At 63.8% G+C, this 115343-nt stretch carries 104 protein-coding genes, 1 tRNA gene and 5 pseudogenes (2 of these 110 running past the window's edge); 50 read left to right on the top strand and 60 right to left on the bottom strand.

What is annotated here, in order from left to right:
• The 5 genes from A7A09_RS03140 to A7A09_RS21760 form a co-directional block, all read right to left on the bottom strand.
• Nucleotides 1-213, bottom strand: the start of a protein-coding gene (locus A7A09_RS03140) for a pyridoxamine 5'-phosphate oxidase family protein (RefSeq protein WP_106689990.1). 384 nt of this gene lie to the left of the window's left edge; the window shows 213 of its 597 coding nt (coding positions 1-213); the start codon lies at nt 211-213; the stop codon falls past the left edge of the window.
• A 120-nt stretch (nt 214-333) separates the two neighbouring features.
• Nucleotides 334-2172 (bottom strand): dihydroxy-acid dehydratase, encoded by a 1839-nt coding sequence (gene ilvD / locus A7A09_RS03135; RefSeq protein ID WP_106689989.1) that lies wholly within the window; start codon nt 2170-2172, stop codon nt 334-336.
• Nucleotides 2173-2367: 195 nt separating this feature from the next.
• Complete coding sequence (locus A7A09_RS03130) at nt 2368-2682, bottom strand: DMT family transporter (RefSeq protein WP_106689988.1); 315 nt, start codon at nt 2680-2682, stop codon at nt 2368-2370.
• 172 nt (nt 2683-2854) lie between these two features.
• A complete protein-coding gene (locus A7A09_RS03125; protein ID WP_281277354.1) occupies nt 2855-3505 on the bottom strand; it encodes a phosphogluconate dehydrogenase C-terminal domain-containing protein in 651 nt (216 codons plus the stop codon).
• Nucleotides 3475-3684 (bottom strand): hypothetical protein, encoded by a 210-nt coding sequence (locus A7A09_RS21760; RefSeq protein ID WP_281277352.1) that lies wholly within the window; start codon nt 3682-3684, stop codon nt 3475-3477. Before A7A09_RS21760 ends, A7A09_RS03125 begins: the two co-directional genes overlap by 31 nt.
• Nucleotides 3685-3766: 82 nt before the next feature.
• On the opposite strand from A7A09_RS21760, the gene A7A09_RS03120 reads away from it, so the two are divergent.
• Complete coding sequence (locus A7A09_RS03120) at nt 3767-5143, top strand: four-carbon acid sugar kinase family protein (RefSeq protein ID WP_106689987.1); 1377 nt, start codon at nt 3767-3769, stop codon at nt 5141-5143.
• A gap of 141 nt (nt 5144-5284) precedes the next feature.
• On the opposite strand, the gene nanR is transcribed toward A7A09_RS03120, so the two are convergent.
• The 7 genes from nanR to A7A09_RS03085 are packed head-to-tail and all read right to left on the bottom strand — an operon-like array spanning nt 5285 to nt 13068.
• Nucleotides 5285-6007, bottom strand: coding sequence for a transcriptional regulator NanR (nanR, locus tag A7A09_RS03115; protein ID WP_106689986.1), 723 nt, complete (start codon nt 6005-6007; stop codon nt 5285-5287).
• A gap of 49 nt (nt 6008-6056) precedes the next feature.
• Nucleotides 6057-7814: a D-apionate lactonase family protein gene (locus A7A09_RS03110; protein ID WP_106689985.1), complete on the bottom strand. Its 1758-nt coding sequence runs from the start codon at nt 7812-7814 to the stop codon at nt 6057-6059.
• Complete coding sequence (locus A7A09_RS03105; protein WP_106690062.1) at nt 7811-8833, bottom strand: Gfo/Idh/MocA family protein; 1023 nt, start codon at nt 8831-8833, stop codon at nt 7811-7813. Before A7A09_RS03105 ends, A7A09_RS03110 begins: the two co-directional genes overlap by 4 nt.
• 15 nt (nt 8834-8848) lie before the next feature.
• Nucleotides 8849-9916 carry an ABC transporter permease gene (locus A7A09_RS03100; RefSeq protein WP_106689984.1) on the bottom strand — a complete coding sequence of 356 codons (1068 nt, stop codon included), beginning with the start codon at nt 9914-9916 and terminating at the stop codon, nt 8849-8851.
• Nucleotides 9913-11481, bottom strand: coding sequence for a sugar ABC transporter ATP-binding protein (locus A7A09_RS03095; RefSeq protein WP_106689983.1), 1569 nt, complete (start codon nt 11479-11481; stop codon nt 9913-9915). The genes A7A09_RS03100 and A7A09_RS03095 overlap by 4 nt, the downstream gene beginning before the upstream one ends.
• A gap of 1 nt (nt 11482) precedes the next feature.
• Nucleotides 11483-12127 carry a DUF2291 family protein gene (locus A7A09_RS03090; RefSeq protein ID WP_106689982.1) on the bottom strand — a complete coding sequence of 215 codons (645 nt, stop codon included), beginning with the start codon at nt 12125-12127 and terminating at the stop codon, nt 11483-11485.
• A 44-nt stretch (nt 12128-12171) separates the two neighbouring features.
• Nucleotides 12172-13068 (bottom strand): D-ribose ABC transporter substrate-binding protein, encoded by an 897-nt coding sequence (locus tag A7A09_RS03085; protein ID WP_106689981.1) that lies wholly within the window; start codon nt 13066-13068, stop codon nt 12172-12174.
• 185 nt (nt 13069-13253) lie between these two features.
• On the opposite strand from A7A09_RS03085, the gene oiaX reads away from it, so the two are divergent.
• Complete coding sequence (oiaX, locus tag A7A09_RS03080; RefSeq protein ID WP_106690061.1) at nt 13254-14501, top strand: 3-oxo-isoapionate-4-phosphate decarboxylase OiaX; 1248 nt, start codon at nt 13254-13256, stop codon at nt 14499-14501.
• Between the two features lie 10 nt (nt 14502-14511).
• Here the strand turns inward: oiaX and A7A09_RS03075 are convergent, their stop codons facing one another.
• From A7A09_RS03075 to A7A09_RS03060, 4 genes and pseudogenes are all read right to left on the bottom strand, one after another.
• Nucleotides 14512-15303 (bottom strand): heme ABC transporter ATP-binding protein, encoded by a 792-nt coding sequence (locus A7A09_RS03075; protein WP_106689980.1) that lies wholly within the window; start codon nt 15301-15303, stop codon nt 14512-14514.
• Nucleotides 15300-16370: a FecCD family ABC transporter permease gene (locus A7A09_RS03070; protein WP_106689979.1), complete on the bottom strand. Its 1071-nt coding sequence runs from the start codon at nt 16368-16370 to the stop codon at nt 15300-15302. Before A7A09_RS03070 ends, A7A09_RS03075 begins: the two co-directional genes overlap by 4 nt.
• Nucleotides 16370-17233: a heme/hemin ABC transporter substrate-binding protein gene (locus tag A7A09_RS03065; protein WP_211341014.1), complete on the bottom strand. Its 864-nt coding sequence runs from the start codon at nt 17231-17233 to the stop codon at nt 16370-16372. The genes A7A09_RS03070 and A7A09_RS03065 overlap by 1 nt, the downstream gene beginning before the upstream one ends.
• Nucleotides 17230-18128: pseudogene (locus tag A7A09_RS03060) on the bottom strand (hemin-degrading factor). Before A7A09_RS03060 ends, A7A09_RS03065 begins: the two are co-directional and overlap by 4 nt.
• A 280-nt stretch (nt 18129-18408) precedes the next feature.
• Between A7A09_RS03060 and A7A09_RS03055 the strand changes: the two are divergent.
• Nucleotides 18409-20430, top strand: coding sequence for a TonB-dependent receptor domain-containing protein (locus A7A09_RS03055; protein WP_106689978.1), 2022 nt, complete (start codon nt 18409-18411; stop codon nt 20428-20430).
• A 31-nt stretch (nt 20431-20461) separates the two neighbouring features.
• Here the strand turns inward: A7A09_RS03055 and A7A09_RS03050 are convergent, their stop codons facing one another.
• Nucleotides 20462-21736: a DUF2254 domain-containing protein gene (locus A7A09_RS03050; RefSeq protein WP_106689977.1), complete on the bottom strand. Its 1275-nt coding sequence runs from the start codon at nt 21734-21736 to the stop codon at nt 20462-20464.
• A 141-nt stretch (nt 21737-21877) separates the two neighbouring features.
• On the opposite strand from A7A09_RS03050, the gene A7A09_RS03045 reads away from it, so the two are divergent.
• On the top strand, nt 21878-22552 hold the full coding sequence (locus A7A09_RS03045; protein WP_106689976.1) for a sulfotransferase family protein: 675 nt from the start codon (nt 21878-21880) through the stop codon (nt 22550-22552).
• A 37-nt stretch (nt 22553-22589) separates the two neighbouring features.
• Here the strand turns inward: A7A09_RS03045 and rhaI are convergent, their stop codons facing one another.
• Nucleotides 22590-23864 carry an L-rhamnose catabolism isomerase gene (gene rhaI, locus A7A09_RS03040; protein ID WP_211341026.1) on the bottom strand — a complete coding sequence of 425 codons (1275 nt, stop codon included), beginning with the start codon at nt 23862-23864 and terminating at the stop codon, nt 22590-22592.
• 5 nt (nt 23865-23869) lie between these two features.
• Nucleotides 23870-25972, bottom strand: coding sequence for a bifunctional rhamnulose-1-phosphate aldolase/short-chain dehydrogenase (locus A7A09_RS03035; protein WP_106689974.1), 2103 nt, complete (start codon nt 25970-25972; stop codon nt 23870-23872).
• 185 nt (nt 25973-26157) lie between these two features.
• Here A7A09_RS03035 and A7A09_RS03030 point away from each other — a divergent pair, with 185 nt between their 5' ends.
• From A7A09_RS03030 to A7A09_RS02985, 10 genes are all read left to right on the top strand, one after another.
• Complete coding sequence (locus A7A09_RS03030) at nt 26158-26967, top strand: DeoR/GlpR family DNA-binding transcription regulator (RefSeq protein ID WP_106689973.1); 810 nt, start codon at nt 26158-26160, stop codon at nt 26965-26967.
• A gap of 32 nt (nt 26968-26999) precedes the next feature.
• The gene (gene rhaS / locus A7A09_RS03025; protein WP_106689972.1) at nt 27000-27992 is read left to right on the top strand and encodes a rhamnose ABC transporter substrate-binding protein; all 993 of its coding nucleotides are present in this window, start codon (nt 27000-27002) and stop codon (nt 27990-27992) included.
• A gap of 63 nt (nt 27993-28055) precedes the next feature.
• A complete protein-coding gene (locus tag A7A09_RS03020; RefSeq protein WP_106689971.1) occupies nt 28056-29579 on the top strand; it encodes a sugar ABC transporter ATP-binding protein in 1524 nt (507 codons plus the stop codon).
• Nucleotides 29576-30547: an ABC transporter permease gene (locus A7A09_RS03015; RefSeq protein ID WP_106689970.1), complete on the top strand. Its 972-nt coding sequence runs from the start codon at nt 29576-29578 to the stop codon at nt 30545-30547. The genes A7A09_RS03020 and A7A09_RS03015 overlap by 4 nt, the downstream gene beginning before the upstream one ends.
• On the top strand, nt 30544-31536 hold the full coding sequence (locus A7A09_RS03010) for an ABC transporter permease (RefSeq protein ID WP_106689969.1): 993 nt from the start codon (nt 30544-30546) through the stop codon (nt 31534-31536). The genes A7A09_RS03015 and A7A09_RS03010 overlap by 4 nt, the downstream gene beginning before the upstream one ends.
• Complete coding sequence (locus A7A09_RS03005; protein ID WP_211341013.1) at nt 31536-31850, top strand: L-rhamnose mutarotase; 315 nt, start codon at nt 31536-31538, stop codon at nt 31848-31850. The genes A7A09_RS03010 and A7A09_RS03005 overlap by 1 nt, the downstream gene beginning before the upstream one ends.
• Complete coding sequence (locus tag A7A09_RS03000; RefSeq protein WP_106689967.1) at nt 31847-33223, top strand: FGGY-family carbohydrate kinase; 1377 nt, start codon at nt 31847-31849, stop codon at nt 33221-33223. Before A7A09_RS03005 ends, A7A09_RS03000 begins: the two co-directional genes overlap by 4 nt.
• A 224-nt stretch (nt 33224-33447) precedes the next feature.
• Complete coding sequence (locus A7A09_RS02995) at nt 33448-34212, top strand: SDR family NAD(P)-dependent oxidoreductase (protein WP_106689966.1); 765 nt, start codon at nt 33448-33450, stop codon at nt 34210-34212.
• Nucleotides 34213-34231: 19 nt separating this feature from the next.
• Entirely contained in the window at nt 34232-34960 is a 729-nt protein-coding gene (locus A7A09_RS02990) for an SDR family oxidoreductase (RefSeq protein WP_106689965.1), read from the top strand.
• 37 nt (nt 34961-34997) lie between these two features.
• A complete protein-coding gene (locus A7A09_RS02985) occupies nt 34998-35738 on the top strand; it encodes an SDR family oxidoreductase (RefSeq protein WP_106689964.1) in 741 nt (246 codons plus the stop codon).
• A 153-nt stretch (nt 35739-35891) separates the two neighbouring features.
• Here the strand turns inward: A7A09_RS02985 and A7A09_RS02980 are convergent, their stop codons facing one another.
• The 7 genes from A7A09_RS02980 to A7A09_RS02950 form a co-directional block, all read right to left on the bottom strand.
• Complete coding sequence (locus A7A09_RS02980) at nt 35892-36602, bottom strand: HAD family hydrolase (protein ID WP_106689963.1); 711 nt, start codon at nt 36600-36602, stop codon at nt 35892-35894.
• A 32-nt stretch (nt 36603-36634) separates the two neighbouring features.
• Nucleotides 36635-37696, bottom strand: coding sequence for an ABC transporter ATP-binding protein (locus A7A09_RS02975; protein WP_106689962.1), 1062 nt, complete (start codon nt 37694-37696; stop codon nt 36635-36637).
• A gap of 12 nt (nt 37697-37708) precedes the next feature.
• Nucleotides 37709-38761 (bottom strand): NAD(P)-dependent alcohol dehydrogenase, encoded by a 1053-nt coding sequence (locus A7A09_RS02970; RefSeq protein WP_106689961.1) that lies wholly within the window; start codon nt 38759-38761, stop codon nt 37709-37711.
• Between the two features lie 3 nt (nt 38762-38764).
• Complete coding sequence (locus A7A09_RS02965; RefSeq protein WP_106689960.1) at nt 38765-38965, bottom strand: DUF2160 family membrane protein; 201 nt, start codon at nt 38963-38965, stop codon at nt 38765-38767.
• Between the two features lie 4 nt (nt 38966-38969).
• Nucleotides 38970-39806, bottom strand: coding sequence for a carbohydrate ABC transporter permease (locus tag A7A09_RS02960; protein WP_106689959.1), 837 nt, complete (start codon nt 39804-39806; stop codon nt 38970-38972).
• A gap of 4 nt (nt 39807-39810) precedes the next feature.
• A complete protein-coding gene (locus A7A09_RS02955) occupies nt 39811-40689 on the bottom strand; it encodes a carbohydrate ABC transporter permease (protein ID WP_106689958.1) in 879 nt (292 codons plus the stop codon).
• A gap of 93 nt (nt 40690-40782) precedes the next feature.
• Nucleotides 40783-42219 carry an extracellular solute-binding protein gene (locus A7A09_RS02950; RefSeq protein ID WP_106689957.1) on the bottom strand — a complete coding sequence of 479 codons (1437 nt, stop codon included), beginning with the start codon at nt 42217-42219 and terminating at the stop codon, nt 40783-40785.
• Between the two features lie 204 nt (nt 42220-42423).
• Here A7A09_RS02950 and A7A09_RS02945 point away from each other — a divergent pair, with 204 nt between their 5' ends.
• Nucleotides 42424-43377 carry a sugar-binding transcriptional regulator gene (locus A7A09_RS02945; protein WP_106689956.1) on the top strand — a complete coding sequence of 318 codons (954 nt, stop codon included), beginning with the start codon at nt 42424-42426 and terminating at the stop codon, nt 43375-43377.
• 30 nt (nt 43378-43407) lie between these two features.
• Here the strand turns inward: A7A09_RS02945 and speB are convergent, their stop codons facing one another.
• From speB to A7A09_RS02930, 3 genes are all read right to left on the bottom strand, one after another.
• Nucleotides 43408-44379 (bottom strand): agmatinase, encoded by a 972-nt coding sequence (gene speB / locus A7A09_RS02940; protein ID WP_106689955.1) that lies wholly within the window; start codon nt 44377-44379, stop codon nt 43408-43410.
• 74 nt (nt 44380-44453) lie between these two features.
• Nucleotides 44454-45764 (bottom strand): NAD(P)/FAD-dependent oxidoreductase, encoded by a 1311-nt coding sequence (locus A7A09_RS02935; protein ID WP_106689954.1) that lies wholly within the window; start codon nt 45762-45764, stop codon nt 44454-44456.
• On the bottom strand, nt 45764-47113 hold the full coding sequence (locus A7A09_RS02930) for a glutamine synthetase family protein (protein WP_106689953.1): 1350 nt from the start codon (nt 47111-47113) through the stop codon (nt 45764-45766). Before A7A09_RS02930 ends, A7A09_RS02935 begins: the two co-directional genes overlap by 1 nt.
• Nucleotides 47114-47236: 123 nt before the next feature.
• On the opposite strand from A7A09_RS02930, the gene A7A09_RS02925 reads away from it, so the two are divergent.
• Entirely contained in the window at nt 47237-47953 is a 717-nt protein-coding gene (locus tag A7A09_RS02925; RefSeq protein WP_106689952.1) for a GntR family transcriptional regulator, read from the top strand.
• 135 nt (nt 47954-48088) lie between these two features.
• Here the strand turns inward: A7A09_RS02925 and A7A09_RS02920 are convergent, their stop codons facing one another.
• Genes A7A09_RS02920 through A7A09_RS02910 form a run of 4 tightly spaced genes read right to left on the bottom strand, consistent with a single transcriptional unit; the run spans nt 48089 to nt 52328 of the window.
• Nucleotides 48089-49378 carry an ArgE/DapE family deacylase gene (locus A7A09_RS02920; protein WP_106689951.1) on the bottom strand — a complete coding sequence of 430 codons (1290 nt, stop codon included), beginning with the start codon at nt 49376-49378 and terminating at the stop codon, nt 48089-48091.
• A gap of 24 nt (nt 49379-49402) precedes the next feature.
• Entirely contained in the window at nt 49403-49897 is a 495-nt protein-coding gene (locus tag A7A09_RS21270; RefSeq protein WP_245999098.1) for a thiamine pyrophosphate-dependent enzyme, read from the bottom strand.
• Nucleotides 49869-50945, bottom strand: a complete 1077-nt coding sequence (locus tag A7A09_RS02915; RefSeq protein WP_245999097.1) for an acetolactate synthase large subunit — start codon at nt 50943-50945, stop codon at nt 49869-49871. Before A7A09_RS02915 ends, A7A09_RS21270 begins: the two co-directional genes overlap by 29 nt.
• A 30-nt stretch (nt 50946-50975) precedes the next feature.
• A complete protein-coding gene (locus A7A09_RS02910; protein ID WP_106689950.1) occupies nt 50976-52328 on the bottom strand; it encodes an aspartate aminotransferase family protein in 1353 nt (450 codons plus the stop codon).
• A 155-nt stretch (nt 52329-52483) separates the two neighbouring features.
• Here A7A09_RS02910 and A7A09_RS02905 point away from each other — a divergent pair, with 155 nt between their 5' ends.
• From A7A09_RS02905 to A7A09_RS02850, 12 genes are all read left to right on the top strand, one after another.
• Nucleotides 52484-53167, top strand: coding sequence for a GntR family transcriptional regulator (locus A7A09_RS02905; RefSeq protein ID WP_245999096.1), 684 nt, complete (start codon nt 52484-52486; stop codon nt 53165-53167).
• A gap of 70 nt (nt 53168-53237) precedes the next feature.
• A complete protein-coding gene (locus A7A09_RS02900) occupies nt 53238-54794 on the top strand; it encodes an ABC transporter substrate-binding protein (RefSeq protein WP_436277772.1) in 1557 nt (518 codons plus the stop codon).
• A gap of 79 nt (nt 54795-54873) precedes the next feature.
• Entirely contained in the window at nt 54874-55845 is a 972-nt protein-coding gene (locus tag A7A09_RS02895) for an ABC transporter permease (RefSeq protein WP_106689947.1), read from the top strand.
• Entirely contained in the window at nt 55842-56681 is an 840-nt protein-coding gene (locus A7A09_RS02890) for an ABC transporter permease (protein ID WP_106689946.1), read from the top strand. The genes A7A09_RS02895 and A7A09_RS02890 overlap by 4 nt, the downstream gene beginning before the upstream one ends.
• Nucleotides 56678-58303, top strand: coding sequence for an ABC transporter ATP-binding protein (locus A7A09_RS02885; protein ID WP_106689945.1), 1626 nt, complete (start codon nt 56678-56680; stop codon nt 58301-58303). Before A7A09_RS02890 ends, A7A09_RS02885 begins: the two co-directional genes overlap by 4 nt.
• 346 nt (nt 58304-58649) lie before the next feature.
• Nucleotides 58650-59486 (top strand): cytochrome c oxidase subunit II, encoded by an 837-nt coding sequence (coxB, locus tag A7A09_RS02880; RefSeq protein WP_106690059.1) that lies wholly within the window; start codon nt 58650-58652, stop codon nt 59484-59486.
• An 88-nt stretch (nt 59487-59574) separates the two neighbouring features.
• Complete coding sequence (locus tag A7A09_RS02875) at nt 59575-61350, top strand: cbb3-type cytochrome c oxidase subunit I (protein ID WP_106689944.1); 1776 nt, start codon at nt 59575-59577, stop codon at nt 61348-61350.
• The gene (locus A7A09_RS02870) at nt 61347-62045 is read left to right on the top strand and encodes a cytochrome c oxidase subunit 3 (protein WP_106689943.1); all 699 of its coding nucleotides are present in this window, start codon (nt 61347-61349) and stop codon (nt 62043-62045) included. The genes A7A09_RS02875 and A7A09_RS02870 overlap by 4 nt, the downstream gene beginning before the upstream one ends.
• 10 nt (nt 62046-62055) lie before the next feature.
• Nucleotides 62056-62772, top strand: coding sequence for a heme-copper oxidase subunit III family protein (locus tag A7A09_RS02865; RefSeq protein ID WP_106689942.1), 717 nt, complete (start codon nt 62056-62058; stop codon nt 62770-62772).
• Nucleotides 62773-62781: 9 nt separating this feature from the next.
• On the top strand, nt 62782-63147 hold the full coding sequence (locus A7A09_RS02860) for a cytochrome C oxidase subunit IV family protein (RefSeq protein WP_106689941.1): 366 nt from the start codon (nt 62782-62784) through the stop codon (nt 63145-63147).
• Between the two features lie 280 nt (nt 63148-63427).
• Nucleotides 63428-64069 carry a LysE family translocator gene (locus A7A09_RS02855; RefSeq protein ID WP_436277771.1) on the top strand — a complete coding sequence of 214 codons (642 nt, stop codon included), beginning with the start codon at nt 63428-63430 and terminating at the stop codon, nt 64067-64069.
• Nucleotides 64070-64277: 208 nt separating this feature from the next.
• Nucleotides 64278-64520, top strand: coding sequence for a hypothetical protein (locus tag A7A09_RS02850; RefSeq protein ID WP_211341012.1), 243 nt, complete (start codon nt 64278-64280; stop codon nt 64518-64520).
• A 152-nt stretch (nt 64521-64672) separates the two neighbouring features.
• Here A7A09_RS02850 and A7A09_RS02845 read toward each other — a convergent pair.
• A tRNA-Ser gene (locus A7A09_RS02845) sits at nt 64673-64762 on the bottom strand.
• 83 nt (nt 64763-64845) lie between these two features.
• Here A7A09_RS02845 and A7A09_RS02840 point away from each other — a divergent pair.
• The 5 genes from A7A09_RS02840 (at nt 64846) to A7A09_RS02820 (ending at nt 71112) form a co-directional block, all read left to right on the top strand.
• Nucleotides 64846-65718 (top strand): DUF2059 domain-containing protein, encoded by an 873-nt coding sequence (locus A7A09_RS02840; RefSeq protein ID WP_106689940.1) that lies wholly within the window; start codon nt 64846-64848, stop codon nt 65716-65718.
• Nucleotides 65715-66803, top strand: coding sequence for an NUDIX domain-containing protein (locus tag A7A09_RS02835; RefSeq protein WP_245999095.1), 1089 nt, complete (start codon nt 65715-65717; stop codon nt 66801-66803). Before A7A09_RS02840 ends, A7A09_RS02835 begins: the two co-directional genes overlap by 4 nt.
• A gap of 94 nt (nt 66804-66897) precedes the next feature.
• A complete protein-coding gene (locus A7A09_RS02830; protein WP_106689939.1) occupies nt 66898-67929 on the top strand; it encodes a cysteine synthase A in 1032 nt (343 codons plus the stop codon).
• A gap of 6 nt (nt 67930-67935) precedes the next feature.
• Nucleotides 67936-70422 (top strand): DUF3772 domain-containing protein, encoded by a 2487-nt coding sequence (locus A7A09_RS02825; protein WP_106689938.1) that lies wholly within the window; start codon nt 67936-67938, stop codon nt 70420-70422.
• Between the two features lie 153 nt (nt 70423-70575).
• The gene (locus A7A09_RS02820; RefSeq protein WP_106689937.1) at nt 70576-71112 is read left to right on the top strand and encodes a hypothetical protein; all 537 of its coding nucleotides are present in this window, start codon (nt 70576-70578) and stop codon (nt 71110-71112) included.
• Between the two features lie 18 nt (nt 71113-71130).
• On the opposite strand, the gene A7A09_RS02815 is transcribed toward A7A09_RS02820, so the two are convergent.
• Together A7A09_RS02815 and A7A09_RS02810 are read right to left on the bottom strand one after the other, a co-directional pair.
• The gene (locus A7A09_RS02815; protein WP_106689936.1) at nt 71131-71664 is read right to left on the bottom strand and encodes an adenine phosphoribosyltransferase; all 534 of its coding nucleotides are present in this window, start codon (nt 71662-71664) and stop codon (nt 71131-71133) included.
• Nucleotides 71661-72263, bottom strand: a complete 603-nt coding sequence (locus A7A09_RS02810; protein WP_106689935.1) for a flavin reductase family protein — start codon at nt 72261-72263, stop codon at nt 71661-71663. The genes A7A09_RS02815 and A7A09_RS02810 overlap by 4 nt, the downstream gene beginning before the upstream one ends.
• Nucleotides 72264-72706: 443 nt before the next feature.
• Between A7A09_RS02810 and A7A09_RS02805 the strand changes: the two are divergent.
• A pseudogene (locus tag A7A09_RS02805) lies at nt 72707-73189 on the top strand (GNAT family N-acetyltransferase); the annotation flags it as partial.
• A gap of 97 nt (nt 73190-73286) precedes the next feature.
• Nucleotides 73287-74015 (top strand): EcsC family protein, encoded by a 729-nt coding sequence (locus tag A7A09_RS02800; RefSeq protein ID WP_106690056.1) that lies wholly within the window; start codon nt 73287-73289, stop codon nt 74013-74015.
• 99 nt (nt 74016-74114) lie between these two features.
• Here A7A09_RS02800 and A7A09_RS02795 read toward each other — a convergent pair whose 3' ends face one another.
• A complete protein-coding gene (locus A7A09_RS02795; protein ID WP_106689933.1) occupies nt 74115-75656 on the bottom strand; it encodes an ATP-dependent DNA helicase in 1542 nt (513 codons plus the stop codon).
• Nucleotides 75657-75768: 112 nt separating this feature from the next.
• Complete coding sequence (gene ccrA, locus A7A09_RS02790) at nt 75769-77055, bottom strand: crotonyl-CoA carboxylase/reductase (RefSeq protein ID WP_106690055.1); 1287 nt, start codon at nt 77053-77055, stop codon at nt 75769-75771.
• Between the two features lie 241 nt (nt 77056-77296).
• On the opposite strand from ccrA, the gene A7A09_RS02785 reads away from it, so the two are divergent.
• Nucleotides 77297-78037: a carbonic anhydrase gene (locus tag A7A09_RS02785; protein ID WP_106689932.1), complete on the top strand. Its 741-nt coding sequence runs from the start codon at nt 77297-77299 to the stop codon at nt 78035-78037.
• A gap of 117 nt (nt 78038-78154) precedes the next feature.
• Nucleotides 78155-80113, top strand: coding sequence for a protein meaA (locus A7A09_RS02780; protein WP_106689931.1), 1959 nt, complete (start codon nt 78155-78157; stop codon nt 80111-80113).
• 10 nt (nt 80114-80123) lie between these two features.
• Here the strand turns inward: A7A09_RS02780 and murD are convergent, their stop codons facing one another.
• The 8 genes from murD to A7A09_RS02740 form a co-directional block, all read right to left on the bottom strand.
• The gene (murD, locus tag A7A09_RS02775; RefSeq protein WP_106689930.1) at nt 80124-81527 is read right to left on the bottom strand and encodes a UDP-N-acetylmuramoyl-L-alanine--D-glutamate ligase; all 1404 of its coding nucleotides are present in this window, start codon (nt 81525-81527) and stop codon (nt 80124-80126) included.
• A gap of 81 nt (nt 81528-81608) precedes the next feature.
• Nucleotides 81609-82691 (bottom strand): phospho-N-acetylmuramoyl-pentapeptide-transferase, encoded by a 1083-nt coding sequence (gene mraY / locus A7A09_RS02770; RefSeq protein WP_106690054.1) that lies wholly within the window; start codon nt 82689-82691, stop codon nt 81609-81611.
• 3 nt (nt 82692-82694) lie between these two features.
• On the bottom strand, nt 82695-84077 hold the full coding sequence (locus A7A09_RS02765) for a UDP-N-acetylmuramoyl-tripeptide--D-alanyl-D-alanine ligase (RefSeq protein WP_106689929.1): 1383 nt from the start codon (nt 84075-84077) through the stop codon (nt 82695-82697).
• Entirely contained in the window at nt 84074-85558 is a 1485-nt protein-coding gene (locus A7A09_RS02760) for a UDP-N-acetylmuramoyl-L-alanyl-D-glutamate--2,6-diaminopimelate ligase (protein WP_436277770.1), read from the bottom strand. The genes A7A09_RS02765 and A7A09_RS02760 overlap by 4 nt, the downstream gene beginning before the upstream one ends.
• Before the next feature lie 11 nt (nt 85559-85569).
• The gene (locus A7A09_RS02755) at nt 85570-87399 is read right to left on the bottom strand and encodes a peptidoglycan D,D-transpeptidase FtsI family protein (protein WP_106689927.1); all 1830 of its coding nucleotides are present in this window, start codon (nt 87397-87399) and stop codon (nt 85570-85572) included.
• Nucleotides 87396-87764 carry a cell division protein FtsL gene (gene ftsL, locus A7A09_RS21265; protein ID WP_245999094.1) on the bottom strand — a complete coding sequence of 123 codons (369 nt, stop codon included), beginning with the start codon at nt 87762-87764 and terminating at the stop codon, nt 87396-87398. Before ftsL ends, A7A09_RS02755 begins: the two co-directional genes overlap by 4 nt.
• On the bottom strand, nt 87761-88732 hold the full coding sequence (rsmH, locus tag A7A09_RS02745) for a 16S rRNA (cytosine(1402)-N(4))-methyltransferase RsmH (RefSeq protein WP_106689926.1): 972 nt from the start codon (nt 88730-88732) through the stop codon (nt 87761-87763). Before rsmH ends, ftsL begins: the two co-directional genes overlap by 4 nt.
• Nucleotides 88733-88735: 3 nt before the next feature.
• The gene (locus A7A09_RS02740) at nt 88736-89278 is read right to left on the bottom strand and encodes a division/cell wall cluster transcriptional repressor MraZ (RefSeq protein ID WP_106689925.1); all 543 of its coding nucleotides are present in this window, start codon (nt 89276-89278) and stop codon (nt 88736-88738) included.
• Nucleotides 89279-89405: 127 nt separating this feature from the next.
• On the opposite strand from A7A09_RS02740, the gene A7A09_RS20490 reads away from it, so the two are divergent.
• Nucleotides 89406-89810, top strand: coding sequence for a hypothetical protein (locus A7A09_RS20490; RefSeq protein ID WP_148043605.1), 405 nt, complete (start codon nt 89406-89408; stop codon nt 89808-89810).
• Between the two features lie 163 nt (nt 89811-89973).
• Here the strand turns inward: A7A09_RS20490 and A7A09_RS02735 are convergent, their stop codons facing one another.
• A complete protein-coding gene (locus A7A09_RS02735; protein ID WP_106689924.1) occupies nt 89974-91056 on the bottom strand; it encodes an Mrp/NBP35 family ATP-binding protein in 1083 nt (360 codons plus the stop codon).
• Between the two features lie 337 nt (nt 91057-91393).
• On the opposite strand from A7A09_RS02735, the gene A7A09_RS21260 reads away from it, so the two are divergent.
• The 7 genes and pseudogenes from A7A09_RS21260 (at nt 91394) to A7A09_RS02700 (ending at nt 98447) form a co-directional block, all read left to right on the top strand.
• Nucleotides 91394-91615, top strand: coding sequence for a DUF1127 domain-containing protein (locus A7A09_RS21260; RefSeq protein ID WP_084203083.1), 222 nt, complete (start codon nt 91394-91396; stop codon nt 91613-91615).
• 518 nt (nt 91616-92133) lie between these two features.
• The gene (locus A7A09_RS02725; protein ID WP_106689923.1) at nt 92134-92913 is read left to right on the top strand and encodes a 23S rRNA (adenine(2030)-N(6))-methyltransferase RlmJ; all 780 of its coding nucleotides are present in this window, start codon (nt 92134-92136) and stop codon (nt 92911-92913) included.
• Nucleotides 92914-92984: 71 nt separating this feature from the next.
• On the top strand, nt 92985-93278 hold the full coding sequence (locus tag A7A09_RS02720; protein WP_106690053.1) for an FtsB family cell division protein: 294 nt from the start codon (nt 92985-92987) through the stop codon (nt 93276-93278).
• A gap of 107 nt (nt 93279-93385) precedes the next feature.
• Nucleotides 93386-94395 (top strand): annotated as a pseudogene (gene pdhA, locus A7A09_RS02715) (pyruvate dehydrogenase (acetyl-transferring) E1 component subunit alpha).
• A gap of 15 nt (nt 94396-94410) precedes the next feature.
• Complete coding sequence (locus A7A09_RS02710) at nt 94411-95796, top strand: pyruvate dehydrogenase complex E1 component subunit beta (protein ID WP_106689922.1); 1386 nt, start codon at nt 94411-94413, stop codon at nt 95794-95796.
• A gap of 12 nt (nt 95797-95808) precedes the next feature.
• Nucleotides 95809-97103: pseudogene (locus A7A09_RS02705) on the top strand (pyruvate dehydrogenase complex dihydrolipoamide acetyltransferase).
• A 171-nt stretch (nt 97104-97274) separates the two neighbouring features.
• Complete coding sequence (locus tag A7A09_RS02700) at nt 97275-98447, top strand: multidrug effflux MFS transporter (protein ID WP_245999092.1); 1173 nt, start codon at nt 97275-97277, stop codon at nt 98445-98447.
• A gap of 126 nt (nt 98448-98573) precedes the next feature.
• On the opposite strand, the gene gap is transcribed toward A7A09_RS02700, so the two are convergent.
• The 4 genes from gap to purB all read right to left on the bottom strand — a co-directional run bounded on the left by gap (nt 98574) and on the right by purB (nt 102390).
• Nucleotides 98574-99575: a type I glyceraldehyde-3-phosphate dehydrogenase gene (gene gap / locus A7A09_RS02695; protein WP_106689921.1), complete on the bottom strand. Its 1002-nt coding sequence runs from the start codon at nt 99573-99575 to the stop codon at nt 98574-98576.
• A 150-nt stretch (nt 99576-99725) separates the two neighbouring features.
• Nucleotides 99726-99869 (bottom strand): hypothetical protein, encoded by a 144-nt coding sequence (locus A7A09_RS20725; RefSeq protein WP_170166998.1) that lies wholly within the window; start codon nt 99867-99869, stop codon nt 99726-99728.
• 109 nt (nt 99870-99978) lie between these two features.
• Nucleotides 99979-100992 carry a FliG C-terminal domain-containing protein gene (locus tag A7A09_RS02690; protein WP_245999091.1) on the bottom strand — a complete coding sequence of 338 codons (1014 nt, stop codon included), beginning with the start codon at nt 100990-100992 and terminating at the stop codon, nt 99979-99981.
• Nucleotides 100993-101076: 84 nt separating this feature from the next.
• Nucleotides 101077-102390 carry an adenylosuccinate lyase gene (purB, locus tag A7A09_RS02685; protein WP_106690052.1) on the bottom strand — a complete coding sequence of 438 codons (1314 nt, stop codon included), beginning with the start codon at nt 102388-102390 and terminating at the stop codon, nt 101077-101079.
• A gap of 165 nt (nt 102391-102555) precedes the next feature.
• Here purB and A7A09_RS02680 point away from each other — a divergent pair, with 165 nt between their 5' ends.
• The gene (locus tag A7A09_RS02680; RefSeq protein ID WP_106689919.1) at nt 102556-102894 is read left to right on the top strand and encodes an SMR family transporter; all 339 of its coding nucleotides are present in this window, start codon (nt 102556-102558) and stop codon (nt 102892-102894) included.
• Here the strand turns inward: A7A09_RS02680 and A7A09_RS02675 are convergent.
• The 9 genes and pseudogenes from A7A09_RS02675 to A7A09_RS02640 all read right to left on the bottom strand — a co-directional run bounded on the left by A7A09_RS02675 (nt 102891) and on the right by A7A09_RS02640 (nt 111459).
• A pseudogene (locus A7A09_RS02675) lies at nt 102891-104608 on the bottom strand (peptidoglycan -binding protein). The gene A7A09_RS02680 and the pseudogene A7A09_RS02675 sit on opposite strands and share 4 nt — an antisense overlap.
• A 1-nt stretch (nt 104609) precedes the next feature.
• Complete coding sequence (locus A7A09_RS21970) at nt 104610-105317, bottom strand: hypothetical protein (RefSeq protein WP_366465316.1); 708 nt, start codon at nt 105315-105317, stop codon at nt 104610-104612.
• The gene (locus A7A09_RS21965) at nt 105296-105967 is read right to left on the bottom strand and encodes a hypothetical protein (protein WP_366465315.1); all 672 of its coding nucleotides are present in this window, start codon (nt 105965-105967) and stop codon (nt 105296-105298) included. Before A7A09_RS21965 ends, A7A09_RS21970 begins: the two co-directional genes overlap by 22 nt.
• Nucleotides 105968-106058: 91 nt before the next feature.
• Complete coding sequence (locus tag A7A09_RS02665; protein WP_106689918.1) at nt 106059-106604, bottom strand: gamma-glutamylcyclotransferase; 546 nt, start codon at nt 106602-106604, stop codon at nt 106059-106061.
• Nucleotides 106605-106673: 69 nt separating this feature from the next.
• A complete protein-coding gene (locus A7A09_RS02660) occupies nt 106674-107597 on the bottom strand; it encodes a prephenate/arogenate dehydrogenase family protein (protein ID WP_106689917.1) in 924 nt (307 codons plus the stop codon).
• Nucleotides 107594-108688 carry a histidinol-phosphate transaminase gene (gene hisC / locus A7A09_RS02655; protein WP_106690051.1) on the bottom strand — a complete coding sequence of 365 codons (1095 nt, stop codon included), beginning with the start codon at nt 108686-108688 and terminating at the stop codon, nt 107594-107596. Before hisC ends, A7A09_RS02660 begins: the two co-directional genes overlap by 4 nt.
• A 218-nt stretch (nt 108689-108906) precedes the next feature.
• Nucleotides 108907-109527, bottom strand: coding sequence for a 30S ribosomal protein S4 (gene rpsD, locus A7A09_RS02650; RefSeq protein ID WP_106689916.1), 621 nt, complete (start codon nt 109525-109527; stop codon nt 108907-108909).
• 123 nt (nt 109528-109650) lie between these two features.
• Nucleotides 109651-111069: a xylulokinase gene (xylB, locus tag A7A09_RS02645; RefSeq protein ID WP_106689915.1), complete on the bottom strand. Its 1419-nt coding sequence runs from the start codon at nt 111067-111069 to the stop codon at nt 109651-109653.
• A 135-nt stretch (nt 111070-111204) separates the two neighbouring features.
• Entirely contained in the window at nt 111205-111459 is a 255-nt protein-coding gene (locus tag A7A09_RS02640) for a hypothetical protein (RefSeq protein WP_245999090.1), read from the bottom strand.
• 217 nt (nt 111460-111676) lie between these two features.
• Here A7A09_RS02640 and pyrC point away from each other — a divergent pair, with 217 nt between their 5' ends.
• From pyrC to A7A09_RS02620, 4 genes are all read left to right on the top strand, one after another.
• Nucleotides 111677-112720, top strand: a complete 1044-nt coding sequence (pyrC, locus tag A7A09_RS02635) for a dihydroorotase (RefSeq protein WP_106689913.1) — start codon at nt 111677-111679, stop codon at nt 112718-112720.
• Nucleotides 112717-113388 carry an orotate phosphoribosyltransferase gene (locus A7A09_RS02630; RefSeq protein WP_106689912.1) on the top strand — a complete coding sequence of 224 codons (672 nt, stop codon included), beginning with the start codon at nt 112717-112719 and terminating at the stop codon, nt 113386-113388. The genes pyrC and A7A09_RS02630 overlap by 4 nt, the downstream gene beginning before the upstream one ends.
• A gap of 124 nt (nt 113389-113512) precedes the next feature.
• On the top strand, nt 113513-115000 hold the full coding sequence (locus A7A09_RS02625; protein WP_106689911.1) for a replicative DNA helicase: 1488 nt from the start codon (nt 113513-113515) through the stop codon (nt 114998-115000).
• A 43-nt stretch (nt 115001-115043) separates the two neighbouring features.
• Nucleotides 115044-115343, top strand: the 5' end (the start) of a protein-coding gene (locus A7A09_RS02620) for a multidrug effflux MFS transporter (RefSeq protein ID WP_106689910.1). 912 nt of this gene lie beyond the right edge of the window; only the first 300 of its 1212 coding nucleotides appear in the window; its start codon is at nt 115044-115046; the stop codon falls past the right edge of the window.

The raw sequence follows: 115343 nt of genomic DNA, 5'->3' as shown, positions 1-115343 counted from the left end.
CAAAAGCAGGGTCGTATCCGTTTCGACCGCGACGAACCCGGCAGGATCTCCCTTGGGCGACACATCCAGATTGGTTCCATCCGAACTCGCAAGCACGAGGAAGGTCGAATGCTCGATGAACTGGCGGCAATGCCGGTCGAATTTCCGGATCACCTTCACGGCGGCGCGTGGCGAGGGATCCCCGTAGATTTCGCGAAGCTGCTCCGGAGTCATCAGGTCTGCTCCCTTTGTGCCGTCTCCGGCAGGTTTTCCAACATCCGGGAAGCCAGCATCACTGCCCCGGCTGCAAAGCGCAAGGGGCAATGACAACCGGGCGAGGACTTGGGTGGACAATCACTCGGGAATGACCCGCACCGCTCCCTTGGCCGCGCTGGTCGCCATCGCGGCATAGGCGCGCAGGGCCGTGGTAACCTTGCGCTTGCGAGGCTCGGCGGGCTTCCAGCCCTCGGCCTCGCGCAGCTCGCGGCGGCGGGCCAGTTCGGCATCGTCCACGGCCAGTTCTATGGTCCGGTTTGGGATATCGATGCGGATCAGGTCGCCCTGCTCGACCAGCCCGATCGTGCCCCCCTCGGCTGCCTCGGGCGAGACATGACCGATGGACAGGCCCGAGGAGCCGCCCGAGAAACGGCCATCGGTGACCAGCGCGCAGGCTTTGCCCAGCCCCTTGGATTTCAGGTAGCTGGTCGGATAGAGCATCTCCTGCATGCCGGGGCCTCCGCGCGGTCCCTCATAGCGGATCAGCACGACCTCGCCCGCCTTGACCTTGCCGGTCAGGATACCGGACACGGCGGAATCCTGGCTTTCGAAGACATGGGCGGAACCCTCGAATTTCAGGATCGATTCATCGACGCCCGCTGTTTTGACGATGCAGCCATCCTCGGCAAGATTGCCGTAAAGCACCGCAAGCCCGCCATCCTTCGAGAATGCGTGCTCGGCATCGCGGATCACCCCGGCCTCGCGATCCAGATCCACAGCGTCATAACGGCGGTCCTGCGAGAAGGCAGTCTGCGTCGGGACCCCCCCCGGCGCGGCGCGGTAGAAATCATGGACCGTGGCGGAATCGGTGCGGGCGACATCCCACCGGTCCAGCGCCTGAGCCAATGTGCCGGCATGGACATTGCCGACCGAGGTATCGAGCAGCCCCGCCCGGTCCAGCTCGCCCAGGATCGCCATGATCCCCCCGGCGCGGTGGACATCTTCCATATGCACGTCGGATTTCGCGGGCGCGACCTTGCACAGCACCGGCACCTTGCGCGACAGCTTGTCGATATGGCCCATGCTGAAATCCACCTCGCCCTCATGCGCGGCGGCCAGCAGGTGCAGAACGGTATTGGTCGAGCCGCCCATGGCGATATCCAGCGTCATGGCATTGCTGAAGGCGTTGAAATTGGCGATCGAGCGCGGCAGCACGCTGGCATCCTCGCCCTCGTAATAGCGGCGGGCGAGATCGACGATCAGGTGCCCCGCCTCGACAAACAGGCGCTTGCGGTCGGCATGGGTCGCCAGGGTCGAGCCGTTGCCGGGCAGCGACAGGCCAAGCGCCTCGGTCAGGCAGTTCATCGAATTGGCCGTGAACATGCCCGAGCAGGAGCCGCAGGTCGGGCAGGCCGAACGTTCGATGGCTTGCACATCGGCCTCTGACACATTGTCATCGGCGGCGGCGACCATGGCATCGACGAGATCCAGCGCCTTGACCTTGCCGTCTTCCAGCACGACCTTGCCGGCCTCCATCGGGCCGCCCGAGACGAAGACCACCGGGATGTTCAGGCGCATCGCGGCATTCAGCATGCCCGGCGTGATCTTGTCGCAATTCGAGATGCAGACCATCGCGTCGGCGCAATGCGCGTTGACCATGTATTCGACGGAATCGGCGATGATCTCGCGCGAGGGCAGCGAATAGAGCATCCCGTCATGGCCCATCGCGATCCCGTCATCGACGGCGATGGTGTTGAATTCCTTGGCGATGCCGCCCGCAGCTTCGACCTCGCGCGCGACGAGCTGGCCGAGATCCTTGAGATGCACATGGCCGGGCACGAATTGCGTGAAACTGTTCACGATAGCGATGATCGGCTTGCCGAAATCGCTGTCCTTCACCCCGGTCGCACGCCACAGGCCCCGGGCGCCTGCCATGTTGCGGCCGTGGGTGGTGGTGCGGGAACGATAGGCGGGCATGGCGGATCTCCTTTGCTGGCGACTTTCCTTATCACCCCTTGCAGCGGAAGGAAATTACCTGAAGCGAGGGATTCAAGGGTGCATTCTGTCGTCAGATGACGGGATTGTGTTCCAGAAGGTTCAGGGGCCCTGCCCCCATCCGGCCCATCCGGGCCGGATTCCCCCGGGATATTGTCGTGAAGAAGAAGGGCCGGGTCAGGATGCCATTTTCATGGCGAGAATCCCGGCGAGGATGAGGGCGGCTGCGAAAAGACGGGCCGGGGTGACCGGCTCCCCCATCAGGATGATCCCGAGGATGAAGCTGCCAACGGCGCCGATCCCGGTCCAGACCATGTAGGCGGTGCCGAGCGGAAGCTGGCGCATGGCGATGGCCAGGAGCCAGAAGGACGCGATCATGCCCACGACCATGACGGTGGTGGGCCAGGGTTTCGTGAAGCCGTCGGATTGCTTCATCGCGGTGGCCCAGACAATTTCAAGAAGGCCGGCGATGGTGAGGGTGAGCCAGGGCATGGAAAGCCTCGTGACAGGGGCCGGGCCGTCCCGGCGATGCTGCCCATGATGGGGAGGTCGTCCTCGGAGCATGGAGCTAGGCTTTCGCCCCGCCCCGGTCAAGGGCGCGGAGCGCAAACCCGGCAGATGGTGTTGCGGCCCATCCACGCGGAGACCCGAGCGGGCGGTGGGCTCAAGTGATCCGCTTGATGCTGGCGGCGATCTCGTCCCATTCGAAGACGCGCTTCCAGTCGTCGCGCATCAGCACCGGCTTGCCGAATTCGATGGCCTTGTTGCAGGCATCCGAGAAGGCCCCCTCGCGCTCTTCGAAGATCACCGCGCCAAGGATATTCATATGCCCCAGCAGGAAGTCGCGGGCGCATTCATGGCTGACCCCGCTGCGGCGCACGCATTCGTCCAGCGCCTCGCGCATGACGCTGAGCAGAGAGGCACAAACGGTTTCGGACAGGCCCGGCTCCAGCATCGCCATCTGCCTGACGGTGACTTCGTAGGTTCGGGCCACCGGGGCATAGATCGCGCGGGCGATGCGGTCGCCCAGCTCGTAATGGTGGCGCGGGCCCTGCATCAGCGCATTGACCACGCCCTGCCTGGCCGCAACGCCGCCGAAATGATCGCGACGGCCTTCCTCGGTGGTCTCATTGTTGAAGATCGGTGGATGGCAGGGATGTGTGACGAAATATGTGATGTCCTCGCGCTCGGGCAGATGGCCGGCGAAAGGTGCCGCAGCATCCAGCACCACGACCATGGTCCCTGCCGCGACCTCGGGCACGACGCTGGCCGCGACCTTGCCGATCACCGTGTCGGGAACCGCGAGAATGACCACCTCGGCACCCTCCAGCGCGGTTTTCTGATCGACGCATTCCAGCCCCAACGCCTCCCGCAATCGGGCGCGCCGTCTTCGCTGACCTCGACATGGCATGTCTCGAAATCGGTCTTCGCCAGGTTGGAGGACAGGCGCAGCCCCATCTTCCCGCCCGCACCGAACAGAGCGACCTTGGTCATTCCTTCTCATCCCTCGAATTGCTTGCTTAACTGGTATGATAAGATAATAATGATACATACAAGTCAAGAGAGCGGAGACGAGATGAGCGGAAAAGAGGCGGCGAACGGGCAACGGCCCTGGGTGACATGGTTCGGAGACGATTTCACCGGCTCGGCGGCGGTGATGGAGGTCCTGGCTTTCGCGGGGCTGCCATCGGTCCTGTTCACCGATATTCCCGGCGATCGCCTTGCCGCCCGTTTCGGGAACTGCCGGGGCATCGGCATCGCCTCGACCGCGCGCAGCCACGGGCCAGACTGGATGGCCGAAAACCTGCCCGCCCCGCTTGCCTGGCTGCATGGGCTAGGCGCGCCAATCCTGCATTACAAGATCTGCTCGACCTTCGATTCGTCGCCCGATACCGGCTCCATCGGCCGGGCGATCGAGATCGGCCTCGGCATCCGCCCCGCCCGCGCCGTGCCCCTGCTGACGGCAGCGCCCCTGATGCGGCGATACCAGGCCTTCGGGCATCTCTTCGCCGGCGGGCCGGACGGGGTATCGCGGCTGGACCGGCACCCGGTCATGGCCCATCACCCGGTGACGCCGATGACGGAATCCGACCTGCTGCGGCACCTGTCCGCGCAGACCAGCCTGCCCGGCGGGCTGATCGACCTGGAGGCGCTGGCATCGGATCCGCAGGCCCGGTTGAGCGACCTGCTCCGCGATGGCACCCGCATCCTGTCACTGGACTGTATCGATCCCGCCTCGGAGGCCGCCGCGGGAGAGCTGATCTGGCGCAACCGCGCGGATCTGGGCTTCGTCGCGGGCAGTCAAGGCGTCGAATATGCGCTGGTCCGGCATTGGCAGCAAAGCGGGCTTCTGCCACCCCCGGCAGAAATCGGCTCGGCAGGCAGGGTCGACCGGATCGTGGCGGTTTCGGGCTCGGTATCGCCGGTCACCGCGCGGCAACTGGACTGGGCAGGACGGAACGGCTTCGCCTTGCTGGGCTTCGACGCCGCCACCGTCTGCGGGCCTGCCGAGATATTGGAAGCCGAAGAAAACCGCCTTGTCGAAGCCGCCTCGAACGCGGCGGGGCACGGGGAAAGCCCGCTGGTGCATTCTGCCCGCGGTTACGACGGCCCCGAGATCGCCCGCTATCGCGAGGCGCTGGCGGAAAGCGGGATGGACGCGACAACCGCCAACCGCCGCATAGGCGAGGCACTCGGCCGCATTCTCGACCGGGTCTTGCGGGCGACCGGCATCCGCCGGGCGGTCATCTCGGGCGGCGACACCTCGGGCCACGGGATGCGGCAACTCGGGTTGGCCGCGCTGGTCGCCAAGGCCCCGACCATCCCTGGCGCGGCACTTTGCACGGCCCATGGGGACAACCCGCATGACGGGCTGGAGATCGCGCTGAAGGGCGGCCAGATGGGAAGCGAGGATTATTTCGGCTGGATTCGCGACGGCGGCGGCCCCCGGTAAGACGCGGTCTTCTATACGGCAGGCCTTCTTCTTCATTCAAATATCCCGCAGGGGGTCGCCGGTTGGTGCGCCACTGGTTCGAGAACCAGCCGGCGACGGGGGCGGCGCACGCCCCCGGCCATCGCGGGACGCAACCCTTCCTCACCCCTGCCGCTCGAAGGCCACGCGCGAGCGTTCCAGGTGGCGGCGCATCTCTTCGATGGCGGCGGCGGTGTCGCGCGCCTCGATATGATCGACGATCTTGGCATGCTCCAGCAAGGTAATCTCTTCACTGCCCGAGCGGTGCAGCAGGCTGACATGGTATTCGAACAGCCAGCCCAGCATCGCATCCGAGACCGACAGGATGATCGGGTTGTCGCACAGCGAGGCCAGCTTGCGGTGAAACGCCATGTCGATCGAGATGAAGGCCGTGGCGTTTCCCAATTCCTCCCGCTGCCGTTCGACCAGTTCGCGCAGTTCGGCGATATCCTCTGCCGTCGCCTTCTCGACGGCGACCCGCACCATTCCCATCTCGAACATCTGCCGGGCATGTTTCAGGTGATCCAGGTTCCCCGGCGCTGAACTCAGGACCAGCCGCGCCAACTCGTCCGACTGGTGCAGGACCGTGGCTGGGTTGATCTCGTTCACACGCGAACGCTCGCCATGGCTGATGGTGATCAGCCCGTTGTTATGCAGCGATTGCAGCGCCTCGCGCACGGCGGGGCGGCCGACGCCGAAACGGTCCATCAGCGCGCGCTCCGAGGGCATGTAGTCGCCGGGTTTCAACTCGTGACTGCGGATCATGTCATGCAGGCGCTCCAGGACCTGGTCGGACAGTTTCCTCCTGACGATCTTGTCGTCATTGCTGCCTGGGGCGCCGATCATCCCGTTTCCATCTCCGCTGTGACTGGTCTGCTGTGGTGATAACTGAACCCTATCCGTCCCGTCCACAATTTCCCTCTGCACCCCAGCCAAACGCAGGCAGGCCGTCTTGCGCGCGCGGGGTCAGATTGGCGCGGACTATCCCGCCGCCCAGATGCAATATGGCCATCCCGTCCGCGATCCGCGCCTCGTGGACGGGTTGCCCGGCGCTTCCTGCCAGCGCGCGCAGGGCATGGGCGATCGGCAGAAAGCCGTCCGGGCCAGTCAGCCCGCGCGGACCCAAGACCGCCGCCGGGGTCCAGACATCGGCTGCAAAGGGCGCCAGCGCGGTCGCCAGCCCTATCGTATAGGCCGCACCAAAAGCCCCGCGATGCCGGGGATCGTCATCGGCCATACAGACCCGGTCAAGATCGGGATTGGGGATGGTGCGCGAGCCATAAGGATTCTGGCGCATGGCGATACTGGCCGGGCCGATGCGATACCCGCGTCCCGCCGCGATGGCACGAGCCGAGCGGGCGATATGCGGCACCGCCTCCAGCGTCTCGACCACCGAGATATCGTCGGCGGCATGGACGATGGGGCACAGGCCATGCGTGACGAAATCCAGCATCCCCGATGGCGGACGCTTCCGGTTCAATTCGGGAAAGAAACTGGCCATGCCGCCGCCGCGCGGGAGATCGGGAAAGGCATCGGCCGCCGCAGCATGGACCCGGTCCAGAGGCGGGCAATCCGGCCATTCCGATCCCGGAGGTGTAGATTGCCGGTCAACGGAAGGACAGACAAAGACCGATGACAGGGCCAGCCCGGCATCGGTGACGGCGCGGGCATGATCGGCCAATTCCTCCTCGGGCGATTGCCTGCCGTCGAAACGGCAGATCAGTTCCAGGTCATAGCACGGCCCGGCCAGCACGGATTGCAGCGCCGCGAAAGCGGCGACCTGTGGCCCGACCGGCCCCGCTGCGGCATCGACATGGCAAAGCAGCCGCTGAGGACCGGCGAAACGGACAGCCTCGATCACCTCATCGGCGCGTCGGGCATCCTCGGCAGTCAGGACCAGCGCCATTTGCGGGAATACCGGGTTCGCCGGAGGCTCCTCCCACGCAGCAGGGCCCGCGGCCTCCGCTGCCCGCTCCCATGTGATCGCGACCGATTGCGACAAGGTCTCGCTTTCTTCCAGCCGGTAGGGCCATGGCAGGGCGAGCGGCCGGTTATAGGTCTTGAAGGAGGCATCGCCCCATTGCCGCTGATCCTCCATTTCGAACACATCGCCGGTGAAGGCGCAGCGGATATGCAGGCCGCCCGCAACATGCTCCAGTGCGGCGATGTCCTTGAAAGGCTGCCATGGCGCGATCAGCAACGGGAAATGCCCGGACTCCCGCGTGCCATCCGAATGGGTGACGGTGGCGGGAGCCCCGGCCACGCCGTCTATCGGGTGCAGGACGGTAAAGCCCGCGCGGTTGGTCTCGAACCCGCCCGTCGCGCGGCCCTGCGCCGAGACCCGCAGGCCCGTCCCGGTGATCTCGACGCTCAGCGCCACCTCCAGCCGCCCGGTCGCGGTATCGAAACGCATCGGGATGGTCACGCGCAGCGCCCCGGCCGTCTCGCGCTCGACCGGTCCCAACCGGGGCGCAATCGTGCCCCAGTCCCGGTCCCGCACGAGAAAGGCGACCGAGCGGATCACCTCGACCCCGTTCACCCGGATATGCCGCAAGGCGCCACCCTGCAGGGTCAAACCGACATCGCCATGGGTGACGGTCTCGAAAGCCTCGGGCGGCGTGTCCGTGCCGTATAGGGCGTGCAGATCACTCATAACTCACCCGGATCGACGCTGCGCGCCTCTGCCGCCGAGCGATACGCAGCCTCGACCAGGGCGAGCGTCTGCAGGTTGTCGCGTCCCGAGGTTTCGGGCTGGGTTCCAGCGCGCAGGCATTCGGTGAAATGCCGCTGGATGATCGCCACGCTCTCCTGGATATTGTGCCATGGCTTCTCCGCCCAGGGCAAAAGCGGCGGGCTTACATCGCGGCTCTCGGTGCCGCCGTCCTTCTGGATCGTGAGGCGATAGCCCACATCCAGCCGCAGCACTCCCCCGGTCCCGTCGATCTCGATCAAGGTTTCGGGGAAGGTCTCGGGCATTCGCCGCGTCGCGTAAGAGCAATCGACGACCGATGTCACCCCGCTCGCATGAGACAGCAGCATGGTCGCCACATCCTCGCCCCTGATCCGGGGATTGACCCGGCGGGTGGTGGCGGTGATCCGGTCCACATCGCCGAACAGGGCGCGGGAGATGTCGAGGATATGGATGCCCAGATCCTCGATGATGAAACGCTCACCCTCGGCGAGGTAGGGCTGGCCCGAGAACACGTCATAGGCCGAGCGGAACGACACCCGCCCGAAGAAGGGCGTGCCGATGGCTCCGCCCCGCAGCGCCTCGATGACGGCGCGGACCGGTAATTGCCAGCGGAAATTCTCGTGCACCATCAGGGTCTTTCCCGCCCGCTCCACGGCCTCGACCATGTGGCGGGCATCGGTCAATGTCTGCGCAAAAGGCTTCTGGCAGATCACGTGCAGCCCGGCATCCGCCGCCATCTCGACCAGGGCGCGGTGAGAGGAGACCGTCGTGGCGATGTCCACCGCGTCGAACCCGCCATCGGCAAACATCTCGGCGGCATCGGTATAGCGGCGCGCGATACGGAACGCGTCCCCCATTGCGTCCAGCCTGGCCCGGTCACGGTCGCACAGCGCGACAACCTCGATTCCGTCTAGGTCTTCCCATCCATGCAGCTGGTTTTGCGCGAAAAAGCCGCATCCGACCAGGGCGATCCTCAGCATTCCGTCCATCCCGTTCTACTTGCCCAATGCCGCCTGTGCCTGCAGCGCCACCCTTGCCTGCACGCGCTGCTGCGCCTGGTCTATCACCACGGCGGCGACGATGACGATGCCCTTGATGACCGTCTGCCAGAAGGCCGAGACGCCCATCATCACCAGCCCGTCCGACAGCACCCCGATGACGAAAGCGCCGACGATAGTGCCCCCGATCCGGCCCCTGCCGCCCGACATCGAGGTGCCGCCCAGCACCGCCGCCGCGATGGCGTTCAGCTCGAACGTGTCGCCGGTGGCCGGATGGGCAGCGACCAGTTGAGAGGCGATGATGATCCCCACCAGCGCCGCGCAGAAACCCGAGAACATGTAGACGAAATACTTGATCTGCGTGACCCGAACGCCCGATAGTCCCGCTGCCTTCTCGTTGCCGCCGACGGCGTAGATATAACGGCCAAGCGGCGTGCGCCGGGCGATATAGGCCGCGCCCAGCCCCACGATCACCAGCATCCAGATCGAGACCGGAATGCCCAGCATGTCCCCGGCCCCGATCCAGCGGAACGTGTCGGAGCCGTATTCCGGATTGCCGTTCAGATTGGGAAAGGTCCGCCCGTCCGAGGACAGCATGGCCGATCCCCGCGCGATATAGAGCGTACCGAGCGTCGCGATGAAGGGCGCCACATTCAGCTTGGTGATCAGGAAGGCGTTCAGCGCCCCGACCATCACGCCCACGGCGATGACGATCAGGCAGATCTCGAACGTGTTGAACTGGATCGACCAGCCAAGCCCCGGATTGATCCCGTGCAACACCAGCCAGCCGGCCACCATCCCGCAAAGCCCGACGATCGAGCCGACCGAAAGGTCGATCCCGCCCGAGACGATGACAAAGGTCATGCCGATGGCCAGGAACGCGTTCAGCGCGACATGTTTCGACATGATGACCAGGTTGGCCGCCGAAAGGAAATTCGGCGCGGCGATGGAAAAGAACAGCACCACGAGGATCAGCGCGATAAACGTCCGCGCCTTCAAGAGCAGCAGCAGCGCACTGCCTGACCCCGGCTGGCTTTCGGACATGGAAACGGTTGAATCGGTCATCTGGCGGCATCCTCCGTCACGGGTTCTGCAGGGGTATCGGGGGTGTGACCCTTGGCCGAAGCCTCGACCAGCGCGGTCTCGGTCGCCTCGTCCCGGTTGAATTCGCCGGTGATCCGGCCATTCGACATCACGATGATACGGTCCGACAGCGACATCACCTCTTCGAGATCCGAGGTGACGAAGACAATCCCCAGCCCCTCGGCCGCCAGCTTGCGCATGACGCGGAACACCTCGGCCTTGGCGCCGATATCGATCCCGCGCGAAGGCTCGTCCATCAGCAGGATCTTCGGGTTGGTCATCAGCGCCTTGGAGATGACCACCTTCTGCTGGTTGCCGCCCGACAGCGAAGAGACCTCGTGCTCGGGCGAGGCGACCTTGACGGTCATGCGGGTGATGAAGTCGCGCACCGTCTCGGCCTCGCGCTTCAGTGACATGTGGATGCCGCGGGTAAAGGCGGACAGGCTCGACAGCGTCATGTTCTCGCGGATCGACAGGATCTGCACCAGGCCATCGGTCTTGCGGTCCTCGGGGATCAGGCCGATGCCCCTGGCGATGCGCCCGGCAACGCCTTGCGCGGTCAGCCGCGCGCCCTCCACGAAGAACTCGCCCCGGTAGCCGCGCCGCTCACCGATGATGCATTCCAGCAATTCCGAGCGTCCCGCCCCCATCAGCCCGTAGATGCCCAGGATCTCGCCCGCGCGCAGAGAGAAGGACACGTCCCGCACATCGAAGCCGCCGTGACGGTTGGGCGCGGTGACATGTTCGGCGCGAAAAATCTCGGGGCCGAAATCATGTTCGATCTCCTTGGCGAAATCCTTGGAAGCCTGGCCGATCATGTGCCGCACGATCCAGGGAATATCGACGCCTTCCATCGATTGCGCCCCGGTGATGATCCCGTCGCGCAGCACGGTGATATAGTCGCCGACGCGGATCAGCTCTTCCATCCGGTGCGAGATATAGACGATGCCTACACCCGAGGCGCGCAGGTCGTCGATCACCCGGAACAGGATCTCCACCTCTGCCGCCGACAGGGCCGAGGTCGGCTCGTCGAGGATCAGGATACGGGCATCCTGCGCAAGGCTTTTCGCGATCTCGACGATCTGCTGCTGGCCGACCTTGAGATCGCCGACCAGCGCATCGGGATCGATGTCATGCTCCAGCCGCTTCATCAGCGCGCGGGTCATCTCGCGCTGTTTCGCCTTGTCGATATCGATCCCGAAACGGGTCTTCTCGCGCGAAATGAAGATATTTTCCGCCACGCTCAGATTGGGAAACAGGTTCAGTTCCTGGAACACGATCCCGATCCCGTGCCGCGCCGCGTCATCGGTGGAACGGAACTCGACCTCCTGCCCGTCAAGGATCAGCCTGCCGCTGGTCAGACGCTCGACCCCCGCGATGATCTTCATCATCGTGGATTTGCCCGCCCCGTTCTCTCCCACGAGGACATTGACCGCCCCCATGCGCAGATCGAAATTCACGTCCCGCAAGGCAACCGTGCCGGGATAGACCTTGGTGCCATCGCGGATCGACAGGCCGACGGGATGCGCCTTTGCTGGCCGGTTCATGTCAGCCTCCGACCTCCAGCATCGTGGGCACCAGTTCGATCTTCGCCGGATCGCGCAGGGTGAAGACACCCTCGAAACGCGCGGTCTGGCCGATCACGTCACCTTCGGGCCTGTCGATGGCGGCATGGGCCGTGGCGTTCAGCGCATTGGCCAGCTTGGCGAATTCGATCTGGTCGCGGAAATCGGTGAACACGATGAACGGCATCGCATCGCGCAGGGCGGTGCCGCGAATGACCGGGCCAAGCTGGACGGAGACGTCCGCAGCCCCGTCTCCCGTCGTATCGACACCCAGCTTGGCCGCCCGGCTGTCCAGCTTGGCCTCGACGATCCTGCCCTCTCCCGACACGGCGAAATTCCACGGATTCGCCTCGCCTTCGGGGCGCAGGCCGTGTTGTTGCCCCGCCGCATCGGTATCCGCCGCCAGCGCGGATCTTAGCTCGGCCAATGGCACCAGGTTTTCCTGGATGACCGGAAGGACCTTGGGCTGCCAGATCTCTTGCGCATAGGTCTCCATCCGCGCCTCGTCGGTCTGACCGCTCGCGGCGGAGGCGGCCTCGCCCGGATCCGGATCGGGGACGATCTTGCAGCCCGCCATCGCAACGGCGACGGCAAGGCACAGCGCGGAAAGGCGGAAGACGTCTCGCATGATGCGTCACATCCTTTCGGGGAAGGTCTCGGGATGCGGCCGGATCATTCGCTCAGCGCGAAGGTTTCCAGCTTGTCGGCATTTGCCTCGTCGATCAGCACGCAATCCATGAGCTGCTTCTCCGGCTGTCCGGTCGAGCCGGTCTCCAGATACTGATCGGCCTGTTCGACGGCCAGTTGCGCCTGACGATAAGCGGGCTGCAGCACCGTCGCCTTGATGCCACCCGCCTTGATCGAGTCGCGCACATCGTTCGAGCCGTCGAAACCAACGAGGATCACATCGGTCCGCCCCGCCGCCTCCAGCGCGGCCCAGGCTCCCATCGCCATGGTATCGTTGCCCGAGATGACGCCCTTGATATCCGGGTTGGCCTGCAGGATCGATTCCATCTTCTCATAGGCTTCGGTCTGCGACCAGTTCGCCGATTGCTGGGCGACCATGGTCATGTCGGGATACTGGTCGATGATGTCGTGATAACCGGCCGAGCGGATGCCCGCATTGGTATCGGCCTCGCGGCCCAGAAGCTCGACATAATTGCCTTCTTCGCCCATCAGCTCGACGAATTTCTCGGCCCCGAGCTGCGCGCCCTGGTAATTGTTCGACACGATCTGGCTGACGGCGATGCCGCTTTCCTTGATCTCGCGGTCGATCAGGAAGGACGGAATACCGGTATCCTTGGCCCGTTGAACCGGCGCGACAGTCGCATCCGCCCCGGCATTGTCGAGGATGATCGCCTTTGCCCCGCGTGCAATGGCGGTGTCGAACATCTCGGATTGCTTGTTGGGGTCGTCGTCATGGACCAGCACCAGCGTCTCGTATCCAAGTTCCTTGGCGCGTGTTTCCGCACCCACGGCCTCGGCCTTGAAGAAGGGATTGTCATGGCTGGGGGTAATGATCGCGATCAGCCCCTTGTCCTGCGCTTGCGCGGCGACACCGAAGCTCAAGGCGTCGTGGCCGCAAGCGTGGACAAGAAAATGCGGCGGGTAATGGCCATCTGGATTGCTCCTCCTGTTTTTCAGCGTGGTTCTCTCGGGAACCAGCCCCTCCCTGGACGATGGTAGATTGTGGTATGGTTAAATGATTGTCAACAGGTATGATGAGTATTACAGATCATGCCATGGAGGATCGCATGACAAATGAATTCATTCGTGTCACCTACCGGATCGAATGCGCGGGCGATGTCGAGGCGATGGCGGCCAAGATCGCCTCGGACCAATCGACCGGGACCTTCACTGAACTTCCGGGCGAAACCGAGGACATTCGCCGCCGCTTTGCCGCGCGGGTCGAGGATATCCGCCACCTGCCCCCGGTGGATGCGCCCTCTTTCCCGCAGGATGCTGGCCCCGGCCCCTTCAACCGCGCCGATGTGGTCATCGCCTATCCGCTGGATGCGGTCGGCACCGATATCGCGGCACTGATGACGATCACCGTCGGGGGCGTCTTTGCCATTCGTGGGGTATCGGGCGTCAGGGTCATGGATTTCGACCTTCCCCCGGCCTTCGCCTGCCATCCCGGCCCGCAATTCGGCATCGAAGGATCCCGCAGCCTGACCGGGGTCGAGCGCGGCCCGATCATCGCCTCGATCATCAAGCCCTCGCTCGGCCTGACGCCGGAAGAGACCGCCGAAATGGTCGCCACGCTCTGCGAAGCGGGGGCCGATTTCATCAAGGACGACGAAAAGCTGATGAGCCCGGTCTATTCGCCCCTGCAGGACCGGGTCGCCGCGATCATGCCGGTGATCCGCGATCACGAGCAGAAGGCGGGCAAGCGGGTGATCTACGCCTTCGGGATATCCTCGGCCGATCCCGACATGATGATGCGGAACCATGACATGGTGGCGGATGCCGGGGGCCATGCGGCGGTCATCAATATCAACTCGATCGGCCATGGCGGGATGAGCTTTCTGCGCAAACGCTCGGCCCTGTGCCTGCATGCGCATCGCAATGGCTGGGATATCCTGACCCGGCATCCGGGGCTGGGGATGGAGTTCCGCGCCTATCAGAAGATCTGGCGACTGCTGGGCGTGGATCAATTCCAGATCAACGGGATCGGTGCGAAATACTGGGAGCCCGACGACAGCTTCGTGCGGTCCTTCCAGGACTGCATGACGCCGATCTTCTCGGATGCCGACCGCCCGCTGCCGGTGGTCTGCTCGGGCCAATGGGGCGGTCAGGCGGTCGAGACCTATCGGCGCACCGGCCAGACGCTGGACCTGATGTACCTGGGCGGAGGCGGCATCCACGGTCACCCGATGGGCCCGGCCGCCGGGATACGCGCGATCCGGCAGGCATGGGAGGCCGCCGAGACGGGCGTGGAACTGGCGGATTACGCGAAAACCCATCCGGAACTGGCGGCGTCGCTGAAGAAATTCGGCTGAACGGCAGCGATCACAGCGCCGCACCCTGCGGCAGCAACCAGACACCGTTGGGCGGAGTATGGTTGACCTGCAGGCTGCAGCCATAGGCGCCCGACAGGATGTGATCGGTCAGCACCTCGGCAGGTGGCCCCTCGGCCACTGCGCGGCCTTCCTGCATCAGCAGGACATGATCGGCGAACATCGCTGTCAGGTTCAGATCATGCATGATCGCCACGACGCCGCCGCCCTGCCCCGCATATTCCGCCGCCAACCGCATGACGGTCAGTTGCTGGGCGATGTCGAGGCTGCTGACCGGCTCGTCCAGAAGCAGCCAGCGCGGGCCATCCCGCCCCACCGGATGCCAGATTTGCACCAGGGTTCGTGCCAGCTGCACCCGCTGCTGCTCTCCGCCCGAGAGTTCCTGATAAAGCCGCCCGGCATGCTCCGGCAGCCCGACCCGGCTCAGGGCTGCGCGGATCAGGCCGTTGCTTTCGCTGCCCTGTCCCGCATGGGTGGCCGTCAGGCCGATGCGGATGATCTCGGCCACGGTGAAGGGAAAGCTCAACATGCTTTGCTGCGGCAGGACGGCGCGGGTCAATGCCAGTTCCTCGGGGCGCATGGCAGCGACATCCCGCCCGTTCAGCATGGCATGACCAGCGGTTGGCGTGATCTCACCGGTCAGGGCGCGCAGCAAGGTGGTCTTGCCTGAACCATTTGGACCGATGATGGCCGTCAACTGCCCCGCGCGAGCGGTCAGATCGACGCCATGCAGGATCTCGGACCGGCCGAGATGGAGCCGTATATCGCGGGCCTCCAGCTTCATCCGTCCAGCATCCGGCGATTCGACAACAGCACCCACAGAAAGAACGGCCCGCCGATCATCGCCGTGATGATCCCGATGGGTAGCTCTGCGGGGGCGATCACCGTGCGGCTGATCATGTCGGCCACCAGCAGCACCGATGCTCCGAGCAAGGCGGAGTTCACCAGCAGCCAGCGATGATCCGGCCCGGCGAGCAGGCGCAGCAGATGCGGCACGACGATGCCGACGAAACCGATCCCGCCCGAGACCGCGACCGAGGCACCGGTCGCGGCGGCGGTTGTCAGGATGGCCGTCGTCTTGACGCGCTGCACCCGGATACCGACATGGGCGGCGGAGGCCTCTCCGAGTGCCAGCCCGTTCAGGCCCCACGCCAGAAATGGCGAGACGAGCAGCGCGGCGGCGATCACGGGTCCTGCTGCAAGCAGCTTGACCCAGCTTGCCCCGGCCAGCGAGCCGAGCCCCCAGAAGGTCAGGTCGCGCAATTGCTGGTCATCGGCACGATAGATGATCAGGCCCGAAACCGCCGCGATCATCGCCGCAAGGGCGATACCGGCAAGCAGCATCGTCGCCACCGATGTCCGCCCCTGCCGCGTGGCGATACCGTAAAGGGTCACCATCGCCAGCCAGCTTCCCGCGAAGGCCGCCAGCGGCACCAGGTGCCAGCCCGCAGCAGCGAGCATGGCGGGTGGCAGCAGACCGCCCAGCACGATCGCCGAGATCGCGCCAAGCGAGGCCCCCGCGCTGACCCCCAGCAGGCCGGGATCGGCCAGCGGGTTGCGAAACAGTCCCTGCATGATCGCGCCCGAAACCGCCAGCCCGGCCCCGACGAGGATACCGGTCAGAAGGCGTGGCAACCTGATGTCGAACAGCACCACGCGGTCGGTCTGCGCGATCTCATGCCCGGCCAGCCAATCAAGCAGGACCCGAGGCGCCGATACGCCGGAAGCGCCATGCCCCAGGGACAACAGCGCCAGCACGGCCAGCAACCCAAGAAGCCAGACAGCCAGCGCGCGTCCGAGATGCCGGCGATCCCCCGCCAGCCTCTCGCGCGGCGCATCGAGCGCAACCATCAGGCGCCCCCATAGATCGCGTCATGCAGTTCCAGCGCCGCCTGCCCGGTGCGCGGGCCGAACCCCAGCAGATACAGGCCGTCCATGCGGATCACCGCGCCGCTTTCCGCGGCCGGGGTCGCGGCCATGGCGGGAATGGCCATCAGCGCCTCGGTCGCCGCCGCATGGCCGCTGTCTTCCGGGCCGCGTTTCATCATCAGGACTATCTCGGGCGCAGCAGAGGTGATCGCCTCGTCGGTCAGCGGCTTGTAGCCCTCGACGCCCTGCACCGCGTTCTCTGCCCCCGCAAGGCGGATGATCGCGTCAGCCTCGGTGCCCTGCCCCGAGGCCATCACCCGGCCGCCTTGCAGCGACAGGATGAACATCACGCGCTTGGGTTGCCCTTCATCGCCGGTCGCCTCGGCCAGATGGTCGAGATCGGCCCTCAGCGCCTTGACCGGAGAGGCGGCGGCTTCGGGCACGCCAAGTGCCTCGGCCACGGCCTCGATCTTGGCGGCCAGCCCCTCGGCATCCGTGCCGGAGGGGATGGTTTCAAAGGGGACTCCCGCCTCTTTCAGCACCGCGATGGTTTCCGGCGGGCCTGCACCTTCTTCCGACAGGATCAGGTCGGGCTTCACCGAAAGCACACCTTCGGAGGAAAGCGCGCGCATGTATCCGACATCGGGCAATTCCTGCGCCTCGGAGGGATAGCTGGAGGTCGTGTCACGGGCGATCAGCCGGTCCTGCTGGCCCAGGGCATAGATGATCTCGGTCACCGAGCCGCCGATGGCCAGAACCCGCTGTGCATCGGGATGCGGGTCGGCCTGTGCAGACAGGGCCGATGACAGGGCCAGCGCGGCGGCGCAAATGACGCGGCCGATCATGCTTCACCTGCGGCGGGCAAGGAATGAACCAATCGTCCCCAGGCATCGGGATCGCCGCCCCTGTCGGCCCGCATCCCGAAACATTGAAAGATCAGATTGCCCATCTCGTCGAACGCCTCGACCGATATGGCCGGGCCGCGCCCGGTCGGCTTGTCGACCAGCCAGACCTCGGCCAGATGATCGACACGCAGATGCAAGTTGAAACGCTCGTCCAGCACGTTCAGCCATGGCCCCATCGGTTTCACGTCCGGATGGGCCCGGAATGGATCTCGATGCAGCCCATATTACCGACGAAGAGCATCACCTGCTGCGCTTCGGCCTGCACCTGTTCGAACAGGGCGGGAACCGCCTCGACGTCCAGAGGGCTGGCGAATGGGGACCCGGCGACACGATAGGCGCCGAGGCGGTTCATCTTCAGCCGCCTGACAAGCGTGTTGAACTGATGGGTGTCGGTCATCTTCACCCATTCGGCGCGAAGCGTGTCTGCCCGATCCTCGGCGATGCGCGCGCCTTCCGGCATGGCACGGGGCGCGAAATCCGACATCCCGGCCTGATCGGGCAGAGCCAGGTCGCGCAGCAATTCTCCCCATGCGTCCAGATCCGAACCCGGGCGCAGATGCACCTTGTGAACCGCGCCCCCCGCCGCATCGAAGACCTGCACCGAGCGGCGCGGGCCATCCGCGCCCTTCGCCTCGACTGCATAGGCATGCGCCCAGTGACGCGGGAACATGCGCATGTCGATCTCGGGATCCAGCGTCATCGCGGCATGTTCGCCGTCGTGGAACTCGTTATAGGTGCCGATCTTCTCGATCACGCAGGAGCGGTTGCGGGTCAGCGCCATCACCTCGCCCATCTTTTGCACCGCCGGGATCAGCCGGGCGAGCGTCGGGTCGATCCGCGTCGCCCCGTAACCCAGTTCTGCCTCGACCAGAGCGGCCTCGGACAGGCCGAGCTGTGCCGCAAGATCATAGGGCCGGACAGTGGCATCACGTTTCAGTTCGCGCAGCGCGCCGGGGTCAGATCATTCATCATGTGCCTCTGCTGCATCAGGTGATCGGCATCTGGCGGAATGGCTGGACGCAATACTTGACATAATTAGTCGGAATCTCTAGCCAACGCAAGCCGCCAGCATGTGCCAGCTTCGAACACAGCTTTGCACGAATGAGGGATTGGCGATGCGCAGACAAATCACGGCTTTTGCCCTGCTGCTTGGAACTACCACACTGGCGGCGGCGCAGGAGGATACGCGGCCCATCGTGCTTGATCCCATCGTCCTGCGCGCGGGCACCGAGAAGGTCGCCTCGTCGGTGCCGCAATCGGTCAGCGTCCTGGACTCGGAAGACCTGAACGAGATCGCGCCCGGCAATATCGGCGATGTCCTGAAGCAGGTGCCAGGGGTGGCGGGCGTCGGCTCATCCAGCTTTTTCGGCCAGGGCTTCAACATTCGCGGCTTCGGGTCATCCGGAACGGCGGCCTCGGAAGCGGGGATCGTCCAGCTGATCGATGGCGAGAAGAAATATTTCGAAAGCTACCGCCAAGGCTCGCTCTTCGTGGAGCCCGACTTCCTGAAACGGGTCGAGGTGCTGCGCGGGCCGAGCGCCGCCACGCTTTACGGCTCGGGTGCCCTGGGCGGGGTGATCGCGATGGAGACGATCGATCCGGGCGACCTGATCCCCGAAGGCGCAAGCAGCGGCGGGCGGGTCAAGCTGGGCTATGCCTCCAATCCCGATACCGCCTTTGGCAGTATCTCATGGGGCTGGCGTCCGGCGGAGGATTTCGAGGCGCTGGCGGCTTTCGCCTATCGCAAGCTGGGGAAAACAGAGGATCCGGATGGCGAAACCATCGTGCGGAGCAATTCGGACACGCCGAACCTGCTGCTGAAGGCCCGCAAGACATTCGGCGATCATTATGTCGAAGCCTCATATCAGCATCTGGAGGCGCGCGGCGAGGACCAGGATTTCAATCAACTGGAAGGCGCGCAAATCGGCGCGTTCGGCCCAACCTTTCCCGGTTGGGGAGTCGGCGACATCCTGACACGCGATCAGGTGGCGCGGCTGGAATGGGGCTGGAACCCCGCCGACAACCGGCTGATCGACGCGACCGTCGCCCTGTCCTACACCAACACGATCAAGGATGTGCAGCAGGGCGGCGTCGCGAATGAGCCGATTTCGCCAACCCTGCTTGGCCGCCGCGACTATGCGCTGTGGAAGTTGCGGGCCCAGAACGTCATGGACCTGTCGGGCGCGGGTTACAGCCATTACCTGACCATCGGCGCCGAGACATTCAGGCAGGATCGTTCCAGCACCACGCTTTCGAGCTCCCATCCCGAGGGCTATACGAAATCGGCGGCGGTCTTTGCCTGGTCCGAACTGGAATGGGGCCGGGTCACGGTCAATTCCGGGCTGCGCTACGAGCGCCAGAAAACCGAGCCCAAGGACAGTGTCACCGTCACCGATGACCGGGTCGAATCCGAGTCGATCGAGCCGCAGGTCGGCGTGATGTATCGTCTGAACGACGACTGGTCGGTCTTTGGATCGCTGGCCTTCGTGAACCGTCTGCCGGCGGTGGACGAGCTTTACGACAGCCGCAACGGTGGCGCGGCATCGCCGGACCTGAAGGACGAGAAGGGCAAGAATATCGAGATCGGCGTCAGCTATCGCGGCAATGACATCTTCGCGGCAGGAGACGAGGCCGCATTGAAGCTGACCCTGTTCCGCAACCATATCGACGACATGATCATGCGGACCAACCTGCCCGCGCCAACGCCCTCCTACACCAATATCGACCGCGCCTATCTGCGCGGGGGCGAGTTGGAGGCCAGCTACATGACCGGCGATTGGCAGTTCGGTGCGGCGCTGTCGGTCGTCAATGGCAGGGATCAGGATGGCGAGATCCTCGATACCCTGCCCAATAACCGGGTGGCACTGTCGGCGGCATGGCAGGCAAGCGACAGCTGGAAACTCGGCCTTCGCAGCATGCTGGCCGATGGGCGCGACAAGCCGGACGGGACGCATCGCGGCGGCTTTGGCACCCACGACATCTATGCGATCTGGACCCCTCGGCAAGGTCCGCTGGAAGGTGTCGAGGTCAATATGGGGATCGATAATATCACCAATCGCGAATATGTTCCCGCGACCTATGTGACCGGCCCCGCGCCGGGCCGCAACTTCAAGGTCTCGCTCAGCAAGACGTTCTGAGGTGAACAGGAAGGCGAAGGCTCTGGACCGGTCAATCACCGACCCGGATCATTTCCAGCCTTCGCACCTCCTCTTCCAGAACCTGCGCCGCCCCGGCCCGCTTCAGCGCCAATTCCGCCTGATGCCGGGCGGCAGAGCGAAAACCGTCATCGCCCAGCCTGGACAGGGCCCGCAAGGTTTCGCGCAGTTTCAACTGAACCTCGATCATCTTGGCCCCGTCACGGGCAATCGGTTCGAATGCCTTCGCAAAAAGCTCGGCAGTTTCGAGCGGCGGAACATGTATGCCGGGATAGGCGATCTCGTCATCCGGCTTGTTCTCCGCCCCTTCCGCCCACAGGGTCAGCAGCCTCGCCACACGGCCGATCACATCGATCGCGGTGCCGGGATCGTTGATCGCCGGGGAAAGCGCACGCAGCGCGATCTCGCCAAGAACCGAAATGCCGTAACCCGGATCCTGGTCAAAGCTGCGGTCGTCATCCAGCGTGAACGCATCCCTGACGGCGGCGGCAATTGCGCCCCGGTCGATATCCGTCTCCGGCGGTGTCTCGAAATGAACCCATGCGAGCGCCGTATCGCGATAGACGAAACTGCCGGGCGTCGCCGCAAGATAGACTTTCCCGCCGCTATCCGCCACCGCGCGGGCCAGCCGCTCCATGCTGAAATGGATCACATAGCCGGTGTCGAGCGACCTCACCGCCATGGCATCCGAAGGCAGGCCGTTTTTCGTGTCGGTCAGGGGTCGCCCCCCGAAATACGGCTCCTTGAGCCGCGCCTTGATGGCAGCCCTGGCAACGTCTTCCAGCCGTTCCGTTGTCTCGCCCACGCGGCCAAAGCGGGTCAGGTGATCGATCCAGCGCATGAGCGACATCACGATCATGGCAAGCACCGCGATGGTGACGACGAACAAAACCACGCGGCCCTGCTCGTTATAGACACCGGCTTTCAGCACGACGAGCCCGACGATACTGAACAGAAAGGAACCGATAAAGACGGACAGGACATTCTGCGTCAGCCTGTCCTCGGCCAGCAGCCTGGTCGCGCGCGGAGTGATATTGGCGGTCGCGGACCAGAAGGCCGCCGTGATCACGCTCAGCGAAAAGGTCGTGACCGCCAGCATGCTTGAGGCAATGATCGTCAGCAGGCTGTCGATGGCATCGGCGCTGATCCTGAAAGCGAATTGCAGCGGAACGAAACGATCGGCAAGCGAAGCCAGCCCCGCCGCCGCGATGCCGAGCGCACCGATCAACGTGGCCCGCACCCACAGCTTGCGCGCATATTGCAACAGCAGCCACCGCCATTTCGACATCCGATCCCCCGCTTCCCGTCTCCACAACCGGTGATATCGATCCATTGCCGGGCAGGCAAAGGCCATGTTAACCGGCTCCACGTGATCATCAGGCCCCGATCACCGGACAGCAACGCCGCTTTGCATGGAAAAATTTCACCGATGATTATCTGTCACAGGCTTGGCCTTATCTTCTTCAAGACCAAAAAGACTGGCAGCACCTCTTTCGAGATCGCCCTTTCGCGTTTTTGCGGACCGGATTGCGTGATCACGCCGATTACCCCGGCAAATGAGGAGATACGCCGCAGCAAGGACTATCATGGCCCACAGAATTTTCGCGACACGATCTGGCCGGACGGAACCCGCAGTTCCGGCAAGTTCTACAATCACATCGCCGCCGAAGAGGCGCGCCAGCTGATCCCGGATCAGGTCTGGCGCGACTACCAGAAGATCGCGATCATCCGCGACCCGTTCGATGCCGCGATTTCCCGCTATTACTGGGAAGGTGTCGAGCGGACCGGGCAGGATTTCGGCGAATTCATCGACGCCCATCCCGAATATCTTGCCGAAAGCGCAGGAATCGCACCTTTCGACGGCCCGAACCGGATCGACCGGCATCTGCGCTATGAAAACCTTGCGCAAGACGTCGATACGCTCGGTCTCGAAGGGCTGTGGGAGGATTTCGCGGGAATCCGCGCCAAGGCCGGACGGCGGCCGGAACGCGGGACAAGTTGCGAGGAACTTTACACGCAATTCCCCGCCGCGGCCGAGATCGTCGAGGCGCAATGCGCGGCCGAGATCGCCCGGTTCGGCTATCGCAACCCGGCCCGAGCCTGAGCCGGGACCGAGGGCAATTCACCGGGCTACAGTGAGATCAGACGATCCCGCCGCCACCCGCCGCCGTCCTGGGGCGCTCTGCCGCCACCTTCGCGCGATAGCCCGAGGCGCGATAGGCCGAAACCGGATCGAGGGCCGCACCTGCCCGGAGCCGCGCCATCGCCAGGATCGGCTCGACATCGGTGCGGAATGCCTCGCGCAGGGTCGCAGCCGCCATCAGCGCGTCATTCTCTTGCCGATAACCTTCCAGCGCCACGCGATCCACCAGCAAGGCCTGCACGAAGGCGCGCTGGATCTCGCAAGCCGAGATCATCAGGCTCTCGATGGGGTCGGTCACGTTATGGCTCTGGTCGATCATATGCGCCAGGTCGAGGCCGGGCGTATCCTCCAACTCGACCAGCTCGTTGAAGACCAGGAACAGCCGGAACGGATCGATGGTGCCACTGTCCAGGTCGTCATCGCCATATTTGCTGTCGTTGAAATGGAAGCCGCCCAGCTTGCCCGCCCGGATCAGGCGCGAGACGATCATCTCGATATTCACGTTCGGCGCATGATGCCCCAGGTCCACCAGGCACTGCGCCTTGGGTCCCAGTTCCTGTGCCGTCATCAGGCTGGTCCCCCAATCCTGCACGACCGTGGAATAGAAGGCAGGCTCGTAGATCTTGTGTTCCGAAAAGATCCGCCAGTCATCGGGTAACCCGGCATAGATCGCCTTCATCGACTCGAGATAGCGGTCGAATTGCCACGAAAGCGAGGTCTGGCCGGGAAAGTTCGAACCATCGCCGATCCAGACCGTCAGCGCCTTCGCCCCGATCTGCTGGCCGATCTCGATGCATTCCAGGTTATGCGCGATGGCCTGTTGCCGGGTGGCGGCATCGGTATGGGACAAAGAGCCGAACTTGTAGCTATGCGCCTGGTCGGGCTGATCCTGGAACGTGTTCGAGTTCATGGCGTCAAAGCCCAGTCCCAGTTCTTCCGCCTTGGCGCGCAGATCGGAAGGATCGGCCTTGTCCCACGGGATATGCAGCGAGACCCGGGGCGTCGCCGCCGTCAGTTGATGGATCACGCCGCAATCGTCCAGCTTGTCCATGATGCCGCGCGGCTCGCCCTCGCCCGGAAAGCGCGCGAAACGCGTGCCGCCCGTCCCGGTGCCCCAGCTTGGCACCGCCACGCCAAAGCCCATGGCGCGGGTGGTCAGGGCCTCGATATCCACGCCCCGGCGCGCCAGCCGGGCGCCAAGCGCTTCGTAATCCTGTGCCAGATCGGGCCGGCGCGTGGCGTTTTCCGCCTCGATCAATGCCTTGTCGATCATCATGCTCACCGCGTGAAGGCCTGGACGTTACCGGCATCCACGTTCAGGATATTGCCGGTCGATTTTGCGGACAGGTCCGAGGCAAAGAAATACGCCCCCTCGGCGATGTCCTCGGGCAGGACCGAACGTTTCAGCATCGAGCGTTGACGGTACATTTCCTCCAGCCCCTCCTTGTCGGTGCCATAGGTCGAGGCGCGCTGATCCAGCCAGTCGCCTTCCCAGATCCGAGAGCCGCGCAGCACCGCGTCCGGGTTCACCACGTTCACGCGAATACCCGCCCCTGCCCCTTCCAGCGCGAGGCAGCGGGCCAGATGGATCTCGGCCGCCTTGGCGGTGCAATAGGCGCTGGCATTGGGGCTGGCGGCCAGCCCGTTCTTGGAGGCGACGAAGATCACCGATCCGCCGATATCCTGCACCCGAAAGTTCCTGAACGCCTCGCGGCTGACAAGGAAATACCCGGTCGAAAGGATATCCATATTCTTGTTCCACAGCGCCAGCGAAGTTTCCTCGACAGGCGCGGAAGAAGCGATCCCGGCATTGGATACCAATATGTCGATGCCGCCGAATTCCACCGCCATCGCGGCATAGGCACCCGTGACCTGATGCTCGTCGGTGACGTTCATCTGCACGCTGCGGACGACATCCCTGCCATGGCGCGCGGCAAAGCCCTCATGCACCTCTTTCAGGGCATCCGCATCGATATCGGCCAGCATCACGCAGGCACCTTCGCGCAGGAACCGCTCGGCCGTCGCGGCGCCGATGCCGCCTGCCCCGCCAGTGACCAGCGCCACCCGGCCCGCCAGCGATTTCGGCTTGGGCATGCGCTGCAGCTTGGCCTCTTCAAGCAGCCAATACTCGATATCGAAGGCCTCCTGCTCGGGCAGCCCCTGATAGGTGCTGACCGAGGAAGCGCCGCGCATCACGTTGATCGCGTTCACGTAGAACTCGCCCGAGATCCGCGCCGTCGCCTTGTCCAGCGCGAAGGTGATCATGCCGACGCCGGGCACCAGGTAGACGACCGCGTTCGGATCGCGCATGGCCGGGCTGTCATCATGCTTGCAGCGGTCGTAATAGGCTGCGTAATCGTCGCGATAGGCGGCCACCGCATCGGCCAGCCCCTCGATCGTCTTGTCCAGGTCGGGATTGGCGGGATCAAAATCCACTACCAGCGGACGAATCTTGGTACGCAGGAAGTGATCGGGACAGGATGTCCCGAGCGGCGCCAATGTCTCCAGCATTTGCGAACAGGTGAATTCCAGCACGGCGGGCTGGTCATCGAAATGCCCGACCTTGTGGCGCTCCTTCGAGATCAGCCCGCGGATCACCGGCATCAGCCTTGCCGCGACCTCGCGCCGTTGCGTGGGCTCCAGCGTGGGTCGCTTGACGCCGCCGAACGGGGCGGCATCGGCTGTCTTGGCCTCCAGCCACGCGGCGGCCTTGTTGATGATGTCCAGCGTGGTCAGGTAGCAGTCCCTGGCGTCATCCGCCCAAGTGAACAGCCCGTGGCTTTCCAGCACGCAACCTTTCGCCTGCGGGTTCTCGGTCGCGAATTTCTCCAGCCACAGCCCCAGTTCGTAACCCGGTTTCTTCCACGGCAGCCAGCCAATTTCATCGCCGAAGATCTCTGCCGTCAGTTCCCTGGAATTCACCGAGGCCGCGATGGCGATGATCGCGTCGGAATGAACGTGATCGACATGTTTGCGCGGCACATAGGCATGCAGCGGTGTGTCGATCGAGGCCGCGCGCGGGTTCAGCGCGAAGGTGCAATGGGGCAGATAGCCGACCATCTCGTCCTCATGCTCGACCCCGCGATACTTGCCCTTCAGCGCCCGCAGCCGGTCCATGTAGAGCGTGGCGAACCCGTCCATCTTCATCGAACCGATATCGCCGCCCGAGCCCTTGACCCACAGCACCTCGGCCTGATCGCCGGTCAGCGGATCGGTTTCCATAACCTTGGCCGAGGTATTGCCGCCCCCGTAATTCGTCACCCGCTTGTCCGAGCCGAGCAGGTTCGACCGGTAGAGCAATTTTTCCGATTCGTTCATCGACGCGGCTTTGGCGTCATCCCACAGGTTTTCAAGCCGATTGGCGGTGATGGTCTGGGTCATGGATGCCTCCCTTGGCAGCGGCGGAACACCGGGCCTTCCCCGGGGCAAATACGCCCTCATCCATGCAAATGTCAATCATATTCAATCATAATCAGTCACAATTTGCGCGAATACCGATATATTCAGATCGAAAATGATTGACATTGCGCGAAAAGAAATGAAACTGTGCATCAAGGGAGGACGCCATGCTCGAAACCGAACGCCATCGGATCATTCTGTCAGCCGTGCAGGAACGGCCCGTGGTGACGGTTGCCGATCTTTGCGCATTGACCGGCGTCTCCGAGGCCACGGTGCGCCGCGACATCGCCCAGCTTCACCTCGCCAAGAAGCTGCGCCGTGTCCGGGGCGGGGCCGAGGCGATCTCGCCGCCGCAATTCGTCGGCATCAACGCCCGCCCCTTCGCCGTCAACCAGACCATCAACATCGCCGAAAAGCGCGCCATCGCGCAGGCCGCGGTCGATCTGTGCGAGGATGGCGATGCGATCATCATCAATGGCGGCACGACGACTTTCCAGATGGTCCATCCGCTGACCACCAAGCGGTTGCAGGTCTTCACCAACAGCTTCCCGATTGCCGAGCATCTGCTGAAACAGTCGAAGAATACCGTCCTGCTGCCCGCCGGTGCCATCTATCGCGAGCAGAACATCATCCTGTCGCCCTTCAACGATGACGGCTCGGGCCATTTCTATGCGCGGCGCATGTTCATGGGCTGCCGGGCGCTTGGGCCCCTTGGGCTGATGGAGGGCGATCCACTCCTGGTGCAGGCCGAACAAAAGCTGATCGGCCAGGCGGACGAGTTGATCGTGCTCGCCGATAGCTCGAAGTTCAGCCAGCGCTCCAGCCTGCTACTCTGCCCGCTCAGCCGCATTCACACCGTCATCACCGATGACGGCATCGACGATCGCGCGGCACAGATGCTGGAAGCCGCCGAAATACGCCTGATCGTGGCCGAGATGGCCGCATCGGACCGAAAAGCCCGCGCGGAAAAGGAATGACGCGCGGCACCGCTCATAGGGGGAGGAACATCATGAGCATTCTGAAAAAGGCCCTGACCACCGCCGCGATGGCATCTGCCCTTTTGGCAGGCGCCGCGCAGGCCGAGGACATGCGCATCGCCATCGTCGCCAAGGCTCTGGGCATCGGTTTCTTCGAGGCCGCGCACAAGGGCGCGGAAGAGGCCGCCGAAGAACTGGGCGATGTCGAGATCATCTATACCGGCCCGACCGACACCACCGCCGAGGGCCAGATCGAGGTGATCAATTCGCTGATCGCGCAACGCGTGGACGCCATCGCGGTCAGCGCCAACGATACCGACGCGCTGGTGCCGACGCTGAAAAAGGCGATGCAGCGCGGGATCACCGTCATAAGCTGGGATTCCGGTGTCGCGCCCGAGGGGCGACAAATGCATCTGAACCCGTCCTCGGCGCCCCTGATCGGCAACATGATCATCAAGCTGGCCGCCGATCACATGCCCGAAGGCGGACAGGTCGCGGTGCTGTCGGCGACGACCACCTCGACGAACCAGAATGTCTGGATCGAAGAGATGAACAAGGTCGCGGGCGATTACCCGGATGTGGAGGTCGTCGGCACCGTCTATGGTGACGACCTGGCCGACAAGTCCTATCGCGAAACGCAGGGGTTGCTGAAGACCTATCCCGATCTCAAGGCGATCATCGCGCCGACCTCGGTCGGGATCGTCGCGGCGGCGCAGGCCGTCACCGATGCCGGCAAGATCGGCGAGGTCAATGTGACCGGGCTTGGCCTGCCGTCGGAAATGGCCGGGCATGTCAGCTCCGGCGCGTCGAAATCCTTCGCGATCTGGAACCCGATCGACCTGGGCTATTCCGCGACCATGATCGCCTATCACCTGGCCAAGGGCGAGGCGACCGCCGAACCCGGCGCGACCATCCCGATGGGCCGCATGGGCGAGGTGACGCTGGACGACAATACCGAGGCGGCAATGGCCGATCCCTTCGTCTATGACGCCAGCAATGTCGAGGAGTTCGCGGAGGTCTTCTGATCCGCACTGACATTCGACCGGCCCGGCCATTCGCGCCGGGCCATCATCCGAAGGATCATCCCAATGCAGGCCCAGACAAGCCCCGTGCTGTCGCTGCGCGGCATCGTCAAGACATTCCCCGGAGTGCGCGCGCTGGATGGCGTGCAGATGGATCTCTATCCCGGACAGGTCACCGCACTGGTCGGCGAGAATGGTGCGGGAAAATCGACCATCGTGAAGATCCTGACCGGGATCTATCAGCCCGACGAAGGGAAGATCGAAGTCGATGGCGTTGAGACGCGTTTCCCCACCGCTCAGGCGGCAGGTCAGGCCGGCGTCACCGCCATTCATCAGGAAACCGTGCTGTTCGACGAGTTGAGCGTGGCCGAGAATATCTTCATCGGCCATGCCCCCCGCAACCGCTTCGGCCTGATCGATCGCCGCGCCATGAGAACCCGCGCGCGGGAAATCCTGCGCGGCATCGGCGCCGACCTGAACCCCGGCGTGAAACTGCGCGATCTTGGCATCGCCTCGAAGCATCTGGTCGCCATCGCCCGCGCGCTCTCCATCGACGCGCGCGTGGTGATCATGGATGAGCCCACTGCCGCGCTCAGCCACAAGGAAATCGCCGAGCTTTACGAACTGGTCGAGAAGCTGAAGGCGCAAGGCAAGGCGATCCTGTTCATCAGCCACAAGTTCGACGAGATCTTCCGTATCGCCGACCGCTGGACCGTGTTCCGCGACGGTCAATTCGTGGGCGAGGGGCTGATGGCCGAGACGAACGAGGCCGATCTGGTTCGCATGATGGTGGGCCGCTCGGTCGATCAGATCTATCCCAAGCGCCCCGCGCGGATCGGCAAACCGGCATTGACGGTCGCGGGCTATTGCCACCCGACCGAATTCGACGAGATCAGCTTTACCCTGCATGAGGGCGAGATCCTCGGCTTCTACGGGCTTGTCGGCGCGGGCCGCAGCGAGGTGATGCAATCGCTCTTCGGCATCACCCAGCCCTCGAAAGGCGCCTGCCGGATGGGCGGGGATGTTCGTGTCATCCGCTCGACCTCGCAGGCCGTCGATGCGGGAATCGTCTATGTTCCCGAGGATCGCGGACGGCAGGGAACGGTCAAGGGGCTGCCGATCTTTCAGAACGTCACCCTGCCCTCTCTGGACCGCACCAGCCGGGCCGGTTTCCTGCGCATGGCCGAGGAATTCGCGCTGGCCCGCGAATATACCCGGCGACTGGACCTGCGGGCGGCCTCGCTGGACCAGGATGTGGGTTTGCTGTCGGGCGGCAATCAGCAAAAGGTGGTGATCGCCAAATGGCTGGCCACCAAGCCCCGCGTCATCATCCTGGACGAGCCGACCAAGGGCATCGATATCGGCTCGAAGGCCACCGTGCATGACTTCATGTCGGAACTGGCCGCCGAGGGGCTGGCCGTGATCATGGTCAGCAGCGAGATCCCCGAGGTGCTGGGCATGTCCGACCGAGTCATCGTCATGCGCGAAGGCCGCATCGCAGCGGAATTCGAGGGCGATGCGATGACCCCCGAAAACCTCGTCCGCGCCGCCGTCGGCATCACCGGATCGGAAAACGGAGCCGCCGCATGAACCTGTTGAAATCGCGCGAGGCCATTCTGGCACTGGCCATCCTTGGCCTGCTGGCGCTGATCGCCAGCCGCTTTCCCGGCTTTGTCGCCCCCGCCAATCTCGCCGCCGTGTTCACCGACAGCTCGCCGCTGATCCTGCTGGCACTGGGGCAGATGGCGGTGATCCTGACGAAATGCATCGACCTGTCGGTGGCTGCCAACCTGGCGCTTTGCGGCATGGTCGCGGCGCTGATGAACGGTGCAGGCATCCCGCTGCCGCTGATCCTGATTGCCGTGATCGCACTCGGCGCGGCGCTTGGCGCGTTCAACGGGATGCTGGTCTGGACCCTTGGCATCCCCTCCATCGTCGTCACGCTCGGCACGATGACGATCTATCGCGGCGTGATCTTCCTGCTGACTGGGGGCGCGTGGATCAATGCCCACCAGATGAGCCCCGCCTTCAAGGCCTTCCCCCGCACGGTGATCGCCGGTCTGCCGGTCATGGCATGGATCGCCATCGCCATCATCGCTGCCGTCGCCCTGCTGATGATGCGCACCCCGCTTGGCCGCGCCTTCTACGCGGTGGGCGGCAACCCGCATGCGGCGGTCTATACCGGCATCTCGGTCGGGCGCACGCAATTTGCAGCCTTCGTATTGGCGGGCGCGCTTGCGGGGCTGACCGGCTATCTTTGGGTCGCGCGCTACGCGGTCGCCTATGTCGATATCGCCGGCGGGTTCGAACTGGACGTGGTCGCCGCCTGCGTCATCGGCGGCATCGCCATTGCCGGAGGCGCGGGAACCGTCGCCGGCTGCGTGATGGGCGCGCTGTTTCTTGGCATCATCAAGAACGCCCTGCCGGTCGTCGGCATCTCGCCCTTCTGGCAAATGGCCATCTCGGGCGCGGCCATCCTGATCGCCATCGCCTTCAACGCCCAGAGCCAGCGTGCACCGGGGCGGATCATCCTGAAACGGGCGGAGCACCGGACATGACCACCATCCAGACCGGACGCCATATCCCCGACCGCCTGACCTCGCCCTTCTCGCGCGCCCTGAAAAGCTGGGAGGCGCTGCTGCTGATCGTGGCCGTGGCGATCTTTGTCCTGAACTCCCTTGCCTCGCCCTATTTCCTCGATCCCTGGAACCTGAGCGACGCAACCTTCAACTTTACCGAAAAGGCGATGATCGCCTTCGCGATGGCGATACTGATCATCGCGGGCGATATCGACCTGTCGGTGGGCGCGATCATCGCGCTTGCCTCGACGATGATGGGCGTGGCCATGACCCTTGGCGCGCCGACGCCGGTTCTGGTCCTGCTGGGATTGGGAACGGGCCTGGCCTGCGGCGCCTTCAACGGGTTGCTTGTCGCGCGCCTCGGCCTGCCCGCCATCGTCGTGACCATCGGCACGATGAGCCTGTTTCGCGGCATCAGCTATATTGTTCTCGGCGACGGGGCCTTTACCGGCTATCCGGCCAGTTTCGCATGGTTCGGCCAAGGCTATGTGTTCTGGGTCATCACCGTCGAGATGGTGATCTTCGCCCTCGCCGCCCTCGGTTTCGGCATCCTGCTGCACCGCACCAATTTCGGGCGCATGGCTTACGCCATCGGCAATAACGCCACCGCCGCCCGTTTCTCGGGTATCCGCGTCGGGCGGGTCCGTTTCATCCTGTTCCTGCTGACCGGGCTGATGAGCGGTGTTGCCGCGATCTGCCTGACCTCGCGCCTCGGCTCTACCCGCCCCTCGATCGCCTTCGGCTTCGAGCTGGAAGTCGTCACCATTGTCGTCCTTGGCGGGGTGGCAATCCTGGGAGGTTCGGGCTCGATCACCGGGGTCGTGCTGGCGGCGCTGGTCATGGGGCTGGTGACATTCGGCCTCGGGCTTCTGAACGTGCCGGGCATCGTCATGTCCATCGTCGTCGGCGCGCTGCTGATCGCGGTGATCGCCCTGCCCCGGCTCTGGGCCATGCTCCGGAGGGGATGATGGAGAAATACGCGTTCCGAATGATGCTCAAACCCGGCATGGCGGATGAATACCGCCGCCGCCATGACCAGATCTGGCCGGAACTGGTCGAGCTTCTGCGCGAGGCCGGGGTGCAGGATTACTCGATCCACCTGGATCCGGAATGCAACGCCCTGTTCGGCGTCATGTGGCGGCGCGAGGATCACGGCATGGACGCGCTGCCCGCCCATCCGGTCATGCGGCGCTGGTGGGCCTATATGGCCGATATCATGGCAACGCATTCCGACAATGAACCTGTCGCCGTTCCCCTTGTCCCGATGTTCCACATGCCATGACCCGTATCGCCGTCATCGATATCGGCAAGACGAATGCCAAGCTGGCGCTGGTGAACGGGGAAACGCTGGCCGAGATCGCCGTTGTCACCCGCCCGAACCAGACATTGCCGGGACCGCCCTGGCCGCATTTCGACCTCGAGGGGCATTGGCGGTTCTTCCTGACGCATCTGGCGAAATTTCACGCCCGTCACGGCATCGACGCAATCTCCGTCACCACCCATGGCGCGGCGGCAGTTCTTCTGGATGCCAATGGCGAGCTTGCGGCGCCGATGCTGGATTACGAGCATCACGGCCCCGATGATCTGCGCGACGCATATGAAACGCTCCGCCCGGACTTCACCGAGACGGGTTCTCCCGGCCTGCCGCTCGGACTGAATCTCGGGGCGCAGCTTCACTGGCTGTTCGAAAGCCAGCCCGATTTGCTGGACCGCACCGCCCATATCCTCACCTATCCGCAATATTGGGGCTGGCGGCTGACCGGAGAACTGGCAAGCGACGTCACCTCAATGGGCTGTCATTCCGATCTGTGGAATCCGTGGCAAGGCCAGTTTTCGTCACTGGTCGGGCGATTGGGACTTGAGGGCAAGATCGCGCCTGCCCGGCGCTCGAAGGATGTGCTGGGGCATATCCGGCCGGAACTCGCGGCACGGACAGGCCTGCCCCCGGCCACGCCTGTCGCTGTCGGCATCCATGACAGCAACGCCTCGCTCTATCCCTATATCCTTGGCCGCAAGGCGCCGTTCACGGTAGTCTCGACCGGCACATGGGTGGTCGCGATGGCAGTGGGCGGAGATCCGGTCACGCTTGACCCGGCCCGCGACATGCTGGTGAACGTGAATGCCCTGGGTCAGCCGGTTCCCTCGGCCCGCTTCATGGGCGGGCGCGAATACGAGATCATCCGGGCAGGCCGCGAAGCACAGCCATCCGAGGCAGACCGGAACGCCGCGCTGAAAACCGGCCTGATGATCCTACCTGCTGTAGAACCCGGTTCCGGCCCGTTTCCGGGGCGTGAAATGCACTGGAGTTCCGAGCCCGGCAGCGATGGCCAACGGATGGTTGCATTGTCGTGGTATCTCGCGCTGATGACCCATAGCTGCCTTGCGCTGATCGGCTCGCGCGGGCCGGTGATCGTCGAGGGACCATTCGCGAGAAACCCGGATTTCCTTGCCATGCTGGCCGCCCTGCATCCGGATGGAATCGAGACGGCCCAATCCGCGACCGGCACCTCGGCGGGGGCCGCATTGCTGTGCATGACCCACGCCGCAGCGCCCGACACGGTCCGCACTCCTCCGCCCGCAAATGCCGCATTGCTGAGGGAATACACGGAAAAATGGCTGTCGCTGGCAAAGCAGGACAGTCCGGCATCACGCTGAAACCACTTAATCCATTCTTCTTCATGTAAATATCCCCGGGGGGCGCCGGGGGGCAGGCAGCCCCCCGGCCATCGCGGGACGCGGATTCTCACGTCCCGCGATTTTTCACATCTGACAGCATCGATGAATTGTAAAGAACTTCATACAAATGTAATCTAGCCCCGACGGGCAATGCTGCGGACCGGTGCAATCGCCGGTCAATCATCGGAAGGAGGAGGAACCGCATGACGCTTGAACAATTCAGACTGGACGGGAAGACGGCGCTGATCACCGGCGGCAATCGCGGGATCGGGTTGGCCATCGCGCAGCTCTTTGTCCAGGCGGGGGCGTCCTGTATGCTGACCAGCCGCAGCGAAACGCCGGGCCTGAAGGAGCTGCTGGAGCAGGAACCGGACCGCGTGGCCTGGATAGGCGCGGATGTGAATGACGAGGACGCCCCGGAGCGAATGGTCAAGGCCACGCTGGAGCGGTTCGGGCGGCTGGATATCCTGGTGAACAATGCCGGCGTCGCCGATAACGGCAATTTCCACGAATTCACCGACGCACAGCTGGATTTCGTCATGAGCACGAACCTGATCGCGCCTTTCCGCATCGCGCGGGCGGCCATCATGCCGATGCTGCAACAAGGCAGCGGCGCGGTGGTGAATATCGGCTCGATCTCGGGCTATGTCGCCAACAAGCCGCAATTGCAGGTCGCCTATAACTCCTCCAAGGCGGCCATTCACCAGATGACCAAGACGATGGCTTTCGAATATGCCGACAAGGGAATCCGGGTGAACGCGCTGGCGCCGGGCTATGTCGTCTCGGACATGACGGCGGGCGGGATCGCCGATCCGGAATGGAACCGCATCTGGACCGAGAACACACCGATGGGGCGCTTTGCCGAACCCGCGGAAATGGCGAATTGCGCGCTGTTCCTGGCCTCCGACGCAGCAAGCTATGTCACCGGGGCGATCCTGGTCGCCGATGGCGGCTATATCACGCATTGAACAGGGAAGGACGAGTTACATGGCAGAGCAACTGAACGAAAAGGTCGCACTCGTGACCGGCGCCGCCTCGGGCATCGGGCTGGCAACCGTGAAATCGCTGCTGGAGGCCGGTGCGAAGGTGGTCATGGCGGATCGCGACGAGGCGGCGCTCGGGCGGCTGACAACCGAATTGGGAGAGAACGCGATCCCGCAAGTGACCGATCTTCTCGACCCGGCAAGCTGCGCGGCGATGGTGCCCGAGGTGCTGGATAAGACCGGGCGCATCGACATCCTGCATTGCAATGCCGGCACCTATATCGGGGGCGACCTGACCGAGACCGATCCCGGAACCATCGACCGGATGCTGAACCTGAACGTCAATGCGGTGATGAAGAATGTCCATGCCGTCATCCCGCATATGAGCGAGCGCGGCAGCGGCGACATTATCGTGACCTGCTCGGTCGCGGGGCATTTCCCGGTGCCGTGGGAGCCGGTCTATTCCGGTTCGAAATGGGCGGTCACCTGCTTTGTCCAGACCATGCGGCGGCAGTTGAACAAGCAGGGCATCCGCGTCGGACAGGTCTCTCCGGGGCCGGTGATTTCGGCGCTGCTGGCGGACTGGCCCGAAGAGAACCTGCGCAAGGCCAAGGAATCCGGCAGCCTGATCGAGCCGGAAGAGGTCGCCGATGCGGTCATGTACATGCTGACGCGCCCGCGCAACGTGACGATCCGCGACATGATCGTGCTGCCGACGAATTTCGACATATGAACCTGCGGCAGCGGTAACCGGCAAGGGAGGGGGAACCATGGCTGAATTCACGGGGCTGAGCGTGCTGATCACCGGCGCGGCGGGCGGCATCGGACGCGCGATGGCCGGGGCTTTCGCGGCGGAAGGGGCGAGGCTCGCGCTGGTCGATATTTCGGATGCCTCGGATCTGGCATCGGAATTGCCGGGCGATCACCGGGCATATGAGCTGGACCTTTCGGATGGCGAGGCTATCGCCCGGACCGTGCCGGTGATCGGCGAGGAGATGGGGATCGACGTGCTGATCAACAATGCCGGTTTCGGCATCGTCTTTCCCGCCGAAGACAGCAGCGCGGCCCGTATTGCCGATTGGGACCGGACAGTGAATATCAACCTGCGGGCGCCGTGGCTGATCTCTGCCGCCGCCCTGCCATGGCTGAAGCGGTCAGGACGGGGAAGGATCGTCAATATCACCTCCCAGGCAGGCGTCATTGCGCTGACGGATCACGTCGCCTATGGCGCCAGCAAGGCGGGCTTGAACCTGGTGACCAAGGTGCTTGCCGTGGAATGGGCGAAATTCGGCATCACCGTCAACGCGATCGCCCCGACGGTAGTGGAAACGCCCATGGCGGCGATTGGCTGGGCGGGCGAGAAGGGCGAACAGGCCAAGCGCGAAATCCCGGTGGGGCGTTTTGCCCAACCCTCGGAAATCGCCGCCGCCGCGCTGTATCTGGCCTCATCCGGTGCGGGGATCGTGAATGGGGCGGTGCTGATGGCGGACGGGGGTTATTCGGTCAGGTAGGGTTAGCGGGACCGGCGAGGACGCCACGGGATACGTCCCGCGACGGCCCGGGGGCGTCGCCTGTCGCCGGCAGGTCTCTCGAACCAGTGGCGCACCGTCCGGCGAGCCCGAGGTGTTTGATCAAAGAAGAAAAACAGGCTGGGCGTTTCAGGGCTATTCCGTTTCCTGCCGGGAGCCTTCGCACGCCAATAATGTCTCGGCCATACCGTCGAGGCTGTCTCGGACCGTCGCGGCCCCCGCTCCGGTCAGCTTGTCGCCATGCTCCCGGCGCATGCCCTGCAGATGCGCACCTCCGGTGAAACCGACGGCGCGCATGCCCGCGGCGACGGCGCCCTTGACGCCGTGGGGCGAATCTTCCATCACCACGCATCGCACCGGATCGACGCCCAACCGGGCCGCCGCGAACAGGAAAAGGTCGGGTGCGGGCTTGCCGTGCTCGACCTGATCGGCACTGAAGGCGCGATCCCGGAACCAGCGGTCGAGGCCCGAGATTTCCAGCGTCGCATGCATTCGGCGCAGGGAGCCGCCGGTCGCGATGGCCATGGCGATGCCGCGCTGCGCCAGCATGTCCAGCATGCCGGGCACGGCATCATATGGCCGGAGCGGCTGCTGGCGGTAGGTTTCGATCAGCCGCGCCTCGAAACGCTCGGCAAAGCCATCGGGACAGGGGCGCCCTGTCCGCTCAGCGACATCCTCGCAGACCATACTCAACGACACGCCCAAAAAGCGGCGACCCAGCTCTTCCACGGTGACATCCTGAACCCCCGCCGCCTGCATCTCGGCGGCAAGAGCCCGAAGTGAAAATATCTCGCTGTCAACGAGACAGCCATCGAGATCGAAGATGATGGCCTGTGCCCCTGACATCCGGTAATCCTGTTCCTGGCTTGGGCCGGGACTCAAAGCCGGCCTTCGGTTTTGCGGTCGAACAGATGCACATTGGCCGGATCGATGACAAAACCGATCTGTTCGCCGGGATTGGCATGAACGCGGTCCTTCACGACAGCGTCGATCAGGTCCTCGCCGACACGGGCAAAGACCTGCGTCTCCGATCCCGTCGGCTCGGTTACAACCACATTCACCGGAATGCCAGCCTCGCCGATGGCGATATGTTCGGGACGGATGCCATAAGTCACCTCTTGCCCGTCGGCCAGCCCCCTATCCGGCACCGGCAGTTCGAGCCCGCTTTCCGAGACGAAGCGGCGCCCCTCCCCCTGCCCCGCGATCCGTCCATGCAGGAAGTTCATCGCCGGAGAACCGATGAAACCCGCGACGAACACGCTTTGCGGATTGTCATAAAGGTCCAGCGGCGCGCCAATCTGCTCGACCCGGCCATCGCGCATCACCACGATCTTGTCAGCCATGGTCATCGCCTCGATCTGGTCATGGGTCACATAGACGATTGTCGTCTTGAGACGCTGATGCAGTTCCTTGATCTCGACCCGCATGGTCACGCGCAGCTTGGCATCAAGGTTCGACAAGGGCTCGTCGAACAGGAAGACCTGCGGATCGCGGACGATGGCGCGGCCCATCGCGACCCGTTGACGCTGACCGCCCGAAAGCTGCTTGGGATAGCGGTCGAGCAGATGGGCGAGATCGAGGATCGAGGCGGCGTGCCGGACCTTTTCGTCGATCTCGGACTTGGGGCGCTTGGCCATCTTCAGCGGGAAGCCGATATTCTCGGCCACCGTCTTGTGCGGGTAAAGCGCGTAGCTTTGGAACACCATCGAGATGTCGCGCTCTTTCGGGGGCTTGTCGTTCACGACCTTGCCGCCGATCGAGATCGTGCCGTCGCTGATTTCCTCCAGCCCCGCCAGCATCCGCAGCAGCGTGGATTTGCCGCAGCCCGAGGGGCCGACGAGCACGACGAATTCGCCATCCTCGATATCGACGCTGACGCCATGCATCACCTGCACGCTGCCATAGCGCTTGATGACGTTGTCAATCTGGACATTTGCCACGGTTATTGCTCCTTATTGCGGCAGCTCGATCTGCATCTTCACATCGCCCGGAGGTGCGGAAGCCGCGATCTCGAAGGCACGCACGCTGTCCTTGAAATCGAATGTCCGGGTGATCAGCGGCTTGACGTCGATCGCCCCCGAGGCGAGCATCTTCACGCAGCGCGGAAAGACATGCGCATAGCGGAAAATGTTCTCGACCCGCGCCTCGCGCACCATCGCCGCCCCCGCATCGTAAGAGATCGGATCGGGCTGGCCGCCGATCATCACCACGCAGCCGCCGGGTGCCAGGGGCGCAAAGACCCCCGCCGCCGCCCTGGGCGAGCCGGTTGCCTCGAACACGACATCCGCGCCCCAGCCATCGGTGTCGCGGGCGATGACCGCCGTCACATCCTCGGAGCCGGCATTGACCGGGGTGATCGCGGGGCTGAGCCCCGCGGCAATGTCCAGCTTCGGCGCGGCAAGGTCGGTGACATAGACCCGCGCGCAGCCGGCAGCCAGCGCCGATATCGCCGTGACCAGCCCGATGGGTCCCGCCCCCATGACCAGCGCGATATCGCCCGGCTTGATCCGCGCCTTGGTGGCGGCGTGAATACCGACGGCCAGCGGCTCGACCATTGCCGCCTCGGCGAAACTGACATTGTCGGGCAGCAGGTAGGTGAAGGCCTCGGGATGCACGCAGGTCGGGCGCAGGATGCCATGCACCGGGGGCGTGGCCCAGAAACGCACCGCCGGATCGACATTATACATTCCCAACCGGGTCGCACGGCTGTTGGGATCGGGAATGCCCGGCTCCATGCAGACACGGTCCCCGGGTTTCAGCGTCGTGACCTCCGGGCCGGTCTCGATCACGATGCCCGAGGCTTCGTGACCCAGGATCATCGGCTCGTTCACCACGAAGGGACCGATGCGGCCATGGGTATAGTAATGCACGTCCGAGCCGCAGATCCCGACCGTATGCAGGCGGATGCGGACATCGCGGGGGCCGAGCGTCTCTTCCTCGCGGTCGATCTGCGGGAAGTCGCGCAGGGACAATTGGTCCTTCGTTTCGAGAACAAGGGCTTCCATGAGCTATCCCCTCCGAATGATATATGCCGCCAGAACCGCCGAGATCGCGCAGCAGATCCAGATCGACAGGCCCAGGGGCTCGATGAAGCGGAACCAGAAGAGCGACAGGGCGACCCAGATCACGACGCTGATGAACAGGCGGTCGAACCAGTTGGTCTCGATGGGCAGAAAGCCCGGCTTGGGAGTCTTGGCATCTTCGCTCATGTCGTCATCCCTTTACCGCGCCGAAGGTCAGGCCGGCCACGATATGCCGCTGCACGAGGCTGAAGATGATCAACGCCGGGATCAGCGTGAAGACCGAGATGGCGGCCATGATGCCCCATTCGGTGCCCGTGGTGGTCACGTATTCGGACAGCCCGGTGGTCAGCGTGCGGGCGTTGAAATTGGTCAGGGTCGCGGCCAGCAGATATTCGTTCCATGCGAAAACCCATGTCAGGATCAGCGTGACGGCAAGGCCGGGGCGGGCCAGCGGAAAGACCACTTCCGAGATCACCTTCCAGGCGCTGGCGCCATCGACATAGGCGGCCTCGTCCAGCTCCTTGGGGATGCCGTCCAGCGTCGGGCGCAGGGTCCAGATCGCGAAGGGCAGGTTGAAGGTGCAATAGACGAGGATCATCCCGGTCCGGGTATCGGCCAGCGAGAACTCCCCGATCCTGTAGACCTGCGTCAGCAGCAGGAACAGCGGCAGCAGGAACACGGCGGGCGGGGCCATCCGGTTGGTGATGGTCCAGAAGAAGATGCTCTCCTTGCCCGGCAGGTCGAAACGCGACAGGGCATAGCAGGCCATGAAGCCCAGCAGCGTGCAAAGCACCGCGTTGCCGGTCGAGATCACCAGCGAATTGACCATGTAGCCGCGCAGGGTGCGGTCGCCCAGCACATCCAGGTAGTTCTGCCAATAGACATCGGTCAGGATCACGCTCGGGGTCGAGAACAGCTCGACGGCGGGTTTGACCGAGATCACGAACAGCCAGTAGATCGGGAACAGCGTCAGAAAGCTGATCAATGTCCAGAACAATACCGGCAACCAGCGATTACCTTTCCTCATCGGCCTAGCCCTTCTTGGTGTTGCGCGGTGCGATCAGGCTGACATAGAGCAGCCAGCACGCCACGATGGTAAGATAGAGGACCACGACCGAGATCGCCGAACCATAGCCGTAATTCGTGCGCGGAAAGACCTCCTTGAAGATATGCACCCCCAGATAGCGGGTGGCCGATCCGGGCCCGCCCCCGGTCAGCATCAGCACCTCGTCCACGGTGCGCAGCGCATCCATCAGGCGGATGAAGACGGTGGCGATGATGGCGGGGCGGATCATCGGCAGGGTGATGTGCCAGAATATCTGCCGCTTGTTCGCGCCGTCGATCTGCGCCTGCTCGAACGGGTCGGGCGGCAACGATACCAGCGCGGCGATCAGCGACAGCGTGACCAGCGGCGTCCAGTGCCAGATATCCATGATCACGGTGACGGTGAATGCCTGAAGCGCGCTTTGTCCGATATTCAGGTTGAAGCCGAACCAGTCGTCCAGGATATTCGGCAGGATGCCGATGGAGGGCGTCGTCATCAGCTTCCAGATCGAACCGACGATGATCGGCGCCATGATCAGCGGCAGGGTATGGATGGTGCGGAAGAACGCCTTGCCCGGAAAGTCCCGCATGAAGGCCTGCGCGAGCGCATAGCCGATGATCAGTTCCGAGACGACGGCAAAGAAGACGAAGGCGACCGTCACGCCAAGCGAGGCCAGGAACTGCGCGTCGAACACGACCCGGCGGTAGTTCTCGGCCCAGTTGAAGATCATGTCGGGATTGACCGCGAACGGGTTCCACTGGTGGAACGACACGAACAGGACATAGATGAATGGCACCACGCCAAAGAAAAAAAGAAGGATCAGCGTCGGGGCAAGAAGCGCCCAGCCCAGTGTCTTGGAATGCATCGGCCTGTTCCCAACCTGTGCACGAACGGGTTGCCCCGCCTGTGTCTTCCCGGATGAAAGGCCGCCGCGATCATCACCGCGACGGCAAAGCGGTTACTGACGATAGCCAAGCGAGGTCAGTTCTTCCTCTGCCTTGGCGGCCATCTGGTCCAGCCCCTCGTCCGGACCGATATCGCCGGTCAGGATCGAGTAGAAGATCGGCGCGGTCGCCTCACGCACCTGCGCGTGGAACGGATAGGCCGGGGCGCCCCCGAACAGGTCTCCCTGATCGCGCAGCATGTCGAAATAGCCACCCAGTTCCTCGTTCAGCGCCTGCACCTTGGGATCGTCATAGGTCGCGTTGTTGGTGATCCGCGATCCGGCCAGCGCCCAATCGGCCTGCAATTCGTCCTGCGCGATATATTGCAGGAACAGAAGTGCCGCGTCCTTGTTCTTGGAGGTGACGGGCACACCGAAGGCACCGCCGTCATAATAGCCCAGGTAGCCTTCGCCGCTCTCGGCAGCCTCCAGCACACCATCGGACAGTGGCGGCAGCGCGACGCCGACATTGCCGACAACCCGTGACTGGTTCTCGTCCGAGGCGATCCAGGCGGCGTTCTCGCCGTAAACCAGCCCCTGTGCGGCGCGGCCTGCGGCAAAGGTGGTCGCCACCTCTGTCCATGTCGATTGCACCGACTCGGGCGGCGCGATGTCGCGCAGATGGAGCCACCATTTCAGCGCCTCCTTGGCCTCGGGCGAGTTCATCCGGCCGCCATTCTCGACCGTTGCGGCATAGTTGTTCTCGGGATCGATCCCCCAGTTATAGACGCCGAAGGTCGGGGCGACGGATTCGAAATATTCATACCACGACGCGGCATGGCCGGTATGCGCCTGCGCGGTCGTGCCCCACAGGTCCATGTCGTGATCCTTGCCCCATTGGGTGAAGAAATCCGCGATCTCGGTATATTCCTCATGCGTCTTGGCCGGGACCAGGTCGCGGCCGGTCTGTTCCTTGAACGCCGCCATGATCTCGGGATCCGAGAACAGGTCGGTGCGATAGAGATAGGGCTTGATGAAGGCCTCGACCGGCATGCCGTAGAGATGGCCGTCATCGTCACGGAAGAATTCGGCAAAGCTGGTCAGCAGCGATTCCTCGAATGCCGGCGCTTTGAGTTCCGGTTTTTCAGTAAGCGTGCCGGTGATGTCGGTCAGGAAATCGCGGGCCAGATAGGCATAGACGATGTCCTGCTCGATATAGACCATGTCATAGATGCCGGTCCCGGCCTCCATGTCCTTGATCGCCTTGTCATACATCTGGTCCCACGAGGTGGTCTCGATATCGACGCGAATGCCGGTCAGTTCCTCGAATTGCGGGGCGAGCACGTCCTTGATGTAGTTCGAGGGCGGCGTCGCCTCGGTCACGCCACGCAGGGTCACGCCCTCGAATTGCGCCCCCGCCTCCTTCCAGAAACTGTCGTCCTGGGCCGTGGCCATGCCAGCGGCAAATGACAGCGCCAGCGCCGAGGCACCGATCTTCAAAGCAATATTCATGGTTGTATCCTCCCCTATGCGGACCCACCGCCTGCCGTGATGGACAGATACGCAGTTGGTTCCGCTTCGCCTCTGCCCGCATCATGACAAATGTATGAGCAACCATGCAAGAAAAATTTTCGTTTGTATCTGTTTTAATACATTTGTAAGGCAGCCACATTCAGCGCCTTGACGAATTTTCGAAACTCGTGATGGGATGCGCAGATGGATAATACCGATATTTCAGAAGAAGATGCGTTTCTTGCCCAGGTTTGCTGGCAATATTACGTCAACGAACTGACGCAAGCCGAGATCGCCAAATATCTGGGCGTCACACGCCTGCGCGTCAATCAGGCCATACAGAAGGCAAAATCGACCGGAATTGTCAGGGTCCAGATCGAATCGCCCTATCTGCCGCGAATCGAGTTGCAGGAACGGTTGCAGGAACGCTTTGGCCTGCACCGGGTCCAGGTCGCCCCCACTCATCCGCAACTCTACGACTTCCATCGTCCGGCAGGCACGGCATTGGCAAGTTACATGCTCGACCGGGTGAGATCGGGGAAATGGCACAGGATCGGGGTGTCATGGGGGATGACCTTGCAGGCCACTATCGACCGCCTTCCCAAGCTGTCCATGCCGGATGTCGAGATCATCTCGATGATCGGGGGCACAAGCCGGGGCGAGATGTTCAATTCCTTCGGTATCGCCTCGGGTTTCGCGGAACGTTTCGGGGCAAGATACTCGCTTCTGGCCGCGCCGATCTTTCTCGGTGAAGAGGTTGAGCGCCGTGCATTCCTGGCGCAGGAGAATTTCGAGAAACATTTCAAGAAGCTGGAAACGCTGGATGCCGCGATCCTGACGGCCAGCAATATCTCGGCGAAATCCTACCTGATCTCTTCGGGCCTGCCCGAAGGCGTCACGCCGGAAGGATTGATCGAAGCCGGGGCGATCGGCGATGTGGTCTGCCGCTTTCTCGATGGCAATGGCGACCTGGTTTCGGACAAGCTGGACCGGCAGACGATCGGGATCGAGTTGGAGGTGCTGAAATCCGTGCCAGACCGGATCCTGGCGGCGGCGGGACCGCATAAGGTGGACATCATTCGCGTCATCGCCAGCCAGGGCATCGCCACGACATTGATCACCGATGACGTGACAGCCAAGCTGCTGCTGGACGAATAGGGCCGGATCTCCCGGCCTCCGCTCCCTGCCTCAGAGCCTTCCGACCTCGACTGTCCTGGCCCCCTTCGCCTTTGCGAGAAGGCACAGCCAGTCATGCGCCACGGTCGCAGCCGCGATCGCGGTTATCTCGGACTGATCATATGGAGGCGAAACCTCGACGACATCCAGCCCCACCAGGTCCAGACCACCGAGACCGCGAATGAATTCCAGCGCCTGCCACGAGGCCAGCCCCCCCGGCACGGGCGTCCCCGTCCCGGGCGCAAAGGCCGGATCCATGCCGTCCACGTCAAAGGAGATATAGACCGGGGCATCACCGGCACGCTCGCGCGCCACCTGGATTGCGGCGTCGATGCCATTGCGGTGGATCCAGGGGCTGGTCAGGATCTCGAAGCCGAAATCCTCGTCGTTGAAGGTCCGCAGGCCGACCTGCGTGGACTTGCCGACATCGATGAGCCCTTCGCGCGCGGCGCGCAGGAACATGCTGCCATGGTCAAATTGCATCCCGTCATCCGCCCAAGTGTCGCAATGGGCGTCGAACTGGATCAGCGCCACCGGGCCGTGTTTTTTCGCCTGCGCCCTCAGTAGCGGGTAAGCGATGGAATGATCCCCACCCAGGGCCAGCGTCCGGGCGTCGCCTTGCAGGATTTCATCGGCTTGGGCCTCGATGGCCGGGCGGATGGTTTCGGGATGATGAGGATCCAGATGCACGTCCCCGTAATCCACGACCGACAGGGTCTCAAAGGGATCGAAGCCGAAGGGAAACGCCTTCAGTTCGGCCAGTTGAACCGAGGCGGCACGGATCGCCTGCGGCCCCAACCGGCAGCCGGGCCGGAAGGTCACCGCATTGTCATAGGGCACCCCGATCACGGCCACGTCCACCCCGTCGAGATCGCGGCTGTAATTGCGGCGCAGGAAACTGAGCGCACCGCCATAGGTCATCTCGTGCCAGCGGCCCCTGGTCGTGTCCTTGCGGCGAAAGGCCTGGTCACCCTTGCTCGGCATGCTTCCTGCTCCTGTCGATTCGCGATGCTGCGGCGATGGTATCGCCGTTCCCTTATCCGGCAATAGCCGCCCGATTAAAATCCAAGCCTGTCGCGCAGCGCATACCACCACGAACCGACCATGGAATAAGGGACCCGGAACATCCGACCGCCGGGGAACGGATACCAGGGCACCTTGTCGAACATGTCGAAACGGGTCAGTTCGCCGTCGATGGCTTCGGACAGGATCCGCCCGAACGTATGCGAGCCGGTGACCCCGTGGCCGGAATAGCCATGCGCGAAATAGGTGTTGTTGCCGATCCGCCCCATCTGCGGCACGCGGCTGAAGGACAGCGCGAAATTCCCGCTCCAGGCATAGTCGATCCGGATGTCTTTCAACTGCGGAAAGACCTTGAGCATGTTGGGCCGCAGCTTGGCCTCGATATCGCGTGGATCCGTGCCGCCATAGACCGTCCCGCCGCCGAAAAGCAGGCGCTTGTCCCCGGACAGGCGATAATAGTCGAGAATATAACGAATATCCTCGACGCAGGCATCCTGCGGCAGCAGTGAATGCGCACGCTCTTCGCCAAGCGGCTCGGTCGCCATGACCTGCGTCGATACGGGCATCACGCGCGAGGTCAGCGGCGGGACCACATGGCCCAGATAGGCATTGCCGCAAAGCACGAGCGTCTTGCAGGTCATCTCGCCCCTGTCGGTTTTCACGACCGGCTTCCCGGCCCCGGTATCGACATGGATCACGGGTGACATCTCGTAGATCCTGCCCCCGAGCTTCTCGAAAGCCGCGGCCTCGCCCAGGGCCAGGTTGAGCGGGTGCATATGGCCGCCGGTATAATCGATCAGCCCACCCTCGTAGAGGTCGGAATTGACATGTTCGCGCAGCTGATCCCTGTCCAGAAGCTTTTGGTTCGTGATGCCGTAGCTGGCCCATAGCTTCATCCGCTCTTCCAGCTCTTTCATGTGAGCCTTGGTCAGACCGGTGAAGATATTCAGGTCCTTCAGATCGCATTGGATATCATAGGTCCTGACCCGCTCGCGGATGATCTCACCACCCTCCTGGACCAGTCCGGCAACGAATGTGGCGGTGTCCTGGCCATAGCGTTTCCGGATGGTTTGCAGGCTGGCGTTCAGCCCGTTGACGATCTGGCCGCCATTGCGCCCCGAGGCGCCCCAACCGACCCGCGCGCCCTCGATGATCGCGACCTTGTAGCCCTTTTCGACAAGATGAAGCCCCGTGGACAGCCCGCTGTAACCGGCGCCGACGATACAGATGTCGATCTCGCCCTTGCCGGTCAGCCGGGGGCGGTCGGGCGAGGGATTGGCCGAGGCGGCGTAATAGCTGCTGGTGTGGCTGCCGTCACCGGCATAGGGATGCGTCATCGCGTTCATCACACGACCTCCAGGTAGGAGTGATACTCGAAATCGGTCACATGGCGGCCGAAGCGCTTGCTTTCCTGTGTCTTGCACTCGACCAGCATGGTCTGAAGCCGCCTGGAGAACACCTCTGGGACATGCTTTCCGCGGGCGAAAGCATCAATCGCGCTGGCCCAGTCCAACGCGAGATGCGGCAGGTCCAGGCGATAGGCATCCCCGACGATGGCCGGGGGCGGCACCATCCCGTTCTCGATCCCGATCAGCGCGCCGCCCAGGATGCTGGTCAGCACCAGATAGGGATTGGCATCCGCCCCGGCGACCCGATGCTCGATCCGCCGCGCCTTGTGGCTTCCTCCGGGAATGCGGATGGCGGCGGTGCGGTTCTCATAGCCCCATGCGGCCCTGGTCGGAGCATGTGTGCCCGGCATCAACCGGCGATAGGAATTCTCGTGCGGCGCGAAGGTCAGGCTGTTTTCCTGCATCGTGGCCAGCAGGCCGGCGACGGCTTGATGCATAAGCGGCGTGCCCTCTTCTCCGCCGTTGTCAAAGACATTCCTGCCCTTTTCGTCGATCAGCGAGAAATGCACATGAAGCCCGCTTCCCGCGCGGTCCCCATAGGGCTTGGCCATGAAGGTGCCCGCATATCCGTGCTTGCGCGCGATCCCCCGCACCACCCGCTTGAACAGCACCGCGTCATCGGCGGCACGCAACGGGTCGCCGACATGTTTCAGATTGATCTCGAACTGCCCCGCCCCGTTTTCCGAGATCGCCGCATCCGCCGGGATCCCCTGCGCGGCACAGGCATCGTAGACATCATTCAGGAAGCCGTCGAAATGCTGCAATTCATCCAGCGACAGGACATCGTCCGTATCCAGACGCTTGCCCGTCACCGGAGAGCGCGGCGCATCGGGCCGGTCGCCCGACGGATCGCACAGGTAGAATTCCAGCTCGGTCGCCACGACGGGGGTCAGCCCCCTTGCCTTGTAGCGATCGGCGATGCGCCCCAGGGCACGGCGCGGATCGCCCTCGAAGGGCGAGCCATCTTCGCGGCGCATCCAAAGCATCGCCATGGCGGTCGGTCGGTTCGACCAGGTGATCGGCAACAGGTCACGCCCGGTGAAATCGCACAGCCCATCGGAATCGCCGGTCTCGAACAGCAATTCGCTGTTCTCGATATCCTCGCCCCAGATATCCACGCCCACGACCGAAAGCGGCATCCGCATCCCGCCCTCGACGACATTATCCGCGTGATCGACCGGAACCCGCTTGCCGCGCAGGGTGCCGTTCAGATCGCAGACACAGGCAAAGATCGCCTCGATCTCCGGTCGATCCCTCAGCCATTTTTTCGCGCGGTTGGCAGGCATGATTATTCCTTAATGATACCAATGCAAGAATTGTGATATCTTTTTATGATTTACTATATCAAACCTTCCCAGAGTCAATGTTTTCCGCATATAGTCGGGATCGAGCATTGGACGGATTCTCGCATGGGCAAGAAACAAGACCTGAAGATTCCTGACATTCCCTTGGACAAGGACCGCACAACCCAGGAACATGTCTATTCGCGCCTGCGCCATGCGATCATGACCGGGGCCATCCCGCCGGGAACCAGCCTGACGATGCGCGGCCTCGCCGACGGCCTGGAACTCAGCCCGACCCCGATCCGCGAGGCAGTTCGCCGGTTGAGTTCTGAACATGCGATCAGGATTCTCGAGAACCGGCGCATGCAGATCCCCGCCATGACCCTTGGCCGTCTTGAAGAACTGGTGGCGCTGCGCATCACCCTCGAGACACATGCCGCCGAGCGGTCACTGCCCTACATATCCGATATATTCATCGAAAAACTGATATCCATCGACGATGCAATGGACAGGGCCATTGCCGGAAACGATCTCGACCGGCTGACCATCCTGAATCAGGACTTTCATCGATCGCTTTATTCGGTCAACCCGAACCAGGTCTCCATGCCGGCGATCGAAAGCATATGGCTGCAGCTTGGACCTTTCCAACGGCAGGTCAACGAACACGTCAAGGAGTTCTACAAGATCGACCGCCACAAGGAAATTCTGGAGGCTCTGAAAGCCCGCGACGCCGAAGCGCTGACGGCCGCAACCGAACGCGATATCAGCGAGGGCATAAGCCGCAGCGGCCGCCAATTGCTGATCCAGGCAGTTTCGGAGCATCAGGCGGACGGCACCGCCTGAACCGATCCACGGGGACCGCGCGAAGCACGGGGCAGAAACATCTCAACGCCTCGGGCGCCCCGCCCCGGGGCAATATATCGGGTGAGGGCACCGGCTGCCCGAGGCACCGCCCGCGATCAGCGCGTTGAAGCGCTGTCAGGCCTGCACCGCTTCGGTTCCGCACCAATCCGCAATGAACAATGCCATCGCCTGCGTGATCCGGCGCAGGGACGGCAGGCTGACGCATTCGTCCACGCCATGGATATTGCGCGACACCGGGCCATAGCACAGCGCCGGAATGCGGTTATACAGCGCGTACACCCGTGTATCGAGATAACCGGCGGTCATGAAGGTCTCCAAGGGCCTGCCGCAGGCGGTCTCATGCGCCCCGGCCAGGACCACCTCGGCGTCGGAGCCGGGTTCGAGTACATAGCCCTCGGCATGGAAACCGTTGAAGACAACCTCTGGCGGGTTATTGGCCAGGAACCTGTCGGATTGCGCGAAAGCCGCGATCCGTTCGGTGATCTCGCGCGCGGCATCGGCGGCGCTGCGCCCCGGATAGATCGAGACGCGGCAATCGATATTGCACCATGACGGCACCGAGGACGCCCAGTCCCCGCCCTCGATCTTGCCGATATTGAGATTGATGGGATGGACCTCATTCTCGAAATGCGGGTGTTCGCCCTTCTCGGAGTTCCAATCCGCCTCGATCTCGCGCAGGGCAGCGATGACGCGATAGGCGGTATCGATGGCATTGGCCCCCTCGCCCATTTCCCGCACATGCACTGGCATGCCGCGCAGCCTGACCTGGAACCACAGCACGCCGGTATTGGCGCGAACCAGCTTTTCGTCCTCGGGTTCGGGGATCAGCACGGCATCGGCAGTATATCCCTGAAGCCATGTCTGCAGCGCGCCGTTGCCGGTGGATTCCTCTTCCACGACCGATTGCACATAGACCGTCGCCGCCGGTTGCAGCCCGATCCGGCGCAATGCGTCCAGCGCGAATATATTCGCCGCAGCGCCCGCCTTCATGTCGGCGGCACCCCGGCCATACATCCAGTCCCCGTCGATCCGGCCCGAAAAGGGCGGGTCGCGCCACATGTCATGCAAGCCTTCGGGCACCACGTCGAGATGCGATTGCAGGATCAGCGAGTGTCCGGTCTCCTTCCGGGGTCGATGGATGCCGACGATGATGGGTGCGTCCGAATGCTGCTCGGACCAATGCGAACCGCCGGGATGCGCGGCGATGGCCTCCCTGTCCATCGCGAAACGGTCCATCGCGTAGCCGCGCGATTTCAACTGGTTGAACACGAAATCCTGGATCGGGTGTTCGTGCCCGCGCAGCGAGGGCATCGCGACAAGCTGCTGCGTGAAGGCGATCTGATCGTCGAACCCCTCCGCGACGGATTTCAGGATGCGGTCCTTGAGATCTGGATCTAGCGGCATCGGATACTCCTTTCGGCTGCACCGTTACATCACGGCTTCAATCAGGAACGGGCCGGGTTCGCGCGTGGCATCCTCGATGGCTTGCTGCAATTCGCGGGCATCCTCGACCCGCCGCCCCGGCACGCCCATCCCGCGGGCCAGCGCCACGAAATCCAGCTCGGGCCGGTCGAGATCAAGCATGTTCAGCGCAGCGGGGCCCGGATTCGCGCCGACATTGCGCAATTCCCCCTTGAGGATTTCATAGCTGCGATTGGCAAATATCACATTGGTGACATTGAGACCTTCGCGGGCCTGTGTCCAGAGCGCCTGGATCGTGTACATCGCCGAGCCGTCGGCCTGACAGGCGATCACCGGGCGGTCGGGCGCACCGAGCGCAGCCCCCGTGGCCAAGGGCAACCCGATGCCGATCGAGCCGCCTGTCAGTGCCAGCCAGCTTGTCGGCGCCGCCCCCGCCGCGGCCGGATAGACATGGGCACCCGCCGTGACCATCTCATCCGTGACGATGGCGTTTTCCGGCAAGGCATTGGCGATGGCGGCGGCCAGTGTCTCTCGGGTGATCGCGCCGGATTGCGGCGCGGGGCAGCAGCGGGCTGTCGACCGGCCTGCCCGGCCTGGCGCCGACCCGGTCGGCCAGCGCGGCGATGGCCGCCGGGCCGTCGCCATCCAGCCCCGCCAGCCTGATGATCTCGCAATTCTCGGGCAAAACGAGGCTGGGCTTGCCCGGATAGGCAAAGAAGGCGACCGGCGGCGGCGTCTCGATCAGGATCGCCCGCGTGAAGGGGTGCAGGCATTCCAGCGCCTCGTTGATCGGATAGGGGATCTTCGGCAGCTCGAACCGGCCCCGGCCACGCTCGGTCCGGCGGCTTGAGACCGGGGCAAGAACACGCGCGCCGCTGCGTTCGGATATTCCCTGCAGCAATGCCAGCGCGGCAGTGTCTTCGAGGACCGAATTGCCCGCCAGGATAACGGTGTTTTCGCCACCCTCCAAAGCCTGGACGGCTTGCGACAGGGCGGCTTCATCCAGCGGGACGGCCCCTTGAGGAGCGATCACATCCGCCATCACCCCGCCTTCGTCCCAACCGATATCCGCCGGGGCGACCAGCGTGGCGACTTTCCTCGGCTTGCTGCACGCCACGGCGAGCGCTTCCATCGCCTCGGCGGCGAAACTTTCCGCCGAACGGGCCGAGCGCACCCAATCGCTGAACGGGGCCGCCGCGCCCTCGACATCGCCGGAGAGCGGCGCATCATATTGCTGATGGCGCAAGGCGTGATCGCCGACGATATTCACCATCGGCACCCTGCCCTTGCGCGCGTTATGCATATTGGCCCCGGCATTGGCGAGGCCGGGGGCAAGGTGCAGAAGCGTCACCGCAGGTTTCCCGGCCATGCGCGCATAGCCATCCGCCGCGCCGGTCACCACACCCTCGAACAGGCCCAGCACGCAGCGCATCAGCCGGGTGCGGTCCAGCGCATCAACGAATTGCATCTCGGAGGTGCCGGGATTGGCGAAACAGATTTCCACCCCGCCGGCATGCAGGCTGCGGACGACGCTTTCGGCTCCGTTCATGTTCTTTTCCTTATCGGTCACAGGATGGGATCACGCCGGCATCTGCTGCTGCAGGATGTCGAGCGACTCCGTCACGACGCCCATCATCTCGTCGATCTGCGCGCGCGAGACGATCAGCGGCGGGCAGAAGGCCATGGCGTCGGTCATGTTGCGCGAGATCACGCCCTTGTCCTGCATGATCCGGTTCATCAGGGCCCCTCGCTGCCCCGGGATCTCCCCCGGTTCCAGTTCAAGCGCCCCGATCAGGCCGATCCCCCGCGTCTCGGCAACCAGCGGATGATCGGCAAGGGCGTTCAGGCGATCCTGCATATAGGCACCGGTTTCCGCCGCGTTCCGGACCAGGTCCCGTTCCTCGATGATGGCGATATTCTCCAGCGCCACCGCCGCGCCCACCGGATGACCCGAAGCGGTAAAGCCATGCCCCAGCACGCCGATCCGGTCGCTTTCCTCTGCGATCGGCTCGAAGACGCGCTCGTTGATCATGAAGGCGGAGAGCGGGAAATAGGACGAGGTGATCTGCTTGGACATGACCAGGACATCCGGCTCGATGCCAAAGGTTTCGCAGGCGAACATCTTTCCCGTGCGCCCTAAGGCGCAGATCACCTCGTCGGCGACCAGCAGGATGTCGTGACGCTTCAGCACGGCCTGGATCTTCTCCCAATAGGTCCGGGGCGGAACGATCACGCCCCCCGCGCCCATCACCGGCTCGCCGATGAAGGCGGCGATGGTGTCGGGGCCTTCGCGCTGGATCAGCGCCTCCAGCTCCTCGGCGCAGCGGGTCGCGAAATCCTCTTCGCTCTCGCCCTCGTTGCCCTCGCTGCCGAAATGCGGGGCCATGGTGTGCAGGACATTCGAAATCGGCAGATCGAAGGACCTGTGATTGTTCGGCAACCCGGTCAGGCTGGCCGAGGCGATGGTGACGCCGTGATAACCGCGCAGCCGGGAGATGATCTTCTTGCGCTGCGGCTGGCCAAGCGCGTTCGAGCGATACCAGAGCAGCTTGACCACGGTATCGTTCGCCTCGGAACCCGAATTGGTGAAATAGACCTTGCTCATCGGCACCGGGGCAATCGAGATCAGCTTTTCCGCGAGATCGATGACCGGACCATGCGATTTATGCGAGAAGGAATGATAGAAGGGCAGCGCCTGCATCTGCCGCGTTGCCGCATCGACCAGCCGCTGCTCGTTGAAGCCGAGACCGACGCTCCACAATCCTGCCATCGCCTCGAAATAGCGCTTGCCGGCGTTGTCGAAGACATAGGCCCCCTCGCCGCGTTCGATCACCATCGGGCCGATCTCGAGATGCCGGGCCGCATTCGTGTAGCTGTGCAGGTGATAGGCGATGTCGCGGGCCTCCTGAGAGTTCATACCGCTGGCCGTCATGATCAGTCCCCCTGAAATTGTGGATGCGGGAACGGAAAACCTTCCCGCGAGAATCCGATGGGGCGACTATTGCGCCCAATTCTTGCCGGATCAATATTCTTGATGCATGATGCGTCAAAATACAGCGTCTATCAGTCATGGCGGAGCGCTCGGCATTGAAGGAAATCAGCAAGGAATCACTGGGCGCGACCATCTATGACCAATTGGCGCAAGCGCTTGTCCGGGGCATGCTTCGGCCGGACCAGAAAGTGACGATCCGGGGATTGGCAGAGATGCTGGGAACAAGCTCTACCCCGGTGCGCGATGCCATCCAGCGCATGCTGCAGGACCAGGTGCTGGAACAGCGCTCGCCCCGCGATGTCCGGGTGCCGGTGCTGGAGGTCGCCCAATACCTGGAAATTTCCCGCATCCGGATCGAGCTGGAAGGCATGGCCGCCGAACAGGCCGCGAGGCAGGCGAAGGCGGGCGATATCTCGCGCCTGAAACGGATCGTCGCGCAAACCGGCGAAGCCATGGCGGGGAATCGCTGGATTCGCGCCGTCGAGCATAACCAGCGCTTCCATTTCGCGCTGGCCAGCATGGCGGATATGCCGGTCCTGCTGTCGATCCTGCACCGGCTGTGGCTGCGGATGGGCCCGCTCATCGCCGGCTATTACGAATCCGCGCGCGAGGATCTGGTCGGGCATCATCGCAAGATGATCGCGGCTTGCGAGACGCATGACGGCGCTGCGGCACGCGCCGCCATGCGTGCCGATATCGAAGAGCCCAGAAAAGGGATCATTGCCTATATCAACAGCTTCGAAACAGGCCAGCCCGGGAAACTTCCCGGAAAAGGCTGAAGATCCTGTCCGGCTTCGTTAGGCTGGCAGGTAACAGATCGAAAAAAGAACGATGGGGAGACATCAAGACATGAAACGACAAGCCCGGAATCTGATGGCGGCGCTGGCCATGACCATCGCCCTGCCCGCCATGGCACAGGAACCGCAAGCCGGCGGAACATTGAACGTGGTCATTCAGCCGGAGCCGCCGGGATTGATGATCGGCCTGATCCAGAACGGCCCGACCCAGATGGTCGCGGGCGACATCTATGAAAGCCTGCTGCGCTATGACACCGACCTGAATCCGCATCCCGGCCTCGCGAAGGAATGGAGCGTTTCCGAGGATGGGCTGACCTATACCTTCAAGCTCCATGAAGGCGTGAAATTTCATGACGGCGAGGAATTCACCTCGGAGGACGTGAAATTCTCGATCGACGTATTCCTGCGCGAGACCCATCCGCGCCTGCGAACCTCGCTGGAACACCTGGAGAGCATCGAGACACCGGATCCCTATACCGTCGTGTTCAAGTTGAAGAACCCCTTCGGCCCGTTCCTCGGCCTGTTCGAGCCGGGCACCGCGCCGATGATCCCGAAACATGTCTACGAGGGCACGGATTTCGCCAATAACCCGGCCAACAACACCCCGATCGGGACCGGCCCGTTCAAGTTCGATAAATGGGAGAAGGGCAGCTATATCCACCTGGTGAAAAACGAGGATTACTACCTGGAGGGAAAGCCCTATCTCGACGAGATCTATTACCACGTGATCCCCGATGCCGCCTCGCGCGCGGTGGCCTACGAGACCGGCAAGGTCGATGTGCTGCCCGGCGGCTCGGTCGAGAATTTCGACGTGCCGCGGATCAAGGAAATGGAAAACACCTGCATCACCGACAAGGGATGGGAGCTGTTCGGTCCCCTGGCCTGGATGTGGGTCAATAACGACAATCCACCGCTCGACGATCCGAAGGTCCGGCAGGCGATCATGCACGCGATCGACCGGGAATTCGCCCGCGATGCACTCTGGAACGGTCTGGGCAAGGTCGCGACGGGGCCGGTTTCGTCATCGACGCGCTTCTATTCTGACGCGACGCCGGATATTTCCTATGACCCCGAGAAGGCGAAGGCGCTGCTTGAGGAATCCTCATATGACGGCGAGACGATCCGCCTGCTTGGCCTGCCCTATGGTGAAACATGGCAGCGTTGGGCCGAGGCGGTGAAACAGAACCTCGCCGAGATCGGCATGGATGTCGAAATCGTCGCCTCGGACGTGGCGGGGTGGAACCAGAAGGTCAGCGACCGCGATTACGATCTGGCCTTCACTTACCTCTATCAATATGGCGATCCCGCCCTTGGCGTGGCGCGCAACTATTTCAGCGACAACGCGGAAAAGGGCTCGCCCTGGAACAATGTCGCGAATTACCAGAACCCCGAAATCGACAAGATGTTCGATGAGGCTGCCCTGATGGTCAGCCCCGAGGATCGCGAGAAAGCCTATGCCGAGATCCAGGACATCATCGTTTCGGACGCCCCGAATATCTGGCTGCTCGAACTCGGGTTCCCGACGATATCGCGCTGCAATATCCATGATCCGGTCACGACCGCAATCGGCGTGAATGACAGCTTCCGCGATACATGGATCGAAAAGTAACCGGATGTTCGCCTCTTGACCGGGGAGGCGGCCTTTCCGCCTTCCCGGATATCTCACCAACAGCAACAGGAGAACAGGTTTGACGCGGTTCATCCTCGGCAGGTTGGTCAAGTCGGTTTTCATCCTTCTGGCCATCCTGATCCTGAATTTCTTCCTGATCCACGCCGCACCCGGCGATCCTGCCGCCGTCATGGCCGGCGAGGCCGGTGCCGCGGATGAAAAATTCCTCGCCGATCTGCGTGCGCAGTTCGGGCTGGATCAGCCGCTTTACGTCCAGCTCTGGATCTATCTCAAAGGCGCGGTGCAGCTTGACCTGGGCTTTTCCTTCCGCCAGCAGATGCCGGTGGCGGACCTGATCTGGAACCGCCTGCCCGCGACCCTGCTGCTGACCGGGGCGGCATTCGTGCTGTCGCTGGTCCTGGGGGTGATCGCGGGCGTCGCCGCCTCTGCCCGCCAGGGGACATGGGGGGACACGGTGATCTCGACGCTCGCGCTCTTGTTCTATGCAACGCCGCTGTTCTGGGTTGCCCTGATGGCCGTGGTGGTCTTTTCGGTCTGGCTGGGCTGGCTGCCGGGTTTCGGTTTCGAGACCATCGGGGCGGGCTATACCGGATTTGCCCGCGCGCTCGATATCGGCAGGCACCTGATCCTGCCCGCGACGACATTGGGGCTGTTCTTCATGGCGATCTACACGCGCATGACCCGCGCCTCGATGCTGGAGGTCTCGCGCCTCGATTTCGTCAAGACCGCCCGCGCCAAGGGCCTTCGTCATGGCGTGATCCAGCGCCGCCACGTGCTGCGCAACGCGCTCTTGCCGGTCATCACCCTTGCCGGGTTGCAGGCCGGGCAGGTCTTTGGCGGCGCGGTCCTGACCGAGACGGTCTTTGCCTGGCCCGGCATCGGCCGGCTGATGTTCGAGGCGATCAACCAGCGTGACTACAACGTGATCCTTGGCGTGTTCTTCGTCTCGGCGGCGATGGTGCTGCTGTTCAACCTGATCACCGATGTCATCTATGTCTTTGTCGATCCACGCATAAGGCTGACCGAATGAGGGATTTCTGGAAACGATATTGCCGCAATCGCGGCGCGCTCATCGGCCTGCTGATCCTGACGCTGGTCATCCTGATCGCGATTCTCGCGCCGCTGCTGTTCCCGCAAAGCCCGTGGAAAATGGTGCAACGCCCCTTCCTGCCGCCCTTCTCGCAGGGTGATCTGCTGCTGGGCACCGATGCGGTGGGCCGCGATGTCATGGCCGGGCTGGCGCATGGCGCCTATGTCAGCCTGCTGGTCGGGCTGGTCTCGACCATCGTCGCGCTGGCCATCGGCGTGCCCATCGGTGCAAGCGCGGGTTATTTCGCCGGTCGGGTGGACGATGCGCTGATGCGTTTTACCGAGTTCTTCCAGACCATCCCCAGCTTCGCGCTGGCGATCGTGCTGCTCGCGACCTTCCAGCCATCGCTGACCTTCGTCATCATCGCCATCGCCATCGTCAGTTGGCCCCCGGTGGCGCGACTGGTCCGGGGCGAGGTGCTGAGCCTGCGCACCCGCGAATTCATCGAGGCGGCCACGCTCTCGGGGCTGGGCAACCTGCAGATCATCACCCGGCATATCCTGCCCAATGCCCTGCCGCCGATCATCGTGCTGGCCTCGTTGATGGTGGCACAGGCAATCCTGCTGGAAAGCTCGCTTTCCTTCCTGGGTCTTGGTGATCCCAATATCATGTCATGGGGCTACATGATCGGGGCTGCCCGGACGGTGATCCGTGAACAATGGTGGCTGTCCTTCATTCCGGGCATGGCGATCCTGCTGACGGTGCTGGCCCTGAACCTGATCGGCGAGGGGCTGAATGACGCGCTGAACCCGCGGCTGACGAGGAAATCGAAATGAGCTTGCTGTCGATCCGCGACCTGACCATCGCCCTGCCCGAGGGCGCCGACCGCGATCATGCCGCCCGCGACATCAGTTTCGATCTCGCGCCCGGCGAGATCCTTTGCATCGTCGGTGAAAGCGGCTCGGGCAAGTCGATGTCGGCCAATGCCGTGATGGGTCTGCTGCCGGAAGGGGTGACACCCGTCTCGGGCCGGATCGATTTCGACGGGCGCGATATCCTGGGCCTGTCAGAGAAAGAGATGCTGGCCCTGCGCGGCAGCCGGATCTCGATGATCTTCCAGGAGCCGCTGAGCGCCCTGAACCCGCTGATGCGCATCGGTGCGCAGATCGAGGAAGTGTTCGAGGCCCATGGCGCCCTGAGCGGAGCCGAGCGGCATGAGCAGGCGCTCCGGCTTCTGACCGAGGTCGGGATCCCCGATCCGCAGGTGACGATCCGCGCCTACCCGTTCCAGCTTTCCGGCGGGCAGCGGCAGCGGGTGATGATCGCCATGGCCCTCGCGCTGGAGCCGGATATCCTGATCGCGGACGAACCGACCACGGCGCTGGATGTCACGACGCAGGCGCAGATCCTCGAACTGATCGAGAACCTGCGCCGAAAGCGGAACATGGCGGTGATCTTCATCACCCATGATTTCGGCGTGGTCGCCGATATCGCCGACCGGGTGATCGTCATGCAGACCGGCGAGATCGTCGAAACCGGCAGTGCCGACGAGGTTCTACTGCACCCGCAACATCCCTATACCAACGCTCTGATCGAGGCGATCCCGCGCCTGACCGGAGACCATTCCGGCGGCAGAGGCGACACCGGGGAGCCGGTCCTGTCGGTCGAAGGCCTGTGCAAGACATTCTCGACCGGCAGCGGCAAGTTCTTCGGCAAGCGGCGCGTGGTAGACGCCGTGCAGGACGCGAGCTTTCACCTCTACAAGGGGGAAACCATCGGCATCGTCGGTGAATCCGGCTCGGGCAAATCCACCCTTGGCCGCTGCATCGTGCGACTGCTTGCCCCAAGCAAGGGGCGCGTGCTGCTGGAGGGCGAGGATATCGCCCATATGCCGGGCGCGGAGCTGCGTGAACGCCGCCGCCGGATCCAGATGATCTTCCAGGATCCCTTCTCTTCGCTCAATCCCCGGTCGCGCGTCTCGCGCATCCTCACCGAGGGACCGATCGCCTATGGCGCCACGCCGGGTGATGCCCGCAAGCGGGCGGGCGAATTGCTGGAACTGGTCGGGCTGGACGCCTCGGCGATGAGCCGCTTTCCGCATGAATTTTCCGGAGGCCAGCGCCAGCGGATCGGCATCGCCCGCGCCCTTGCGCTCGACCCGGCCATCGTCATCGCCGATGAGGCCGTCTCGGCGCTGGATGTCTCGATCCAGGCACAGGTCCTGGATCTGCTGGCCGACCTGAAGGCGCGGCTGAACCTGTCGATGCTGTTCATCACCCATGACCTGCGGGTCGCGGCGCGGATCTGCGACCGGATCATCGTCATGCAGAAGGGCCGCATCATCGAGACCGGCCCGGCTGACAAGGTGCTGCGCGATCCCGATACCGACTATACCCGCAGCCTGCTGGATGCCATTCCGGGGCAGGATTATGAAAGGGCGCTTGCCGGGGCGGGGTAGTGCTGGCTCCCTGTCCGCTTGCCTTGCCGTGAATCGGGCGTTGGACCAAACAGCCTTCCGACACTGACACATGACGCGCCAAACCGGGTTACCTTCAAGGCTGGCACCTGCTGCCCCTGCGCGGGCAGGTGCTGGAAACGCACATCTCCAAGCGGCATATCGTCAGGCCTTCCCGCGCGAGGCTCCAGTCGCGGCGAGTCCTCAGGGGCAATCATTCTCGAAATGACGGCACCCTCCTATCTCAACTGGATTTTTCTGAATTTTTCCCTTATGATATTGACAGTTAACGAGGATGCGGCCGTTTCCATGCCCGCATATCGAAACGAAAAATCAGGATGTGCGCAACATGATGATCGCACTTGTCCTTGCTCTGGTCGTTATAGCTTCAGTGGCGTTTCACCTCCTTAGCCCTTGGTGGTGGACGCCGATTGCGTCGAACTGGGATTATATCGACAACACGCTGATCATCACCTTCTGGATCACCGGAGTCGTCTTTGCGGCGGTGGTCCTGTTCATGGCGTATTGCGTGTTCCGCTTTCGCCACCAAGAGGGCCGCAAGGCGGATTTCAACCCTGAAAACAAGCGGCTTGAGATCTGGCTGACGGTCGCGACGGCGCTAGGTGTGGCCGCCATGCTGTTGCCGGGGCTGTTCGTATGGAAGCAGTTCGTGACGGTTCCGGATACGGCCACCGAAGTCGAGGTCGTCGGGCAGCAATGGAGCTGGAGCTTCCGTCTTCCGGGTCAGGACGGACGGCTTGGCACATCGGATCCACAGTGGATGAACCTGGACAATCCACTGGGCGTCAACCCGCATGATCCCACCGGCACCGATGACGTGATCGTCGAGGGCGGTGAATTGTACCTGCCGGTGAACCGGCCGGTGAAGATGTCGCTGCGTTCGATCGATGTCTTGCACAATTTCTACGTCCCCGAGTTCCGCGCCAAGATGGACATGGTTCCCGGCATGGTCACGTTTTTCTGGTTCGAGCCGACGCGCACCGGGGAATTCGAGGTGCTCTGCGCCGAGTTATGCGGGACCGGCCATGGCTTCATGCGCGGCTATGTCCAGGTGGTGGAACAAGAGGAATATGACGAGTGGCTGCAGGAGCAGCTGACCTTCGCCGAATATGCGAATGCGGTCCCGGTGGAAGATCAGCCAACCCGTCTGGCGGAGAGGTACTAGGCCCTGGGCAAGACGCAGGCCGGGCCAATGCAAGGCCATCAGCCTTACCGCACCGCGAATGACGACGCAGCCGAACAGGAGGAGTAACATGGGCGATATTCGTCACGAGGCCAATGCCGAGCTTCCGCCGCTCGAAGTGCCCGACGTCATGCCTCCGCATGCCCACGGCTGGTGGGCGAAATATGTATTCTCGCAGGACGCCAAGTATATCGCGGTCCAGTATGCCTGCACCGCGCTGGCGATCGGGCTGGTCGCGCTGGTTCTTTCCTGGCTGATGCGGTTGCAACTCGGGTTTCCGGGCGTGTTTGATTTCATCACCCCCGAAGCCTATTACCAGTTCATCACCATGCATGGCATGATCATGGTGATCTATCTTCTGACGGCGATCTTTCTGGGCGGTTTCGGGAACTACCTGATCCCGCTGATGGTGGGCGCCCGCGACATGGTGTTTCCCTTCGTCAACATGCTCAGCTACTGGATCTATCTGCTGGCGGTGCTGGTTCTGGTGGCAAGCTTCTTCGTGCCCGGAGGGCCGACCGGGGCGGGCTGGACTCTGTATCCGCCGCAGGCGATCCTGTCGGGCACGCCGGGCGGGCAGCAGGCGGGTATCGTCCTGATGCTGGTCTCGCTGATCCTGTTCATCATCGGCTTCACGATGGGCGGGCTCAATTACGTCGTCACCGTGCTCCAGGCCAGGACCCGTGGCATGACCATGATGCGGCTGCCGCTCACGATCTGGGGTATCTTCACCGCCACGGTGATGGCGCTGCTGGCATTCCCAGCGCTGTTCGTGGCTTGCGTCATGATGCTGTTCGACCGGCTGCTGGGCACCAGCTTCTTCATGCCCATGCTGGTCGAGATGGGCGAAAAGCTGAGCTATGGCGGCGGCAGCCCGATCGCGTTCCAGCACCTGTTCTGGTTCTTCGGCCATCCCGAGGTCTATATCGTCGCGCTGCCGGCATTCGGCATCGTGTCGGATCTGATCGCGGTGCATGCACGCAAGAACATCTTCGGCTACCGGATGATGGTCTGGGCCATCGTGATTATCGGCGCGCTCAGCTTTGTCGTATGGGCGCATCACATGTATGTCAGCGGCATGCATCCGTGGTTCGGCTATTTCTTCGCCACCACGACGCTGATCATCGCGGTGCCGACCGCGATCAAGGTCTATAACTGGGTGCTGACGCTTTGGCGCGGCGACATCCACCTGACATTGCCGATGCTGTTCGCGCTGGCCTTCATCGTCACCTTCGTCAATGGCGGGCTGACCGGGCTGTTTCTGGGCAATGTCGTCGTGGATGTACCGCTGTCGGACACGATGTTCGTGGTCGCGCATTTCCACATGGTCATGGGCGTGGCCCCGATCATGGTGATCTTCGGCGCGATCTATCACTGGTATCCCAAGATTACCGGCCGGATGCTGAACGAGGCGATGGGCCAGGTCCATTTCTGGGTCACCTTCCTTGGCGCCTACGCGATCTTTTTCCCAATGCATTATGTCGGGCTGGTGGGGGTGCCGCGGCGCTATTACGAGCTGGGCGAGCCGGCCTTTATCTCGACCCCGGTTGGCGGACTCAACGCCTTCATCTCGGTCGCCGCGCTGATCGTGGGGGCGGCGCAGATATTGTTCCTGTTCAACCTCGGCTGGAGCCTGCGTCATGGGCGCGACGCCGGATCCAATCCCTGGCGCGCGACCAGCCTGGAATGGCAGACCCCGGATACCCCGCCCAGGCATGGCAACTGGGGAGAATCCCTGCCGCTGGTCTATCGCTGGGCCTATGATTACAGCGTGCCCGGCGCGGCAGAGGATTTCATCGCCCAGAACGATCCCGTCACACCCGAGCCTCCCGGAGGCCGGTTGTGAACATTATCCTCGCCTTTCTCGCCGTTCTCGTCGCGATCATCGGCTGGTGGCTGTCGCGCCAGCGGCTCTTTTCCAAGCCGTGGCTGGAAACCGGTGTGCCGCCAATGATAGCCGAGGCGTCGCCCGTCGCGCCGCAAAAGCTTGGGCTGGGCGTTTTTCTTGCGGTGATCGGTGGGCTCTTCGCTATGCTGGGCAGTGCCTTCGTCCTGCAGATCGATGCGACGCCGTGGCAGTTGGTTCCGCTGCCCCGGCTGGTCTGGATCAATACCGGAGTGCTGCTGTCGAGCAGCCTTTTCCTGCAATTCGCGGTCACTGCGGCGAAGCAGGGCGAGGCGCAGCTGCTCAATTGGTCCCTTGCCGCCGGCGCATTGTCCACGCTTGCCTTTCTGGTCGGACAGATCACTGCCTGGAACATGTTGACGACAAGCGGCTACGTCCTTGCCGGGGCACCGGCCGCCAGCTTCTTCTACCTGATTACCGGCCTGCACGGGCTGCATATCCTGGGTGGTCTGGTGGCGATGGGAGCGGTCTGGCTGCGGCTTGCCCGGCAGCCGGAGCCTCGGGAGGCGCAAGCCGCCGTCGCGCTTTGCGCGCTCTACTGGCACGCGCTGCTGCTTATCTGGATCCTGCTGCTTGCGCTGTTCACGGGCTGGGGCAACGAATTCCTGGCGCTTTGCCGCTCCGTGTTGAGATGAGGGGGGAACAATGGCCGATGTGACACTCAAGAAGACTTCGCCGGAGCCCCCCGAGGGGCTTGCAGGCTTTGTCGCCGACTGGAGTTCGGATCAACGCGCCTTCAAGCAGGTTTCCTGGGGCAAGGCGATGATGTGGATCCTGCTTCTGAGCGACACTTTCATCTTCGGCATTTTCCTGGTTGCCTATATGGTTGCACGCAGTTCCACCCCTGAAACCTGGCCAAACGCCAGCGAAGTTTTCGCGCTGCATATCGGCGGGGCGGATATCCCGCTGATCCTGATCGCGATCATGACCTTCGTCCTGATCTCTTCCTCGGGCACCATGGCGATGGCGGTCAACAGCGCCTATCGGCGGGCGCGCGGACCGACTGCCTTGCTGATGCTGGCCACCGCATTGCTCGGGGCGTGTTTCGTCGGCATGCAGGCTTTTGAATGGTCGAAGCTGATTGCCGAGGGAGTCCGGCCCTGGGGCAACCCGTGGGGGGCAGAGCAGTTCGGCGCCAGTTTCTTCATGATCACCGGCTTTCACGGCACGCATGTGACGATCGGCGTCATCTTCCTGTTGCTGGTGGCGCACCGGGTCTGGCGGGGCGATTTCGATCTCGACCGGCGGAGTTGGTTGTCGCGCGGCAATGGCGATTACGAAAGCGTCGAGATCATGGGCCTTTACTGGCACTTCGTCGATCTGGTCTGGGTGTTCATCTTTGCATTCTTCTATTTGTGGTAGGGAACGATCATGGCACAGTCATCGATGGATCATCATCCGCAGGCAACAACCGCCGCCGACAGCCACGAAGGCCAGCAACATCCGATCAGGCTCTATCTCCTGGTCTGGGGCCTCCTGTTCGTGCTCAGCGCGGCGTCATACCTGGTGGATTACATGGAGCTTCAGGGAGGGCTTCGCTGGAGCCTGATCCTGATCTTCATGATGCTGAAAGCGGGCCTGATCGTCGCGGTCTTCATGCATATGGCATGGGAACGGCTGGCGCTTGGCTATGCGATCCTGCTGCCGCCATTCATCATTCTGGTCTTTGTTGTCATCATGCTGTTGGAATCCGACTATACCCTGCTGACACGGTTGACGGAATTTGCCACCCAATGACGTTTGATCATCCGCAAGGGGGTGCTGGGCGGCACTCCTCTATTCGCACGATCTTGCGATAGACATGCCATGTCGAATTTCCCAGGACCGGCAGCACGATGACCAAGCCGACAAGCGCGGGCAATGCGCCAAGCAGCAACAGGCTCAGGACGCCCTGAAAGGCTGGGGCCGCCGCTCGGTAATGGGTTCGCGCATGAGCGCCCGGAGTCCAAACTGACCCTTTTCAGATAATGCTTTACGCGAGAATTTTTTTGTAGCTGGCTCGATGGAATGACATCTGATGAAAGGCATTTCCGTGGAATTTCACGTCTGGATCGCATTCGCATCGGCTTCAATTGCTCTTCTTCTTATTCCGGGGCCGACCGTGCTTCTGATCCTAAGCTATGCCATTAGTCAGGGCCGACGGGTCGCCCTCGCGACGGTTGCTGGCGTCGCCCTGGGCGATCTGATTGCCATGTCGGCATCTCTGGCAGGACTGGGAGCATTGGTTCTGGCATCGTCCAAACTGTTCATCCTACTGAAATGGGTTGGAGCGGTTTATCTCGTTTATCTCGGCATCAAGCTATTTCGAAGCGCACCGGATGCTTCTCTGGGATTGCTGGATGACAGCCCATCTGTTTCCCCTCGAAAGGTCTTTGCGCATTCTGTGGCAGTGACGGCCCTCAATCCCAAATCCATCGTTTTCTTCATTGCTTTCGTGCCACAATTCATCAACCCGAATGCCGTATTGGCCCCTCAGTTCGGGCTGCTCATAACGACCTTCGTTGGCTTTGCTGCGATTAACGCACTCGCCTATGCCCTTATCGCCGATAAGCTGCGCCAGAAGATTGCACGCCCTTCCGTGCTGCCGTTCCTGACCAGACTCGGCGGCGGGACTCTCGTCGCGATGGGCGTAGCAACCGCGACAATCCGGCGTTCTTGAACCCGTATCCCAAGGCAGCTTTGTCCACCTGCGGGACATATACGGGAACCCGCCAGCCACATTTTTTCCATCCGGGCGAAACTTTGCCGGCATCCGTGGTTATTTGTGCGAACTCTGGCCGCATGTAAAAATATATGACCACAAAGGTGAATTTCGCGGCCCAATTCGGCGTAACATATGCCGCAGATGTTGCGCCGGAGTCGTCTTGATGTCGAAGAAACTGAAAACCGCAATTGTCGGGGCCGTTATCGCCCTGGTCGTTGGCTTCGCTGCGAGCTACGGGCTGATAAATCAACAGACGGCTGATCGGATCAAGGACAAGACAGACGAGATTCTGGCCGAGGAAGAAACCACCCAACCCGCTCCTGAAGCTCATTCGGAACCCGCTGCGGAACCCGAACTGCAGGCAACGACCCCGGATTCGGCAGAACCGGCGGTGGAGGTCGAGTAGGCATCTGCATCGGTGGAATGACCGACGACGAACCGCGAATCCCCTCACGAATGCTTACATGATAAAGCTGCATTTCCAGGTGGGGGGATGTCCCTCGGGGCGGACTTCTATCCGCTCGCCCGACCGCATGATCTATTGATAAGCACATAAAGTGGCGGAGAGGGTGGGATTCGAACCCACGGAACCCGTGAAGGCTCAACGGTTTTCGAGACCGCCCCGTTCGACCACTCCGGCACCTCTCCGCGCTTGGTGTGGTGAGGCGGGGATTTAGAAGGCCGGGGGTTGAAGCGCAAGGGGGTATCGTGGAAAAAATCCCGCAGGAAGCATGAAAGGCGCACCGATGCTGCGATTGATCTGCCTTGTCGCCGGGCTTGCCATTGGCCTGCCCGGCCTGGCCCAGACCACCGAAGCGCCCTCGGTCGCCCAGGAGCAGGAGCTTGAAATACGCCTGTGGAGGGTCCTGCGCCTCGGCGACCTGATGCCGATCATGCGTGACGAGGCGCTGGCCGAGGCAGAGGTCATGCGCGAGAGCCTGTTCGAACGCGGTGGCGACGACCGGTGGCTCGATATCGTTGCGCGCATCCATGAGACCGGACGCCTCGAAAGGCTGCTCCGCCGCGGGCTGCAAGAGGCGATGGCGACGGAACCCCCGGCACTGATCGAGGAGGCGCTGGCCTTTTACGAGACCTCGCTTGGGCAGCGCCTGATCGGGCTGGAAACCTCTGCGCGGCAGGTGATGCTCGACAGCGATGCCGAGGCCCTGGCGAAAACCCGTTTCGCCAAGGCGGCCAGTCACGGCATCCCGCGTGTCGAGCAGATCGGCCGGCTGATCGAAAAGGCCGATCTGGTCGGGCCGAATGTCGCCGGGGGCATGAATGCCGCGCTGGCCTTTTCCCGTGGCTTCGACGAGGGCGGCGGTTATCTGGCACCGATGACGGAGGCGCAGATGCTGTCCGATGCCTGGGCCCAGGAGCCGCTGATCCGGGCCGAGACGCTCGGCTGGATGGAGGCCTATCTGTTTCTTGCCTATTCGCCGCTCAACGATGCCGAGCTCGAACGCTACACCACGTTTTCGGCTTCTCCCGCCGGGCGGACCCTGGCGCATGTGCTGTTTGCAGGTTTCGACAGGTTGCTTGCCCAGACCTCGCGGGATATGGGGCTCGCCGCAGCCGGTCAGATCGAGGGACGAAAATTGTGAGCGACGACATCCTTCTGGTGGGCCCGCTGGCGCATCCGGCGCTATGCGGCGCCCTTGGCCTGACCGGGACCGAGACGGTGATCCCGGGACGGCTTCTGGGCGGGGAGCGCGCCGGGATCGAACCCGGGGACTGGCCGCAACTGGCCGAGGGACACGAGCCGCTGGCGGCGTTGCGGGTGGCGATGACTCCGGAACTTCGCCACTATGCGGCGGTGATGGGCCTGTCGATGCTTCCGCATCGGGACGGCTCGCTGCTCGGGGTCCGACCGCTGGACGATGGCGGTAGGGCGGAATGGTCGCTGTCCGGCTGGCTGCCCGAACTGGCCGCAGCCATCGCCCGGATCATTCTCGACGAAGCGATGGACCATCCCCCGGAACAGGTCGCCCGCCGCCTGCCGATGATCGGTATCTGGGCGGACAGCCAACTGCGCGCGGCTTCCGGTCCGGTTTCGGGCGGCGAAGTGGTGGCGCCGCGGGATGTCTCGGATATCCGCCTGCATGCGCGGCACCAGGCCTATGCGGGTTATTTCGCGGTCGAGCAATGGCGGCTGTCGCATCGCACCCATGCGGGCGGTTTCACCCCCGAGATCAAGCGCGAGGGCTTCGTCCTGGGCGATGCCGTGGCCGTCCTGCCCTGGGACCCGCTGCGTGACCGGGTGCTGGTGATCGAACAGTTCCGTCTGGCCCCGGCCATGCGCCATGATCCGCAACCCTGGCTGCTCGAAGCCATTGCCGGTCGCGTCGATGCGGGGGAAACCGTCGAAGAGGCCGCAAGACGCGAGGCGCTGGAAGAGGCCGATCTACGCCTGACCCGGCTGATCCCGGCAGTTCATCATTATCCCAGCCCCGGAGCCGTCGGGGAATTCGTGTATCAGTTCCTCGCCATCGCCGATCTGCCGGATGGCAGTGCCGGCGTGCATGGGCTGGATGGCGAGACCGAGGATATCCGCGGCCATCTGCTGGAGCGCGCCGAACTGACCCGGATGGTGCTCGCCGGTCAGGTGACCAACGGTCCCCTGGCGATGCTGGCGCTGTGGCTGGAGGGACAGGCAGCGCATATCCGCGCGGAACTGGCGCCGGTCTGATGCGCCCTGCCTGTCGCGGCGGGGTTGCCCCGGATGGCCCGCCATGTGTAGGTATTCGAGAAGCTCCAATCACCCGCAAGAAGGCCGGACCCCCATGCGAATCTTCTCTGATCTGTCCGATGCGATCGGCAACACGCCCCTGATCCGGCTGAACCGGGCCAGCGAGGAAACCGGCTGCGAGATACTCGGCAAGGCCGAGTTCATGAATCCCGGCCAATCGGTCAAGGACCGCGCCGCGCTGTATATCATCCGCGACGCCATCGCCCGGGGCGAGCTGGGCCCCGGCGGCACCATTGTCGAGGGCACGGCCGGCAATACCGGCATCGGGCTGGCCCTGGTGGGTGCGTCGATGGGCTTTCGCTCGGTCATCGTGATCCCCGAGACGCAAAGCCAGGAAAAGAAGGACATGCTGCGGCTGGCAGGCGCCACGCTGGTCGAGGTTCCGGCGGCGCCCTACAAGAACCCCAACAATTACGTCCGTTATTCCGGGCGGCTGGCCGAGGAACTGGCGAAGACCGAACCGAATGGCGCGATCTGGGCCAACCAGTTCGACAATGTCGCCAACCGGCAGGCCCATGTCGAGACCACCGGCCCCGAAATATGGGAGCAGACCGGCGGCAAGGTGGACGGCTTCGTTTGCGCCGTGGGCTCGGGAGGGACATTGGCCGGCGTGGCAATGGCGCTGCAGCCGAAAGGCGTCAAGATCGGGCTGGCCGATCCCGAGGGGGCGGCGCTGCATGCCTTCTATACCACCGGCGAATTCGACAGCCCCGGCAGTTCGATCACCGAAGGTATCGGGCAAGGCCGCATCACCGCCAATCTCGAAGACTTCACCCCCGATTTCAGCTGGCGCGTGCCCGACAGCGAAGCCCTTCCGATCGTGTTCGACCTGCTCGAACATGAAGGGCTGTGCCTTGGCGGCTCCACCGGCATCAATGTCGCCGGAGCCATCCGCATGGCCCGCGAGATGGGACCGGGCCATACCATCGTCACCGCCCTGTGCGACTATGGCAACCGCTACCAGACCAAGCTGTTCAACCCGGAATTCCTGCGCGCCAAGGGATTGCCCGTTCCCGGCTGGATGACACGGGAAGACCCCGGCCTGCCCGAAGTATTCGAGGACTGAATTCGCATGTTGCGCGCGTCCCTTGCCATCCTGCTGGCGGTTCTGCTGATCATCGCCCAGCCTCTTGCCGCGCAGGACAGCGAGGGAATCGACTACCAGGACTGGGAGAATGTCGCCTCGCAGGCCGAGGCCCTCAACTCCGAAACCGGGGCCACGACCGAGGAACTTACCGAGATGCGCGGCAGGGTCGTCGAATGGCGAGGCAGGCTGCAAAAGGCGCAGAACGCCAATGGCGGAGAGATCGCCACCGTCAAGGATCAGATCGCGGCCCTCGGCCCCGCACCCGCCGAGGGCGAGACGGAAGACGAGGAGATTGCCAGCCGCCGGGCAGAACTGCAAAAGAAGCTCTCGACCCTGCAGGCGCCCCGCTTGCAGGCCGTGGAGGCCTTCAGCCGCGCCGATTCCATCATCAAGCGCATCGACGAGATCGTGGCAGAGCGCCAGGCCACCGCCCTGGCCCAGCTTTCCCCTTCTCCGCTGATGCCGTCAAGCTGGCCCCACGCCCTCACGGATGGGGCAAAGCTCGTGGCCGGGATCGCGGAAGAGGCCGGGCAGCGCAGCATCGACAAGGGGATCTGGTCGGAGATGCGGCCCTATTTCCCCCATGTCGCCGGTTATCTCGTGGCCGCGATCCTCTTGCTCACGATCGGGCGGCGTTGGGTGAATGGCCTGCCCTCCCGCCTGTCGGCCCATGCTTCGGAATATTCGCGCGCCGTCGTCGCCTTTGCCGTATCGCTCGGACAGATCGCGTTGCCCGTCGCCGGACTGTTCCTGCTGGTCAGCGCCGTCAAGGCCAGTGGGTTGCCCGGGGAATGGACCCTGCCCTTCTGGGATGCGCTGCCGATCGCCGGGCTGATCCTGTTCAGCGGCCGCTGGATGTCCAGGCAGCTCTTTCCCGCGCATATGGTCGCCTATGAGACCCTGCGCATGGAACAGAAGGTCCGGAATTCGGCGCGCCGGATGACGAATGCGCTGGCCGCGCTCTTCGCGATTCATCACCTGCTGTCCAGCGCCGTTCTGCCCCTGTCGGGCATCTATGAACGCGTCGGCGACAAGCCGAACCGCGTGCCGCTGGAATTTTCCGACGCCGCAATCTCGGTATGGCATTTCGTCATGGTCGCGCTCGCCGGCCTGGCGCTGTTCCGATTGGGCAACGCGTTGCGAAAGCTGAACCGGGACGGGATCGAGCCGGGACAAGGCTCGCGCTATCGCATCCTCTCCGTCATGGGCAGGTTCTCCCGCCTCGTGGCGGTGGTGGTCCTGGCGCTTGGCGCAATGGGCTTCGTCAATCTCGCCAATGGGCTGCTCTGGCCATGGCTCCTGACGCTCGCGCTTTTCTGCCTGCTGATCCTGCTCAAGGATTTCGCCGCCGATGTCTTCAGCATGCTCAAGCGCGGAGAGGAAGGCGCGCGAGAAGGGCTGACCCCGATGCTGATCGGCTTCGCGCTGATCGTCCTGTCCTTCCCGCTCTTCCTGGTGATCTGGGGCGCACGGGGCGCCGAGCTTGCAGAGATCTGGACCAATTTCCAGCAAGGCGTGAGTTTCGGCGGGATCAACCTGTCACCCGGATCGGTGGTGACATTGCTGGTCGTCTTCACCATCGGTTACATGGTGACCCGTGGTCTGCAGGGAACATTCCGCAACACCATCCTGCCCAAGACCAGGCTGGATACGGGCGGCCAGAATGCCGTGGTATCGGGTTTGGGCTATGTCGGCATCTTCCTTGCCGCCCTGCTCGCGATTACCTCGGCCGGGATCGATCTCAGCTCGCTCGCCATCGTCGCCGGCGCCCTGTCGGTCGGGATCGGCTTCGGCCTGCAGAATATCGTGTCGAATTTCGTCTCGGGCATCATCCTGCTGATCGAGCGTCCGATCAGCGTGGGCGACTGGATCCAGGCCGGAGGCCAGCAGGGCATCGTGCGGCGCATCTCGGTCCGCTCCACCCAGGTGGAAACCTTCGACAAGACCGAGGTGATCGTCCCGAACAGCGACCTGATCAGCCAGCCTGTCATCAACTGGACCCGCAACAACCAGACCGGGCGGATCATCATCCCGGTCGGCGTGGCCTATGGCAGCGACACCCGCCGGGTCGAGCAAATCCTGCAGGAGATCATCGAGGACCAGCCGCTCGTCACCATCGATCCGGCCCCCGCCGTCCTGTTCCGCGGCTTCGGTGCCGACAGCCTGGATTTCGAGATCCGCGCGATCCTGTCCGATGTCACCGCGGGGCTGGGCGTCACCTCCGAGGTCTGCCACCAGATCGCCGAGCGTTTCGCCGCCGAGGGGTTGGAGATCCCCTTCGCGCAGCGCGACATCTGGCTGCGCAATCCCGAGGCGCTGCGGGGCGAGGCCGCCGAACCGCCCCATCCTGCGCCCCCTGCCCCGCATCAACCGGCAGGCAAGGCAAGGCGGCTCGATCCCCGCCTTGCCTTCGACGAGGCCGAGGATGGGGACGGCTTGCCGGATGCGGATGGCGCGGATGGCGACCGCTGATCCCTGCGCCGCTTCTTCTTCATGCAAATATCCTGCGAGGGGAGCCGTCGCGACAACGACGACAAGGGGGACGCAAAGCCCCCGGACATGGCAAGAGCTCATGCGGGGTCATATCCAACGCGATCATGACCTATCCGGGAAAAGGATGACGCCATGACAAAACTGCTGCTCGCCCCCGCCCTGATCCTCGCCTCCATTCTCCTCGCCGGGCTCTACGGCGCCTGCCACAACCAGATCTCCTACACGGTCTCGCCCGGCTATTTCCACGAGTTCAAGTTCATCCAGTTCGGGATACAGCCCGAATTGCAGAACCGCCTTGGTGCGGCAATCGTCGGGTGGCAGGCCTCGTGGTGGATGGGGATCGTCATCGGCCTGCCGCTCTGCCTGCTTTCGCTTGCCATGCGGGGAATCGGAGCCTTCGTCCGGACCTTTCTGCTCGCCGCCCTGATGGTGGTCGGGATAACCTTTCTGACCGGGCTCGGCGCGCTTGCTGCCGGGTATATCGCGATCCATGACGGCAACTTGCCCGGCTGGATGGCGGGACGGGAGGTTTCCGATCCCACCGCCTTCGCACGGGCGGGACTGATGCATGATTTCAGCTATCTGGGCGGGCTGCTCGGGCTGTTGGCGGGTGGGGTCATGGTGATCAGGAAGGTCCGGGCGTCGCGCAAGGATTCGCGCCACCCCTAAATCCCGCAGCTTCGGGCGTCACGCGCCCTCGAATTCGCACAGCGCATGGACCGGCATGCCCATCTCCTCCAGCCGCTTGCGTCCACCCAGTTCCGGCAGGTCGATCACGAAGGCGCAGCCGATCACCTCGGCACCAAGGCGGCGGCACAGCTTGATCCCGGCCTCGGCGGTGCCGCCTGTGGCCAGCAAGTCATCTACGATCAGCACCCGCTCGCCCGCCCGCAGCGCGTCGTCATGGATCTCCATCACCGCCTCGCCATATTCAAGCTGATAGGCTTCGGAAATCACCGCGCCGGGCAGCTTGCCCTTCTTGCGGATCGGCACGAAGCCTGTCGAAAGCTGATGCGCGACCGCGCCGCCAAGGATGAACCCGCGTGCCTCCAGCCCCGCCACCCGGTCGATCCGTTCACCCGCATAGGGGTTCAGAAGCTGGTCGATGGCCATGCGGAAACCACGCGCATCGGCGAAAAGAGTGGTCACGTCGCGGAAAACGATTCCCTCATGCGGAAAATCGGCGATGCTGCGGATGTAATCCTTGACGGTCCTGCTCATCCGGGGCGTTCCATTTCGAAAAGCTCCTGCACGGCAGTGTAATCCTTGTAACCGAGACGGGCCATCCAGCCGCCCGCCGCACGCGGATCGAACCGGCCCTCGACGATGCAATCATCGCGGATATGCACCCCGGTCACCACGCCGAACACGACGAAATTCGCCTTACCCGCCAGTGGCAGAACCCGTGTCATTCGGCATTCCAGAGCCGCCGCCGCCCCGGCCACACGAGGGCAGTCGATGCTCTCGCATTCGGCAGCCTCGATCCCGGCGGCCTCGAATTCGTTGACGCCTGCGGGAAGCGGCGCGGAACTGGCATTCACCTGGTCGCGCAGATCCCCGGTGGCGATATTCACGCAGAACACGCCGGTTTCGATGATCTGCGCGACACTGTCCTTGGTGCCCTGGCGGTCGGGCTTGGCATTGGTCGAGGCGAACATCACCTGCGGCGGCACATAGGCCACCGCGTTGAAAAAGGAATAGGGTGCGAGATTGTCGCCCTGCCCGCCGCGGGTCGAAATCCAGCCGATGGGGCGGGGTGCGACAAGCGCGTTGAAGGGGTTATGCGGCAGGCCATGGCCGGCCTCGGGTCGGTAGAACATTGATTTTCGCCTTTGGCTGAACCTGCCGCTCAACCTGCCACCGCTTTACGGCCTGTGCAATGTCCCCTTTGCCGATCTCTTGCGATATGGCGCGAGGACTGGAGAATGAACCTGTCCTGACGGGAATGCGGCCCGTTCCAGGCATAGCCGGGCAGCGCCCGGCCGCGGGTGGGCGCTCAGACGGCTGTGCTTCGCGGTTTATGCCGCAATCCCGGACAAAGCTGAAATGACAGACTAACTGCACCAAAGCGCCCGCCCATGGGGGCGGTCGGGCGCTGCCCGGCGGGCCTGCGGCCCTTGATTCCGGGCGGGGAAAAGCCCTGCCGGTGGCATGATCCATCGTTTCCCCGCCGTTTCTCCATATCCGCATTTACGCAATTTCGAACCGAAAACCGGTGTCCACCTATCCCGAAAATGCTAAAGCCCCGAAAAACGGAGCCGCCATGTTCGAAATCCGCCCCGAGGCACCTGCAGACGAATACGAGGTCGAGACGCTTTACGATCTGTGCTTTGCGCCGGGGCGCACCGCGCTTTCGTCCTATCGCCTGCGAGAGGGCGTGGACCGGGTCGCCGATCTCTGCCTGCTGCTGCGCGATCAGGGCGGGTTCCTGCAGGCCGCGATCCGTTATTGGCCGGTGCGCGTGGGTGGGCAGCCTGCCCTGCTGCTGGGACCGATCGCCGTCCACCCGACCGCGCAGGGTGAGGGGCTGGGCGGGCTGCTGATGCGCGACAGCCTTGCCCGCGCCCGCGACATGGGCTGGGCGCGGGTGCTGCTGGTCGGCGATGCGCCCTATTATTCGCGCTTCGGCTTCGCCCGCCTCGAGGGCGTCGAGATGCCGCCACCCACCAACCCGGACCGGGTCCTGGGGCTGGAATTGCAGGATGGAGCCTGGGCCGGGATCGCAGGGGAGGTCACGCGCGAGACAGGGGCGGAAACCACATCCGCACTGGCAGAAGATGCCGCCCCTCCCCATATCGATGCGACATGTCACGAAACAAGGCGGCCGAGAGACGGACAAGATGATGACCAAACCGCAGCAGGTGCTGCCCCCGATCAACGATCCGAGCGTTCATGAACAGATCGACCGGCTGGCGCGGCGTTACACCGATGCCGGGGGGCTGGGCATGGAGCTCCTCAACCTTGTCGGCAACAGCGCCGAGGGGCTGATCGGGCGATTGCCGGAATTCGTCCGCAAGCGCATGGACCGGCTGACCCGGATGGCCCTGATGCGGGCCTTTACGGCAGCATCGGGATCACGGCGGGTCTTGCGCGACCGTGGCGACTGGTTCAACCGGCTCACCACCACCTTCAGCGGCGCGGCGGGCGGTGCCGGCGGCTTCGCGGGCGCGATGGTGGAACTGCCGGTGACGGTGACATTGCTGTTGCGGGCGATGCTGGAAATCGCCGATGAGCATGGGCTCGACCCCGACAGCGAAGAAGTGCGGATGGAATGCCTGCGCGTCTTTGCTGCAGCCGGGCCGATGGAAGAGGATGACGGCACCGATTTCGGGCTGCTCGCGGTGCGGCTTTCGGTGACCGGGCAGACCGTGCAGGGGCTGATCAGCAAGGTGGCGCCGAAACTGTCGATCTCACTGGGGCAGAAACTGGCCGCGCAGGCCGCACCGGTCCTTGGCGCCTTTGTCGGCGCCTCGATCAACTACACCTTCGCACGCTATTACCAGGAGGTGGCGCGGGTGCATTTCGGCATCCTGCGGCTGGCGCAGGATCCGGGATCCCTCAGGAAGCGCTGATCGAGGCGCTGCGGCTGTCGATCGAACGGATCGAGAACGGGCGGGCGGTGCGCCGGGCTTGAGCGCCGGATCCTGGATATTTATATGAAGAAGAAGGCGTTAGGATTGATCGGCTTCGAGCGTGAGAGGCGCCGTCGGCACCTCCAGATCCGCAGTCGAGAGCGCGGCTGACGGGCGGGCGAGGCGTGGGCGGGTGACCCAGAGCAGGCGTTCCTGCGCGCGGGTGATGGCGACATAGGTCAGGCGTTTCCACAACGGAATCCCCGCCTCGCTGCGGTTCGACCATGCGGCGGCGCCGATATCGGGGCCAAAGACCTGCACATCGGGCCATTGCGAGCCCTGCGCCTTGTGGATCGTGACCGCCGCACCATGCAGGAAGGCCGCGCCCATGCGGGCGGCGAAGGGGATGAAGGGTTCCTCGGCGTCGGGCATCTCGATCTTGACGATGCTGGCGGCGGACAGGCGCGGATCCTCGGCGCCGATCACGTGCAGGCGCGAGAAGCCGGGCTTGCGGCCCGGTCCCAGATAGACCACCTGCGCGCCCTTGATCAGGCCCCGCGCCTCCAGGTCGATGCGCTTCTTGCGGTGCTTCAGCGGCAATTCGAGCCCGTCGCAGATCAGCGGCTCTCCGGGCAGAAGCGCGTCTCCGGGGGCGCCGAAAGCGGTGCGGAAGGCATGGATCAGGCGGATCCGGGTGGCATTGCGCCAGACCAGCACCGGGCTGCGGGCCATCAGGTCGGATTCCACCCGCTCGGCCCAGATCACCCGGGGATCCCTGTCGGCGGCCTCGCGGACCATCTGCTCGAACCCCCGGAAATCGAGACTGTCATCGGAGAGCGCATGCGCCAGGTCGAGGATCGGGCTGTCATCGGCCTGCCGGTGAACCCGGCTCAGCATCAGGCGCTGCGATTCGGCAAGGCTGTCGAACACCATCTCGCCGGACTGGCCGACGGGGGCAAGCTGGGCCGGATCTCCGAACAGGACCAGCACCGGGAAGATCTCGCGCAGGTCCTCGAACTGGCGCTCGTCCAGCATCGAGGCCTCGTCGATCAGCCCGATATCCAGCCCGTCCTCACGCCGTTTCCAGCCCTTGATGAAATCCGATCCGCGCAGGCCCGCAGCCGCCAGCGCGCCGGGGATCGAGGCATGCTGGTCGTAGAAGGCCTTGGCGCGGTCCAGCGCGACATCGGTCAGCCCCTCGACGGTGGGACGGGTTCCCTCGCCCGTCAGCCATTCGGCGATACGCTCGTATTCCGGGTCATAGACCGGGGTATAAAGGATGCGGTGGATCGTGGTGGCGGGAACGCCACGCGTGCGCAGCACGAAGGCCGCCTTGTTGGTGGGCGCGAGGATCGCCACGGTGCGGCGGTCCTTGCGGCGGCGGCCCTCGTAATCGGCGCTGACGATCTCGACCCCGGCTTCGCGCAGGGCGCGGGTGATTTCGGACAGCATCAGCGTCTTGCCCGAACCGGCCTTGCCGATCACCGCCATGACGCGGCCCTTGCCGGGCTGCGGCGGGAGAAGTTCCTCGGCCGTCAGGTCCACACCGGCACCGGCAAAGGTCTCGGCCAGCCGGTCCCAGGCATCGGCCTGATCGGCGGACAGCGAGGGCGTCGTGGTGGTGAGGGTCTGGCCGGTCATGGGCAAGCTGTAGCCTGTGACGGCGGGAAAGCGAAGGGGGATGCAGCGATTGTGCATCCCCCTTTACTCAACGGTATCGTCGGCGTGGCCAGCCAGTCACCAATCCCCCGGATCAGCCCTTGCGTCCGGCCTCCAGCGCGTCCTCGAAGGTGCGCAACCCGGTGGTCGGGGCCTGCACCAGCACCGACATGTTGCCCGGCTTGTGCTCGTTTTTGTACATCTTCATATGCGCCTGCGGGATCTCGGCCCAGGGAAAGACCTCGGACATGCAGGGATCGAGGCGGCGCTCCAGCATCAGCTGATTGGCGGCGCTGGCCTGTTTCAGATGGGCGAAATGGCTGCCCTGCACGCGCTTCTGATGCATCCACAGGTAGCGGACATCGAAGGTGCAGTTGAACCCGGTGGTGCCCGCGCAGATCACCACCATGCCACCCTTCTTGCAGACGAATGTCGAGACCGGGAAGGTCGCCTCGCCCGGATGCTCGAAGACGATATCGACATTCTTGCCCTTGCCGGTGATGTCCCAGATGGCCTTGCCGAATTTGCGGACCTCCTTGAACCAGTCGGCATATTCGGGCGTGTTCACGGTCGGCAGCTGTCCCCAGCAGTTGAAATCCTTGCGGTTCAGCACGCCCTTGGCACCAAGGCTCATGACGAAATCGCGCTTGTCCTCGTCGCTGATCACGCCGATGGCATTGCCGCCCGCCGCGTTGATGAGCTGGATCGCGTAAGAGCCAAGCCCCCCCGATGCGCCCCAGACCAGCACGTTCATGCCCGGTTTCAGCTCATGCGGTTCATGGCCGAACAGCATCCGGTAGGCGGTGGCCAGCGTCAGCGTGTAGCAGGCCGATTCCTCCCATGTCAGGTGACGCGGGCGGGGCATGAGTTGCTGCGCCTGCACACGGGTGAATTGCGAGAACGAACCATCCGGCGTCTCGTAGCCCCAGATCCGCTGGCTGGGCGAATACATCGGGTCGCCGCCATTGCAATGCTCGTCATCGCCGTCATCCTGGTTGCAATGGATCACGACCTCGTCGCCGACCTTCCAGCGCCGCACCTTGTCGCCCACCGCCCAGACAATCCCGGCGGCATCCGATCCGGCGATATGATATTCCGCGCCATGCCCGTCGAAGGGGCTGATCGGCTGGCCCAGCCCGGCCCAGATGCCGTTGTAATTGACGCCTGCCGCCATCACCAGGACCAGCACCTCGTTGCTGTCGATGCTTGGGGTATCCACGACCTCCAGTTGCATCGCCTTGTCCGGCTCTCCGTGGCGTTCGCGGCGAATGGCCCAGGCATGCATCTGCCTGGGCACATGGCCAAGGGGCGGCATCTCGCCGATCTCGTAAAGGTCTTTCTGGGGCGCCTCATAGGGCGCGATCGGGGCGTCGAGGGCCATCTGCATCTCCTTCATCATGCCGCGGCGCAGAATCACCGGGTTGAGGACTTGTTAAAAGCGAAATAGCAACAATGCAATCCTGTGAGGTCAGATTTTGAAACATTATGTCTCACAGGATTTCCTCGTCAAATCGTGAAACCACGATTCATAAACATGCTGGCGACGAGCGGCGAGCGGCGTATTCCTGGGACCGTTGTTACCGGGTGCCGGACACAGTTCCGGTGGTTAAAGAGGAAGAAACATGCTCAGATATATCGCAATCCTGCTCTGCCTGCCGCATATCGCGCTGGCGAATGACCTTGCGACACACTGGTCGTACAAGGGCAAGACCGGGCCGGAGCATTGGGCCGAACTCGACCCGCAATACCGGGTGTGCAAGATCGGCCGAAGCCAGTCACCGATCGACCTGACCGATTCGAATGCCCGGGGCGAGGTGGAATTCACCGCCAGCTACAAGCCGCTGCCGATGACGATCTGGAACAACGGTCACACGATCCAGCTGGACGCGACCAATTCCGGCGCACTGACCGAGGATGGCAAGGATTTCCCCCTGCTCCAGGTGCATTTCCATGACCCGAGCGAACATGCCATCCACGGGAAACATTTCCCGCTGGAGGTGCATTTCGTCCACAGATCGGCCGATGGGCAGCTTGCGGTGCTCGCGGTGCTGATCGATGAGGGCAAGGAAAACCCCGAGCTCGCCAAGATCATCCAGCACCTGCCCCGGCAATCCGGCGAACCGCAGAAGATCGACGGGGTCGAATTCGATCCGGCCGCGCTTTTGCCGAAATCTTTGGAAAGCTTCCGCTATTCCGGCTCACTCACCACGCCACCCTGCTCCGAGGGCGTGGCCTGGCATGTCCTGAGCACCCCGATCACCGCCTCGGCCGACCAGATCACTGCACTGTCCGAAGTCATGGGCGAGAACAACCGCCCCGTGCAGGCCGTCAATGACCGTCTGGTGATCCAGCCGAAGCAATAGGGCGCGACTGTGGCGGTGCAATCGCATCGCCACGAATTTCTGCGGCGCGGCGAATTGACGGCGCATGAATGTTTCTGTATCTGAACACAGACAGAAAGATTGTTGCGAGGCGCCATCATGGCCGAGAAGGACAAACCCTGGCTGTTCCGCACCTATGCGGGTCATTCCACGGCTGAAAAGTCGAACGCGTTGTACCGGGGCAATCTGGCCAAGGGGCAGACGGGCCTGTCGGTGGCTTTCGACCTGCCCACGCAGACGGGCTATGACAGCGATCATCTTCTGGCGCGGGGCGAGGTCGGCAAGGTCGGCGTGCCCATCTGTCACCTCGGCGACATGCGGACGCTGTTCGACCAGATCCCGCTGGAGCAGATGAACACCTCGATGACGATCAACGCGACGGCGCCATGGCTGCTGTCGCTCTATATCGCCGTGGCCGAGGAACAGGGGGCGGATGTCGCGAAACTGCAAGGCACGGTGCAGAATGACATCATCAAGGAATACCTCTCGCGCGGGACCTATATCTGCCCGCCCAAGCCCTCCTTGCGGATGATCACCGACGTGGCGGCCTTCACCGCGAAGAACCTGCCGAAATGGAACCCGATGAATGTCTGCTCCTACCATCTGCAAGAGGCCGGGGCGACGCCGCAGCAGGAACTGGCCTATGCGCTGGCCACCGGGATCGCGGTTCTCGACGACCTGAAGGGCAAGGTTCCCGCCGAAGATTTCCCGGCGATGGCGGGCCGGATCAGCTTTTTCGTGAATGCGGGCATCCGTTTCGTCACCGAGATGTGCAAGATGCGCGCCTTCACCGAGCTGTGGGACGAGATCACCGCCACCCGCTACGGCATCGAAGATCCGAAATACCGGCGTTTCCGCTATGGCGTGCAGGTCAACAGCCTCGGCCTGACCGAGCAGCAGCCGGAAAACAACGTCTACCGCATCCTGCTGGAAATGCTGGCGGTGACGCTGTCGAAAAACGCGCGGGCGCGGGCGGTGCAGCTTCCGGCATGGAACGAGGCGCTTGGCTTGCCCCGGCCATGGGACCAGCAATGGTCGCTGCGGATGCAGCAGATCGTCGCCTACGAGACGGATCTTCTGGAATATGGCGACCTGTTCGACGGCAACCCGGTCATCGCCGCCAAGGTCGAGGAACTCAAGGCGGGCGCGCGCGATGAATTGAAGCTGCTGGACGAGATGGGCGGGGCGATCGCGGCAATCGACTACATGAAATCGCGGCTGGTCGAATCGAATGCCGAACGGTTCGGCAAGATCGAATCGAACGAGACCGTGGTGGTCGGCGTGAACCGTTGGGAACAGGGGGAGCCTTCGCCATTGACCTCGGGCGATGGTGGGATCCTGGTCGTGGACCCCGAGGTCGAGCAGGACCAGATCGCCCGCCTGAACGAATGGCGCGAAAACCGCGACGAGGACGCCATCCGCACTGCGCTGGCCGCGCTACGCGAGGCTGCGCGGAATGGCGACAATATCATGCCCCCCTCTATCGCGGCGGCGAAGGCCGGGGTCACGACCGGCGAATGGGCCGGGGTGATGCGTCAGGTCCATGGCGAATACCGGGGCCCGACCGGCGTGTCGGCCTCGCCCTCGAACCGGACCGAGGGGCTGGAGGAGATCCGCGAGGCGGTGGATACAGTCAGTGCCCGGCTTGGGCGGCGGCTGAAATTCGTGGTCGGCAAACCCGGCCTCGACGGCCATTCCAACGGCGCCGAACAGATCGCCTTCCGCGCCCGCGATTGCGGCATGGACATCACCTATGAGGGCATCCGCCTGACCCCCGAACAGATCGTCACCCGCGCCCTTGAAGAAGAGGCCCATGTCGTCGGTTTGTCGATCCTGTCGGGCAGCCATCTGCCCCTGATCGAGGAACTGATGGAGCGGATGCGCGAGGCCGGGTTGGGCCACATCCCCGTCATCGCCGGCGGCATCATCCCCGAAGAGGACGCGCAACGCCTGCTCGCCATGGGGGTGGCGCGGGTCTATACGCCCAAGGATTTCCAGCTCAACAGGATCATGATGGATATCGTGGCCCTGGTCGAGCCCGGGGCGGCGGCGGCGTGATCCCACGGGATCAGCGCGCTTTCAGCCCCTCGACCAGCGCGGTGAAATGCTCGCCGCGTTTCTCGAAATTCGGATATTGGTCGAAACTGGCGGCGGCAGGAGCCAAGAGGACGATGTCCCCCGCTTCGGCCTCGGCGCTCGCATGGGCGACCGCCTGTTCCATCGTTTCCGCGATTTCATAGGGCGTCTGGCCGATCTCCAGCGCGAAATCCCGTGCCGAATGGCCGATCAGGTAAGCCTTGCTCACATGTTCAAGATACGGGGTCAGCGCGGCGATCCCGCCATCCTTGCCAAGCCCCCCGGCGATCCAGCGGATGCGCTGGAAAGCCTGCAAGGCCTTGGCGGCGGCATCCACATTCGTCGCCTTGGAATCGTTGACGTAACGGACGCCGTCGATCTCGGCCACCAATTGGCTGCGATGCGGCAACCCGGCGAAACTGTGGAATGCCGCCTCGATCTCGCGCGGGGGCAGGCCAACCGCCCGGCATGCCGCATAGGCGGCGCAGGCGTTCTGGTGATTATGCGCGCCGGGCAACCCGGAAATCCCCCGCAGATCGATCGAGGCCACCTGCCGCCCCTTGCGATATTCGGCCAGGAACCCCTTGCGGGCAAAAACCGACCAGGCCGCACGATCCAGCTTTTGCCCCGCCGAGACCCGGATCACCCGGTCGTCCGAAGGCGCCGTCGCCAGTTGTCCGGCAAGATACAGCCCCTCGGCCTCGTCAATGCCGATCACCGCGCGGTCCGGCCCGCCCTCGGCGAAAAGGCGGCGCTTTGCCGCGAAATATCCGCCCGTCCCGCCATGCCGGTCCAGGTGATCCGGCGTCAGATTGGTGAACACGGCGACATCCGGCGTCAGTGCCCGCGCCAGCTCGGTCTGGTAGCTGGACAGTTCGATCACCACCACCTCGCCATCCCGCGCGGGCTCCAGCGACAGCACCCCGGTGCCGATATTGCCGCCCATCTGGCTGGGCCTTCCGCATTCACGGAGAATATGGTGGATCAGCGCCGTAGTGGTGGATTTGCCGTTCGAGCCGGTCACGGCGATCACCCTGGGCGCGCGGTCGAATTCGTCCCAACCGGCCCCGGCATAGCTGCGGAAGAACAGGCCGATATCGTTATCCACCGGAATTCCAAGCGCATAGGCCCTGGCGATCACCGGGTGCGGATGGGGATAAAGATGCGGGATGCCGGGCGAAGTGACCAGCATGGTAACGCCATGCCAGGACTCGTCGCGGGTCAGATCGGCGATATGCAGCCCCTCGGCCTCGGCGGCCTCGCGGGTATCGACGCCATCGTCCCACGCGATCACATGCGCTCCACCGGCCTGCAAGGCGGCGGCGGTCGCCTTGCCCGAACGGCCAAGGCCGAGCACGGCGACGGTCTGATCTTCAACGCCTTGGACAGGGATCATCAGTGCACCTTTTCAGCCCTCGGGCCGGGGGCGCTTCGCCCCCCGGACCCCCAGAGGATATTTACATGAAGAAGAAATGTATCAGCGTAGCTTGAGCGTCGCCAGCCCGATCAGGGCCAGCACTAGCGCGATGATCCAGAAGCGGATCACGATCTGCGCCTCTCCCCAGCCCTTCTTCTCGAAATGGTGGTGGATCGGGGCCATCAGGAAGACCCGCTTGCCGGTTCGCTTGAAATAGAGCACCTGGATGATGACGCTGAGCGCCTCGACCACGAAGAGCCCGCCGACGATGGCCAGCACGATCTCGTGCTTGGTGACCACTGCGATGGCGCCGAGCGAGCCGCCCAGGGCCAGCGAGCCGGTATCGCCCATGAAGACGGCGGCAGGCGGGGCATTGTACCACAGGAAGCCCAGCCCGCCCCCGATCAGGGCGGAGACGAAGACCAGGATCTCGCCCGTGCCCGGCACCTGGTGCACGCCCAGATATTCGGTGAAATCCACTCGCCCGACCGTGTAGGCGATCACGCCCAGGGTTCCGGCGGCGATCATAACCGGCATGATCGCCAGCCCGTCCAGCCCGTCGGTCAGGTTCACCGCGTTCGCGGCGCCGACGATCACGATCATGCCGAAGGGAATGAACAGCAGGCCGAGATTGATGAGCGCGTCCTTGAAGACCGGCATCGCCAGTTGCCCGCTCAGTTCCGCCGGGTGCAGCCACATCGCCCAGGCCGAGGCGACAAGGGCCAGCGCCAGCCCCAGGCCCATCCGGATCCGCCCGGAGACACCCTTGGTATTGTTCTTGCTGACCTTGGCGTAATCATCGGCAAAGCCGATCGCCGCGTAGCCCGCCGTGACCAGCAGCACGATCCAGACATAGCCATTGTCCAGCCGCGCCCAAAGCAGGGTCGAGACGAACAGGGCCGAGAGGATCAGGATGCCGCCCATGGTCGGCGTACCGGCCTTGAGCAGATGCCCCTCGGGGCCGTCGTCGCGGATCGGCTGGCCCGTTTTCTGGACCTTCCGCAGGTAGCTGATCAGCGGGCTGCCGAAGATGAAACCGAATAGCAGCGCGGTGAAAAAGGCGGCGCCGGCGCGGAATGTAATATATCTGAACAAGTTGAAGAGGTCGCCCCCCTCGGAAAGACTGCTCAGCCAATAGAGCATCACTTATCCCTTCTGTTGCGGCGCGGGCCTTTGCCCTGATTGCCGGAGCGCGTCAACCACCGCCGACACTTTCGAGGATTTCGATCCCTTGACCAGCACGATATCGCCGGGCGCAACCAGTTCTGCCGCCTTTGCGGCCAGTTCAGCGGAAGCCTCTGCCCAGACACCGCGTTTTTCCGCCGGCAGGGCGTCGTAGAGATGCCGCATCAGCGGGCCCGCGGCGTGAACCAGATCGATCTTCTCCATGGCCGGATCATCGGCCATGGCGCAATGTTGCGCCACCTCGTCGGGCCCCAGTTCCAGCATGTCGCCAAGGATCGCCACGCGCCGCCCCCCCTGCAACCCGGCCAGCATCGCCAAGCCCGCCGCCAGCGAGGTCGGGTTGGCGTTGAACGCATCGTCGATCAGGCGGATGCCGCCCAGGTCCTCGACCGCCCCGCGCCCCCTTGGCGGCTGCCAATCGGCAAGGCGCAGGGCCGCCTCTTTCACATCGGCCCCGGCAGCGCCGAGCGCGGCAAGCACGCCGACCGCGTTGAGGGCGAAATGCGCGCCACTCGTATTCAGCGTGAAATCAATCGTTTCCGCGGCAATCCTTGCGCGGCATTTCAACCGGCCATCCTCGGGCTTCGCCTGCACCAGCCGGGCCATGCCCTCATGTCCGAAACCCAGCACAATGGCCCCGGCCGCATCGGCGTGATCGCGCAGGATGGGGGTCACGGACAAGCCCTCGGGGATGATCGCGGTGCCGATCGCCTCCAGCCCCTCGAAGATCGCGCCCTTCTCATGCGCGATGCCCTCGATGGCGCCGAAAGCCTCCAGATGCGCGGCGGCGACCGTGGTGATCATGGCCACATGCGGACGAGCCATGCGCGACAGGGGCGCGATCTCGCCGGGCTGGTTCATGCCGATCTCGATAATGGCGAAATCGCTGTCGCGCGGCATTCGCGCCAGGGTCAGCGGCACGCCCCAGTGATTGTTGTAGCTGGCCTCGGCGGCATGGATCCGCCCCTGCCCGGTCAGCGCCACCCGTGCCATGTCCTTGGTCGAGGTCTTGCCGACCGAGCCGGTGATGGCGATGACCCTGCCCGTCATGCGCGTGCGCCCGGCACGGCCCAGATCCTCCAGCGCGGGCAGAACCTCGGGTACGATGAGCAGCGGCGCATCCTGTGGCACGCCCTCGGGGATGCGGCTGACAAGGGCGGCGGCAGCCCCCTTCTCCAGCGCCTGCGCCACGAAATCATGGCCGTCGCGAATATCCGTAAGCGCAACGAAGAGATCGCCCGGCCGGATCGTCCGTGTGTCGATGGAAACGCCAGAGGCCACCCAGTCCCCCTGCGCCCGTCCGCCGGTCGCGGCGGCGGCATCTGCCGCAGTCCACAGGCTCATATCCGGCCATCCAGCGCGGCGACGGCGACCGAGGCCTGCTCGGCATCGTCGAAAGGATAGACATCCTGCCCCACGATCTGGCCGGTCTCGTGCCCCTTGCCCGCGATCAACAGGGCATCGCCGGGTTGCAGGGCGTCCACGCCGCGCAGGATCGCCTCGGCCCGGTCCCCGACCTCGGTGGCCTCTGGGCCTGCCCCCTCCATGATCGCGGCGCGGATCGAGGCCGGATCCTCGCTGCGCGGATTGTCATCTGTGACGATCGCCACATCGGCATATTGGCGCGCGGCCTCGCCCATCAGCTTGCGCTTGCCCCGGTCGCGGTCTCCGCCCGCCCCGAACACCACGATGATGCGGCCCATCACATGCGGGCGCAGCGATTGCAGGGCGGCGATCAGCGCGCCGGGCTTGTGGGCATAATCCACGAAAACCGCCGCGCCATTGTCGCGCTGCGCCGCCAGTTGCATCCGGCCCCGGACGGTCTGCAATTCGGGCAGCGCCGCGAGGATCCCTTCCGCCGCATCGCCCGAAGCCAGCGCGAGCCCCATCGCGGCCAGCACGTTCTCGGCCTGGAATCCACCGATCAACGGCAGGCGCACCATATGGGCCTGCCCCATCACGGAAAAGCGCAGATCCTGCCCGGTGGCGTCGTAGCGCTGGCCGAGGATGCGCAACATGGCGTCATCGCCGGTGCCGATCGTGGTCAACGCCAGGCCCTGATCCCTGGCGATATCCGCCATCCGGCGGCCATGCTCGCTGTCGATATTGATGACCGCCGACTCGCCATCTTCGAGAATATGGTTGAAGAGCAGCGCCTTGGCCGCGAAATATTCGTCGAAATCCGCGTGGTAGTCCAGATGGTCCTGGCTGAAATTGGTGAAGGCACCCGCCTCGACCCGCACGCCGTCGAGCCGCCGCTGATCCAGACCATGACTGGAAGCCTCCATCGCGGCATGGGTCACACCGGCCTGCGCTGCCTCGGACAGGACCCGATGCAGGGTGACCGGCTCGGGCGTGGTATGGGCCAGCTTGGCGTGGTAATCGCCCTCGACCCCCATGGTGCCAAGGCTGATCGCCTGATGGCCCAATGCCTGCCAGATCTGGCGGGTGAATGTCGCCACGCTGGTCTTGCCAGAGGTGCCGGTGACGGCCACCACATGTTCGGGCTGCGCCTCGAACCACAGCGCCGCCGCCCCGGCAAGTGCCGCGCGCGGATCCTCGGCCACGATCACGGCACCGTCCCAATCCGCAAAGGCCTCGGCCGCCATCCTTGCCCCGGCGCGGTCGGTCAGCACCGCCCCTGCCTCCATCCGCAGCGCATATGGGATGAACTCGCCGCCATGCACGGTCGATCCCGGCAGGGCGGCAAACAGATGCCCCGGCTTGACCGTTCGGCTATCGACCGAAATTCCGGAAATCACGGGATCGCGCCCGTCTCTGCCTCGCAGCCCGAGCTGCGACAGTTTCTTCGACGCCCGACTCACCGTTTCACCCGTCATTTGTTCGAAACGAGCTTTACCGCATCCGTCGCGCCCTGTTCAACATGCGCCATGATCCTGGGATCGATCCTGGGCAGGGTCACGTCGCTTTTGGCCTTCAGCCCCAGAAGCGGGGCAAGACGGCGGACCAGTTCAGCCGCGACGGGAACGGCGGTCATCCCGGCGGTGCGGCTTTCGCCGCCACCCGTCGAGACCGACGGCTCGTCGAGCGAAACGACCAGCGCATATTTGGGGTCACTGGCCGGGAAGACCGAGGCGAATGTCGCCACGACCTTGTTGTCGTAATAGCCGCCGCTCGGACGCGGCTTGTCGGCGGTGCCGGTCTTGCCGGCGATCTCGTAACCTTCGACTTCGGCACGGCGCGCAGTCCCCCGTGTGACCACCTGCCGCAGCATGCTGACCGCCATCTCGGCCGCAACGGGGGACAGGACCTGCTCGCCTTCGGGGCGCTTGCGGCCATGCACCAGCGTCGGTGTCACCTTGCGGCCGCCATTGGCAATGGTCGCATAGGCCGCAGCCAGGTGCAGCGGGCTGGCGGCAAGGCCATGGCCGAAGGAAACCGTTGCCGAGGTCACGGCGGGCCAGCGTTTCGGCACCAGGGGCTGGCCGGTCGGCGCCTCGACCATCTCGACAGGGGTGGGCGCGAAGAAGCCGAGATCCTCCAGGAATTCCTTCTGGCGTTCGGCACCCACCATCTGGGCGATCCGCACCGTGCCGACATTCGAGGATTTCACGATCACGTCGGTCGCGCTGAGCTGGGTGCCGTAATTGTGAAAATCATGGATCAGGTATTTGCCGATCTTCATCGGGCTCTTGGAATTGATGCCGCTATTGGGATTGATCAGTTTCAGGTCCAGGGCCTGGGCGACCGGGAAGATCTTGAAGGTCGATCCAAGCTCGTATTGACCCTGCACCGCCCGGTTGAACAGCGGGCTGTCCGAAGGATCGCCCTTCAACAGCGGCCGTGGCCGGTCATTGGGGTCGAAATCGGGCAGGCTCGCCATCGCCACGATCTCGCCGGTCTCGACCTCCATCAGCACGGCTGCGGCCCCCTTGGCATTCATCAGCTTCATGCCGGAATCGAGCACCCGCTCCATCGCCGATTGCACGGTCAGATCGATCGACAGGACCAGCGGCGCGCCGTCATTCGCGGGGTCGCGCAGCCAGCCGTCAAAGGCCTTTTCAACCCCTGCGACACCCAGAACCTCGGCGCTGCTCACGCCTTCGTTGCCAAAGCCCGAGCCACCCAGGATATGGCTGGCGATATGGCCATTGGGATAGACCCGCATCTCGCGCGGGCCGAACAGCAGGCCCGGCTCGCCCAGATCATGGACCGCCTGCATCTGCTCGGGGCTGATCTTGCGCTTGATCCACATGAACTTGCGATCACCGGTGAAATCCTCGGTCAGCTTCGCCCCGTCGAGATCGGGGAAGATCTTCGCCAGCCCCTGCGCCGCGCGGACCGGATCGATCATCTGATGGGGATGGGCATAGAGCGAATGGGTCAGCAGGTTCATCGCCAGCACCCGCCCCCGCCGATCGGTGACATCGGCGCGCTGCGACATGATCTGCGCACTCATGACCTGGGCACGCGGTTCGCTCGGCTCACTCGATGCCAGCGCGCCCATGCGCAGGCCCACGGTCACGAAAGCCAGCACGAAACAGCCCGCCATCAGGATCAGCCGGCCCTCGGCACGGCGGCGGGCCTTGTCCTGGATTTCCTCGTGCCGCATCCGCCGGTTCTCGGCCTCGATCTCATCGGGATTCTCGCCGCGTTCGCGGGCGCGAAGAATGCGGGCCAGAGGGCGCAAGGGGGTGCGGATCATGGCTGTTCCTCGTTGGATGCGGCGCCGGTATCGGCGGTCCTGCCCCCTGCCGGGCGCGATGGCGGACGGACGGGGGGCGGCTTGGGATAATCGACATTGTCGAGATCGGCGAAATTGCCCGGCTCGATGGGCACGAGCTGCAAGCGCTCGAAATTCAGATCGACAAGTTCGCGCAGCCGCGTCGGCCGGTTCAGATAGGCCCATTCGGCACGCAGCACGCCGAGTTCCTCGCGCAGCCCGGCGATCTCGCGCTGGACATCGCTCATCTCGCTCATGGCTGCCTGGGTCCGGTAATTCTCGCGATAGGCCCAGAAAGCCAGCCCCATCACCACCAGGACACATGCCAGGTAAAGGATGGATTTCATCGCCGCCCCCTTTTTTGCGGCAGTATCGGCATGGCCAGTCCCGCCTCGTCCGGGGCGGCAGCGGGCGCATCGGTCCGGACTGCCACCCGCAGCAGGGCGGAACGGGCGCGGGGATTGGCCTGCATCTCTTCGGCATCCGGCCCGATCGCCCGGCGGAACGGCAGGGTGAAGGCGGCAGGGGCGGTCGGGGCGGCCGGAGCGTAGCGGCTGCCCCCGCCCGTGCTGCCCGCGCGCGCCTGCATGAAACGCTTGACGATCCGGTCCTCCAGTGAATGGAAACTGACCACCGCGAGCTTGCCACCGGGCCGCAGCGCGCGTTCGGCGGCGGCAAGCCCATCGACCAATTGCCGGAATTCGTCATTCACCCAGATCCGGATGGCCTGGAAACTGCGCGTCGCCGGATGGCTTTGCCCCAGCTTGGCGCGCGGCAGGCAGGAGGCCACGACCTCGGCAAGCTGCGCGGTCCGGGTCAGCGGGCGAGCGGCGACGATTGCGCGGGCGATGCGGCGGGAAGCACGTTCTTCGCCATAATGGTAAAGGACATCCGCGATCACCGCCTCCTCCGCCTCGTTCAACAGATCGGCGGCGGAAGGGCCGTCCTGCCCCATCCGCATATCCAGCGGCCCGTCGCGCAGAAAGGAAAAGCCGCGCTCGGCCTGGTCAAGCTGCATCGAGCTGACGCCCAGGTCCAGGACCACGCCGTCAAGCGGTTCCCCGGCCAGACTGTCGAGGTCCGAAAACTCGCCCTCGACCAGCCGCAACCTGTCGTCATATTGCCCGGCCCATTCGCGGGCCATCGCGAAGACCGCCGGATCGCGGTCGAGGCCGATCACCCGTCCGGCCCCGGCCTCCAGCAGCCCGCGCGCATATCCGCCCGCACCGAAAGTGCCGTCCAGCCAGATGCCTGAAACAGGAGAAACCGCCTTGAGAAGCGGTTTCAGCAGGACCGGGACATGCGCAGCTTCCATCGCCTAGCCCTCTTCCGAGCCGGCATCGCTGAGGAATTCGCGCGGATCGAAGCCCGGTCCCTTCGAAGCGGTAAATTCCTCGAGTTCCTCGATATCCTTCGGCGGCGAATCAGGGTGATAGACCTTGATATAGTCGCCATGCGAGGCGAAGACCGTCTCGTTGCCCTCGGCCAGCCCCAGCCTTTCGCGCAGGCGCAGCGGCAGGACCAGCCGTCCTTCGCGGTCGATCTCGAGATCGGTGGATTGGCCGTTCATCAACTGCTCAAGCCAGCGGCGTTCCTTGCTGCCGCGGGTCAGGCTGTCGATCTGTTCGTCGATCTCATCGGCGGCCTCGATGGTGTAAAGTTCGATCCAGTTCCACCATTCGGGGCCATAAACGGCGACGATCTGCGTGCGTCCGGTATTCGAGGTCGAGAAGGAAGGATCACCGGCATCGAAGACACGCCGCATCTTGGCCGGGATCGACATGCGACCCTTGCCATCCAGCTTGACGTGTTCGGTGCCTCTGAACTTCCGCGCCACCTGTTTGCCGTCCTCACTGCCCATCCCTTTCGCCCGCCCGAAAGAGAAAGGCGGATCGGGCCGCTGCCACTGCCCGATCCGCCGCCCTCGTTCCCATTGCCTGGGCCCCTTGCGGGGTTGCCCACCCTGTCACGCGCCACCTTGGGGGCTGGTGCTGCTCGCACGCGCGGGCGGATCAATTTGGAAAACGGGTGCCTGTATGAAGCCTGCTTCGCCTTCGCGGGGTCTTGATGCCCCTTCCACTGCCCGTCTTCGTGATTACGTTGTGACATGGGAATTCATGGGAGGCAACGGAATTTTGCGCCCCGTCCGCGAATTTTATTTGAACTTTTCGGTTCATGAACGTAAGAATATGACGCAAATCTTCCGACAAACTCAACCAATGGAAGATTACACCAAACAAAACACAAGATATGGACATCGCACCGGTGTGGCAGAAAATCCCAGATTTTCCTGCATTACCTTGAGTAAAGCGAATAATGGCCGTGTGATTCATGCGAAATTTCGCGGCGATCACGCCGAATCACGGATTCGGGAAGCGAACCACCCCTCGTGATTCCATGAATTCCCAGAACCCCCATGCAATCCCGGTGATCCCGGATATTCCCATGCGGATCATGATGAACCACCGGGCCGGAACCATCGGAATGGTCCCGGCCCGGATTCACGCAGATCGGACATCCGGCATCGGACCGGTCATTCGGAAGGGGGAATCAGCCTCAGCCGATACCGCCCCTTACCAGCCGATCGGCCAGCCGGGCATAGGCCTGCGCCGTCGCACCATCGCCTAGCGCCACCGGCCGGCCGGAATCGCCCGCCAGCCTGACCTCCAGTTCAAGCGGCAATTCGCCAAGGAAAGGCAGGCCGAGCGTCTCGGCCTCGACCGCGACGCCGCCGTGACCGAAAAGATGAGCTTCTTCGCCGCAATTCGGGCAGACATAGCTTGACATGTTCTCGATCAATCCGAGCACCGGCGCCTTCAGCTTGCGGAACATGTCGATCGCGCGTCGCGCGTCCAGCAGCGCCACGTCCTGCGGGGTGGAGACGATGAGCGCGCCGGTCACCGCCGCCTTCTGGCAGAGGCTGAGCTGCACATCGCCGGTGCCGGGCGGCAGGTCGATCAGCAGCACGTCCAGCTCGCCCCAGTTCACCTGCTGCAGCAATTGCTGGATCGCCCCCATCAGCATCGGCCCGCGCCAGACCACCGCCTCGCCCTCTTTCAGCATCAGCCCGATGGACATCACGGTGACGCCATGGGCATGCAGCGGCTCGATCCGCTGACCGTCGGGGCTGGCGGGACGCCCCGAGACGCCCATCATCCGGGGCTGCGACGGGCCATAGATATCGGCATCCAGCAGCCCGACCTTGCGGCCGGCCTTCGCAAGCGCGACAGCAAGGTTGGAAGTAACGGTGGATTTGCCTACGCCCCCCTTGCCCGATCCGATGGCGATGATGTGGCGCACGCCGGGAATCGGCTGCGGCCCGGCCTGGGCGGTCGGATGCCCGCCGAGTTTCAGCGATGGCGCCCCCCCGCCTGCGGGGGCTGCGGGCTTTGCCGCCGGGGCGGTGGTGACGATGTGAACCTGCGCGATCCCCGGCAATGCCATCAGGCGGCGTTTTGCCTCGGCCTCGACCGGGGCCAGCGCACGGGCGGCCTCGGCATTGTCGACCTCCAGCACGAATCGGATGGTGTCATTCTCGATCACGAGCGCACGAACCAGATCGGCCTGCCCCAGTGTTTCACCCCCCGGAAGGGTAATCTCGGAGATTTCCCTAAGGACAACTTCGCGGTTTACGGACATGTTATCGGCCTTGTATCTGCATCACAGAGTAACATGGTGTATCCGGCGCGGCGCAGCAACCATCCCGGCAAAACCCGGCCCTGCCCCCTGACAAGCATCGCAGAACAAGTGAGTTTCGCGATTGCAGCATTAACGCTAACGAAATGATGCCCATCTTTTTCGATCACATTTCCATGAGGTTACAACCTTTGGCTTACGTGCCAGTCATGCATCTGCTGCATGGCAGCATTGGCGAAAGGGAGGATTGTGCAATCGCAGCATAGGGTCCATCTTTGTTTCAACGAAGCGCCGGGCCATCCGGGCCGGGTGCTGGACGAGACGAATGAAAGGAAACATCATGGCTGTTATCGCTCAAGCACAGAATGCCGCCGCCGAAACCGGCCTGCGTGGCCGCCTGCTGAACGCGGTTCAGCGGATGCAGGAAAACCGCGCACGCCGTGCGGTCTACCGTCAGACGCTGCGCGAATTGAACGCGTTGACCACCCGCGATCTCGACGATCTGGGCATCAACCGCTCGATGATCACCCGCCTGGCCCACGAAGCGGCCTACGGCAAGTAAGAATTCGCTTTCCCGACCCTTCTCCTCCTCCCTTGGGTTCGGGATATGGCGGTGTCCTCCTCTCCTCCTCCCCGGAGGGCACCGCCCAAAGTCAGCTCCGCAGCCCCTCTCCTCCTCCCTGGGCCTACGGATGCGAGCGGCGGCTCCCCCTCCTCCTCCCTGGGAGCCGCCGCAAAAGATAGCCGCCCTGTTTCGCGGCAAGACCATACGACGGGCCTTTCTCCTCCCTCCCAGCCTGTCGTTTGCGGTGACGCCTCTCCTCCTCCCGGGCAGCCACCGCACCCCATAGCCGCCTCATTTGCGGCAAACCGATGCGACGGGCCTTCTCCTCCTCCCTGGCTTGTCGTGTGCGGTGCCGGCCTCTCCTCCTCCCTGGCCTCCACCGCAGCCCATACGCGGCCCCTCCTCCTCCCTGGGCCAGCGTTGAGCGGCGGCGCCCTCTCCTCCTCCCTGGGCGCCGCCGCATTTTTTATGAAACAGCCCTTTCCGACCATGCCCGAGATGTCTATTGCCGGGACATGCTCAGCTATCAGCACGCCTATCACGCGGGAAATGCCGCCGATCTGCACAAGCACGCCCTGCTTGCGTCGGCGCTGGATTACCTGACCCGCAAGGACAAGCCGCTGACCTATGTGGAAACGCATGCGGGGCGCGGATTATACGATCTGAACAGTCCCGAAGCGGCAAAAACCGGAGAGGCGCAAGCAGGCATCTTGCGTGCCGAAGCAAAGGGCTGGCTTCCCCCGGATCACCCCCTGCTGCGCGCCCTGCAAGACATCCGGGCCACGCATGGCAGGACCGCCTATCCCGGCTCCCCGCTTATTGCCGCGCATTTCCTGCGCCCCGGCGATCATGCCCATCTGGCAGAACTGCACCCTGCGGAACATGCGGCCTTGTCGCAGGTGGCGGGTTTTGCCACGATCCATCGCGAGGATGGCTTTCGCATGGCGCAAGCCATCTGTCCGCCAGTGCCAAGGCGCGGCATGCTGCTGATCGACCCGAGCTATGAGATCAAGGCCGATTACGACGCCCTGCCCCGGATCATCGGCCAGATTGCGCGAAAGTGGAATGTCGGCGTCATCGCGCTCTGGTATCCTATCCTGACCGACAGGCGCCACGAGACCATGACAAACGCCCTGCGCGGCTCATATCCGGACGCGCTGATCTCGGAGGTCGGTTTCCCGCCTGCCCGGCCGGGACATGCGATGATCGGGTCGGGAATGTTCATCCTGAACCCGCCCTGGGGCCTCGCCGACGAGGCCGCACGGCTTGAAAAGATATTCCGGCAACTGTCCTGAAACGCGACGGGGGATTCCCCTGCCCGCCCGCATATGGCATGATCGGCGCAAAACATAACGGGCAGTCCTTCATGTCGCAGCGTCTATCGATCAGCGCCAGTATCTTTTTCGTACTGATTTTCGCACTGGGTCTCTATTTCGCCTTTGCCGCCGTGCAGGGGCCGTCGGGCATCCTGCGCCGGGTGCAGGTCGAAGCCGAAACCGGGGAACTGATCGACGAGCGCGACCGGCTGCGCGAAGAGGTCGGCCGGATGCAGAACCTGACCCGCCGCCTGTCGGATGAATATCTCGATCTCGACCTGCTGGACGAACGCGCGCGCGAGGTTCTGGGCCTGATCCGCTCGGACGAAATCATCATCCAATAGCCGGTCGGCGCCCGCGCGCTTTCCCGCATTGCACCCCTCCGCGCGATGCGTTACGGATAGTTTAACGCTGAACTATTCCGAACCAGCACCCAGGAGGAAAGCCCCGCATGGCCAGGAAACCCGCTGCCAGCAAGCCGGCGCCGTCCAATAGTTCCAAGGACGAATTGCTGAAATTCTATCGCGACATGTTGCTGATACGCCGATTCGAGGAAAAGGCCGGCCAGCTTTACGGCATGGGCCTGATCGGTGGCTTCTGTCACCTTTATATCGGGCAGGAAGCCGTCGTCGTCGGCCTCGAAGCCAGCTCGAAAGAGGGTGACAAGCGCATCACCTCCTATCGCGATCACGGCCATATGCTGGCCTGCGGCATGGATCCGCGCGGCGTGATGGCCGAACTCACCGGGCGCGAGGGCGGCTATTCCAAGGGCAAGGGCGGCTCGATGCACATGTTCAGCCGCGAAAAGCATTTCTACGGCGGCCACGGCATCGTCGCGGCACAGGTTCCGCTTGGCGCGGGCCTGGCCTTCGCCGACAAATACCGGGGCAATGACAACGTCACCTTCACCTATTTCGGCGACGGCGCGGCCAACCAGGGCCAGGTCTACGAGACCTACAACATGGCCGAGCTGTGGGACCTGCCGGTGGTCTTCGTCATCGAGAACAACCAATATGCCATGGGCACCTCGGTCAAGCGCTCGACCAAATCGACATCTCTCTTTGGACGCGGCGAAGCGTTCGGCATCCCCGGCGAACAGGTCGATGGCATGGATGTGCTGGCCGTCAAGGCGCCGGCGAAAAGGCCGTCGCCCACTGCCGCGCGGGCAAGGGCCCCTACATCCTTGAAATCATGACCTATCGCTATCGCGGTCACTCCATGTCGGACCCGGCGAAATACCGGACCCGCGAGGAGGTGCAGAAGATGCGCGACGAGCGCGACGCCATCGAGCATGTCCGCGAATTGCTCTTGCAGGGCAAGCATGCCACCGAGGACGAGCTCAAGGCCGTCGACAAGGAGATCAAGGACATCGTGAACGACGCAGCGGAATTCGCCAAGGAAAGCCCCGAGCCCGCGCCGGAAGAGCTGTGGACCGACATCTATTCCGAAGAGCACGCGTAAGGGAGGGACGAAAACATGGCAACCGAGATCCTGATGCCCGCCCTGTCGCCGACCATGGAGGAAGGCACGCTGGCGAAATGGCTGAAGAAGGAAGGCGACGAGGTCAAGGCCGGCGACATCATCGCCGAGATCGAGACCGACAAGGCCACGATGGAATTCGAGGCCGTCGATGAAGGAATCATGGGCAAGATCCTGATCGCCGAGGGTTCCGAGGGCGTGAAGGTCAACACCCCGATCGCCGTGCTGATCGAGGAAGGCGAAAGCGCCGACGACATCAAGGCCCCCGCCCCTGCCGCGCCTGCGGCCGATGAGGACAAGGGCGGCTCCCCCGATGATGCTGGCCAGACGGTCCAGCGTGCCGAGGCCGCGCCTGCCGCTCCGCAGGCCGACCGCAGCCCCGACTGGCCGGAAGGCACGCCGATGAAGACCATGACCGTGCGCGAGGCATTGCGCGAGGCCATGGAAGAAGAGATGGACCGCGACGAGACCGTCTTCCTGATGGGCGAAGAGGTCGGTGAATACCAGGGCGCCTACAAGATCAGCCAGGGTTTGCTGGACAAGTTCGGCCCGCGCCGGGTGGTCGATACCCCGATCTCGGAAATCGGCTTTACCGGCATCGGCACCGGCGCGGCGCTTGCCGGGCTGCGCCCGATCGTCGAGTTCATGACCTTCAATTTCGCGATGCAGGCCATCGACCATATCATCAACTCGGCGGCCAAGACGCTGTACATGTCCGGCGGCCAGATGGGCGCGCCCATGGTCTTTCGTGGTCCGAACGGCGCCGCCGCCCGCGTGGGCGCCCAGCACAGCCAGGATTATGCCGCATGGTATGCCGCCATCCCCGGCCTCAAGGTGGTGATGCCCTATACCGCCGCCGATGCGAAGGGCCTGCTGAAACAGGCGATCCGCGATCCGAACCCGGTGATCTTCCTCGAGAACGAGATCCTCTATGGCCGCAGCTTCGAGGTGCCGGACCTGGATGATTTCACTATCCCCTTCGGCAAGGCCCGCATCGCCCGCGAGGGCAGCGACGTCACCATCGTCAGCTTTGGCATCGGCATGAGCCATGCGCTGGAAGCCGCCGACAAGCTGGCCGAAGAGGGGATCGAGGCCGAGGTGATCGACCTGCGCACCCTGCGCCCGATCGATTATGCCACGATCATCGCCTCGGTCCAGAAGACCAATCGCTGCGTGACCGTTGAGGAAGGCTTCCCGGTGGGGGCCATCGGCAACCATATCTCGGCCCATATCATGGAGAACGCCTTCGACTGGCTGGACGCTCCGGTGATCAACTGCACCGGCAAGGACGTGCCCATGCCCTATGCCGCCAATCTTGAAAAGCACGCTCTCATCACCCCGGCAGAGGTTGTCGAGGCGGTGAAGAAAGTCACTTACAGGTAAGGAGCAAGCGAGATGCCGACAGAAATCCTGATGCCCGCGCTTTCTCCCACCATGGAGGAAGGCACGCTGGCCAAATGGCTGGTCAAGGAGGGCGACGAGGTCAAATCCGGCGACATCATCGCCGAGATCGAGACCGACAAGGCGACGATGGAATTCGAGGCCGTCGACGAGGGGACGGTAGGCAAGATCCTCGTCGAGGAGGGCGCGGCGGGCGTCAAGGTGAACACCCCCATCGCCGTCTTGCTGGAGGAAGGCGAGAGCGCCGATGACATCGGCGCCGCCAGCGCCCCGCGCCCGCGAAAGCCGAAGCCGCTCCTGTGGCGGAAGCCCCCAAGGCAGAGGCCGAACCAACCGCCGCACCCGCGCCTGCCGCACCGCAATCCGCCTCGGGTGACCGTATCTTCGCCTCGCCATTGGCGCGGCGCATTGCTGCCGAAAAGGGCATTGATCTGGCCTCGATCAAGGGTTCCGGCCCGCGCGGCCGGATCGTCAAGGCCGATGTCGAAAGCGCGAAACCCGGAGCCGCCCCGGCCAAGGCCGAAGCTGCCTCGGCACCCGCCGCCGCCGCCGCCCCGCAAGGCCCCTCGGCGGATGCCATCGCCAGGATCTATGCCGATCGCGAAACCGAAGAGGTTTCGCTTGACGGCATGCGCCGGACCATCGCGCAACGTCTTGGCGAGGCCAAGCAGACCATCCCGCATTTCTACCTGCGCCGCTCGGCCAAGCTGGACGCGCTGATGAAATTCCGTGGCGATCTGAACAAGCAGCTTGAAGCGCGCGGCGTGAAGCTGTCCGTCAATGATTTCATCATCAAGGCCTGCGCGCTGGCCCTGCAAGAAGTGCCGGATGCCAACGCAGTCTGGGCAGGCGACCGGATCATCAAGCTGAAACCCTCGGATGTCGCGGTCGCCGTGGCCGTCGAAGGTGGACTCTTTACGCCGGTCCTGAAGGACGCGCAGCAAAAGACGCTGTCGGCCCTGTCCTCCGAGATGAAGGACCTCGCCAACCGCGCCAAGACCAAGAAGCTCGCCCCGCATGAATACCAGGGCGGCAGCTTCGCGATCAGCAACCTGGGCATGTTCGGCATCGAGAATTTCGACGCCGTCATCAACCCGCCCCATGGCGCGATCCTTGCCGTGGGTGCAGGCATCCAGACCCCGGTTGTCGAGAATGGCGAGGTGGTGATCCGCAATGTCATGTCGATGACTCTCTCGGTCGATCACCGCGTCATCGACGGCGCGCTTGGCGCCCAGCTTCTCGAGGCCATCGTCAAGCATCTGGAGAACCCGATGGGCATGCTGGCCTGAGCCCGAAACACGGGTTCGACACGGGAAAAGGGGGCCTCGCGGCCCTCTTTTTCTTTGACAGGGCGACAGGGCTGCCATTCGATGAAGCCGGGATGATCTTCGTCATGGCCAGATCTTGCAGATCATGCAAAATATCGCTATGGGCTGGCTTCAACCGATAGGTATCTTCCGATGACCCAGACCGCCAGTTTTCAGCATGCGCCGGTGCGGCGTCTGCCGATGCCCGAATTCATCGCGATGCTGGCCTTTCTCTTTGCCACCATCGCCTTCTCCATCGATGCGATGCTGCCAGCCCTGCCGCAGATCGCCGAAACGCTGACCCCCGAAGACCACAACCGGGCGCAATTGATCCTGACGGTCTTCGTGGCTGGCATGGGTGTCGGCACCCTGTTCGCCGGCCCGATTTCCGACGCGATAGGCCGCAAGCGCGCCATCACCATCGGATTCGCGATTTATTCATGTGCCGCGCTTGCGGCGATCTATGCCGAATCCATCGAGATGCTGCTTGTTGCCCGCTTCATCCAGGGGCTCGGGGCGGCGGGTCCGCGTATTGTCGGCCTGGCCCTGGTCCGCGACCTTTACGAAGGCCGCGAGATGGCCCGGATCACCAGCCTGGTGATGATGGTCTTCATCATCGTTCCCGCGCTCGCGCCTTCAATCGGGGCGGGGATGATCTGGCTGGCCGGTTGGCATGGGGTTTTTTACGGCTTCCTGTTCTTTGCGCTGGTCGGCGTCACCTGGCTGAACATGCGCCAGGCTGAAACCCTGCCCGTTGGGCGCCGCCGTCCATTGCAGGTCACGCCGCTGAAAGAGGCTGCCCGCGAAGTCCTGACCAACCGTCATGTGATGATGTGCACCTTCATCCTGACGCTCGGCTTCGGGCAGATGTTCGCCCTGCTGTCCTCGGCCCAGCAGCTTTTCGGCGAGGCATATGGCAAGGGGGACGCCTTTCCCTTCTGGTTCGCGGCGATGGCTTTGCTGTCCGGATCGGGCACGGTCCTGAACGCGACATTCGTGGTTCGATACGGCATGCGCCGTATCGCCAAATGGGCCTATGTGATGCAGACCTGCGTCTCGTTGCTGATGCTGATCCTGGTCGGTGCCGGCCTCCTGCCTGCCGCTTTGCAGTTCCCGGCCTTCTTCCTCTGGGCGGTCAGCGTGTTCTTCATGGCAGGCGTCACCTTCGGCAATCTCAATGCCCTGGCGCTGCAGAAGATGGGTCATATCGCCGGCATGGCCGCGTCTGTCGTTTCGGCGATCTCGACGGTGCTGGCAACCTTGATCGCGCCCCGGTCGGCCTGCTCTATAACGGCACGGCCCTGCCGGTCATCACGGCGACACTGATCTGTTCGGGCCTCGCATGGTTCATGATGCGGTTCCTGGAAGACTGAACCCAGCCAGCACGATGACAAAGGAAAAGGCGGCGAGGGTTTCCCCTCGCCGCCCAATTTTTTCCGAGGCTCCGCCTGATCAGATCAGCTTGCCCATCGCAACCGCGGTATCCGACATGCGGTTCGAGAAGCCCCATTCATTGTCATACCAGGTCAGGATACGGCAGAGTTTGCCTTCCATGACCTTGGTCTGGTCCATGTGGAAGATCGAGCTATGCGGGTCGTGGTTGAAATCCGACGAGACCAGCGGCTCGTCGGTATAGCCCAGGATCCCCTTCAGCGGACCGTCGGCGGCGGCCTTGATGGCGGCGTTGATCTCTTCGACCGTGGTGTCGCGCGCGGCCTCGAAGGTCAGGTCGACGACCGAAACATTCGGCGTCGGCACACGGATGGCAACGCCGTCCAGGCGCCCTTTCAATTCGGGCAGCACCAGCCCGACGGCCTTGGCGGCACCGGTCGAGGTCGGGATCATCGACAGGGCGGCGGCGCGGCCGCGATACAGGTCCTTGTGCATCGTGTCCAGCGTCGGCTGATCGCCGGTATAGCTGTGGATCGTGGTCATGAAACCACGGGTGATGCCGATGCTGTCATTGAGCACCTTGGCGACCGGCGACAGGCAATTGGTCGTGCAGCTTGCGTTCGAGACAACGATATCATCCGAAGTCAGCGTGTCGTCATTGACGCCGAAGACGATGGTCTTGTCGGCATCCGTGCCGGGAGCCGAGATCAGCACGCGCTTGGAGCCGTTCTCCAGATGCGCCTGGCATTTTTCCTTCGAGGTAAAGATGCCGGTGCATTCCATCACCACATCGACATTGCTCCAGGGCAGTTCGGCGGGGTTGCGGATGGCGCTGACCTCGATGGGGCCGCGTCCCACATTGATCGCCGATCCCTCCACCTTGACCTCGGCGGGAAAGCGGCCATGCACGCTGTCATAACGCAGCAGATGGGCATTGGTCTCGACCGGACCGAGATCGTTGATGGCGACGACCTCGATATCCGTGCGTCCTGACTCCACGATGGCGCGCAGCACGTTGCGCCCGATGCGACCGAAACCGTTGATGGCGACTTTGACAGCCATGGCTCTTTCTCCCGACCAGATGACGTTGCGTTTCCTCTAGCGTGGCTTGAGGGTCGATGCAAATACCCAGAATGCTTCAGTTGCGGCGCGGCGGGCGGCGTTCCGCCATCGTGCCGGTCAGGAAACGGAATTCGAAGAAAATCGCGGGCTCTATCTCCAGAACACGACGTAATCGACCAGGCGGTTGAATTCCTTGCCGACCAGCAACGGCAGATCCATATGCAGCCAGAAATGATCGACGACGAACAGGCCGACGATCAACAGCGCGAGAATGATGGCGATCTGGTTGTTCATGAAAGCCTCCGGCGGTTCTTATTGCGCTTCTTTCGACCGGCGGCAAGATATCCCGGTCGAGCCGGGCAGGTTTCCATCGATCCGCCGGTCGAGGCCGGTCCCCACCTGCTTATTCGTCATCTTCGGGCAGACGCAATGTCAGCCCTTCCTCCGTCTGTAGCCTGCGGATCGCGGCGACGACTTCGTTCGCGGCCTCCTCGGCCTCCCTGGGACGGATCTTGCCAAGCGATTCCACCTCTTCCCGCAGCCCGTCGGCCATGCGCTGAGAGAGATTCTCAAGGATGAACGCCGCCGCCGCGGCCTCCTTCTCGGATTGCTGGGCCAGGGCGCGGATCAGCACCTGCTGATCCACCTCCCGGACGATTCGCGGCACATCGCGCGGTTCCATCCGCTCCGGTATATGCGCGAAGGTGAAGATCGCCCGGCGAACGTCAACGGCGAATTCCGCATCCTCGCGGTCCAGCAGATCAAGGACTTCGTCGCGCAAATCGGAGCTCGCGAAATTCAGCATGTCGCCCATCCGGTTGCTGGCCGCCGGTTCCATCGCAGGATGCGGCAGGGCATCGGCTGCCTGGGCCAGGACCAGGCCGATCCGCCGCAATGCCTGCGGGCCGATATTCCGCGTCATCGCCATCGCCTGAGCCACCGTCTGCGCCCGCTCGCGATCCAGCGCGGAGAAGGTCTTTGCGGCTTGCGTGGCGGATAGCTTGGACAGCATCACGGCGACCAGTTCGACCGCCTCGCTATCCGCCAGCGTCTGGATATCGTCCTGCGGCAACGCGGTGATGCGCGACCACGGATCGCCACGCCCCGACATCGAGACCAATCGCCGCAGACGGTCGGTCGCATCCTCGGACAGCCTGTCCGCCAGGATCTCCAGCGTTCCGTCCAGATCACCGGGAAAGGTCACACCCACGGCTTCGAGACTGTCGCAGAATTCCGAGATCACCGCATCGCGGGTCTGGCGATCGATCAGCTCCATATTGGCCATTTCCTCGGCCAGCAATGTCTGCCTGTCGCTGTCGAATTCTTCGAGTTTCACCCCTGTCTCGTCATCATCCAGCAAAAGCCGGACAATGACCGCCGCCTTTTGCCGTGGACTCAGCCCGGTCTGCGCATTCATCATCTGTCCTCGTCAGCCCTCGATCACATGCTGACGGCCAGTCTGGCACGGATTCCCTAATCCGGATTTACCCGGAAGGGTTTTTCAGACCGGATTTTCTCCAAAGACCCGCGCGAAAATCGTATCGACATGCTTGGTATGATAGCCGAGATCGAACTTCTCCTCGATCTCCTCGCGCGACAGGGCCGCGGTCACTTCCGCATCGGCCAGCAATTCCTCCTTGAAGTCCTTGCCTTCCTCCCAGACCTTCATGGCATTGCGCTGCACAAGGCGATAGGCATCCTCGCGCGACACCCCTGCCTGGGTCAGTGCCAGCAGAACCCGCTGGCTCATGACCAGGCCCTTGAACTTGTTCATATTGGCCAGCATGGTCTCGGGATAGACGACCAGCTTGTCGATCACCCCCGCCAGCCGGTTCAGCGCGAAATCCAGCGTGATCGTCGCATCGGGCGCAATGCCGCGTTCAACCGAGGAATGGCTGATGTCGCGCTCATGCCACAGCGCCACGTTCTCCATCGCCGGGACCACCGCCATGCGGACCAGCCGGGCCAACCCGGTCAGGTTCTCGGTCAGCACCGGGTTGCGCTTATGCGGCATCGCGGAAGAGCCCTTCTGGCCGGGGCTGAAGAATTCCTCGGCCTCCAGCACCTCGGTGCGCTGCATATGGCGGATCTCGATGGCGATATTCTCGATCGACGACGCGATCACCCCGAGCGTGGCAAAGAACATCGCGTGCCGGTCGCGCGGGATGACCTGCGTGCTGATCGGCTCGGGCCGCAGGCCCAATTGTGCGCAGACATGTTCCTCGACGCGCGGGTCGATATTGGCGAAGGTCCCGACCGCGCCCGAGATCGCGCCGGTGGCGATCTCTTCGCGTGCGCGTTCCAGCCGTTCCCGCCCGCGCGCCATCTCGGCATAAAAGCGTGCAAAGGTCAGGCCCATCGTGGTCGGCTCGGCATGGATGCCGTGGCTGCGGCCGATGCGGACGGTGTCCTTGTGCTCCAGCGCGCGACGTTTCAGCGCGGCCAGCAGCTTGTCCATATCGGCCAGCAGGATGTCGGCGGCGCGGACAAGCTGGACATTCAGCGTGGTGTCCAGAACATCGGACGAGGTCATGCCCTGATGAACGAAGCGGGCATCCTCGGAGCCGATATGCTCGGCCAGATGGGTCAGAAAGGCGATCACGTCATGCTTTGTCACCGCCTCGATCTCGTCGATGCGGGCCACGTCGAATTCCACATCCCTGGCGCGCCACACAGCTTCGGCATTCGCCTTGGGGATCACCCCCAGCTCGGCCTGGGCGTCGCAGGCATGGGCCTCGATCTCGTACCAGATGCGGAACTTGGTTTCCGGCGACCAGATCGCGGTCATTTCGGGGCGGGCATAGCGAGGGATCATGGCAGGCTCCTTGTCGTTGGCGCGGGCATAGCCTTCTGCCGCCGCCGGGGCAAGTTGCATGTCCTTGCAGATGCGGCCGGTGGCGGCGATTCCAAGGTTGAACAGCGCCGGGGGCTGGGCCAAGTTCCTGCGGTCGCCGATTCCCGCCAGCCAAGGAGATTCGCCATGCTGTCCCTTCCCTATCTCGCGCTGCTCCTGGCGATCGCTCTCGAAGTGGCGGGAACCTCGCTGCTGCAACTCTCGGCCCAGTTTACCCGGATATGGCCGACAATCGGCATGGCGTTATGCTATCTGCTCAGCTTCTACCTGCTGTCGATCAGCCTCAAGGTGCTGCCGCTCGGCATCGCCTATGCGGTATGGAGCGCGGTGGGCATCGTGCTGGTCGCGCTGATCGGGCTGGTGATATTCGGGCAGCGGCTGGATTTGCCCGCGATCATCGGCTTGTCGCTGATCATCGTGGGCGTGCTGGTGGTCAACCTGTTTTCCAAGACGGTCGGGCATTAACGCTCGGTCAGTTTCAGCTCGATCCGGCGGTTCTGGGCGCGCGCCTCGGGCGTATCCCCGTCATTGACCGGGCGCGTGTCTGAAAAGCCCGTCGCGGCCAGCCGATCGGAGGGAAAGCCCAACTCGTCGATCATGTAGCGCACCACCGCCAGGGCGCGGGCCTGGCTGAGTTCCCAATTGTCCCGGTAGCGGCCGGTCCCCGACAAGGGCGTGCTGTCGGTGTGACCGTCTACCCGAATGATCCAGTCGATCTCTGGTGGGATCTCGCCCGAGATGTCCGACAGCATCCGGGCCACCCCGGCGACCTGCTCGCGTCCCGCAGGGGACAAGGTCGCCTCGCCCGGTGCAAACAGGACCTCTGACTGGAACACGAAACGGTCGCCGACGATCCGCACGCCCTCTCGCCCAGAGAGGATTTCCGACATCCGCCCAAAGAATTCCGAGCGGTAGCGGGCAAGATCGCGCGCCTCTTCCTCGGCCCGCTTGCGGGCTTCCTCCTCCAGTTCGAGGCGCCGTTCCTTTTCCTCGGCCGCACGAAGCAAGGCGGCGTTGAGCTGTTGTCCCAGCTCCTCCACGCGCAGTTCGGCCTGTTCCTGTTCGGTCCCGGCAGTGCCCAGAAGCGCCTGCAGAGAGCCCAGTTCCGCGGTCAGCGATGCGACCTGCTCGTTCAGCAGCGCGAGCCTCCGCTGGTCCTCCTCCGACATCTCATCCTGCCTGGCCAGTTCCGCTTTCGCCGTGGCCAGCAAGGCCGCCTGCCGCTCGGCCTCGGTCTGGTTTGTTTCGGCTTCGTCGGACAACCGGTCGCGAGCGCCTCGGCGGCGGCAAGCAGGGTCAGCGTCTCTTCCGCCTCCTTGCGGCTTTCCTCCAGCGACAGGGTCATTGCCGTCAATTCGCTGTCGGCCTTTTCCAATCGCTCGCGCAGGGCTTTCGCCGCCTCGGCCTCGGCCAGCCGCGCCGCCTCGGCTTCACTCAGCCGGGATTTGGCGGCGGTCAGATCAGATCGCAGTTGCGCGGCCTCCTCATTCTCCCCGGCGTTCCGGCGGCGCAGATCGGCAATCAGCGCCTCGAGCGCATCGCGGCGGGCGGCGGCCAGCCGGGCCTGCTCGGCCTGCACATCGACCTCGTCGCGGGCTGCGGCCACCGCCAGCTCCGCCGCCGAGGCACGTTCGCGCTGTTCGGTCAACTGCGCCTGCAATGCCTGCTGCGCCGCCTCGGCCTGCTCCTGATCCTGGTTGCGCGCCGCGATCAGCGCCGCCACCTCGGCCTCGAAATCCGTCAGACGGAATTCGGCGTCCTTCAGTTCCGACCTGCTGCTTTCCAACTGGTTGGCAAGGCGGGTGATATGCGCCGCGCGGTCGCGGGCCTGCGCCTCGGCATCGGCAAGCCGGTTTTCCAGCGTCTCACGTGCGTCGGCCTGCTCGGCCAGTTGCCCTTCCAGATCGGCCCCTCGCTCCTCGGATACCGTCAACGCCTGGCCCAGGGCAGAAACCTGTTCTCCCAACTCGTTCAGGCGCTGTTCCTGCCGCGAGATCACCTGATCCTGTTCGGTAATCCTGCTGCCCTGATCCGTGACCTGCTCGCGCAGAACGAACTGGACGATCACGAAGATCGTCAGGACGAACATCATCACCATCAGAAGCGCGGTCATCGCATCCACGAAACCCGGCCAGATCGAGGCCGAGAAACGATTGGTCGAAGCGCGCTTCAGCGCCATCTCATTCGCCCTGCTGCTGCGGCGACATGGATGGATGGGGCAGTTGATCGTCACGGAACGGGTCGCCGAAACGCGCCGCCCTGACGGCGCGGGTCAACACCAGCAGGTCCAGACGCAGTTCCGCCACCATCTCGTCGCGCCCTTCGTTCAACTGGTTGGCGAAACGAGACAGGGCCGTCTCGAGCCGCTCCATGTCCATCGTGGCACCCGGCCGGTCGTCCCGCTGGTTCTGCAACAATTCGACCAGCCGATCCTGTCCATCCGTCATCCGGTTCATCGCAGAGGTCAGCGCCGCCGCCTGTGAAACCGTCGCCTCCCCCGCCGCGTCGTCCCGTTGAACCAGCGCCTCCACGGCCTCGACCATCGCCAGGACCCGCTCGTCGGCCATGGCCGCGGCCTCGTCCCGCGCCACGTCCCGTTCGGCATGGAATTGCTGCAGCCAGTCGATTTGCGAGGCGATCTGGTCCAGAAGACCGCTCCCCGCCGCAGTTCCGGCCTCGTCGCCGTCCGAGGAAAGGCTGATCCGGGTGAAACCCGACATCCATTCTTCAAGCTCGCGGTAAAAGCGGTTCTGGCCATGGGTGACGAACAACTCCAGCAGCCCGACCACCAGCGACCCGGCCAGGCCCAGCAGCGAGGACGAGAACGCCGTCGCCATCCCGCCAAGCTGGGCCTCCAGCCCGCTCATCAGCTTGCCGAAGACCTGCACGCCGGTCTCGCCCTCTTGCGGGGCCAGTGCCTGATGGTCTCGATCACGGCGGGAACAGTCGTCGCGAGACCGTAGAAGGTCCCAAGCAGACCAAGGAATATCAGCAGGTTGGCGATATATTTCGTGATATCGCGGATCTCTTCGATCCGGGTCGCGACGGATTCGAGGATCGACCGGGCGGAGCTTGTCGAGATTACGCCCCCGATCGGCCCGCGCGCGCCCAGAAGCGCCGCCAGCGGTGTCAGCAGCCGGGGCGGTTGGTCGCCGTCATCCGCGGCCCGTGCCGCAAGCCCCTTTTCCACGGCATTGCGGCGGCGCGCCGCGAAGCGCTCGATCCAGTGGACCGAGCGGATCAGCTGCGCGACCTGCCAGAAACAGGCCAGGACCCCAAGTGCGAAGACCGCGAAGATCAGCCCGTTCAGCCAGCGATTGGCCATGAAGATCGGCAGGATCCTTCCATAGGCGAACCAGCCGCCCAGCAGGACCAGAACCAGCACCGTCAGCATCAGCAGGATCTGCCTGACCGGCTGCGAGAAATGCGGCTGTTCGGCGCTTTGCCTCCCGTCACGCATAGCCGTGATACGCCGCTGAGGCGCCGTCAGTTTTTTCCTGGGCTCGTCCGGCGGTTGGCCGGTGGTCGGATCGCTCAAGGGCTCGCCTTCCCTGTCAGGATGCGGTCATTCGCGCGGAGTGTAGGACCCCGCAGGTGACTTGCCAAGCGATCCTGATCAGAAACAATGCTTAAGCCTGATTCTTCATCAGGCGATGCACTTCCTCGGAGAGTTCTTCCAACAGCCCGTCACGCATCCCGATCTCGGCCAGATGGCGCACGGTGTTAAAGAGATAGTCGGCGTTCGGCCCGCGCCCGCCACGCGCTTTCGCGATGATACCGGCCTGTTCCCGCGTGCAAAGATGGCCCGCATATTGCCAATGATCGCGGCGCATCACATAGGCGATCGCCTGCACCTCCCGCCCATCGGCCAGCGCAAGCGGCAGCACGGCCTCGCGATAGGCCCCTGTGTCCATTTCACGCCGCCGCAGATAATCCATCACCGCGTCATGCTCGTCCTCGGCGATGCGCAGCGCCAGACCGCTGCATTCCGCCCCCGGTTCCTTGTCGAGACCCAGCACCAGCCCCGGAGCCTCCTCGGTGCCGCGATAGGTGATCGACCGCAGGCAAAAGCTGCGCGAGTAATCGCTCAGCCGCGCCTTGACCGTCTCGACGGGGGTAAAGCCGGGATCCCACATCAGGGAGCCATAGCCGAAAACCCAGAAAACCTTGTCCATGCCTGACTGCCTCTCTTCCGTCAGGAAACTAGGCGAGGACCGGCGTGATGAAAAGCCCCGGACGCAGGACTACGGTTTCGCTCCGGGCGTCCGCCCGAAATCCGGCGCCTCGGTGTCCTGCCCGGCCTCGATGATGCCGCGGCGAATGGCACGGGTGCGGGAAAAATAGTCAAAAAGCTGATCGCCATCGCCCATGCGGATCGCCCTCTGCAGCACGAAGAGCTCTTCGGTAAAGCGGCCGAGTATGTCCAGCGTGGCTTCCCTGTTATGCAGGAACACGTCGCGCCACATGGTCGGGTCGCTCGCCGCGATCCGGGTGAAGTCACGGAACCCGGCGGCGGAATACTGGATCACCTCTTCATCCGTCACCCGGCGAAGATGATCGGCCACGCCGACCATGGTATAGGCGATCAGATGCGGCGCATGGCTGGTGACGGCCAGCACCAGGTCGTGATGGCCGGGCTCCATCCTGTCGGTCTTGGCCCCCATCGCGGCGATCAGGCCAGAGAGCCGGTCAGTGGCCTGCGGATCGGCTCCGGGCAGCGGAGTCAGCAGCCACCAGCGGTTGCGGAACAGGCTGGCGAAACCCGAGCGCGGGCCGGAATGCTCGGTCCCGGCAAGCGGGTGGCCGGGAATGAAATGCACGCCTTCGGGGATATGCGGGCCGACCGCGTCGATCACCGCCTGCTTGACCGAGCCGACATCGGTGACCGTGGCTCCCGGCGCCAGATGCGGCGCGATCTCGGCCGCGACCTGACCCATCGCACCCACCGGCACGGCAAGCACCACCAGATCGGCCCCTGCCACCGCCTCGGCGGCGCTGTCGCAGATGCGGTCGCATAGCCCGATCTCGCGCGCTATATCGCGGGTGGCCTCGCTGCGGGCATGGCCGATGATCTCGCCGGCAAGACCCGATTCGCGCATGGCATGGGCCATCGATCCCGCGATCAGCCCCAGCCCGATCAGCGCGACACGATTGTAGATCACGCTCATTCCGCCCCCCCTTTTTCATGCATGAAGCGGCTGAGAAAGGCCAGGACCCGGCGGCAGCCGGTCTCGTCCCCCACGGTGATCCGCAAGGCGTCAGGCAGGCCGTAACCACCCACCCGCCGCACAAGAATGCCATCCTCGCGCAGGGCGGCATCGGCGGCATCGGCCTCTTCGGGGCTGGCAAAGCGCGCAAGCAGGAAATTCGCGAAGCTCTCGTCGCAACCGATCCCCATCTGCACGAGCCCATTGCGCATCCACTCGCGCCAACGGGCATTCTCGGCCGCGCAATGGGCAGTGAAAGCGGTGTCGCGAATGGCTGCCTCGGCCGCGGCAAGCTGCGCCGAGGACAGGTTGAAGGGCTGCCGGATCCGGTTCAGCACATCGATGACCGAACGCTGCGCATAGCCCCAACCGATCCGCAGCCCGCCGAGCCCGTGGATCTTCGAGAACGTCCGCGTCATGATCACATTCGGGTGCCGGTCGACCAGCGACACGCCGCCATCGAAACCGCCCGCGAATTCCACATAGGCGCCGTCATGCACCAGCATGACATGCCCCGGCAAACCGTCCACCAGCCGCTGCAATTCCTCTTCGCCCAGCATCGTGCCGGTCGGATTGGCGGGATTGGCGATAAAGACGATCCGCGTCCGTTCGGTCACGGCCGCAAGGATCGCGTCCACATCGATGCGCCTTTCGGCCTCGGGCACCGTGACCGGCTCCGCCCCCACCATCCGGGCGAGGATCGGATACATCGAGAAACCATGTTCCGTCGTGATGACCTCGTCGCCCTGCCCGGCATAGGCATGGGTGACGAATTGCAGGACCTCGTCCGAGCCGACCCCACAGATGAGCCGCGCCGGATCCAGGTCATGCACTTCGCCGATGGCCCGGCGCAGATCGGCGTGATCGGTCGAGGGATAGCGGTTCAGTCCGCCCGCCGCCGCTGCAAAAGCCGCTTTCGCCGCCTTGCTGCATCCCAGGGGGTTCTCGTTCGACGACAGTTTCAGCACGTCGTCATGCCCGGCCAGCCTGCTTTCGCCGCTGACGTAAAGCGCGATATCCATGATGCCGGGTTTCGGGGTGATCTCTGTCATCTGACCGTTTTCCTTTTCCAAGCCCGGTTTATGCACCGTATCCGCCCATTGAAAGGGCCGGATCAGCCTCCCGCCCTTCTTCTTCATGAAATATCCCGGGGTCTGGGGCAGCGCCCCAGCCATCGCGGGACGCAAATCACCGGTATGAGCGCACGGCAGAAAGAAAAAGGCCGCACCCGAAAGGATGCGGCCTGCAAATCTGCACCCTTTGGCGAAGATCAGTTCTTCGCGTAGAATTCGACGACGAGGTTCGGTTCCATATGCACGGCATAGGGCACATCGCCCAGGGCGGGCGTGCGGACGAAGGTCGCGGTCATCTTGCTGTGATCGGCTTCGATATAATCGGGCACGTCACGCTCGGGCAGGCCGACGGCTTCCAGCACGATGGCCAGTTGGCGCGAACGCTCGCGGATCGAGATCACGTCGCCTTCGCGGACGCGATAGGAGGGGATGTTGACGCGCTGGCCATTCACCTCGACATGGCCGTGGTTCACGAATTGACGGGCCGCGAAGATGGTCGGCACGAATTTCGCGCGATAAACGACGGCGTCCAGGCGGCGCTCCAGCAGGCCTATCAGGTTCTCGCCGGTATCGCCGCGGACACGCTCGGCCTCGGCATAGATGCGGCGGAACTGTTTTTCGGTCAGGTCGCCGTAATAGCCCTTGAGCTTCTGCTTGGCGCGAAGCTGGGTGCCGAAATCGGACAGTTTGCCCTTGCGGCGCTGGCCGTGCTGGCCGGGGCCGTATTCGCGGCGGTTGACCGGGGACTTGGCGCGGCCCCAGATGTTTTCGCCCATGCGGCGGTCGATCTTGTACTTGGCAGCGGTGCGTTTGGTCATCGCTGATCTCCTTCAATATGGTTTCGAAGGGCGTTGTCCTTTGGCCGAGGCCCGACAGGCATCCCCTTGCAGGGGCCACCAACACCAGTGAAGTGCGCGCTTATAGTCCCGTTTCAGCCGGTGTCAAGCGCGCTGAGCCTGCAATCGCGACAGCGCCTCGGACCAGCCGGGCAGCAGCGCCGGGTCGGGATCGAAACGCGCGGCGATCTCGGGCCGGGTCATCGCCTCGGCCCCGGCTCCGGTCGCGGCCATCAGCCCAAGCCGGGCCGCGCCGAAACCCGCCCCGGTTTCGGAGCCTGCCGGGCGCAAGACCGGCACGCCGGTCGCCTGCGCCAGCATCGCCAGCCACAGATCAGAGCGCGCGCCCCCGCCCATGGCGATCAGCGAATCCGCGCCGCCACCTGCCTCGCGCAGGGCGGCCATGTTCTCGGCCAGCGCCAGCGCCACGCCTTCCAGCACGGCGCGGGTCATCTGCGGGCGGGTGCTGCGCGCCGACATCCCGGTAAAGCCCGCCCGCTGCGCAGGATTGTTCAGCGGCGTCCGCTCGCCGGTCAGATAGGGCCAGAAGGCGATGCGCGCGGGCTGGCCGGGCTGCGGGTCCAGTTCCTCCAGCAGATCCGCCACGGGCTGACCGACGATCCCGGCCCACCATTCCAGGCAGGCGGCGGCGGACAGGATCACCCCCATCTGGTGCCACTGCCCCGGCAGCGCATGACAAAAGGCGTGGATCGCGGTCTCGGGCGCAGGCAGGAAACGATCTGTCGCGGCAAAGATCACCCCCGACGTGCCAAGCGAGACCAGCCCCGGTCCCGGTCCGGTGATCCCGGCCCCAATCGCCGTCGCGGCGTTGTCGCCTGCGCCACCCGCGACGGGTATCCCGGCGGGCAGCCCGAACTCACCGGCGATCTCGGCGCGCAATTGGCCTGCCACGGCGCTCCCTTCGGCCAGGGCGGGCATCATTTCACGGCTCATGCCGGTCGCCGACAGCAGCGCGTCCGACCAGTCGCGGGAGGCCGGGTCGAACCAGGCCGTGCCCGAGGCGTCGGACATGTCGCTGATCGCCTCTCCGGTCAGCCAGAGCCGCAGGTAATCCTTGGGCAGCAGCACCCGGCGGACACTCTCGAACAATTGCGGCTCATGCCGCTGCATCCAGACCAGCTTGGGCGCAGTGAAACCGGCAAAGACAAGGTTTCCGGTCACGTCGCGGAACCGCTGCTGCCCATCCAGCTGCGCCGCCTCTTCCGAGGCGCGGCCGTCATTCCACAGGATCGCGGGGCGCAGCACCCGGCCGCTTTCGTCCAGGCAGACCGCGCCGTGCATCTGCCCCGAAAGGCCGATCCCCGCCACCCGGTCCAGAGGCTTCCCCAGATCGGCCAGCGCCGCGCGGGTCGCATCGATCCAGTCCTGTGGTGCCTGCTCGGACCAGCCGGGTTGCGGGGTCGAGACCTTCAGCCCGGCATGGCCGGTGCCGATCACCCGCTGCGCGTCGTCGATCAGCACGGTCTTCACGCCGGATGTACCAAGATCGATCCCCAGATACATTGTTCTTCTCCCCTCGTTTGCCTGCGCCGTTTCTGGCCGATTCTTCGGCTCTGCGCCAGCCCGGAAGGATGCGCCCGGCCGGAATCAACGGCCCCCGCGATCAGGTTCCGCGTTCCGTGCCGATTGCTGGATGGCCTACAGCTTGCGCGTCAGGCGGCGCGAATTGGCCCGTGTCCGCTCGCTATAGGGGTTCAGCGCCGCCGACATCACGTGATCGGGGCTTGCGCCACGGCTGGCGGCCTGCGCCATGGCAAACAGCGATTCGGACGCGGCGGCCTGTTTCTCGGCCACCATGCGAAACGGCTCGCCAGGGGCCTGTGCCACCACTCCCAGCATCCCCGCGACCCGGATCCAGATCACGAGATGTGAATCCATGGCGAGATGCGTCATCTGCTCCCATAACCGAAAAGGTCCCTCCGCCCCCCTATTCGTGTTCTTTTTCCGAGGCATCCTAAATTCCTTTCGCCGACATCCGCGGCATATCGGGGCATCGTGTGTTAATTGAACATGTGAAACAAGTGTCTTGTTCCTACAATTTTCCGACAAGTCGCGACAAATACGCCAAGCCCGCTTGGCAAGACGGCCGCGCAATGTATAGAGGCAGGTCATGACTGACAGCATCACCCTTCGCCGCCCCGACGACTGGCACCTGCATCTGCGCGATGGCGCGATGCTGGCCGCCGTGACCCCCCATTCCGCGGGTTTCGGCCGCGCGATCATCATGCCGAACCTGGTGCCTCCGGTCGTCACCGGCGATCAGGCCGCCGCCTATCGCGACCGGATCCTGGCTGCCCTGCCCAATGGCGCGGCCTTGCAGCCGCAAATGACGCTGTATCTGACCGACACGACCGATCCGGCGGATGTAGTGGCCTCGCATCGCGACGGCATCATCCACGCGGTCAAGCTGTATCCCGCCGGGGCGACCACGAACTCCGCCAGCGGCGTGACGGATTTCGACCGCGTCCGCCCGGTGCTGGAGGCGATGGCCGAGGCGGGTATCCCGCTTTGCGTGCATGGTGAGGTGACCGATCCGGCGGTGGATATCTTCGACCGCGAGGCAGTCTTCATCGATCGCGTTCTGGACCCGATCCGCCGCAAGACCCCCGGCCTTCGCGTGGTGATGGAGCATATCACCACGTCTGACGGCGTGGATTACGCCCGCTCGGGCGGCGATGGCCTGGGCGCGACGATCACGACCCATCACCTGGTGATCAACCGCAACCATATCCTCGCCGGCGGCATCCGGCCGCATTATTACTGCCTGCCGGTCGCCAAGCGCGAAACCCACCGCATCGCCCTGCGCGAGGCCGCGACCAGCGGCGAGGGGCGGTTCTTCCTCGGCACCGACAGCGCACCGCATCCCGACCGCGCCAAGCTGCAACCCTGCGGCTGCGCGGGCTGTTTCACGGCGCCGAACACCATGTCGATCCTTGCCCATGTCTTCGAGGAGGACGGCGCGCTGGACCGGCTGGAAGCCTTTGCCAGCCTCAACGGCGCGGCATTCTACGGCCTGCCTCCGAACGAGGACCGCATCCGCCTGACCCGCCGCGACACCGCCGCCGCCTATCCGGCAACCATTCGGGCGGGGGACGAGACCGTGACCGTCTTCGACCCCGGCTTTCCGCTTTACTGGCACCTGGAGGACGCATGAGCCTGCCCTACCCCACGCGCGAGGAAATCGCCCGCCTTTCGGCCCGCATGCTGCTGGAGATCAAGGCGGTGGATTTCAACGCCGATGAGCCCTTCACCTATGCGTCCGGCCTCAAGGGGCCGACCTATGTCGATTGCCGCCGGATCATCAGCTTTCCGCGCGTGCGCCAGACCCTGCTGGATTTCCTGGCCGCAACGGTCATGCGCGACGCAGGTTTCGAGGCCTTCGACAATATCGCCGGCGGCGAGACGGCGGGTATTCCCTTTGCCGCCATGGTCGCGGAACGGCTTGGCCTGCCGATGACCTATGTGCGCAAGAAGCCCAAGGGATATGGCCGCAATGCCCGGATCGAGGGCGTGATGACCGAGGGCCAGCGCGTGCTGCTGGTCGAGGATCTGACCACCGATGGCGGCAGCAAGCTGTCCTTCGTCGATGCCATCCGCGAGACCGGCGCAAGCTGCGCCCATACGGCGGTGATCTTCTATTACGGCATCTTCCCCGAGACCACGCAGCGGCTGGCCGATCATGGTGTCAGCCTGCATCACCTGTGCACATGGTGGGATGTGCTGGCCGAGGCACGGGAAAGCGAGGCCTTCGATACCGCCACGCTGAACGAGGTCCAGACCTTCCTGACCAATCCGAGGGAATGGCAGGCAGCGAATAGCTGACGCGGCGGTTATCCACAGCTTATCCCCCGATCCGCCCACCGGTTTCCGCCGTCATGGGATTTTCTGTGACCATAACTTGCGGTATCATCGCCCGAATAACCATAATATTGGGGGCAATGGGCGGATGACCAGCCTGCATGCGATCATTCCGGGACAGGAAAGCGAAGAGGGAATCACGGCGGCGATCCCGTTTTCGCTGGAAGCCGAGCAGCAGCTTCTGGGTGCGCTTCTCACCAATAACGACGTGTTCGACCGCGTCAGCCAGACCATCAAGCCCGAGCATTTCTATCACCCCGTCCATGCCCGCATCTTCGAGATCTGCGCCGAGCGGATCCGCAAGAACGCATTGGCCAGCCCGGTCACGATCAAGGCTTTCATGGAGCATGACGAGGGCCTGAAGGAACTCGGCGGCGCCCCCTACCTGGCACGGCTGGCCGGGGCAGCGATCTCGGCCTATGCGGCGCGGGATTATGCGCAGATGATCCGGGAATTCGCCTTGCGGCGCGAACTGATCACGCTCGGGCAGGACATTTCGGCCCGCGCCTCGACCGTCGAGGTGGATGACGATGCCGAGGAGCAGATCAAGGCCGCCGAACAGACGCTTTACAAGCTGGGCGAGCAGGGCGTGGCCGAACGCGGCTTCCAAAGCTTTCTCAAGGCGGTGACCGGCGCGGTCCAGAATGCGAACGCGGCCTATCAGCGTGACGGCAAGCTGTCGGGGATCTCGACCGGACTGGTCGATCTGGACGGCAAGATGGGCGGGCTGAACAATTCCGACCTGATCATCCTCGCCGGGCGACCCTCGATGGGGAAAACCTCGCTGGCGACGAATATCGCCTTCAACATCGCCAAGTCCCACAAGCTGGGCGACCGGGCCGATGGCACCCATGGCTCCGTCGAAGGCGGTGTGGTGGGCTTTTTCAGTCTCGAGATGTCGGCCGAGCAATTGGCCGCCCGAATCCTGTCCGAAGCCGCCGAGGTTCCCAGTGAGCGCATCCGCAGCGGCAATATGGACGAATCGGAATTCCGCCGTTTCGTCGAGGCTGCGCATTCCTTGCAGAACTGCCCGCTTTACATCGACGATACCCCGGCCCTGCCGATCAACCAGCTTGCCGCCCGCGCCCGCAAGCTCAAGCGGACGCATGGGCTGGATGTGCTGATGGTGGACTACCTGCAGCTTCTGCGCCCCGCCACTGCCAAGGACAGCCGCGTGAACGAGGTTTCCGAGATCACCCAGGGCCTCAAGGCCGTTGCCAAGGAACTGAACATCCCGGTCATCGCCCTGTCGCAGTTGTCGCGCCAGGTCGAGAACCGCGAGGACAAGCGTCCGCAGCTTTCCGACCTGCGCGAATCGGGCAGTATCGAGCAGGACGCCGATATCGTGATGTTCGTCTTCCGCGAGGAATATTACCGCGAACGCGAAAAGCCCTCGGACAGTGATCTGGACGCGATGGCCAAGTGGCAGCAGATCATGGAGAACGTGCATGGCAAGGCCGAGGTGATCCTTGGCAAGCAGCGCCACGGCCCCATCGGCACTGTCGAGCTGTCCTTCGAGGGGCAATTCACCCGCTTCGGCAACCTGGCCAGGGACCGGCAAAGCACATGGGATTGAACCTGTCGGGCACGGCAGGGACCAGAACCTCAAAGCGTCACCCATGACCGTCGCCAGAACACCTCCGCATCCTGCGACACTGGTTGCGCTGTCCGGAGTATCGGCGCTGTCGATGAACGTGTTCCTGCCCTCGCTTCCCGGCATGGCGCGGGATTTCGAGGTCGATTACGCGGTGATGCAGCTTTCGGTCTCGGCCTATATCGGGGCCAGCGCGGTGTTGCAGCTTCTGGGCGGCCCGATCAGCGACCGAATGGGGCGGCGGCCGGTGGTGCTGGCCGCATTGGCGGTTTTCATCCTGGCGACGATCGGGACATTGCTCGCCCGCGATGCCGGCACTTTCCTG

Source organism: Paracoccus methylarcula (assembly GCF_003007735.2).
GTDB lineage: Bacteria > Pseudomonadota > Alphaproteobacteria > Rhodobacterales > Rhodobacteraceae > Paracoccus > Paracoccus methylarcula.
The sequence above is the reverse complement of the archived record's forward strand: the minus strand, read 5'-3'. Positions and strand labels throughout refer to the sequence as shown.

Bases quoted from the DNA above. Each gene is read 5' to 3' on its own strand.
- A7A09_RS03030 (WP_106689973.1), top strand. From the start codon at position 26,158: ATGCTCGAAACCGAACGCCATCGGATCATTCTGTCAGCCGTGCAGGAA.
- A7A09_RS02960 (WP_106689959.1), bottom strand. From the start codon at position 39,806: ATGAGGAAAGGTAATCGCTGGTTGCCGGTATTGTTCTGGACATTGATC.
- A7A09_RS02625 (WP_106689911.1), top strand. From the start codon at position 113,513: ATGACCAGCCTGCATGCGATCATTCCGGGACAGGAAAGCGAAGAGGGA.
- A7A09_RS02800 (WP_106690056.1), top strand. From the start codon at position 73,287: ATGACCAAACCGCAGCAGGTGCTGCCCCCGATCAACGATCCGAGCGTT.
- A7A09_RS02920 (WP_106689951.1), bottom strand. From the start codon at position 49,378: ATGCCGCTAGATCCAGATCTCAAGGACCGCATCCTGAAATCCGTCGCG.
- purB (WP_106690052.1), bottom strand. From the start codon at position 102,390: ATGATCCCTCGCTATGCCCGCCCCGAAATGACCGCGATCTGGTCGCCG.
- gap (WP_106689921.1), bottom strand. From the start codon at position 99,575: ATGGCTGTCAAAGTCGCCATCAACGGTTTCGGTCGCATCGGGCGCAAC.
- A7A09_RS02995 (WP_106689966.1), top strand. From the start codon at position 33,448: ATGACGCTTGAACAATTCAGACTGGACGGGAAGACGGCGCTGATCACC.
- murD (WP_106689930.1), bottom strand. From the start codon at position 81,527: ATGATCCCTGTCCAAGGCGTTGAAGATCAGACCGTCGCCGTGCTCGGC.
- ccrA (WP_106690055.1), bottom strand. From the start codon at position 77,055: ATGGCCCTCGACGCCCCGATCGCGCCCTATGAGGCGCCCCAGAAAGAC.
- oiaX (WP_106690061.1), top strand. From the start codon at position 13,254: ATGACAAATGAATTCATTCGTGTCACCTACCGGATCGAATGCGCGGGC.
- A7A09_RS02965 (WP_106689960.1), bottom strand. From the start codon at position 38,965: ATGAGCGAAGATGCCAAGACTCCCAAGCCGGGCTTTCTGCCCATCGAG.
- A7A09_RS02765 (WP_106689929.1), bottom strand. From the start codon at position 84,077: ATGAGCCTGTGGACTGCGGCAGATGCCGCCGCCGCGACCGGCGGACGG.
- A7A09_RS02725 (WP_106689923.1), top strand. From the start codon at position 92,134: ATGCTCAGCTATCAGCACGCCTATCACGCGGGAAATGCCGCCGATCTG.
- A7A09_RS02990 (WP_106689965.1), top strand. From the start codon at position 34,232: ATGGCAGAGCAACTGAACGAAAAGGTCGCACTCGTGACCGGCGCCGCC.
- A7A09_RS02820 (WP_106689937.1), top strand. From the start codon at position 70,576: ATGACAAAACTGCTGCTCGCCCCCGCCCTGATCCTCGCCTCCATTCTC.
- A7A09_RS02985 (WP_106689964.1), top strand. From the start codon at position 34,998: ATGGCTGAATTCACGGGGCTGAGCGTGCTGATCACCGGCGCGGCGGGC.
- A7A09_RS02945 (WP_106689956.1), top strand. From the start codon at position 42,424: ATGGATAATACCGATATTTCAGAAGAAGATGCGTTTCTTGCCCAGGTT.
- rpsD (WP_106689916.1), bottom strand. From the start codon at position 109,527: ATGACCAAACGCACCGCTGCCAAGTACAAGATCGACCGCCGCATGGGC.
- A7A09_RS03130 (WP_106689988.1), bottom strand. From the start codon at position 2,682: ATGCCCTGGCTCACCCTCACCATCGCCGGCCTTCTTGAAATTGTCTGG.
- A7A09_RS02660 (WP_106689917.1), bottom strand. From the start codon at position 107,597: ATGAGCGTGATCTACAATCGTGTCGCGCTGATCGGGCTGGGGCTGATC.
- A7A09_RS03090 (WP_106689982.1), bottom strand. From the start codon at position 12,127: ATGCGAGACGTCTTCCGCCTTTCCGCGCTGTGCCTTGCCGTCGCCGTT.
- A7A09_RS02910 (WP_106689950.1), bottom strand. From the start codon at position 52,328: ATGACGGCCAGCGGTATGAACTCTCAGGAGGCCCGCGACATCGCCTAT.
- A7A09_RS02720 (WP_106690053.1), top strand. From the start codon at position 92,985: ATGTCGCAGCGTCTATCGATCAGCGCCAGTATCTTTTTCGTACTGATT.
- A7A09_RS02815 (WP_106689936.1), bottom strand. From the start codon at position 71,664: ATGAGCAGGACCGTCAAGGATTACATCCGCAGCATCGCCGATTTTCCG.
- xylB (WP_106689915.1), bottom strand. From the start codon at position 111,069: ATGTATCTGGGGATCGATCTTGGTACATCCGGCGTGAAGACCGTGCTG.
- nanR (WP_106689986.1), bottom strand. From the start codon at position 6,007: ATGATCGGCGCCCCAGGCAGCAATGACGACAAGATCGTCAGGAGGAAA.
- A7A09_RS02915 (WP_245999097.1), bottom strand. From the start codon at position 50,945: ATGAACGGAGCCGAAAGCGTCGTCCGCAGCCTGCATGCCGGCGGGGTG.
- coxB (WP_106690059.1), top strand. From the start codon at position 58,650: ATGATGATCGCACTTGTCCTTGCTCTGGTCGTTATAGCTTCAGTGGCG.
- A7A09_RS02890 (WP_106689946.1), top strand. From the start codon at position 55,842: ATGAGGGATTTCTGGAAACGATATTGCCGCAATCGCGGCGCGCTCATC.
- A7A09_RS02935 (WP_106689954.1), bottom strand. From the start codon at position 45,764: ATGAACGCGATGACGCATCCCTATGCCGGTGACGGCAGCCACACCAGC.
- A7A09_RS03055 (WP_106689978.1), top strand. From the start codon at position 18,409: ATGCGCAGACAAATCACGGCTTTTGCCCTGCTGCTTGGAACTACCACA.
- A7A09_RS02755 (WP_106689927.1), bottom strand. From the start codon at position 87,399: ATGATCCGCACCCCCTTGCGCCCTCTGGCCCGCATTCTTCGCGCCCGC.
- A7A09_RS02735 (WP_106689924.1), bottom strand. From the start codon at position 91,056: ATGTCCGTAAACCGCGAAGTTGTCCTTAGGGAAATCTCCGAGATTACC.
- A7A09_RS03045 (WP_106689976.1), top strand. From the start codon at position 21,878: ATGATTATCTGTCACAGGCTTGGCCTTATCTTCTTCAAGACCAAAAAG.
- A7A09_RS02850 (WP_211341012.1), top strand. From the start codon at position 64,278: ATGTCGAAGAAACTGAAAACCGCAATTGTCGGGGCCGTTATCGCCCTG.
- A7A09_RS03005 (WP_211341013.1), top strand. From the start codon at position 31,536: ATGGAGAAATACGCGTTCCGAATGATGCTCAAACCCGGCATGGCGGAT.
- A7A09_RS02970 (WP_106689961.1), bottom strand. From the start codon at position 38,761: ATGGAAGCCCTTGTTCTCGAAACGAAGGACCAATTGTCCCTGCGCGAC.
- rhaS (WP_106689972.1), top strand. From the start codon at position 27,000: ATGAGCATTCTGAAAAAGGCCCTGACCACCGCCGCGATGGCATCTGCC.
- A7A09_RS02680 (WP_106689919.1), top strand. From the start codon at position 102,556: ATGCTGTCCCTTCCCTATCTCGCGCTGCTCCTGGCGATCGCTCTCGAA.
- A7A09_RS02700 (WP_245999092.1), top strand. From the start codon at position 97,275: ATGACCCAGACCGCCAGTTTTCAGCATGCGCCGGTGCGGCGTCTGCCG.
- A7A09_RS02860 (WP_106689941.1), top strand. From the start codon at position 62,782: ATGGCACAGTCATCGATGGATCATCATCCGCAGGCAACAACCGCCGCC.
- A7A09_RS03095 (WP_106689983.1), bottom strand. From the start codon at position 11,481: ATGAACCGGCCAGCAAAGGCGCATCCCGTCGGCCTGTCGATCCGCGAT.
- ftsL (WP_245999094.1), bottom strand. From the start codon at position 87,764: ATGAAATCCATCCTTTACCTGGCATGTGTCCTGGTGGTGATGGGGCTG.
- A7A09_RS02930 (WP_106689953.1), bottom strand. From the start codon at position 47,113: ATGCCTGCCAACCGCGCGAAAAAATGGCTGAGGGATCGACCGGAGATC.
- A7A09_RS02780 (WP_106689931.1), top strand. From the start codon at position 78,155: ATGGCCGAGAAGGACAAACCCTGGCTGTTCCGCACCTATGCGGGTCAT.
- A7A09_RS02840 (WP_106689940.1), top strand. From the start codon at position 64,846: ATGAAAGGCGCACCGATGCTGCGATTGATCTGCCTTGTCGCCGGGCTT.
- A7A09_RS20725 (WP_170166998.1), bottom strand. From the start codon at position 99,869: ATGAACAACCAGATCGCCATCATTCTCGCGCTGTTGATCGTCGGCCTG.
- A7A09_RS03120 (WP_106689987.1), top strand. From the start codon at position 3,767: ATGAGCGGAAAAGAGGCGGCGAACGGGCAACGGCCCTGGGTGACATGG.
- A7A09_RS03065 (WP_211341014.1), bottom strand. From the start codon at position 17,233: ATGATCGGCCGCGTCATTTGCGCCGCCGCGCTGGCCCTGTCATCGGCC.
- A7A09_RS02865 (WP_106689942.1), top strand. From the start codon at position 62,056: ATGGCCGATGTGACACTCAAGAAGACTTCGCCGGAGCCCCCCGAGGGG.
- mraY (WP_106690054.1), bottom strand. From the start codon at position 82,691: ATGCTCTATTGGCTGAGCAGTCTTTCCGAGGGGGGCGACCTCTTCAAC.
- A7A09_RS02955 (WP_106689958.1), bottom strand. From the start codon at position 40,689: ATGCATTCCAAGACACTGGGCTGGGCGCTTCTTGCCCCGACGCTGATC.
- pyrC (WP_106689913.1), top strand. From the start codon at position 111,677: ATGACTGACAGCATCACCCTTCGCCGCCCCGACGACTGGCACCTGCAT.
- A7A09_RS02665 (WP_106689918.1), bottom strand. From the start codon at position 106,604: ATGGACAAGGTTTTCTGGGTTTTCGGCTATGGCTCCCTGATGTGGGAT.
- A7A09_RS03100 (WP_106689984.1), bottom strand. From the start codon at position 9,916: ATGACCGATTCAACCGTTTCCATGTCCGAAAGCCAGCCGGGGTCAGGC.
- rsmH (WP_106689926.1), bottom strand. From the start codon at position 88,732: ATGGAAGCTGCGCATGTCCCGGTCCTGCTGAAACCGCTTCTCAAGGCG.
- A7A09_RS03035 (WP_106689974.1), bottom strand. From the start codon at position 25,972: ATGACCCAGACCATCACCGCCAATCGGCTTGAAAACCTGTGGGATGAC.
- A7A09_RS02810 (WP_106689935.1), bottom strand. From the start codon at position 72,263: ATGTTCTACCGACCCGAGGCCGGCCATGGCCTGCCGCATAACCCCTTC.
- A7A09_RS03075 (WP_106689980.1), bottom strand. From the start codon at position 15,303: ATGAAGCTGGAGGCCCGCGATATACGGCTCCATCTCGGCCGGTCCGAG.
- A7A09_RS03000 (WP_106689967.1), top strand. From the start codon at position 31,847: ATGACCCGTATCGCCGTCATCGATATCGGCAAGACGAATGCCAAGCTG.
- A7A09_RS02885 (WP_106689945.1), top strand. From the start codon at position 56,678: ATGAGCTTGCTGTCGATCCGCGACCTGACCATCGCCCTGCCCGAGGGC.
- speB (WP_106689955.1), bottom strand. From the start codon at position 44,379: ATGCCGAGCAAGGGTGACCAGGCCTTTCGCCGCAAGGACACGACCAGG.
- A7A09_RS03015 (WP_106689970.1), top strand. From the start codon at position 29,576: ATGAACCTGTTGAAATCGCGCGAGGCCATTCTGGCACTGGCCATCCTT.
- A7A09_RS03110 (WP_106689985.1), bottom strand. From the start codon at position 7,814: ATGAGTGATCTGCACGCCCTATACGGCACGGACACGCCGCCCGAGGCT.
- A7A09_RS02630 (WP_106689912.1), top strand. From the start codon at position 112,717: ATGAGCCTGCCCTACCCCACGCGCGAGGAAATCGCCCGCCTTTCGGCC.
- A7A09_RS21260 (WP_084203083.1), top strand. From the start codon at position 91,394: ATGGCTGTTATCGCTCAAGCACAGAATGCCGCCGCCGAAACCGGCCTG.
- ilvD (WP_106689989.1), bottom strand. From the start codon at position 2,172: ATGCCCGCCTATCGTTCCCGCACCACCACCCACGGCCGCAACATGGCA.
- A7A09_RS02855 (WP_436277771.1), top strand. From the start codon at position 63,428: ATGAAAGGCATTTCCGTGGAATTTCACGTCTGGATCGCATTCGCATCG.
- A7A09_RS02980 (WP_106689963.1), bottom strand. From the start codon at position 36,602: ATGTCAGGGGCACAGGCCATCATCTTCGATCTCGATGGCTGTCTCGTT.
- A7A09_RS03070 (WP_106689979.1), bottom strand. From the start codon at position 16,370: ATGGTTGCGCTCGATGCGCCGCGCGAGAGGCTGGCGGGGGATCGCCGG.
- A7A09_RS02950 (WP_106689957.1), bottom strand. From the start codon at position 42,219: ATGAATATTGCTTTGAAGATCGGTGCCTCGGCGCTGGCGCTGTCATTT.
- A7A09_RS02795 (WP_106689933.1), bottom strand. From the start codon at position 75,656: ATGACCGGCCAGACCCTCACCACCACGACGCCCTCGCTGTCCGCCGAT.
- A7A09_RS02740 (WP_106689925.1), bottom strand. From the start codon at position 89,278: ATGGGCAGTGAGGACGGCAAACAGGTGGCGCGGAAGTTCAGAGGCACC.
- A7A09_RS02875 (WP_106689944.1), top strand. From the start codon at position 59,575: ATGGGCGATATTCGTCACGAGGCCAATGCCGAGCTTCCGCCGCTCGAA.
- A7A09_RS02830 (WP_106689939.1), top strand. From the start codon at position 66,898: ATGCGAATCTTCTCTGATCTGTCCGATGCGATCGGCAACACGCCCCTG.
- A7A09_RS02785 (WP_106689932.1), top strand. From the start codon at position 77,297: ATGCTCAGATATATCGCAATCCTGCTCTGCCTGCCGCATATCGCGCTG.
- A7A09_RS02710 (WP_106689922.1), top strand. From the start codon at position 94,411: ATGGCAACCGAGATCCTGATGCCCGCCCTGTCGCCGACCATGGAGGAA.
- A7A09_RS03020 (WP_106689971.1), top strand. From the start codon at position 28,056: ATGCAGGCCCAGACAAGCCCCGTGCTGTCGCTGCGCGGCATCGTCAAG.
- A7A09_RS02825 (WP_106689938.1), top strand. From the start codon at position 67,936: ATGTTGCGCGCGTCCCTTGCCATCCTGCTGGCGGTTCTGCTGATCATC.
- A7A09_RS03010 (WP_106689969.1), top strand. From the start codon at position 30,544: ATGACCACCATCCAGACCGGACGCCATATCCCCGACCGCCTGACCTCG.
- A7A09_RS21760 (WP_281277352.1), bottom strand. From the start codon at position 3,684: ATGACCAAGGTCGCTCTGTTCGGTGCGGGCGGGAAGATGGGGCTGCGC.
- hisC (WP_106690051.1), bottom strand. From the start codon at position 108,688: ATGACAGAGATCACCCCGAAACCCGGCATCATGGATATCGCGCTTTAC.
- A7A09_RS02690 (WP_245999091.1), bottom strand. From the start codon at position 100,992: ATGAATGCGCAGACCGGGCTGAGTCCACGGCAAAAGGCGGCGGTCATT.
- A7A09_RS02925 (WP_106689952.1), top strand. From the start codon at position 47,237: ATGGGCAAGAAACAAGACCTGAAGATTCCTGACATTCCCTTGGACAAG.
- A7A09_RS02900 (WP_436277772.1), top strand. From the start codon at position 53,238: ATGAAACGACAAGCCCGGAATCTGATGGCGGCGCTGGCCATGACCATC.
- A7A09_RS03105 (WP_106690062.1), bottom strand. From the start codon at position 8,833: ATGCTGAGGATCGCCCTGGTCGGATGCGGCTTTTTCGCGCAAAACCAG.
- A7A09_RS03050 (WP_106689977.1), bottom strand. From the start codon at position 21,736: ATGTCGAAATGGCGGTGGCTGCTGTTGCAATATGCGCGCAAGCTGTGG.
- rhaI (WP_211341026.1), bottom strand. From the start codon at position 23,864: ATGATCGACAAGGCATTGATCGAGGCGGAAAACGCCACGCGCCGGCCC.
- A7A09_RS02640 (WP_245999090.1), bottom strand. From the start codon at position 111,459: ATGACGCATCTCGCCATGGATTCACATCTCGTGATCTGGATCCGGGTC.